Below are 106593 nucleotides of genomic sequence, written 5' to 3'. Positions count from 1 at the left end.
CAAGGCAGGTTCGTCCGTCCCGGCCCCGGTGTTCACCGGGGCATCTTCGACCATTGCAGAGCGCTCCTTGTCTGACACGCTGCCGCCCTTCCCCATGTGGCCGGCTTTCCCGGCCTCGGAGTACTACGGCGGCTCCGCCCCGCCGGTGCCCTTCGACGGGCAACGCGTCCTATCCCGCACGGCCCTCTGGAAGAGACCTGAACGGGACCGGCCCACCGGCGGTTCCCACGTTCACTGCCAACCGATCGAGAGGTGAGGTGCCCGGCTATACCCCTGCGGCATCGCCACGGCTACGCCGTAGTCCTTCACCGTGACCTCCCAGGCCCAGCAGGGGAAACCTGCCCGGGAGTTCACCGATCCTCCGCCGCCGCGGACTCGACGGCCAAGCATCGGCTGCGCGCCGCCAACCAGCCCAGATCCACCGGGTTCGAGCTGGCACACTTTCAAGAGGCGTAACAACACCGGTTCCTCACGTACACCTTCCTCTCTTGCTCACCGAGCCCGACCCATCCGGCAGTCCTGAGCCGACCCGACTTTGTCGCGGCTGCTCCCGCCTTCCCCGGCGTTCCTCCAGGTCAGGCTGCCGCCAGCTTCACCTGCCTGCTACGACAGGCAGGAGGCGGAGTCCTTTCACCTCCGCTCGGTCCAACAGCGCCTCGTGGCGCACCCCCTGAAAGTGTGGAGACGGTCCTATGCCACAGCGGCCCTGAGCAGGGCCGCTGACGCTTGCCTTGTTCTCGATCATCTGACGCTCGACTGTGACAGGCGGCAGCCCGTCGTTGGCGCTGTGCCTCCTGCTGGTGTAGAAGTCGACGATCCAGGTCTCGATCTTCAGCCGTGCGTCGGCCCCGCGTGCGGAAGGGGGTGACCACCTCGGTTCGCCCGTCGTGCAGGTCGATGAACGTGATCGTGGTCCGCATGCCGCCCATCGGACGAACGTGCCGGCCGCGTACCTCAGTGCCGAGGCGCGAGCCGGCTTCGCCACCGAGTCTCGACCGTTTCGACGTCTATCTCGCCGGCCCGCAGGAGTAGGGAGCACGGCATGCCCACAGTCACCTCAGCCGTCGGCGCCACGATCGCGTGCGAACGCAGGGGAATCGGGCCGTTGCTCGTCTCGTCGACGGTGCCGTGTGCTTTCGTGGCGCGGGACCGATGCGGCCGCTCGCCGCGCTGCTGCGAGACGCCTTCACTGTCTGCACGTACGACCGTCGCGGCCGGGGTGAGAGCTCGGACACGATGCCCTACGCGGTCGCCCGCGAGGTCGAGGATCTGCGGGCCCTCATCGCGCAGGCCCGCGGCGAGGCCTACGTCTAGGCCATTTCTCAGGGCTGCTCTCGCCGCGGCCGCGGCCGTCGGCCCTGGGATCACCAAGCTCGCACTTTACGAGCCGCCGTTCCTGGCCGAGGTCGAGGACGGCAGCTGGATGAAGGAGTACACGCAGAGACTGCGAACTGCTCGACGCCGGTCGCAGGGGCGATGCCGTAGCCGTGTTCATGACGAACGTCGGCATACCCGCCCAGGTCGTCAGGGCCACGGCGGATGCGCTCCGTACAGCGGAGCACCGGACGCTCGACCGTCAGACGCACGACGTGGCCCCCGACTCCTGCTCGCCCCCGTCTTGATCGGCTTTTCGGCGCCTGACATCCGCCCGTTCATCCACCGGTCATATCAGGCGGCGCCGCGCCCTTGTGGGAGCGGCCGTGGCTGGGTACGGCCTCATGGTGTGCGGGCGGCTGCCGGGAGCTTGTCATCGGGGGTGAGTCACATGCGAGTGGTGATCGCAGGGGGCCATGGGAGGGTCGCTCTCAGGCTGGAAAGGGTGCTCGCGGACCGCGGAGACGCGCCAGTGGGCCTCATCCGTAACCCGGAGCACGACGTCGACGTCCGGGCGGCCGGGGCAGAGCCGGTGCTCTGTGACCTGGAGGACGCCCGTGTCGAGGAGGTGGAGCGGATCCTCATAGGGGCCGGCGCGGTGGTCTTCGCCGCCGGCGCCGGGCCGGTGGGCGGTCTCGTCCGTATGTACGCGGTCGACCAGTGGGCACTGGCCCTCATGGCGGAGGCGGCCGAGAAGGCCCGTGTGCGGCGATTCATCCACATCTCCTGCATGGGCGCGGGCCGGCGACCGCCTCCGGAAAGCGACGACGCCTGGGCGGCGTACGTCGCGGCGAAGAGCGCCGCCGAGGACAACCTCCGCACCCGCGATCTCGACTGGACGATCCTGCGCCCCGGGCGGCTGACCGATGAGCGGGGATTGGGCCTGGTCACGCTGGCGGACCCGCCGCTGCCGCTCGGCGAGGTCTCGCGCGACGACGTCGCCGATGTGATCGCGGCGTTGCTCGACACTCCCGAGACTCGGCATCGCATCCTCGAACTGATCGGCGGCGGCATCCCGGTGGAGGAGGCGATCCGCCTGGTGCTCATCCGATGAGCCTCGTTCCGCGATCGGGTCGCCAGCCGACGGAGGCCGAGTCTTTATTCCGGCTCGCCGATCAGACTGGAGAAGCTGATCTACGAGCCGGAGCACTCACTGATCGACCAGAGCCTCCACGCCAGGTATGGCCCGGAGCCGGTCAACGGCGACGGGTTCGGCGTGGACTGCTACGGCGACGGCGAGGCGACACCCGCGGTGTTCAAGGACGCCAAGCCCGCCTGGGGGATCACAACCTCCGGCAACTCGCACGCTTCGTCCGGTCGCCGCTGTTCATGGCGCACGTGCGCGCTTCCACGGGAACGGCGATTCAGCAGACGAACTTCCATCCGTTCGCAAGTGCAGGTGGCTGTGGATGCACAACGGTGTGATCTCTCACAGCAGCAGCGCGAGGTGCATCCAGCGACTGCATCCCGAAGTGTTCACCCTCATGGAGCTCTCCGAAGGCGCACAGGTCGTCGTCTCGGAACCGCTGCGAGATCTGCCCGGCATGTGGTTCGAGGTCCCGGAGGCGACGTACACGGTGATCGAGGGCCGCACTTTGAAAATGTACCCTTTCAAGCAGATATCACCGGATTAGCCGCGTAAGTGGGATCTGTGAAACCTCCTGCCGTGGCTGCGTGAGCAGCCGGGACCCATGTACGGCCCGGAGAGCGTCCATCACCGACGCGGAGGGCTGGCGGTTTTGGCGAGTTGAGTGGACCTGTGCGGGTACGGCCCGGCTGACCCGGCGAAACGCAGAACATCAGGAGGGCTCATGACCTCGCGGGACCAGCCCCGGCACGAGACGCCCGAACAACATCTCACCGAGCGCGAGCTGCTCCATGTCGCGGCGTCCATCGCAATCTTGATCTTGTGCGTCGGCGTCGCGATCCTGAGCTTCATGGCAGGCCTGACATGGCTCGGCGTGATAAGCAGTGCGGTCCTGGCCGCCGCCCTTGTCGACCTGACTCTGCTCTCGTTGCGCCATTCCAGACGCAGGCACGGGCGAGTGTCCGCCGGATAGGGAGCAGAGGGTCAGCTGCGCCCGCCGTCCTGACGCCTGCCGGCCCGGTCGACGCACTTGTGCACCCGCACGCTGCGGTCGATCAGCTCGCGCAGTGGGCTCTCGTCGACAAGGACGCCGACCACGAGAGCCACCCCCGTACTCCTGGGAAGCGCATCAGGGCTGCAGAAGTTCGACCATCAGAACCTTTACCCGGTCGTACATCTCGTTCCTTATGTCACGCGCACAGCATCGATGCCCTGCCCGGCCGGGTCGTCGAGTTTCCAGTCCTCGTACCGTTTGCCGGGGAGGATAGGGCATGCATCACCGCAGCCCATGGTGATGACCACGTCGGATGCCTTAACGGCGTCGAAGAGCCTGCGGAACTTCCACCGCGAGCGCAGGGTCGTGGTCGAACCGGAAAGGCTTGACGCGCTCCGTACGTCGCTGCGGCTGGACGACACGGAGTCGGACATGTCCTACCTGTTCGGCAAGCAGTTACAGGAAGCCGACGTGATCGCCCTCAACAAGATCGACCTGCTCGGCACGGCGGAGGCCGCCGCCGTCATCGCGGACCTGCGTGAGCGGTACCCCACCGCCGCCGTTCTCGGCTACTCGGCGAAAACCGGGGACGGCCTGGAAGAACTGGTGCCCCTCTGGCTGGGTTCGGAGCCCGCGAGGCGCGGTCTCGACGTCGATTACGACCGCTACGCCAAGGCCGAGGCCGCGCCGGCGTGGCTGAACCTCGGCCTGGACGTGGCGGCGGCGGAGGGCTTCGACCCGGACGCCTGGGCCCGTGGGCTGCTGGAGCACCTGTCCGCGGCCGCCGCCCGCAACGGCTGGATGACGGCAGGATGAGGTGAAGCGGGGCGGCCTGGGCTCGCCGCCGCACCCGTCCGCGTGTGAAGGAGGCCGCCGTGGCTCACGATGAGATCGTCGACCGCTACTCCAGGTTCGCCAGGACGGCGATGACCGGCCAGTCCGGCCGCGACTCCACGTCCTTCGGCGAGGGCTGCGTCGGCGCCGCCGGATACGACGACACCGCCGCACTGCCCGAGGGCGCCCTGCGCGCCAGCCTGGGCTGCGGCAACCCCGTCGCCGTCGCCGACCTGCGCGAGGGCGAGGTCGTGCTCGACCTCGGCTCCGGCGGCGGAATCGACGTCCTGCTGTCCGCCCGCCGCGTCGGTCCCACCGGCAGGGTCTACGGCCTGGACGCCAGCTCCGACATGCTGAGCCTCGCCCGCGACAACGCCGCAAAGGCCGGCGTGACCAACACCGAGTTCCTGCACGGCACCATCGAGCACATCCCGCTGCCCGGCCGTGCGGTCGACGTGGTCATCTCCAACTGCGTCATCAACCTGTCCGACGACAAGGCGGCCACCCTGGCCGAGGCGTTCCGTGTCCTGCGCCCCGGCGGCCGCTTCGGCGTCAGCGACGTCGTCACCGAGGACGCCGTCCCCGACGAGGACCTGCGCCGCCGCACCGAGACCCGCATCGGATGCACCGCCGGTTCCCTGACCGCCGGCGAGTACCGCACCCTGCTCCTGGACGCCGGCTTCACCGGCATTACCGTCACCCCCACCGCGGACCACGGTGACGGCGTCCACTCGGCCGTCGTCAAGGCCGTCAAGCCGCCCGTCGCTCCCGGCTTCGAAATCCGCCCCATGCGCGCCGAGGACGCCGGCCAGGTTCTGAGCGTCTACCAGCTCGGCCTCGACACCGGCCACGCGAGCTTCGAGACCACTGCTCCGACCTGGGAGGCGTTCAGTTCCGCCCGCCTCGGACATTTGCGGTACGTCGTCGCCGACACCCGTACGGGCCAGGTGGTCGCCTGGGTGGCCGCCTCCCGCGTCTCCGCCCGTCCCGTCTATGCGGGCGTCGTCGAACACAGCATCTACGTCCACCCCGATTACGGTTCCCGGGGCCTGGGTCGTGCCCTTCTGGACGCCTTCGTCGCCGCGAGCGAGGACGCCGGCATCTGGACGATCCAATCCGGCGTGTTCCCCGAGAACACGGCCGGCCTGGCTCTGCACCAGGCGGCCGGCTTCCGTGTCCTCGGCACCCGCGAACGCATCGGACGCCACCACGGCGTCTGGCGCGACGTCCTCATGATCGAACGCCGTAGCCCCGCCATCTGATGCCACCGGTGGTGTCACTGCCTGATGCGGTTGGGGCCGGTGCCCAGGGCGAGGAAGCCCGCGAGGGCGGACATGGTCGCAAGCAGGGTGAACAGGTGCGGATACCCGCCCAGGGGCGGGGCGAGAGCGGCCCCGGCGAAGGGAGCCAGAGCTGCGGCGATGGTGGCGGGGGCGGCCAGCAGGCCGGACAGGCGGCCGTAGTGGGTGGTGCCCCAGCGATCGGGGACGGCGGTGGCCTGGAGCAGGGTGAGGTTGCCGCGCACCATGCCTGCGGCGACGGCGATCGCGGTGAGCAGCGCGACGGGTCCGGGGATGACGGCCAGGGCGGCGGTGGTGGCGCCACCGGCCGCCATCAGCGCGGCGGTGCGGAGCCTTACGTCGGTGCGGCGGGCGAGGGCGGCGTACAGGGTGCGGCCGAGGGTCTGGCCGGCGCCGCCTAGGCCGAGTGCCCAGGCGGCGGCCGTGGTGGAGGCGCCACGCGTGGTGAGAAGGGGAACCAGCGCGATGACGACGGCGTACATCGCGAAGGCGGAGGCGGTCAGCGCGGCAGCCAGCAGGAGGAACGGCCTGCTCCTGGCCACATTCACCGGCGCATCGCCGGTTCCGTGTGCAGGCTGACCGGACGGTGGCGATGGGGCGAGGGGCCAGGGGGCCCGCAGCGCGAGGGCGTGGGCCGGGATGGTGACGACGGCCAGGATCACGGCGAGCACCGCGTAGGTGGTGCGCCAGGACAGGTACTCGGCGAGGGTGGCGGTCAGGGGGGCGAAGACGGTGGAGGCCAGCCCGCCGGCGAGGGTCACGATGGTGAGCGCGCGGACGCGGTCGGGTCCCCACCAGCGGGTCACGGCCGCGAACGCCGGCTGGTAGAAGGTGGCCGCCATGGCGATCCCGGCGAGCAGCCAGGCCGCGGTGAAGGCGGGCAGGGTGGGCGCGTAGGCGGCGGCCAGCACGCTGAGCGTGGCCAGGATCGACCCGATCGTCATCACCGCCCGTGGGCCGCGGGTGTCCAGGATGCGGCCGACGGGGATGCCGGCGAGCGCGGAGACGAGCAGGGCGGCGGAGAAGGCCGCGGTGGTGGCGGCAGCCGACCAGCCGGTGTCCGCGGTGATGGCCGGGTTGAGCACGGGAAAGGCGTAGTAGACCACGCCCCAGCCGGTGATCTGGGTGAGGCACAGGGCGGGCAGGACGGCACGCGGCCGCGACCGGTCCTGTGAGCCGGTCGCGGCCGCGTGAGCGTGAAGATCGGCCACTGCGGTCAGCAGCCGCCGGAGGACGCGGGAGCGCCGATGCCGATCTGCAGGGTGGCCGGGGCGGCGCAGCAGCCACCGGACGCCTCCGCCGTGTCCGCCTGGTCGAACAGGCCGGAGCCGCCGCACACCCCGGTCTCGGGCAGGACGAGCTCGACGCGTTCGGCGGCCTCCCGGTCGCCGGCCAGGGCGGCGGTGATGGAGCGGGTCTGCTCGTAGCCGGTCATGGCCAGGAACGTCGGGGCGCGGCCGTAGGACTTCATGCCGACCAGGTAGATGCCCTGCTCGGGGTGGGACAGCTCGTTCACGCCGTGGGGGTAGACGGTGCCGCAGGAGTGCACGTTGGGGTCGATCAGCGGCGCCAGCGCGAGCGGGGCCTGAAGGCGCTCGTCCAGGCCGAGGCGCACCTCGGACAGGAACGACAGGTCGGGGCGGAATCCGGTCAGCACGATGACCTCGTCGACCGGCTCGGTGACCCGGCCGTCGTCGGAGACGAGGACCAGGCGGTCACCGTCACGCTGCACGGCGGCGGTGCGGAAGCCGGTGACCGCCGTGGCGTGTCCCGCCTCGACGGCGGCCTTGGCGGCGAGCCCGAGGGCGCCGCGTGCGGGGAGCTGGTCGGCCTCGCCGCCGCCGAAGGTATCGGCGCCGATGCCGCGCCGCAGGACCCATACCGCGTGCGTACCCGGCTCCTGCTCGGCCAGGTCGGCGAGGGCCGCCAGTGCGGTGAAGGCCGAGGCGCCGGAGCCGACCACCGCGGTGCGCCGCCCTGCGTACCGGGCGCGTACGGCAGGGTCGCGCAGGTCGGGGACGCGATAGGAGACGCGGTCGGTCGCGCTCTTTTCACCGAGCGCGGGCAGCCCGTCACCACCGAGCGGGTTGGGGGTGGTCCAGGTGCCGGAGGCGTCGATGACCGCACGGGCACTGATTCGCTCTTCGCGGCCGTCGCCGGTGCGTACGTGCACGGTGAAGGGCTGCTCGTCACGGCCGGAGTCGACCACCCGGTCTCGCCCGGCCTTGGCCACGCCGGTGACGGTGCTGTTGTAGCGGACCTTGTGGCCGAGAGTGTCGGCGAGCGGCTGCAGGTACTGCTCGGCCCAGTCTCCGCCGGTCGGGTACGTCGCCGCGTCCGGGCGGACCCAGCCGGTCGGGGCGAGCAGCTTTTCGGCGGCGGGGTCGACGACCTCGCTCCAGGTGGAGAACAGGCGCACGTGTGACCACTCCCGGACGGCGGATCCAGCCGCAGGGCCGGCCTCCAGCACCAGTGGGTCGAGTCCGCGTTCGATCAAGTGGGCGGCGGCGGCAAGGCCGACGGGACCGGCTCCGATCACGACGACAGGCAGTTCGGCGGCGGGCGTGGTCACGGCGTCTCCTCTGATTCGACATTCGTCTATGAGTTGCGCGGCCAGCATGGCATCTGTTTCGATACCCGTCAACATAGACGTTCATCGATACAGGAAAGGGTTTGGTCATGGATCAGATCGAGGTCGCGGTGATAGGCGGCGGTCAGTCCGGGCTGGCCACGGCGAACGCCCTACGGCGGCACGGGTTGAAGCCGGTGATCCTGGAGGCATCGCAGCAGCCTGCCGGGTCATGGCCCCGGTACTACGACAGCCTCACCCTGTTCTCCCCGGCCCGCTACAGCTCCTTGCCGGGGATGCCGTTCAGCGGTGGGGATCCGGATCGTTACCCGCACCGTGACGAGGTGATCGACTATCTCACCGCCTACGCCGCCCGCCTGGACGCCGACATTCGCACTGGTGCCCGCGTCGCGGAGGTCAGCGCGGAGGGCGAGGGGTTCGGCATCACCCTGCAAGACGGCAGCCGCCTCGCCGCACGGGCCGTGGTCGCGGCAAGCGGAACCTTCGGCAACCCCTACCGGCCGGCGCTGCCCGGCCTGGGGAACTTTACCGGGACGGTGCTGCACGCGGCCGACTATCGCGCCCCTGAGCCGTTCGCCGGTCAGCGGGTCGTTGTGGTGGGTGCAGGGAACTCTGCGGTGCAGATCGCCGCCGAACTCGCGACCGTGGCGCGGGTGACGCTGGCCACCCGGGCGCCGGTACGGTTCGCCCGTCAGCACCTGCTCGGCCGGGATCTGCATTTCTGGCTCACCGTCACCGGGCTGGACACCGCGCCGCTGGGCCGTCTGCTGCGCACACCTCCGACTCAGCCGGTCCTCGATGACGGCCGCTACCGCTCCGCCTTGAACGCCAGCGCCCCGGATCGGCGTGCCCTGTTCACCGAGGCTGGCGACAGCAAGGTCACCTGGGCGGACGGCACCACCGAGCAGGTGGATGCGATCGTGCTCGCCACCGGCTACCGCCCCGACCTGCCCTACCTGGCGGGGCTCGGCGCGCTGGACGCGGCCGGGCGTCCGCTGCACCGCGACGGCGCCTCGCTCACCCATCCCCTGCTCGCCTACGTGGGGCTGGAGTGGCAGCGCAGCCTGTCGTCCAACTCGCTGCGTGGGGTGGGCCGGGACGCCGCCCGCGCCGCCCGCCGGCTGGCCGCCCGCCTGCGCCGCTGACCGGCCGTGCGTCACCCACTGCGGCGGATGAGCTGGTGGGCCCTCACGCGTTGGTTCGATGTGTGTCAACATAGATGCATGTCGAATACGCGGACGCTGCCGGTGCTGGAGCCTGATGTCGTGCCGTGCTGCCCGCCGCTGACCGAACGCACCCTCACCGCGGCAGAGGCCGAGCGGACGGCGGCGATGTTCAAGGCGCTCAGCGACCCGGTGCGGCTGCGCCTGTTCTCCGCGGTCGCCTCCGCTCCCGGCGGCGAGGCGTGCGTGTGCGACATCTCCGACGTCGGGGTGTCCCAGCCGACCGTCTCCCACCACCTGAAGAAGCTGAAGGAGGCCGGTCTACTGGCCTCTGAGCGGCGGGGTACCTGGGTGTACTACCGGGTCGAGCCGAGCGTGCTGGCCGGAATGGGCCGGCTGCTGACCGGCCCCGCACGCGTCTGAAAACCACAGTCTGGCCTGTATGCAGCGGGTCCGCTGCGGACTTACCGGAGCAGCCCCCGTGCCGCCGACGGGTGTCTTGTCAGGGGTTGGCGGGGGCGAGTCTGCGGCGCCAGGCGAGGGAGACGTAGACCAGCGCCACCAGCACGGGGACCTCGATCAGCGGTCCGACCACCCCCGACAGGGCCTGGCCGGAGGTGACGCCGAAGGTGGCGATGGCCACCGCGATCGCCAGCTCGAAGTTGTTGCCGGCCGCGGTGAAGGCCAGCGTGGCGGTCCGCTCGTACGGCAGGCCCAGGGCCTTGCCGAGGGCGAAGGTGCCGAACCACATCAGGGCGAAGTAGGCCAGCAGCGGCAGCGCGATGCGGGCGACGTCGGCGGGCTCGGAGGTGATCGTCTTGCCCTGCAGGGCGAACAGGATCACGATCGTGAACAGCAGCCCGTACAGCGCGAACGGGCCGATCTTCGGCAGGAACGCGCTCTCATACCGCTGGCGGCCGAGCCTGCGCTCGCCCAGGCGGCGGGTGAGGAACCCGGCCAGCAGCGGGATGCCGAGGAAGATGACGACGTTGAGGGCGATCTTCCATGCGGAGATGCCAAGGTGCTGCCCCTGGCCCAGACCGAGCCAGCCGGGCAGCAGGTCGAGGTAGAACCAACCGAGCAGGGCGAACGCCAGGACCTGGAACACGCTGTTGAGCGCCACCAGGACGGCGGCGGCCTCACGGTCGCCGCAGGCCAGGTCGTTCCAGATGATGACCATGGCGATGCAGCGGGCCAGACCGACGATGATCAGGCCCGTGCGGTACTCCGGCAGGTCCGGCAGGAAGATCCAGGCCAGGGCGAACATCACGGCCGGGCCGATGACCCAGTTGACGACCAGTGAAGAGATCATCAGGCGGCGGTCGCCGGTGACGGCGTCGAGCTTGTCGTAGCGGACCTTGGCCAGCACCGGATACATCATGATCAGCAGGCCGAGGGCGATCGGCAGGGAGATGCCGCCGATCGCGACCTTCGACAGCACGGCGTTCAGCCCCGGGACGGCGCGGCCCAGACCAAGGCCCAAGGCCATGGCGGCCAGGATCCACACCGCAAGGAAACGGTCCAGCAGCGACAGCTTGCCCACCACGCCCCTGGGCGCGGCGAGCGCGGGCTCGGTGGCCGTCATGGGCAGGACCTCTTCCTGTCGGCGGCGGCGGTGGCACGGGCGGTCTCGGCCAGTTCGGCGAACTGCCCGGCCAAAGCGGCGATGACGTCAGGCTTGAGCCGGTAGTAGGTGAACCGGCCGCACGGCTCGGTGTCCACCACCCCGGCGTCCCGCAGCACCTTCAGGTGGTTGGACAGGTTGGTCTGCCGCGCGCCGGTCTCGGCCACCAAGTGCGTGGTGCACAGCGTTTCCCGGGCGAGCAGGGTCACGATCTGCAGCCGCAGGGGATCGGCCAGCACCCGCAATAGATCAGTGTCGACTGACATCAGCATGTACTGATACTGTCACATCAGCGGGGGCTGATGCGAATCTGACGCCCGGCCGCCAGCTCCTGCACGCCATCCGCGACGCGATCGACACCCACACCGACCTGCTCGCCACCCTGCCCCAGGCCTGGCCCCCACCACCATCAGCAAGAAAGAACGAAGATGCCCACGACCGCTACTGCCGCGTCCGTTCTGTTCGTCTGTGTGCACAACGCCGGCCGCTCCCAGATGGCCGCCGGATTCCTCTCCCACCTGGCCGGCGACCGCATCGAGGTCCGCTCCGCCGGGTCGCTGCCCGCCGAGCAGGTCAACCCTGCCGCCGTGGAGGCGATGAAGGAGGTCGGCATCGACATCTCCGGCCAGACCCCCAAGGTGCTAACCACCGAGGCGGTGCAGGCCTCCGACTACGTCATCACCATGGGCTGCGGGGATGCCTGCCCGATCTTCCCGGGCAAGAAGTACCTCGACTGGGCCCTGGACGACCCCGCAGGCAAGGGCGTCGAGGCCGTCCGGCCGATCCGCGACGAGATCAAAACCCGCATCCAGGCTCTGATCGCCGAGATCGACGCTCGGCAAGAAAGCTGATCCCGCCGCTCTTACCGTCACCGCCGGGAATGTCCCTGCATGGGCGTACTCCCGGTCAGCGGCAGCGCCGCGTCCCGACCCTCCTGTCGGGGGGGCAGCACCTGTGACGAGACGATGCCGCAGCATGGTCACAGGCGTGTGATCAGTGCGGGGATGGCTCGTACCGCCAGCATGATCCTCGCGACGCTGCCGGTCAGCGCCACGAGCAGCAGCAAGGACGGCGGCGGCACAAGCGTGACGACCGTGCCCAGAATGACCGTGTCCAAGACGGCGACGGTTCCCGCGCCGCCCAGGGCGGCCAGCCGTACGGTGTGATAGTGCCGCTGTTCCCGGACGGCCGTTACGAGCATGAGCACGGCCGAGCCGAGCAGGAGTCCGAGGACCAGGCGTGCGGCCGGTGGGATCGCCGCGGCCCAGCCGTCGGCGGTGATAAGAGCGGTGCCCCAGCACAGGCCGACGATCGGCCCGGCCGCAAGCAGTGTGAACGCGGCGTGCCGGGCCGGTGAGGCACGAACGAAGGCGGCGGTGACGGCGTCGGCGTCACCGAAGTCCGCGAGGGCGGCCCGGGCTGCCGCATCCGGGTCCCCGAGCCGCTCCATCTGGTCGTCGTACGAGGCGAGCAGGCCGTCGGCGAGCTCGTCGACCACGGGGCCGGGCAGCCGTTCGGCGAGCGTCCGCAGGTGGCGTTCGATCAGTTCGTGGCCGGCCACGGTCCACCACCCAGCGCCGCGGATATCACGGCGGCGAACTCCTGCCAGTGGTCGCGTGCCCCCGCCAAAGAGCGCCGCCCCTGCTCGGTCAGCTCATAAGTGCGCCGTCTGCGACCGCTCACCACCGACCAGCTCCCCTTGATCAGTCCCGCGCGCTCCAGCCGGTGCAGCGCCGGATAGACGGTGCCGGTGGGCAGATCGAGCTTGCCGCCCGTCGCGTCACGCAAGGCTTCCTTCACCGCGTAGCCGTGCTGCGGCCCGTCCTCCAGTGTGGCGAGCAGGAGGCCGTCCAAGTGTCCCTTGAGTGCTTCCGCCCTCATAGGTAGCAACGCTACAACTGCTCTTCCCGTACGCCAAGACCCGGAGTAGCGTTCCTACATGTAGGGTCACTACGTATTGGAGATGCGATGGACCACATCGACATCCTGGGCACTCCGATCCCCAACGCCGGACCGGTCTTCTTCGCCGCACTCGCCATCCATGTCACTGCCGGGATCACCTGCGTGAGCTGCGGCGCGATCGCCGCGCTGACGCGGAAGGGAAGCCCATGGCACCGGCGGTTCGGCCGCACCTATCTGTGGGCGTGGGCCGTCGCCTACCTCACCCTGACCGTCATGTCGGTGATCCGCTGGCGGGAGAACGTCCACCTGTTCGTCATCGGCACCCTTGGCTTCACCGCCGCGCTGACGGGCTACGCCAACCGGCGGCGCCGGCCCGACCTTCACATCCTCGCAATGGGCACGTCCTACGTGCTGCTGTTGATCGGCTTCTACGTCGACAACGGCCCCCACCTGCCACTGTGGGACAGGCTCCCCACCGTTGCCTACTGGCTGCTCCCGGCCCTGATCGGCTCCCCCTTGATCGCGCACGCAATCGTGCGCAGGCGCCAACGACACGCGCCGGCACGCCGTGATTCCCGGTGACAGCCATACGCCCTGCCGATTCGCCTTTTCCAGCTTGATCGAATTCGTACAGGGCGAGCCGACGACCGCGTGAGCGTTCCGGCGGACCGATCGACGATCAAGGTACGCCACGGCAGGAAGGACAACGTGGCCTGCAGGGCTGTGTGGCACAACGACAATCCGGTCGACGTGCGCAAGCCGTTCGGGTCGGTCAAGGTCTTCAAGCTGTGCCAGGGGCGTGTCGGGTGGGGCTGCCTGCAGAGCGGCGGTGTGGCCGGGTGGCCGCTGATCGGATCTGACTTGGGGTGGCGCGGCTGTCGAGGGTGATCGCTCAGCCGCTCGTGCCGCCCCCAAGGGTGTTCTGAATCTCGCCCTGCTTCTGCTCCACCACTGTCTTGATCAACGTGGCCAAGCCCAGTGCGACGCCGGCGATGATGGCCGTGATGATCACCCACTCGACGGCTGAAGCTCCACGCGTTGGAGCTGCTCTCGCGCGCTGGATCCGAACACCCAGAAACGCCCACAGGTAGATGGCCCAGGGATGGTTCACTCCGCCTCGACATCCTTCTTCGCACCGGGGGTGAGGCGCGCACGGAGCTCACCCTCTGTTGCTGATCGCAACCGCGGATGTGCAGATTGTTGCCGACGTGAGCTTGTCAGGTAGACAAAACCGTTGTGGAATCTGGAACTCCATCCGCAGCTTTCGTGCATACTCGGCGCGGTTCGATCGTCGGGACCATCCGAGCCTTGAGGCCCTTGCCGCGGCTGCCCTTGCCTAAGCGGACGTGCAGCTTGCCGCCCTCGCCCAGGCCCGGCGCCAGTCCCGGATGTCGCCGCATGGTCATGCCGGCCGACGCTCGTGGCAGGACGCCGAATTGCTCTGGGCGCTCTTGTAATGAACGAACTAGTGAGTTAGCTTCAACGTCACAAGCCAGGCTGGAACGGACACCCCGTATCGCGGACAGGGCTTGGCGGCCTGTTATCCCTCCATGGGTAACTTTGCTATGGGTGAGCCCCTGGCCCGACACGGCATCCCCGTTCTCAGCGGTCACCCACCCCCCCTCGCGTGCGACCCAGGTAGTCGCCGCCCGATGTCACAGAGGAGACCCGCCGTGTCGGCTGTTCCCGTGGACCGTCCCCATGCCGCGCAGGGCAAGCCCCGTAAGGCGGCGCTCGCCGCCTGGATCGGCAGCGCCTTGGAGTACTACGACTTTTTCATCTACGGCACCGCCGCAGCGCTGGTCTTCAGCAAGATCTTCTTTCCGGAGTCGGCTCCGGCGACCGGAACCCTTCTGGCGCTGGCGACCTTCGGCGTCGGCTATCTGGCCCGCCCCGTGGGCGCTTTCGTGCTCGGGCACATCGGCGACAAGTTCGGCCGCAAGCGGGTGCTGGTCGCCACGCTGGTCCTGATGGGCTTGTCCACCTTCTTGGTCGGCTGCCTGCCGACGTACGAGGACATCGGTGTGCTCGCCCCGGTGCTGCTGGTTGTGCTGCGGCTCCTGCAGGGCTTCTCGGTGGCGGGGGAGCAGGCCGGAGCCAACTCCATGACTCTGGAGCACGCCCCGCCCGGACGCCGCGCCTACTACACGAGCTTCACGCTCAACGGCACTCAGGCCGGGCAGATCCTGGCGACAGCCGTCTTCCTTCCGATCGCCGCGCTCCCTGAGGACCAGCTCCTCACTTGGGGCTGGCGGGTGCCGTTCTGGCTGAGCATCGTGGTCGCCGCGGTCGGCCTGCTGATCCGCCGGACCCTTGAGGAGACTCCCGCCTTCGAGCGGGAGGTGGCCGAGGGCGCGGTCGCCAAGATGCCGCTGGCCGTGCTGTTCCGTGACCACTGGAAGGACGTGCTGCGGGTGGTGGTGGCCGCGGTCATCGCGTCCGTCAGCACGATCTTCACGGTTCACGCGCTGTCCTACGCGGTGAACACGATGAAGCTCGATCGCACGCCCATGCTCTGGGTCGGAGTCCTGGCCAACGTCGCCGCCCTGATCGCCATCCCGCTGTGGGGAAGGCTCTCCGACCGGGTGGGCCGTAAGCCCGTGTTCGCGGGCGGTTCGCTGGGGTGCGCCGTGCTGATGTTCGGCTACCTGTGGTCGATCTCGGCGGGTGACTACCTGCTGATCTTCGTGATCGGCATCCTCATGTTCGGCGTCGTGCACAGCGCGACCAGCGGGGTGTGGCCGGCTTTCTACGGCGAGATGTTCAGCACCCGCGTGCGGTTGTCCGGTATGGCCGTCGGCACCCAGATCGGCTTCGCGATCGCCGGGTTCGCGCCCACGATCGCCACCGCCGTCGCGGGCACCGGCCCGGACAGCTGGTTCGGGGTCGCGGCCTTCACCGCACTGCTGTGCCTGGTCAACGTCGCGGCGGTGGCGACGGCGCGCGAGACCTATCGGGTGCCCACCGACAAGCTCGGCCTTGTGGGGACGACCCGGGTCAAGGTGCCGGCATGAGCACGTTCCGCGTCTACGCCATCCGCTACGCCGAGCGCGAGGGCCGCCGCGGCCAGCACTTCCACGGGTACGACGACCGCTGGGACGAGCCGCATCCCACGGCCTACTACGTGTGGCTCGCGGTCTCCGATGGCCACACCGTGCTGATCGACAGCGGCATCCGTCCCGAGCGCGCCGCCGGCATCGCGGGGATGACCTATCTGGCCTCGCCCGCACGGACGCTGGCTGAGATGGGCGTCGATCCGACGTCGGTGGATCACGTGATCCTCACGCACTTGCACTACGACCACACCGGGACCGCCCGTGACTTCGACCGTGCTCGATACGTCCTGCAGCGGCCGGAGCTCGACTACTGGACGGGGCCGTGGGCAGAGCGCATCACCCGCGAGCAGTGGCTGTGCGACCGGGACGACGTCGACCATCTGCTGAAGGCGGGCGAGGACGGGAGGCTGCTCCTCGTCGACGGCGACGTGGAGCTTCTTCCGGGGTTGAGCGTCCACCTGGTGGGCGGGCACACCGCCGGCATGCAGGTGGTCCGGATCGCCACCGCGCGCGGCGACGTGGTCGTGGCCTCCGACGCGAGCCACTACTACGAGAACATCCGCGAGGACCGGCCCTTCGCGATCCTGCACAGCATGACCGGCATGTACGCGGCGTTCGACCGCATCAACGAGCTGGCCGGAGGGCCGGAGCTGATCCTTCCCGGTCATGATCCCGAGGTGCTGGCCGTGCACCCGCCTTTCTCGGAGGCGCTGACGGGACGGGTGGCGGTCGTCGCCTGACCCTTCCATCGGCGCCAGCCGGTGCGGCTTCCCACGTCGGCCGAGCTGGTCTATAAAAAGTAACGTACTAGTTCGTACATAATGGAGCGTCATGCCGCCCGACCCCCGCGTACTCGTCCTCAACGGGCCCAACCTCAACCTGCTCGGCCGCCGCGAGCCCGCTGTCTACGGGATCACGACCTTGGCGGACATTGAGGAACTGTCCCTCGCCGCAGCCCGCGAGCACGGCCTGGCCCTCGACTTCCGGCAGAGCAACCATGAGGGCGTGCTCATCGACGCCGTTCAGGAGGCGGGGCGCGAGATGGACGCGATCGTGATCAACGCCGGGGGCTACACGCACACGTCCGTCGCGCTGCGGGACGCGCTGGCCGCCGCCGGACTGCCCGTGGTCGAGGTCCACCTGACCAACATCCACCGGCGGGAGCCGTACCGCCGTCGCTCGTACGTGTCGGAGGTCGCGGACGCGCTGATCTGCGGCGCGGGACCGCACGGCTACCCGCTCGCCCTCGCCCACGCGGCAATGCTCCTGAAGAAGGAAGGACGATGACGTCATATCTGGTGGGGCTCATCGGGGCGGGGATCGGACCGTCGCTCAGTCCACCCCTGCACGAGCGCGAGGCCGACTTTCACGGCCTGCGCTACATCTACCGGCTGATCGACATCGCCGAACTCGGGCTGCCCGCGGAGGCCGCCGGCGATCTGGTGACGACGGCCCGCCGATTCGGCTTCACTGGTCTCAACATCACCCATCCCTGCAAACAGACGGTCATCGAGCATCTGGACGAGCTGTCGCCCGACGCCGAGAAACTGGGCGCGGTGAACACTGTGGTGTTCGACGGCGGCCGCGCCATCGGGCACAACACCGACTGGACCGGGTTCGCCGAGTCGTTCGCCCGCGGCCTGCCCGACGCGGCGACCCGCCGGGTCGTGCAGCTCGGTGCGGGCGGGGCGGGCTCGGCGGTGGCGCACGCGCTGCTGACTTTGGGAGCCGACCGGATGACGCTGGTGGACGTCCAGCAGGACCGGGCCGTCGAACTGGCCGTCAAGCTGGCCCGGCGCTTCGGGACGGGCCGCGCCGTCGCCGCCACGCCCGACCGGCTGCCGGCGCTACTCGCGGGTGCCGACGGGCTGGTCAACGTCACTCCCACCGGGATGGCCGCGCACCCGGGCCTGCCGTTGCCCGCCGAACTGCTCACGCCGGACCTGTGGGTGGCCGATGTGGTGTATCGGCCGCTTGAGACCGCGCTGCTGCGGCAGGCCCGCGAGATCGGCTGCCGCACGCTCCACGGCGGCGGCATGGTCGTCTTCCAGGCCGCCCATGCGTTCCGCCTGTTCACCGGCCGCGAGCCGGACGCGGAACGGATGCTCGCCCACATGACCGACCTCGTCGCCGCCTGAGGAGCCGTCAATGCGCAAGACCATCGCCACGGTGTCGCTGAGCGGCACCCTGGCCGAGAAGCTCGACGCCATCGCGGCGGCCGGCTTCGACGGCGTGGAGATCTTCGACAACGACCTGGTCGCCAGCAACATGTCGCCGGAGGAGGTTCAGGTGCGGGCCGCCGACCTCGGTCTGAGCATCGACCTCTACCAGCCGTTCCGTGACTTCGAGGCCGTTCCCGCCGACCTGCTCGAACGCAACCTGCGCAGGGCGCGGCACACGTTCGCGGTCATGGAACGACTCGGTGTCACCCGGCTGCTGGTCTGCTCCAATGTCAGCGCCGCCGCCGTGGACGACGACGCACTGGCGGCCGGGCAACTCCGGCTGCTCGCCGAGGCGGCGGCCGAACACGGCATCACGATCGCCTACGAGGCCCTGGCCTGGGGGCGGCACGTCAACGAGTACCTGCACGCGTGGCGGATCGTCCGGATGGCCGACCACGACAATCTGGGCACCTGCCTGGACAGCTTCCACATCCTGTCACGCGGCTCCGATCCCGGCGGAATCGAAGCCATCCCCGGCGACAAGATCTTCTTCCTGCAGCTGGCCGACGCGCCTCTGATGGCGATGGACGTCCTCCAGTGGAGCAGGCACCACCGCTGCTTCCCAGGTCAGGGCGGCTTCGACCTGGCCGGGCTGCTGGCACACGTGCTGCGCACCGGCTACAGCGGTCCGCTGTCGCTGGAGGTGTTCAACGACGTGTTCCGGCAGGCGGACACCACCCGCACCGCCGTGGACGCGATGCGCTCGCTGATCGCCCTGGAGGAGGACACCGCCGCGCGACTGCCGGGTGCGGCCGCGCTCGCCGTTCCGCCGCCGCCCGTGCAGCCCACCGGCTTCGCCTTCGCCGAACTGGCCATGCCCGCGTCCGCCGCGCCACTGCCCCCGGGGGCCGCACCGGGACGGAACGCGCTGGAGCCGCTGCTCGTGGCGCTCGGCTTCGCCCACACCGGTACGCACACCGGCAAGCCGGTCCAGTTGTGGGAACAGGGCGAGGCCCGGATCCTGCTCAACACCGGCGAGCCCGCCGATGTGCCGGCGGTGGCGGCGATCGGGTTGGAGTCACCCGATCCGGCCGGATCGGTCAAACGCGCCCAGTCGCTGCTGTCGCCGGTGCTGCCGCGGCGCCGTGCTCCGGGTGAGGCGCCGCTCGACGCGGTCGCGGCGCCCGACGGCACCGCGCTGTTCTTCTGCCGTACGGCACAGCCCGATCACCCGAGCTGGACCGGCGACTTCGCCCCTGTCCGGGCGGGGCGCCCCGGTGACGAGATCACCCACATCGACCATGTGGCGCTGACCCAGCCCTGGCACCACTTCGACGAGGCCGCCCTGTTCTATCGCAGCGTGCTCGGGCTGACCCCGCAGGAGAGCCTCGAACTGCCCGACCCGTACGGACTGCTGCGCAGCCGGGCGATGACCAACGCCGGCGGCACGGTCAGGATCGCGATCAACGTCGGCTACGTGGGCGGCCATCCCTCGGCGCCTGACGCTCCCTGGCAGCACGTCGCGCTGGCGAGCCGGGACATCCTCGCCACGGCCGGGCGCCTGCGAGAGCTCGGCGAACTGGTGCTGCCCGTCCCCGCGAACTACTACGACGACCTGCAGGCCCGGTACGACCTCGCTTCAGAGCGGCTGCATACCTTGCGGGAGCTCAACCTGCTGTACGACCGCGACGCCGCCGGGGAGTTCCTCCACCTGTACACGGTCACCGCCGGCCGGATGTTCTTCGAGGTCGTCCAGCGATTCGGCGCGTACCAGGGGTACGGCGCTCAGAACGCGCCGATCAGGCTTGCCGTCCAGCACGGCCCCGTGCCGCCGGCGAGACGGCAATAGGATGAGGCCGACCCTGACTCATCGGCCACAGTGGAGCGTCATGTCCTCCCAGCCCGCCACCCGTCCCGCCGGGGATCGCCTACGTGACGCCGAGCGGACCAGGGCGGAGATCCTGGAGGTCGCGCAGCGGGAGTTCGCCAGGAACGGGTACGCCGGGGCGCGGGTGGACGAGATCGCCGCGCTCACCCGCACCACGAAGCGGATGATCTACTACTACTTCGGCGGCAAGGAGCAGTTGTACGTCGCAGTGCTGGAGAAGGCGTACGCCGACATCCGGGCGGTCGAGCGGACCGTCGACGTGGAGCACCTGGCACCTGTGGAGGCGGTCCGCACGCTCGCGGAGCTGACCTTCGACCACCATGACGCACACCGGGACTTCATCAAGCTGGTCAGCATCGAGAACATCCATCACGGCAAGCACATCCGCAAATCCGAGGTGCTGGCCAACCTGGGCACCCCGGTGCTGGACCTGATCTCCCGGATCCTGGACGCCGGGCAGGCGCAGGGCGTCTTCGTCACCGACGCCGACGCCATCGACGTGCACATGATGATCAGCTCCTTCTGCTGCTTCCGCATCTCCAACCAGCACACCTTCGGGGCTCTGTTCGGCCGGGACATGACCGCGCCGGAGCACCGCGAGCGGCAACGCGTCATGATCGGGGAGATGGTCGTGGCCTATTTGACCGGGGCGGGCAGGCGCGCCGCGCCGTGACCGCGGCGCGGCGCGCCCCCGGCCTGCAGAAGGGCGCCATGCCGATTACGGACTTGATCCCGCCCAGAAGGTGCTGCACCGGCCGGCAGCCGCTGTAATGCCCCGCTGGCCGAACTCGGACGCCTGCGCCTGGCACGGTGTGTCGTCGACGACGGCTGGCCGCTGTGGCAAGGCAGCCGAACGCTTCCAGGTCGCCGCGTCACCACCGCCCGGCGCTGAACCGGCCGCTACCGGCAACACGGAGCATCCGGCAGGGCGACCGCAGCCGGCGGGCTTCGGAGCGGATGCCGAGCAGGGCTTGAGCGATGGCCAGGGTGAGCAGCTCGGCGTCGGCGAGCTTGGGCGGGCGTCCGGCCCGGTCCGGACGCCCCAGAGTGCGGGTGTCCCCGCCATCGGGCGCTCCCCATCCTTTGCCCCGGCATATTAAACGGACATTAGGGGCGAAATACCGTGTAGTTTCCTGATGGCCGGGGTAACGGGAGACGGATGGAGGGTGGTGGCCACGCCAACCACACCGATCTCCTGGGAGGACGCCGTGACCGTCGACGACATCGTCCGCGAGGCCCTGTCCAGCGTGGACTTTCCCGCGGACAAACAGTCGCTCGTCCAGCAGGCGGCCGACGCCGGCGCTTCCGAACAGGCGCTGCGGCTGCTGCGGGCATTACCGCTCGGCACGTACGCCAACAAGGCGGAGGTGCTGCGATCCATCCCCCGGGATCCCGACGAGGAAGAGGGACTCTCGCCGGCCGAACTCGCGCGCAGGGCCCGAGAACGCACCGGCAAGGGCCGGGGACGGGTGGCCGAGCACCTGCGGCAGCCCAAATCGTGACGACCGAGGGCAGCCGGGGCACGTCAGCGAATGCGTTTCATTCACGCGCGAGCGCCAGGTAGCGGTCGTCGCCGTAGCGGAGCATGTCCAGGGCGCAGCGGCAGCCGTCCGACGTCGGCGATTGCCGGCCGGCCGTACGCGCTCGCCCTCGCGCACGAGCCGACCAGATCAGCGGTGACGTCCTGCTGCGGGATGGGAGTAATGATCTACAAGGTAAAGGCGGATGCCGTGAGGACGCCCGCGCCGGTCTCGCCCAATTCCATAAACTATGAATATAAAAGCGCTATGCTTCTAGCGTGAGTCGTCAAGGCAGCGCTCCTGGCGCGTCCGCCGCCATCGGGGCGGTCCTCTATGGCCTGGCCATCAGGGCCGTGAGACGCCTGCCGCGGGACATGAGCCTGACGTCCGCCGCCACCCTGGCCACCTTGGACCGCACCGGCCCGCGGCGCATCACCGATCTGGCCGCGGTCGAGGGCGTCACCCAGCCCGCGATGACCGCCCTGGTCCGCGTTATGGAGGAGTCCGGTCTGGTCGAGCGGCGGGGCGACGCGTCCGACAAGCGGGTCACGCTGGTGTGCCTGACCGAGGCCGGCGCCTCCTATGTCCGGACGCGGCGCCAGGCGGGCGTCCACGCGTTCGAGCGGTTGATCGGCGAACTAGCCGGCGATGAAGTCGAGGCGCTGGTGGCGGCCCTTCCGGCGCTGCAGCATCTGGCGGAGCTCGAAAGCCAGGACCGCGAACGGCCGAAGCAGTGACCGGGCAGCCGGTCGGCGGGCCCGAGGCGACGGCGTTCCCTGTGGCGCGTTCCGAGGCGCGGCTGCTGGTCCCCGCCCTGGTGTTCATCGCTCTGGTCGTGGCGGCGGTCGCCGGCCTCGGGACGCCGCTCATCACCAGCGTGGCGACCTCGTTCCACGTCTCGCTCGGCAGCGCGCAGTGGACGCTGACCGTCGCGCTGCTCAGCGGCGCCGTCGCCACGCCGGTCCTGGGCCGGCTCGGAGCCGGTCCGCACCGGCGGGCCGCGATCCTCGCCACGCTGGCGGTCGTCGTCGCCGGCAGCGCGCTCACCGTGCTGCCGCTGCCGTTCGCGTGGCTGCTGGCCGGCAGGGCGGCCCAGGGCGTCGGGCTCGGGCTGACGGCGCTGATGATGGGCGTGGCCCGGGACCACCTCCCCGAGGAGCGCAGCACGGCCGTGATCGCCCTGATCTCGGTGGTCTCGATCATCGGGGCCGGCGTCGGCTACCCGCTGGCCGCACTGCTCGCCGAGCTCGGCGGCGTGCGGGCCGCCTACGGCCTCGGCCTGGTCGTCACCGCCGCCGCCCTCCTGACCGCGTGGTGCTCCATGCCCGAGGCCCCCGAAGGCCGCTCCGCGCGCGTGGACGTGGCAGGCGCGGTCGTCCTGGCCGCTGCGCTGGTCCTGGTGCTGCTCCTCGCCGGCGAACGGAATCTGTGGAGCCGGCACCTCGCCGTGGCGTCGGGCCTCGCCGTCGTCGCGGTGGTGCTGCTCTGCGTCTGGGTCGTCGTCGAGCTGCGCAGCACGACACCCCTGGTCGCTGTGCGGGCGGTGCGGCACCCGGCGGTCGCCGGGGCGAACCTCGCCATGTTCGCCGGCGGGATCGGCATGTACCTCCTGCTCACGCTCATCACCCGGTACGCACAGACGCCGCATGGCGCCGGCTACGGCTTCGGGCTGACGACCTTCGCCGCCGGGCTGGTCCTCATCCCGTTCTCGGTGCTGGGGTTCGTCGCGGGCAAACTCACGCCGCGGATCCGGAGCCGGATCGCCGGCCCCCTGCTCCTGGCCGGCAGCGCCGTCGTGGTCGGCGGCGGGTTCGCCCTGTTCGCGGCGGCACGGTCGGACCTGGCCGAACTGTTCGCGGCGATGGGCGTGCTCGGCTTCGGCGTCGGCGGCTTCTCGGCCGCGATGCCCGGCGTCATCCTGGCCGTCACCCCCAAGAGCGAGACGTCGAGCGCCATGAGCTTCAACTACGTCGTCCGCAGCGTCGGGTACTCCCTGGGCAGCGCCATCGGCGGCCTGATCCTCGCCGCGGGCAGCAGCCCCGGCCGTCTCTTCCCCGACGACAGCGCCTACACCACCGCGGCGCTGGCCGGCATCGGCGCCATGGCGATCACGACGCTGACAAGCCTCGCTCTCGCCCGCCGACGCTCCTCCGAGACCAACCCGTAAGTCCGATGCACTCATCCCGACACTGCAGGTTCCATGCCCAAGGGCTACTGGGTCAGCGCCTACCGCACCATTTCAGACCCTGAGAAGCTGGCTGCTTACAACAAGCTGGCCGGTCCGGCCGTCAAGGCCGGGGGTGGCCGGACCCTCGTCCGTGGCGGCCGGGTCGTGGCGCACGACGCCGGACTGGCCGAGCGCACCGTCCTGGTCGAGTTCGACAGCTTCGAGCAGGCCGTCGCGGCGTACGAGAGTGCGGCCTACCAGGAGGCGCTGGCCGCCCTCTCCGACGGCGTCGAGCGCGACTTCCGCATCGTCGAAGGCATCGACTGACCGAGGTCCAGTCCGATCTTCACTGAGGATCGGCCATCTTGGTTCCGCCGGTGCGGCTGCTGGTGCGACGAGGTTCGCGGGGCGGAGCAGGTCCGGCTCGGCACGTCGCGCGGCGACCCGCTCCAGCGGTGATCAGGCTGAGAGAACCGTGGTGGGTATCGGTGGGAAGCGGTCAGGGCCACGCGTGGAGCTCCTCGCCGTGCGGGTCGTCCACCATGCTCCACTCGGCGCCGATGCGCATGGTGGCCCGGCGTGCGGTGGCGTAGCGGTCCCAGCCGGGGTGGCCGGTCGCGGCGAAGGCCACCCAGGCCGCGTGCATCCGGGCGGCCAGGTCCGAGGGCGGCTCGTACGGACCGAGCAGAGCCTGCGGGCCGCGCAGCCGGGGCAGGTCGGCGACGTCGAAGACGAACGGCAGCTCCACGGCGTGCGTGGCACCCAGCTCGCCGTTCAACGCGTTCGAGCGCCATGCGAACGAGTATCGGTAGGTGGCGGCGGCCCTCCCCGCGTGCGCGTCGGCCAGCCGCCGGCTGCCCACACCGAACAGGGCGTCGCCCATGATCGCCGAGCGCAGTTCGCCGGACGACGCCTGCGGCCGCGCCCTGCGGTAGGCCTCGACGAGGCGGGCGGGCCGCGGGTGCGAGCGGGCCGCGGCGGCGTGCACGTCCGCCGCCGTCGAAGTGGACAGGTTCCCGAACGGGGCGAGGTAGAGGTTGCCCTCCTCCGTGTTCGTGCCCACCAGCAGGTCCACGCCGTCGCCGCGGCCCGCGGCGACGACCTCGGCCGGCTGCCGGTCGAGAACGATGCTGAAAGGGCTGAGCCCGATGAGCGGGTCAGTGTCGATGTCGGTCCGCAGGTCGATGCCCGACAGTTCGGCCATGACCTCGACCAGCCGCAGGTCGGGGATGCCGGCGAAGGCCTCGGCATGCGCCTCGACCCCGAGCGCGCGGGCGGCCGCGCGGGTCACCCGGGCGGCCTGCTCGGGCGTGAAGGCCCCCAGGCCGCTGCCGCTCTGCACGATCACGCGCCGGAACAACCCTTCGGCCTCGGGCGCGGCCAGCACGCCGCCCACGATCGTCGCGCCGGCGGACTGGCCGAACAATGTGACGCGGGACGGGTCGCCGCCGAACGCGGCGATGTTCTCCCGCACCCATCGCAGGGCGGCGATCACGTCGAGCAGGCCCCGGTTGGCGGGGGCACCGGGCAGGTCGAGGAAGCCCGCGATGCCCAGCCGGTAGTTGAGCGTCACGAGCACGACCCCGTCCCGGGCGAAGGCGGTGCCGTCATAGAGCTCCGACCTGGTGGATCCCGCCACGAAGCCGCCGCCGTGCACGAACACCATCACGGGCAGCCGCTCTCCGGCGACCCCCGGCGTCCACACGTTGACGGTCAGGAAGTCATCGCCGGGGATCCAGCCCGGCCCGAAGTACGGGGTCATGTCCACGCTGCCGAGCCGGCGTCCGGCCTGCGGCGCGGTGGGCCCGGGCTCCGTCGCGTCCCGTACACCGTCCCAGGGCGCGTGCGGTCGTGGAGCGGCGAACCGGGCGGCGCCGGTCGGCGGTGCGGCGTACGGGATGTTCAGGAACACGGTCGTCCCGTCGTGCCGCAGCCCGCGCACGACGCCCTGCGCGGTGAGGACGGTGTCCGCCGCGTGGTGGCTCATCGGGCCTCCTTTGCGGTCGCGGAGTAGGGGGCGAACGGAGCCCAGCCTTGGATGACGAACCCGTTCCCTTCGCGGACCACCTCGGCGGCTCCCTGCCCGCCCAGGTGCGCGGGGACGACCAGCGCGCCCAGGTCGGCGGCCCAGTGGAGGATCCTGCGGCGGGTGGCGCGGGCCTCGGCCGGGTCCTCGCAGAAGCAACTGCCGGCGTCCGGCTCGACGAACTGCACGGGGTTGTGCACCAGGTCGCCGACGAACACGGCGCGGTCCGTGCCCGATTCGAGGGTGATGATCGAGGACCCTGGCGTGTGCCCCGGCGCGAGGTCCAGGCGCAGGTTGGAGTCGATCGTGTACGAGTCCTCCCACAGGTGTGTCAGCCCCGCCTCGTGGACGGGGGCCACACTGTCCTCGAACACGTTCTGGTTGCCCCGCCCGAGCAGCGGCTTGTGCTCGTTCGCCGGGTTCCAGAAGTCGAAGTCGGCCTTGGAGATGAGGTACGTGGCGTTGGGAAAGGTCGGCACCCAGGTCCGGCCGTCCAGGTAGGTGTTCCAGCCGACGTGGTCCACGTGGAGGTGGGTGTTCACCACGATGTCCACGTCCTCGGGCCGTACGCCGGCCTCGGCCAGGTTGTCGAGGAAATCGGTGTCGAGGCGACTCCAGACCGGCGAGTACGGCCGCTCCTTGTGGTTGCCGACCCCGGTGTCGATGAGGATGTTCCTGCCCTCGCTGCGCAGCAGCCAGGTCTGAACCGCGGAGTTGACGATCCGCGTCTCGGGATCCACGAACTGCGGCTCCAACCAGGAGGAGTGCTCCTCCCAGGTGCGTGGCGAGCTTTCCGGGAAGAACGTCTCGGGCGTCATGCCGACGGGCCCGTAATACTCCCAGACCCGTGTGATCGTGACGTCGCCCAAAGTGATCTGATTGACAGGCATGCGCGTTCCTTGATCGGACGAGCGGTGATAGGTGCGACGAGATCCGCCGCCCGTTCATCGTGGGCCACCGCCGAGGGCCGGCGGTATGCGTAAGGTGACTGCATCCGATGCGGAGGGACGCACTTGCTACCGTGACAGCGAGGGGACGAGGACCCGCCGTGACGCCGCGGTCCTGTCGGTGAGACTTCTGGAGGGCCTGTGGACGGGCGGGCGCCGGGTCGCCGCGCCACAGCGGAACGTGACGCGGTCGTCGGACGGGACGCCGAGGTCGAGCGGCTCTCCGCTCTGGTGACGGACGCGTCCGGCGGCGGCCGGGTCCTGCTCCTGTCCGGAGCCGCGGGGATGGGCAAGAGCACGTTGCTGGAGTACACGGCCCGCCGCGCCGAGGAGGCGGGCCGCCGGGTGCTGTGGGCGAGCGGTCGTGAGTCCGAGAGGGACCTGGCCTTCGCGGGCCTGCACCAGCTTCTCCGGCCGGTGCTGGACGAGGCGGACCACCTGCCGGACCGGCAGCGCCGGGCGCTGCTCGGCGCCTTCGGGTTCGTGCCCGACGCCCCTGATCCGCTGCTGACGGGGGTCGCCGTGCTGACTCTGCTGTCCCAGGTGGCCGAACGGGCGCCGCTCGTGCTCGTGCTCGACGACGCCCAGTGGATCGACTCCGCCTCCGCCGACGCCCTCGCCTTCGCCGCCCACCGACTGGACGACGACCCCGTCACCCTGCTGGCCGCCGTACGCGACGACGACCCGGTCGCGCCGCGGGTCGGCGCACGCGACGACGGGCCGGAGTTCGGCCGGGGACTGCCGGCGCTTGTGCTGCCCCCGCTCGGCCCCACGGCGTCCCGGCGGCTGCTCGACGCCGCCGCCGACGTGGAGGATCCCCCGGACGCCGTGCTGGCGCTGCTGCCCGACGCCGACGACAGAGCCTGGCCCGCCGTCGAAGACTCGGGGCTGATCCACCGCGCAGGCCGGCACGTACGGTTCCGCCACCCACTGGTCCGTTCCGCGGTCTACCACGCCGCCCCGTTCGACGCCCGCATGGAGGCTCACCGCGCGCTGGCCGGCGCCCTGCGGGACGAGCCGGACCGGCGTGCGTGGCATCTCGCCGCCGCCACGCTCCACCCCGATGCGGAGGTGTCCGCCGCCCTGGAGCAGACGGCCGACAGGGCTCGCAGACGAGGCGGCTACGCGGCGGCGGCCAGGGCGCTGGCCCGCGCGGCGGAGCTGCGCCCCGGGCGCGACGACAGCGCCCGGCTGCTGGCGGACGCGGCCGGCCTGGCCGTCTTCACCGGAGACCTGCCCTGGGTGGAGGAACTGGCCGCCCGGGCCCGCGCACGCACCGACGACCCGGCCGTGCTCGCCGCCGCCTCACTGCACGTCGGGCGGCTGTCCGCGCTGACCGGGCGGCACACCGCCGTCTTCGGCCGCCTGACCGCGATCGCCGACGACCTGGGAGCCGAGCGACCGGCCATCGCGCTCGACGCGCTCGCCGCCGCCGCGGTGCTGCGCTTCTATTCGGGTGAGGAGTTCCAGCGGCGGGAGATCGACCGGCTCCTGCCACGCCTGCCCGCCGGGCCGCTGCGGGAGTGGGCGCGGATCGTGTCGGATCCGCTGGGCGGGCGCGAGCTGGCGCCTCGCCTGCCGGAGATGATCGCCGCGGCCGGGGGGCGCTCCGCAGCGGGTGATCGAGAGGGGGGCGGCGACGGCGCCGGCGCGGGTGGCCGTCCCGCGGAGCTGACCGCGCTGGCCGTCGCGGCCTGGGTGCTGGACGAGACCCCGCTGGCGATCCGGACGTTCGACGAGGCCGTCGAGTCGTGGCGCACCGACGGGCCGCTCCCCGACGGGCTCGGCGGCGTCGTCGCGCTGGCCTACTTCGAGTGCGGCCGCTGGGATCGGGCGCGTGCGGTCTGCGCGGGCCTCGGCGCGCTGCCGGCGGCGGCCAGACTCGACCACGCCGTCGCGTGCGCGCACGCCATCGAGGCCATGGTTGTGGCCTGCCAGGGCGATGCGGCGGGTGCCCGCGCTCTCGCCGATGAGGCGCTGCGTCTGGTGGATCCGCTGGAGAGCCGATCGGTCGCGGTGTACGCCCGCCGCGCCCTGGCCGCCGCCGCCATGGCGGAAGGCGACTACGAGGCCGCGTATGAGAACGCGCGAATGGTCTTCGACGCCGACGGCGCCCCCGTCCACTACCACGCCTCCTATCCGGCCCTGCCGGAGCTGGCGGAGTCTGCCGCGCGTGTCGGTCGTCAGGCCGAGGCGATCGAGATCGTCGAGCGTTCGGCCTGTACTCTCGCCCGCGGCGGCTCGTCCCGCCTGCGGAGCCTGGTGCGTCACAGCCGTGCGTTGCTCGCCGAACCCGGGCACGCCGAGCCCGAGTTCCTGGCGGCACTGGCCGATCCCGCGCTGGAGCGCTGGCCGTTCGAGCGTGCGCAGGCGGTGCTGAAGTACGGGGAATGGCTGCGCCGCCGTCGCCGGATCGCCGAGGCGCGGCCGTTCCTCACCGCGGCGTACGACACATTTCGCCGGCTGGGGGCGCGGCCGTGGAGCGAACGCGCGCAGGCGGAACTGCGGGCGGCCGGTATGGACGTCGACGCGACCGACCCCCGAGCCTTCGCCGGCCTTTCCCCGCAACAGCAGCAGATCGTCCGGCTCGCCGCCCGCGGGCTGACCAACCGCGAGATCGGGGAACGGCTCTTCCTGTCGCCGCGCACTGTCGGCTCCCACCTCTATCGCACCTTCCCCAAGCTGGGCGTCACCGCCCGCTCCCAGCTTCGTGACGTGGTGGAGGCGGCGTCGGGGCCGGCCGTCCGGGTCACGACGCGGTGAGCCGGCCCGGTCGTTGACGGGAGCCTCAGAGCCGTTCGAGCGGTCGCCGTGAGAGCGGCGGTGGGAACGCCGCGTCCAGCAGCAGGAGGTCGTCGTCGGTGAGGCGGATGGCCGCGGCCGCCGCGTTGTGCTCCACGTGTGCGGGCACCCCCGACTTCGGTATGGCGATCACGCCGTCGTTCCTGAGCACCCATGCGAGGGCCACCTGCGCCGTGGTCACCTCATGGCGTTGCGCGACGTCGAGAAGCGCCTGGCGGCCGAGCAACCGGCCCTGTTCTATCGGGGAGTACGCCATGATCGGAATGCCTCGCGCGTGGCACCAGGGGATCAGCTCGTACTCGGGACCGCGTCGGGCGAGGTTGTACAGGATCTGGTCGGTCTGCACGGCCGAGCCGCCGGCGATCGCGACGAGATCCTCCATGTCGGAGACGTCGAAGTTGCTGACGCCCCACCACCTGATGCGCCCCGAGGCCACAAGCTGCTCGAAGGCGGCGAGCGTCTCCTCCAGAGGCACCTGTCCCCGCCAGTGAAGCAGGTAGAGGTCCAGCCGGTCGGTGCCCAGACGGCGCAGGCTTCCCTCACAGGCGGCCACGGTGCCCGTGCGGGTCGCGTTCTGCGGCAGGACCTTGCCGACCAGGAACACCTCGTCGCGGTGGCCGGCGATCGCCTCGCCGACCAGGCGTTCCGCCCTGCCGCCGGCGTACATCTCGGCGGTGTCGATCAGGGTCATGCCGAGCTCGAGGCCCAGCCGTAGCGCCTTGATCTCGGTGTCCCATCGCGACGGGTCCTCGGCCATGTGCCAGGTTCCCTGCCCGAGGACCGGGACCTGCTCGCCGGACGGCAACGTGGTCGTACGCATGGCGACCTCCCCAAGCCGGCTACGGACCAGCCTATGCTTCCGCGCAGGTGAGACCGCGCCTGGGTAGGGCGATCTCCATCGGCCTCACGGGTGCCGGGCTCCCCGGCCGTACGCGACGCACGGTGTCGTGGCGGCGATGCCGTGCGGATGTGGGTGGTCATGAGTTATCTGCTCCTCCCGCGACGGGCTCGGCAGACCGCGGTGCGCAGACGTCCCGGGTAATCCCAGGCTACGGAAGTGTCATTTTCCGGAAACGCCGCTTTGAGCTGGATGAGGCTCCCCGTGGCCGGCGGGTAGCTGACCACGAGAAACCCATGCATGCTGTGTCGAGCGAGGAGCGCGGACGTGGACTACGAAGAGTTCCTCGAAATCGTGAGCCGTCAGACCGGCTTGGACGCCGAGGCCGCCGAGCGCGCCATTCAGGCGACGCTTGAGACGCTCGCGCGGCGTCTGTCGAAGGGGGAAAGCCGCGACCTGCTCCGGCAACTGCCCGCCGAGCTGAAGCCGTATGTCTACACGGACAAGGGCTCCGAGGCCTTCGACGTCGACGAGTTCCTCCGGCGCGTGGCCGAGCGGGAGCAGGTGGACGTCGAAGAGGCCGAACGGCGCGCGCGAGCCGTCTTCTGGGCGCTGGGCGGTGCCCTGGACGCCAAGGAGGTGGCCGACCTGGGGGCGGACCTGCCGGAGGATTTCGACCCCCTGGTGGCCGAGGCCCAGCGGAGGCACGTGGAGGTCATGCGGTCCTCGGAGTTCCTCAGCAGGGTCGCCAGGCGGACCGGCCTCGACGCCGAGGGCGCCGAACGCGCCACCGCGGCCGTGCTGGAGACGCTCGCGGAGCGCATCGCCGCGGGCGAGGTCAGGGATCTCATCCGCGAACTGCCGGTCCGGCTGCATCCACCGCTGAGGCGGGGCATCGCCGGTCGCTCCGGCACGGCAACGCGGATGGGGCTGGAAGAGTTTCTGCGCCGGGTGGCCGAGCGAGAGGGCGTGTCCCTTGACCAGGCGCGGGAACATGCCGCCGCGGTGTTCGCCACGTTGCGCGAGGCCATCACGGTCGACGAGTTCTTCGACGTCACCGTCCAGTTGCCGGACGAGTACTGGGCCCTGATTCCCCGTCCGTGAGGGGGCGACGGGCGGGCGACGGGGAGGGCCGATCCCGGGGAGCCGCGACGCCTGACCGAGTACGTACGCCGATGCTTCTCCTCTGGCGCTACCACGGCGGACTTGCCACGGCTCATGAGAGGCAGATGAGGTGCGGGAAGGGTGGTGCGTGGGAACGACAGGCGGGAGGAAACGAAATTCCGTCGCGGTGTTCCACGGGCGACGGGGGGACACGCTGGGGATTGCTCTCGCTGGCAGAGCCCTGACACCACCGGTTCGAAGGTGGTGTGGATCCCGGTTCTCCCGCGGCCCGGCACGCAGTGGGCGTCCTGGACCGCCACGACTTCCCGATCGCCGAATGCGCCGACGAGGCGCGGGCGAGTGCTCACGGACGCTTGTGAGGCCGCTGCGCTCGGGTGAGCGCCAAAAGGAGGGGGATGAGGACATGGCCAAGGCGGTGGGCATCGACCTGGGCACGACCAACTCGGTCATCGCGACTACGGAGGACGCGCATCCGACGGTCGTCCCGAACGCCGAGGGGTCGCGCACGACTCCCTCGGTGGTGGCCTTCACGGACCAGGGTGAGGTGCTGGTGGGCCAGATGGCCAGACGCCAGGCGATCCTCAACCCGAAGGGCACGATCTATTCGGCCAAGCGCTTCATCGGGCGCAAGTTCGACGAGGTGGAGAGCGAGATCAAGGCGGTCTCGTTCGACGTCGTGCCGGGCCCGGAAGGCGCCGTGCGGTTCAAGGTGCGCGACAAGCTGTACGCGCCGGAGGAGATCTCCGCCTTCGTGCTGCGCAAACTGGTCTCGGACGCCGGGAAGTTCCTGGGGGAGAAGGTCAACGAGGCCGTCATCACGGTGCCCGCGTACTTCAACGACGCGCAGCGGCAGGCCACCAAGGACGCCGGCAAGATCGCCGGCCTGGAGGTCCTCCGGATCATCAACGAGCCGACCGCGGCGGCGCTGGCCTACGGCCTGGACAAGAAGGGCAGCGAGACCGTTCTCGTGTTCGACCTGGGCGGGGGCACGTTCGACGTCAGCATCCTCGACATCGGCGAGGGCGTCATCGAGGTCCGCGCCACCTCGGGCGACACTCACCTGGGCGGCGACGACTTCGACCGGCGCATCGTCGACCACCTTGCCGACGAGTTCCAAAAGGAGCAGGGCATCGACCTGCGGCGCGATCCGCAGGCCCTGCAGCGGTTGTTCGAGGCCGCGGAGAAGGCCAAGGTGGAGCTGTCGGCGGTCACCCAGACGCAGGTCAGCCTGCCGTTCATCACGGCCGACGCGACCGGCCCCAAGCACCTGAACACCACGCTCATGCGCTCGACCTTCGAGCAGATCACCCACGATCTGCTCGAACGCTGCCGGGGGCCGGTGGAGCAGGCCATGGCCGACGCGAAGCTGACGACGAACGACCTCGACGAGGTGATCCTCGTCGGCGGTTCCACCCGCATGCCGGCCGTGCAGCAACTCGTGCGGCGGCTGACGGGCAAGGACCCGAACATGACGGTCAACCCGGATGAGGTCGTGGCCGTCGGCGCGGCCGTCCAGGCGGCCATCATCAAGGGTGAGCTGAAGGACGTCGTGCTGCTGGACGTCACGCCGCTGTCGCTCGGCGTCGAGACGCTGGGCGGCGTGATGACGAAGATCATCGAGCGGAACACCACGATCCCGGCCCGCCGCACGGAGATATTCAGCACGGCGGAGGACAACCAGTCGGCCGTGGACATCGTCATCCTGCAGGGCGAGCGCGAGCGCGCCGCGGACAACCGGGTGCTCGGCCGGTTCCGGCTGGAGAACATCCGGCCCGCCCCGCGCGGGGTGCCGCAGATCGAGGTCACCTTCGACATCGACGCCAACGGCATATTGAACGTCTCCGCGAAGGACAAGGACACCGGCGCCGAGCAGCGCATCACGATCAGCGAGACCTCCAACCTGGACAAGAGCGAGATCGAGCGGATGATCGCCGACGCGGAGCGGCACCGCAACGAGGACGCGCAGCTTCGTGCCACGATCGACGCCCGTAACGAGCTGGACTCCGCCGCCTACCAGGTCGAGCGCCGGCTGTCGGAGCTGGGCGACGCGGTCCCGGTGCACGAGAAGGCACGGGCCGAGCAGCTGATCATGGAAGCACGCCAGGCGATCAAGGAGGAGGCGCCCGTCGACCGGCTGCGCACCCTGACGGCGGAGCTGCAGCAGGTTTACCACGGCCTCGGCATGACGGCGTCCGCCGCTTCCGGCCAGACGGAGGGAGAGGCGCAGTCCGCGCAGCCCTCCGCCGGCGGATCGGACGAGGACGTCATCGACGCCGAGTTCACCAGCCCCAACAGCCCGTGATGTGACATGACCGAGCCTAACGAGAAAGCACCTCCGGAGCCTCAGCAAGCCGTCGAGGAACCCGTCGCCGAGCAGCTCGCCGAGCTGGAGGACCGGTGGCTGCGCGCCGTCGCGGAGCTCGACAACCTCCGCAAACGGGTCGCGCGCGACATGGAGCGGCAGCGGATCGACGAGCGCATGCGCGTGGCGGGGGAGTGGCTGCCGGTGGTCGACAACCTCGAGCTCGCGCTCAAACACGCGGATACCGCCGCCGACGCGGTGATCGAGGGAGTGCGGGCCGTCCGCGACCAGGCGGTCGGCGTGCTCACGCGCCTCGGCTTTCCGCGCAGGGACGACGTGGGCACGCGGTTCGACCCCGCCAGGCATGAGGCGGTCGGCACCGTCGCCGTCCCGGACGCCGATCCCGGCACCGTGGTCGAGGTCGTACGGCCCGGCTATGGCGAGGACGGGAAGCAACTGCGCCCGGCCGCCGTCGTCGTCTCCACGAAGGCCGACGAGTGATGGCGGAGCGCGACTTCTACGAGATCCTGGGCGTGCCGAGAACGGCGAGCCAGGACGAGATCCAGCGGGTCTACCGGAAGCTGGCCCGCACCTACCATCCCGACGTCAACAAGTCGCCCGACGCCGAAGATCGCTTCAAGGAGATCTCAGAGGCGTACGAGGTGCTGTCGGACCCCGAAACGCGGCGGCGATACGACGCGTTCGGGCCGGACTTCCGCCGGGTGCCCGAGGGCGTGGACCCGGCGGCGTACGCCCGCGCGGGAGCGGGAGCCGGCGCGCGACCAGGCTGGGCGCGCGGACCAGGAGGGGAGGAGATCCATTTCACCGTCGGCGAGGGCTTCGAGGGCATCGACATCGAAGACCTGCTCGGCAGCGTCTTCGGCGGGCGCAGGCGCGGCGCGACCGGCCGCGGCTGGGGCCGGGTGCCCGGCGCCGACCAGGAGGCGGAGCTGACGCTCACGGTCGAGGAGGCCTACCGCGGTGGCCGGCGGACCATCACCATCCCCGGCCCGGGAGGCGGGCGGACCCTCGAGGTGAACATCCCTCCCGGGGTGACCGACGGCCAGCGGATCCGGATCGAGGGCCAGGGCGGCGCGGGCAGCGACGGCGCCAGGGCGGGCGACCTCTACCTGATCGTGCGGATCGCCGACCATCCGCGCTACCGCGTGGAGGGGCGCGACATCCATGTCCGCCTCCCGCTGACGCCGTCGGAGGCCGCGCTGGGGGCGACCGTCGCAGTGGAGACGCCGGGTGGGGAGGCGAAGGTCAAGGTGCCGCCGGGCACCTCGTCCGGGCGCCGCCTGCGCCTGCGCGGACAGGGCATGCCGAACCCGCGCGGCCGGCCCGGGGACCTGCTGGCCGAGGTCCGGATCATGGTGCCGCCCAAGCTCAGTGACGAGGAGCGCCGCCTGTACGAGCAACTGGCCAGGGTCTCGACGTTCAACCCGAGGAGCCGGTCATGACCTATCCGCTCGCCCGGTTCGCCCGGGTCCACGTCGGGCACCTGGACCTGGAGTCCTTCTCCCGGGCCACGGGACTGCATCCGGAACTGGTGCGTCGCCTGGTGGCGCTCGGGCTGATCGACGCCTGCACCGGCCTGCCGGGCGGCCTGTGCTTCCCGCCCGCCCAGGTCGCCGCAGTGGGGCGCCTTCAGCGCCTGCACGCGGGGCTCGCCGTCAACTACGCGGCCCTCGGCCTCGTGGCGGACCTCCTGGACCGAATCGCGGAGCTGGAATCGGCTCTGCGCACCCGTACGAGATGGACCGGAGACAGATCGTGGACCTGAACCGCCTGACGCAGAAGTCGCAGGAGGCCCTGCACGACGCCCAGACCGCGGCGATCCGTTTCGGACACACCGAGGTCGACGGGGAGCACCTGCTGCTGGCGCTGATCCGGCAGCCCGACGGGCTCGTCCCGCGCCTGCTGTCCGCCGCCGGCGCCGACCCGGACGAACTCCTGCTCGAACTGGAGCACGAGCTGGAGCGGAGGCCCCGCGTCACCGGTCCCGGCGCCGCTCCCGGCCAGGTCTACGTCACCCAGCGGGTGTCGCGGCTGCTCGACTCCGCCGAGCGGGAGGCCGGCCGGCTGAAGGACGAGTACGTGTCGGTCGAGCATCTGCTGCTGGCGCTGCTGGACGAGGGCGCCGACAGCGCGGCCGGCCGCCTGCTCAAGGGACAAGGGCTCACCCGCGAGCGCTTCCTGCAGGTCCTGACACAGGTGCGCGGGAACCAGCGGGTGACCTCCGCCAATCCGGAGGTCGCCTACGAGGCGCTGGAGAAGTACGGGCGCGACCTCGTCGCCGCGGCGCGGGCGGACAAGCTCGACCCGGTCATCGGGCGGGACGCCGAGATCCGGCGGGTCGTCCAGATCCTGTCCCGCAAGAGCAAGAACAACCCGGTCCTGATCGGCGACCCCGGCGTGGGCAAGACGGCGATCGTGGAGGGCCTCGCGCAGCGCATCGCGCGCGGCGACGTGCCGGAGGGCCTGAAGGACAAGACGATCTTCAGTCTGGACATGGGCGCGCTGGTCGCCGGGGCGAAGTACCGCGGCGAGTTCGAAGAGCGCCTGAAGGCCGTGCTCACGGAGGTGAAGGCGTCCGAGGGGCGCATCCTGCTGTTCGTCGACGAGGTGCACACGGTCGTCGGCGCGGGCGCCGCCGAGGGGGCGATGGACGCCGGCAACATGTTGAAACCGATGCTGGCCCGCGGCGAGCTGCACATGATCGGCGCGACGACCGTGGCGGAGTATCGCAAGTACATCGAGAAGGACGCCGCGCTGGAGCGCCGCTTCCAGCCCGTCTTCGTCGACGAGCCGTCGGTCGAGGACTCCATCTCCATCCTGCGCGGGCTGCGCGAGCGGCTCGAGGTCTTCCACGGCGTGAAGATCCAGGACGGCGCGATCGTCGCCGCGGTCGTGCTGAGCCACCGCTACATCTCCGACCGCTTCCTCCCCGACAAGGCGATCGACCTGGTCGACGAGGCGTGCGCCATGCTCCGTACGGAGATCGACTCGATGCCCGCCGAGCTGGACGAGCTGACCCGCCGGGTGACGCGGCTGGAGATCGAGGAGGCGGCGCTCGCCAAGGAGGAGGACCCGGCGAGCCGGGAGCGCCTGGAGACGCTGCGCAAGGAGCTGGCCGACCTGCGGGCGGAGGCCGACGCCATGCGGGCCCAGTGGGAGGCCGAGCGGCACGCCCTGCGCAAGGTGCAGCAGCTGCGCGAGGAGATCGAGAGCGTACGCCGGGAGGCCGAGCAGGCCGAGCGCATGTACGACCTGAACCGTGCGGCGGAGCTGCGGCACGGCCGGCTCCCCGAACTGGAGCGCAGGCTGCGTGCCGCGGAGGAACAGCTGGAGAGCAAGCAGGGCGGGCACCGGCTGCTGCGCGAGGTGGTGACCGAGGAGGAGATCGCCGGCATCGTGTCGCGGTGGACCGGCATCCCGATCAGCCGCCTGCAGGAGGGCGAGCGGGAGAAGCTGCTACGGCTCGACGAGATCCTCCACCAGCGGGTGATCGGCCAGGACGAGGCCGTGCGGGCGGTCGCCGACGCCATCATCAGGGCGCGCTCGGGGATCAAGGACCCCCGCCGCCCGATCGGGTCGTTCATCTTCCTCGGGCCGACCGGAGTCGGCAAGACGGAGCTGGCCAAGGCGCTGGCCGAGGCGTTGTTCGACACCGAGGAGAACATCGTCCGCATCGACATGAGCGAATACCAGGAGCGCCACACCGTCAGCCGCCTCGTCGGCGCCCCGCCCGGGTACGTCGGCTACGAGGAGGGCGGCCAGCTCACCGAGGCCGTGCGGCGCAAGCCCTACTCCGTCGTGCTCTTCGACGAGATCGAGAAGGCGCACACGGACGTGTTCAACACCCTGCTGCAGGTGCTGGACGACGGGCGGCTCACCGACGCTCAGGGGCGCACGGTCGACTTCCGCAACACCGTGATCATCATGACGTCCAACATCGGCTCGCACTACCTCAGTGAGAAGGCGGCGCCGTCGGGCGAGATCGACCCGGAGGTGCGCGAGATGGTCATGGCGGAGCTGCGCGCCCGCTTCCGTCCCGAGTTCCTCAACCGCATCGACGACATCGTGCTGTTCAAGCCGCTCACCGAGGCCGAGATCGAGCAGATCGTCACGCTGATGTTCAACGACATCAGGGCGCGGCTCGCCGAGCGCAGGATGACGCTCGAGATCAGCCCGGAGGCGGTCCGCCACATCGCCGAGCGCGGGTTCGACCCCATCTACGGGGCCCGTCCGCTGCGCCGCTTCATCGCCCGTGAGGTGGAAACCAGGGTCGCGCGGGCGCTGGTCGCCGGCGACGTCAGGGACGGCGCGACCATCCGGGTGGCCATGTCCGGCGGCGAGCTCGTCGTCACCTACGAGAACCCGGAGGGCTGACCGATGCCGCCGAAGGTCGCGGAATCGAGCGTCGTCCGGTGCCCGCACTGCGGCCGCAACAACCGCGTGCCGCGGACGGGTGCCGGAGTCCCGCGCTGCGGCGAGTGCCGCGAATCGCTGCCCTGGGTGGTGGACGCGGGGGACGAGGACTTCGCCGAGGTCGCCGAGGCGGCGCCGATTCCGGTCGTCGTCGACTTCTGGGCGTCCTGGTGCGGACCATGCCGCATGGTGAGCCCGGCGCTCCACCAGGTCGCCACCGAGCTGGCCGGGCGGATCAAGCTGGTGAAGGTGAACATCGACGAGGCACCCGAGACATCGCGGCGCTTCGGCGTGCAGGCCGTTCCGACGCTCGTTGTGATGAAGCAGGGGAAGGTCGTGGCCCGGCGGGCCGGGGCGGCGCCGGCGCCCGTGTTGCGGGAGTGGGTCGGCGATGCGCTGGCCGGATGAGCTGGTCGAGACCCCCGACCTGCAGGGGGCCTACCCTCGGCTGAGCGAGGCGCAGATCCAGGCGCTGTCCGCCTGCGGCGAGCGGCGGTCGGCCCGCCGGGAGGACGTTCTGTTCGCGGAGGGCGACCCGTGCGTCGCCTTCTTCGTCGTCCTGGCAGGCAAGGTCGCGGAGGTCAAGGGATACGGATTCGACGATCAGGTGATCGGCATCCACGGGGCCGGCCGGTTCCTGGGCGATCTCAACGTGCTCACCGGCCAGGCCAGCTTCATCACGGCCGTGGTGGCGGAGGACGGTGAGGCGCTCGCCGTGCCCGCCGAGGAGCTCCGCCGGTTGGTCGCCGAGGACGAGACGCTGGGCGATCTCGTCCTGCGCGCCTACCTGATTCGCCGCTCGATGCTCATCGGGCTCGGGGCCGGCTTCCGCATCATCGGCTCCCGCTACTCGCCGGACTGCCGCCGGCTGCGTGAGTTCGCGGCCCGCAACCGGCTGCCGCACCGGTGGATCGACCTGGAAGAGGACACCGACGTCGAGAGCCTCCTGCAGCGGATGGGTCTCACTCCGCAGGAGACCCCGTTCGTGATCTGGCGCGGTGAGAAGGTGCTGCGCAATCCGACGAACGCGGAGCTGGCCAAGTTGATCGGCCTGCCGGCGCCCGCGCCGCGGGAGAGCGGCTGGGACCTGCTCGTCGTCGGAGCCGGTCCGGCGGGGCTGGCCGCGGCGGTGTACGGCGCCTCGGAGGGCCTCACGACGATCGTCCTCGACAGCGTGGCGACGGGCGGTCAGGCGGGCACCTCGTCGCGGATCGAGAACTACCTCGGCTTCCCCGCCGGACTCTCCGGCGGCGAGTTGGCCGAGCGGGCGGAGATCCAGGCCCGCAAGTTCGGCGCGCAGTTCTCCATTCCGGCCGAGGCGTGCACGCTCCAAGAGCAGGAAGGCCATCACGTGGTCACCGTGAAGGAAGGGGCGGTGATCCAGACGCGGGCGCTGCTCATAGCGACGGGCGTCCGGTACCGGAAACTCGACGTGCCCGACCTGGAGAGGTTCGAGGCGACCAGCGTCTACTACGCGGCCACCGCGTTCGAGGCACAGATGTGCAGCCGGGACCCGGTCGTCGTCGTGGGCGGGGGCAACTCGGCCGGCCAGGCGGCACTGTTCCTCGCCCAGCACGTCGCCTCCGTCCGCCTGCTCGTACGCGACGACGCGCTGACCAGGAACATGTCCCGCTATCTGGCGGTCGAGATCGAACAACACCCCGGCATTCAGGTGATGCTGAACACCCAGGTCCGGCGGCTGGTCGGGGAGCAGACGCTCGAGGCGGTCGTCGCCGAGGACAACGTGACCGGGGAGCGGTTCACCCTCGAGGCCCGCGCGATGTTCGTCTTCATCGGTGCGGAGCCGTACAGCCGGTGGCTGGCCGACGAGGTCGCGCTCGACTCCCGGGGATACATCCTGACCGGGCTGGACGCCGCTCGCTCCGGCAGGAAGGGCGTACCCGACTCCGCCGGCCGGCCGTTCCCGCTGGAGACCAGCAGAGCGGGTGTGTTCGCGGCCGGCGACGTGCGGAACGGGTCGATCAAACGGGTCGCGTCGGCCGTCGGCGAGGGCGCGATGGCCGTGCGCCTCGTGCACGAACACCTTCAGCTGAGGGGCTGAGCCGCCCACGCGGGGAGGAAGGGGACTGGCGATGGCAGAAGTGATGGCGGTGCCGAGGTTCGAGCGGTTCTTCAGGAAGGCGGCGGGCCTCGACGTCGACAAGGAGGATCTCCGGCGCTACAGCGACTTCGTGAACCAGAAGCTGTACGACCTGCTGGTGATCGGCGAGGCCCACGCGAAGGCGAACGTCCGGGACATCATCGAGACCTGGGACCTGCCCATCACCAAGGGCCTCCAGGAGAGCATCCACCGGTTCCGCGACCTCGACGAGGACATCGAGCTGAAACCCATCCTGGAGCAGCTCGCGGCGTTGCCCCCGCTCGACCTGTCGATCGGCGAGGAGGTGACGAAAAGGCTGCCCGAGATCGCCGGCGGGCTGTCGCTGGCACTGGCGCGCACGTTCACCATCCTCGATCCCGGCCTGAAGAACCCCAGGACGGAGGAGTGGGATCGCGTGATCCGCGTTTTCGAGCTGCTTCTCTAGAAGCGAGGACATCATGAAGGCAGTCGTATACGAAGGACCCCGGCAGGTCGGCGTCAAGAACGTGCCGGACGCGCGGATAGAGATGCCCACCGATGTTCTGGTCCGTGTCACCACGAGCAACATCTGCGGGTCGGACCTGCACATGTACGAAGGCCGGACCGACCTGGAGCCGGGCCGTGTCCTCGGCCACGAGAACCTCGGCGAGGTGGTCGAGGTGGGGCCGGGAGTGGTACGCGTCCGCGTCGGCGACATGGTCTGCGTGCCGTTCAACGTCGCGTGCGGCTTCTGCGCCAACTGCGAGAGCGGCCTGACCGCCTTCTGCCTCACCACCAACCCGGAGCCGGGGGTGGACGGGGCCGCTTACGGCTTCGCGGACATGGGCCCGTACAACGGCGGCCAGGCCGAGCTGCTGCGCGTGCCGTTCGGCGACTTCAACTGCCTTGTCCTGCCGGACGACGCGCGGGAGAGGCAGACCGACTACGTCATGCTGGCCGATATCTGGCCCACCGGCTGGCACGCGACCCAGCTCGCCTGTGTGCAGGCCGGCGACTCGGTCGTGATCTACGGGTCGGGGCCGGTCGGCCTGATGGCCGCCTACTCCGCGATGTTCAAGAGCGCGGGCATGGTGATGGTCGTGGACCGCCACCCGGACCGGCTGGCCAAGGCCGAGGAGATCGGGGCGATCCCGATCGACGACTCCAAGGCATCGCCGGTCGACCAGGTCATGGAGCTCACGCACGGCAGGGGCGCCGACCGGGGCTGCGAGTGCGTGGGCTACCAGGCGCACGACCCCCAGGGGCACGAGCATCCCAACATGACGCTGAACAACCTCGTCAAGTCGGTGAGGTTCGCCGGGACGATCGGGGTCGTGGGCGTGTACATCCCCAGGGATCCCGGCAGCCCCGACGACCTCTACAAGCAGGGCGAGATCGCCTTCGACTACGGGATGTTCTGGTTCAAGGGCCAGACCATGGGCAACGGTCAGTGCAACGTCAAGAACTACAACCGGCAGCTCTGCACCCTCATCCACCAGGGGAAGGCCCGGCCGTCGTGGGTCGTCTCACACGAGCTGAATCTGGACGACGCGCCCGGCGGCTACGAGCACTTCGACCGGAGGGATCCCGGCTGGACCAAGGTCGTCCTGCATCCCGCCGGCATCGGCTGACCCTCCCGTCGCGGCCGCGGGCCCCGCGGTCCACCATGGCGGTGAGGGGGGACGCGCCATGCGCATGCCGGACGCCCGCTGGCTCAAGCAAAGGCTGCACGACGCCTTCAACAGGCACGATCTGGACGAGGTGATCCAGTGTCACAGTCGGGACGCGGTCCTGGTGACCCCGGCGGGCGTCGCGGAGGGACACGAGCAGATCGCCTCCTACTACGAAGACCTGTTCAGGGGCTTCCCCGACATGCGCATGACGGTCTGGCACACCGTCCTGTGCGCCGATCCGGCGGTGACCGAATGGCTGCTCACCGGCACCCACACCGGGCCCTTCCTGCTGCCCGGGGGCCAGGTGCTGGAACGAACCGGCCGCCATGTCGCCATCCGGGGCACCAGCACCTGTTCGGTGGGCAACGACAGGATCATCAGTCACCGCATCTACTTCGACCAGCTGGAGCTTTACAGCCAGCTCGGCGGGCGCCTCGTCTTCGACGAGCGGCCGCCGTCGCGTGAGCGGTGGGCGGAGGGGTGAGCGATGCCGGCAGACGACATGGGCGACACGGTGACGGTCGAGCTGTTCTTCCAGTGCAGGCACGACGTCGTCAGCGAGGAGATCCGGGTTCCACGGGCCGACTGGGACAAGATGAGCGCGGGCCAGCGCGACGCGTACCTGGCCGACCGCGTCGACGCGCTCGTGTGCGCGAACTCCAGCGCCGGTTGGAGGGAGATCTAGGAGTGGGGTAGGGCGAGCGTGGGCGGCATGGCGACCAGGACCAGGGACAGGGTCCGTTCCTGGCTCCTGGAGGGGCTTCAGCACGAGGACGTGATGCCCGCAGGGCCCCACGTGGTGGAGGCGCCGCACAGGCGGCATGCCTGGTGGCGGGTCATGTGCCTCACCGGTCTCGACTACTTCTCCACCCTGGGCTACCAGCCGGGGATCGCCGCGCTGGCGGCGGGCCTGCTGTCGCCCGTCGCGACGTTGTTCCTTGTCGCGCTGACGCTGTTCGGCGCGCTGCCGGTCTACCGGCGGGTCGCGATGGAGAGTCCGCACGGCCAGGGCTCGGTCGCGATGCTCGAACGGCTCGCCCCGAGGTGGTGGGGCAAGCTGTTCGTCCTGGTGCTGCTCGGGTTCGCGGCCACCGACTTCGTGATCACGATGACGCTGTCGGCGGCCGACGCGGCAGCGCACATCCTGGAGAACCCCTTCGTGCCGCGTGCCCTCCAGGGGCACCAGGTCGCCGTGACGCTCGGCCTGCTGGCGCTGCTCGGCGCCGTGTTCCTGATGGGATTCAGCGAGGCGATCGGCCTCGCCGTCGTCCTCGTGGGCGTCTACCTGTCGCTCAACGTCGTGGTGGTGGCGGCAGCCGTGCTCCATGTCGCCGACCGGCCCGTCCTGATCGCCGACTGGAAGCAGGCTCTGCTGTCCTCGCACGGCGGGCCGGCGTCGATGGTGCTGCTGTCCCTGCTCGTCATGCCCAAGCTCGCCCTCGGCCTGTCCGGGTTCGAGACCGGGGTGGCCGTCATGCCGCTGATCAAGGGGGACCTGCCGGGGCGGATCAGGGGGGCCAAGAGGCTGCTGACGACGGTGGCCCTGGTCATGAGCGTCTTCCTGATCGCCAGCAGCTTCGTCACGACCGTGCTGATCCCGCTGCGGGAGTTCCGGGAGGGCGGCAGGGCCAACGGCCGGGCATTGGCGTACCTGGCTCACGCCTACCTCGGGAACGGGTTCGGCACGTTCTACGACGTGAGCACGATCGCGATCCTGTGGTTCGCCGGCGCTTCCGCGATGGCGGGCCTGCTCAACCTCGTTCCCCGCTACCTTCCCCGGTATGGCATGGCCCCCGACTGGACGCGGGCGGTCCGGCCGCTTGTCCTGGTCTTCACGGCCGTCGCGTTCGCCATCACCGTGATCTTCCAGGCGAGCGTGACGGCGCAGGGCGGCGCGTACGCCACCGGAGTCCTCGTGCTGATCCTCTCGGCGGCCGTCGCGGTCACGATCTCGGCCCACCGGCGTGGCAGGCGCGCGGCGGCGGCGTACGCGGCCATCGCCCTCGTCTTGACCTACACGCTGGTGGCGAACGTGATCGAGCGGCCGGACGGTGTGAAGATCGCGTCGTTCTTCGTCGCGGCCATCGTGGTCACCTCGCTGATCTCCCGGGCGACCCGGTCCACCGAGCTGCGGGTCACCCGCGTGGTCCTCGACCCCCTGGCGGAGCGGTTCCTCCGCGAGGTGCCCGGCAACGAGGTCCACCTGGTCGCCCACGAGCCGCAGCGGTGCGACCGGGCGGAGTACGAGGAGAAGCTGCGTGAGCAGTGGCGCAACCACCGGCTGGATCCCGACACGCCGGTGCTGTTCGTGGAGGCCGCCGTCCCGGACGCGTCGGAGTTCCTGACAGAGCTGCGCGTCCGGGGCGAGGAGCGGTACGGGCACCGGATCCTCCGTCTGGAGAGCTCCTCGATCCCGAACGCGCTGGCCGCCCTGCTGCTCTACATCCGGAACCGCTTCCTCAAGCTGCCGCACATCTACTTCCACTGGGCCGAGGAGAACCCCGTCGCCGCGATGCTTCGTTACCTGGTGTTCGGAGTGGGCGACGTCCCGGCGATGACCCGCGAGATCCTGCGGGAGGCGGAGCCGGATCCCGAGATCCGTCCCCGGGTGCATGTCGGATAGGCCGGCGGGCTTCCGCGTTTGCGCCACTCGGACGGGGGTATCGGCTCGTCCGCGGGCTCGGTCTCCGGCCCGGCGCCGTCCGGCAGGCCGCCGGGCACGAGTCCCGCGAGCCGGCGAGGCAGGAGCGGGCCCACCGGAGCGGACACGCCCGCCGAGGTGCCGGAGACCTACCCGGTGGCGGTCTGAGACCGGGACAGCAGGGTTGCAGCAGGGTTCCAGCAGGTTCGCCGTTCGGGGAGGGATCGTATGGCGAACGCATGGACGTTCGAGGGTCAGCCGGCCGCCCTGGGCGCCGGCACCGTGACGCTTGTCGAGGGGAGTTCGTTCTGCGTCTCCTCCTGGAACGGCGACATCCGGCCGGGCGGGCCGCAGGGCGTCTACCACGCCGACACCCGGCTGCTGTCCCGGTGGGAGCTGCGGGTGGACGACGCGCCGATCGAGCCGCTCCAGGTGCTGGCGAGCGCGCCGTACCACGCCGCGTTCCTCGGCCGGACGCAGCCGAGGCCGGGGCGCGCGGAGAGCACCCTGATGGTGGTGCGAGACCGGTACGTCGGCGGCGGCCTGCGCGAGGACCTGCTGCTGCGCAACCTCTCCGACGAGCCGGCCGGCTGCGTGGTGGACGTCCACATCGGCTCCGACGTCGCCGACCTGTTCGAGGTGAAGATCAACCGGGTTCGGCACGTCCCTGACGTCGAGCTGGTGCCCGAGGGGGCGAGCCTGCGGGTCTACTCGCCGAGCCGCGCACGCGGCGCCATGATCAGGGCCGCCGATTCGCTGGCCGTTCCCGGGCTGCTCGGCTTCCGCGTGGCGGTGCCGGCCCGGGGGGAGTGGAGGGCGGCCCTCCAGGTGAACCCGATCATCGACGGCGAAGAGTCGCAGGCATGGTTCTCCACGCGCGACCCCGTTGAGCGCGCCAGGCCCGCCGTGCGCCTGGCGGCCTGGCAGCGGCACGGCCCGTGCGTGGTCACGGACCATCCGGTGCTGGCCATGACGCTCCGGCGGTCGAAGGAGGACCTGGGGTCGCTGCGGCTGTACGAGCCCGGGCCCCCCGACGAGCCGCCCACGATCGCCGCCGGCGCGCCGTGGTTCATGACGCTGTTCGGCCGCGACTCGCTGCTGACCTCGTGGATGGCGCTGCCGCTCGACCAGTCGCCGGCGCTCGGCACGCTGCGCCGTCTGGCCAGGCTCCAGGGCACGAAGGTCGACCCGCTGTCGGAGGAGGAGCCCGGGAAGATCCCGCACGAGCTGCGGTTCGGCGCGCGGTCGGGCGTCTCCCCCCACGGGGGCGCCTGCTACTACGGCTCGGTCGACGCCACCCCGCTGTACGTCGTGCTCCTCGGCGAGCTGCGCCGCTGGGGCATCCATTGCGAGGCCGTCGAGGAGCTCGTGCCGCACGCCGACGCGGCGCTGTCGTGGATCGAGGAGTACGGCGAGCGCGCGGGCCCGATCGAGGGGTTGCTCTGGTATCGCCGCAAGACCGACAAGGGCCTGGTCAACCAGGGCTGGAAGGACTCCTTCGACGGGGTGAACTTCGCCGACGGAACCCTGGCCCGCGCGCCCATCGCCCTGGCGGAGGCGCAGGGCTACGCCTACGCCGCCTACATCACGCGCAGCCACCTGGCGCACGAGGCGGGCGACCACGAGACCGAGCGCCGCTACACCGACAAGGCATGCTCCCTCCGCCGCATGTTCAACGAGCTCTTCTGGCTTCCCGAGCGGGGCTGTTACGCGATCGGGCTGGACCGCGAGGGCAGGCCGATCGACAGCGTGGCCTCCAACATGGGCCACTGCCTTTGGACCGGCATCGTGGACGAGGACAAGGCGGAGTACGTCGCCTGGCACCTGCTGTCGGAGGAGATGTTCACCGGGTTCGGCGTCCGCACGCTCGCTTCGTCGATGGGCGCCTACAACCCGATGAGCTACCACAACGGATCGGTGTGGCCGCACGACAACGCCCTGATCGTGTCGGGGCTGATGCGCTACGGGTTCGTCGCCGAGGCGCAGCGGGTGGCCATGGGCCTGCTGGACGCTGCGGAGGCGTTCGGCGGGCGGCTCCCCGAGCTCTTCTGCGGGTTCGGCAGGAAGGAGTTCCCGGTCCCGGTGCCCTATCCCACGTCGTGCTCCCCCCAGGCGTGGGCGGCGGCGAGCCCCGTCCAGATCCTGCGAGCACTGCTGCGCTTCGACCCCTGGATCCCGTACAACCGGCTGTGGGTGGCCCCCGCGCTGCCGGAAAAGTTCGGCGAGCTGAGGATCACCGGGTTGCCGCTCGCCGGTGGACGAGTCAACCTCGTGGTGTGGGGCAGCGGCGAGACCAAGTTGAGCGGACTGCCCCCCGAGATCGAGGTGCACTACGAGCCCCGCCCATCGGCCGGCACGCCCGTCGACCACCACGGCCAGTTCACGGGTGAGCCGTGAACGACGACTCGTCCGCGCGAGACCAGCGGTACGGGGACTATCCGTCGGTCATCAGGTGTGCGCGCACCACGCTGGACGTCCGGCTGCTGAAGGCGCTCGCCGCGGCCGAACGCGTGATTCTCTATGTGGTGTCGGCGGCGTTGCTGGCGATAGCGGCCGGCATAGTGATCATGTTGTTCACCATGGTGGTGAGCGGCAGCGAGGATTGGACGGAGAAGATCGTCGTCGTCATCGAGGATCTCCTCCTCGTCCTCATCGTCCTGGAGATCTTCGCCACCGTTCTGACCCATCTGGAGGGCGGCCGGCTGCGGCTCGAGCCGTTCATCATCGTCGGCATCATCGCCGTCGTACGGCACATCATGTCGGTGGTCGTGCGGCTCACCGTATCGATGACGGCGACGGAGAGCCGTGAGCAGTTCACCGAGATGGCGGTCTACGCGGGGGTGGCCTTCCTGCTCACCTCCGCACTGGCCCTGGCGCGGTGGTCACAGTCGAGAATTCAGCGGCGGCCCTGATGCCGAGCCCGGTCCTGTTCAGGGCGAGGAGGCCGGGGGGAGAGGCTCGTCCCGCCGGCCGCCAGGCTCGGGATGGTAGCCGTAAGCGGCGGCCCGCACCGTCTCCTCGTCTTCCAGACCGGAACCGATCGCGCCGCCGACGGTGGCCAGCGAGCTGATGATCCAGGCCAGGGTCAGATAGTCGGTGAAACCGACCGGCCGCCGCAGGTTCTGTTCCAGCGCGGATGTGTCGATCAGCAGCGCCGCGACGAGTATCGTTCCGGCGAACAGCACCAGATAGGACACCACGGCGGCCAGGACGAGGGTGAGGACCGTGCCCAGGTTGAACAGCCGGGCCAGCTCGGCCGGTGTCTCCGGGCCCGGTTTCTCCCACAGGTCGTGGGCGACGATCAGCCAGGTCACCAGCGCGGTGAGCCCGAGAAGCATGATCACAGTGAGGCGGAGTCCGCCGAGCGCATCGCCCATCTGCCAGATGGTGTCGGTGGTGAGTGCGAACGCGGCCGTGCCGAAGGCGCCGACCAGCAGTTTGGACAGGCCCAGCAGGGCGCGCCCCGGGCGGTTGGCCCGGACCATCCCGGTCAGCAGCCGAATCCGGCCGATCAGCCGCGAGGCCACGTAGCCCAGTTCTCCGGCATCGGCCCCGTCGACCACCCGGTGAATGGCGGCGACCCGGCCGGTCAGCCCGGGTGCCGCCCGGCCGGGCGGCACCCGCTCCTGGAAGGTGTCGGTGAGGAGCTGGCCCACGAGACCCGGAACGGCCGCGCGAAGCGCTCGCAGTTGGCGCAGCCCCAGCGCAGGCAAGGACACCGTCGCGACGCGGCGCCGGGTGGACGTGTGCGCCACCAGCGGCAGCCGCTCGATGTGCAGCGGCAGGTCGGTCAGGCAGATCGCGACGTCCCAGCACGCGTCGGCGCGCCGGCGGGCAAGATCGTCAAGTAACGCCTCGATGCCGCTGTGGCGGCGCGGCGCCATGTCACCCCAGCCTTCCCGGATGGTCCACCGCACGTCCGGGTCCACTGCCTCGGCGAGCCGGTCGGCCAGCTCGGCGGTGAGCCTCGCGACCACCTGCGCCGGATAGTCCGGTGGCGTCGCCACGAGTCCGACGACGATCTCCGGCCCATGCTGATCACTGATGGCCATTGCGCTCTTCCCCGGTAGCCGGGCGTACCCACGGTGGCGCGATACATGTGGTGCGGATCGGAGAGCCTCAACGCGGGATGCGATCGTCCGCGTCGCCTCCAGGCGAGATCCACGGGATCGCAGTGCGGCTCCGGCGAGCCGTTGCCCGCCGGAGCCGTCCTTCGCCTTCGGCGCGGCCTCTCGCCCTCATTCGCAAGGGCTGTCCGACGCTCGCCCAGCGGCGTCCAGTCGGTCCTGTGACTAGCAACCGTCGCAGCAGCAGTCGGCGCACTGACAGCTTCCGGCGCTGTCTGCGGTCATGGCGCCGGCAGGATCGGCATAGGCGGGAGCTCCCAGGCAGAGGGCACTGCCGGCCAGAGCGGTGCCGGCCGCGATACCGGCGATCGTGTTACGGAGTGCAAGCATCTCATTGTCTCCTTGATGGATTATCGGGAATCAGATGCGCATGGAAATGCCACGTCGTAAACGTGAAGTGACCACCCCAGACGACTTAGTGATTACCTCTCCCGAAATCCACAAACGGACATTCTGGCTATTTAGTAATCAATTGAACCGACTATCGCTCCTAGTAGGAGCGCTCTGTCGCATCCTGCCCGGAAACGAAGGGAGAGGAGCCGTCGCCGGAAACCAGTAGCGGAGCTTCTCCGTGCGACGTATCGCGATGAGCCGAGCACGCCGCAGCTCAGTGGTGATAGGCGTGGACAACCGCGTGTCCCTTGCCCCTGCCGATTATCCACTTGTTGATCGGCGTGGTGACCACGAAGGCGACGAGCAGGGAGAGCGCCAGGCTGCCCCAGAACAGCCCGGACGTCAAAGTGGCGGCCATGGCGCCTGGGATGGCGATCATGACGCCGTTGTCCACGATCTCCATGACGATGATGGACACGGTATCCGCTGCCAGCGCCAGCTTGATCGCGCTGCCCCAGCCCACTCCGGCCTTTCGGAGGGGGAGCAGGGTCAGCAGATAGCCGAAGAAGAAGGCGAGCACGACGGCCAAGGCGACGGACGGGCCGGTGGTCCAGCCGAGCGCGGTGGAGATCACCAGGCCCAGCACTTCGCCGATGGCGCACCCGGTCAGGCAGTGCAGCGTCGCGGACGCGGCCGTCCGCCAGGATGCCTTCGTTCCGGCGCCGTGATGCGAATGGGGTGAATTGTCCATGGTCGCCGGGTGCTCCCCATGCTCGTGCTCCATCTGGTTGTGGTGGTGGTGCTCGCTCATGACGACTCCGACACATGTAGGTGGACCTCGCCTAATCGTCCGAAACTAATACCCGCTACGGGTATCCTGCACGTATGGCGTACGCGAGTTCGGCAAGGGCTGGCTGCGCCGTCGCCTGGAGGGCCGCGCCTGCAGTCATGAGGCTGTGGCCTCGCGCGAGGCGTACACGGCTCGTTTGATGCGCGGAGCGCTGGCCATGAGCAACAACCAGGCGCGGCGTTCGGGCACTTCCTCGCCGAGCTGACCCCTGCGGAGGCGGACGCGCTCCGGCAGGCGTTGAAAATCGTCCCCCGAACTGATCCATGCGCCCGTCGTCTCAACCTGTCCCTGAGCACCGCTACGCCCGCACCGGCAGGCTGCGCGAGGCCGGCGCCGCGTTGTCGCAGGAACTCGTGGGTGGGTCGTGCCCTGAGCCGGCCGAGCTCGCCCGGGTGATCCGTGCCTTCGCCGAACTCCCGTCCCCGGCTGCGGAAACGATGCCAAGGTCATCACGACGGGCGGGCCGAAGGCGTCGACATGCGAACGAAGAGAATCATGCGGCAGATGCGGGGCCGGGCCGGGTTCGACCTCCTACCCCAGCGCATCCGCTGCGCTGCAGATCATTCAGTGCCACCACCGATTGCGGGGCATGCCCGCATCGGGGCGCACGTCATCCGGTGAAGGCGACGTCCTCCAGGTTGAGCTCCAGCGTGGGGTTCACGGTGGAGCCGCTCACGTTCTTCTGCATGAGGTAGTTGAGGGTCTCGTAATGCGTGAAGATCAGCGGGCAGTCGTCCTGGACGATCGCGCGGATCTGGGTGTAGAGCTTCTTCCGCTCGGCCGTGTCGGTGGACGACGCGGCCCGGTCGATGAGCTTGTCGACGTCCGGGTTGGAGTACTTCATCGCGTTGATGGAGCCTCCCGTCTTCACGACCAGGGAGTAGAAGTTGTCCGGGTCGATGGTGCGCTCCTGGTAGGCGCTGGTCATCTCGTAGTCGCCCTTGGAATACCTGTCGAACCACACGGACACGTCGACCTGCTCGATCTGCATCGTGATACCGATCTTCTTCAGCGCCTCGGCGACGATCTCGCCGGTCTTCAGCAGCTCCGGATACTGCGGCAGACCGAGGTAGCGGATCGTCAGCCCGTTGGGGTATCCGGCGGCGGCGAGGAGCTGTTTGGCCTTGTCGAGGTTGGGCCCGGCGGCGAACGGGTCGACGCCGTCGTACCACGGAGAGCCGCTGGGCACCTCCTGCACGCCGGCCTCACCCGACCCGAAGTAGGCGATGTCCTTGATCACCTTGCGGTCGATGGCCCAGGCGATGGCCTGGCGCACCTCCTTCTTGTCGAACGGCGCCTTGGCGACGTTCATGGCGAGGAAGTCCGGGATGCCGGCCACGGGGCTGGTCTTGTAGGTGAAGCGCGGGTCCTTGCTCAGGGTGGGCAGCTGCTGCAGCGGAACGGCGTCGGCCCAGTTGATCTCCCCGGCCGACAGGGCGTCGACGCGGCTCTGGTCCACCAGCAGGAACCGGAAGTCGATCTCGTCGAGGTACGGACGACCGGAGCGGAAGTACTTGTCCCACTTCTTCAGCGTGATGTGGTCGCCCTGGACCCACTCGACGAACTGGAACGGTCCGGTGCCGACCGGGTTGCGGGCCGGGTCCTTCGACTCGATCGCCTTCTGGTTGACGATCTCGCCGTTGTTGGCCAGGTTCGTCAGGAACGGCCCGAACGACGACTTCAGATGGAAGACCACCTTCGTGGGGGAGACGACCTCGATCGAGTCGATCGGCGTGTACAGCGGGGCGTACGCGCTCGCGGTCTTCGGATCGAGGATCCGCTCGAAGGTGTACTTCACGTCGGTCGCGCCGAACTTCTCACCGTTGTGGAAGTAGGCGTTGTCGACCAGGTCGAAGGCCCACGTCTTGTCGTCCTGGGCGGTCCACTTGGTGGCCAGCCGCGGGATGACGGACCCGTCGGGCGCGAGGTCGACGAGCTTGCTGAAGATGCCGTCGTAAACCTGGGCGCCGGTGTAGACCGACGACACGGCGGGGTCGAGGCTGTCCGGCTCGCCGGTGAGGGCGGCCTTGAGGACGCCGCCCGCCTTCAGCGCGGCGGCGGCTCCGCCCCCGGCGACCGAGGAGGTGGTGGGACCGCAGGCCGACAGCAGCGAGCCGGCCGCGCCGACGCCGACCACGCTGAACCCGAGGAGGCCGGCGCGCCGCAGGAACGAGCGCCGCGACAGGTCAGGGCCGGAGTTGAACATCATGACAATCCCCTAGTCAGCCGGAGTGGGCGCGGACGAAGTCGATAAGGGTGGTGTTGAACGGCTCGGGGGTCTCCCACAGGCAGGCATGGCCGCCCGGAACCGTGGCCCATCGCGACCCGGGCACGGCTTCGTGCAGACGCCGCGAGAGCCGGACCGGGATGAGGATGTCCTCCTCGCCCGCGAGCACGAGCGTCGGAGCGGTGAGCTGCGCCAGCCGCTCGGTGGTGTCGTGGGTCTGGATGACGTTGAGCTGGGACAGGTACGCCTCGACGGGCATGGCCAACCCCGCCATGGCGGCGTCGAACTCCGCCGCCTCCTCCGGCCGCTCCTCGAAGAACGGCACCGTGAAGGCCCACAGCCCGACGTCCCGCATCACCGTGGGGACTCCCATCTCCCTGGCCATGTCGGCCCACAGTGCGAACATGCGGGAGCAGAACGGCCCAGGCGCGGCATAGGTGCAGGCGAGCGTCAGGGACTTCACATCGCCGGGGTAGGCCAGGGCGTACTCCTGGACGATCATGCCGCCCATGGAGACGCCCACCAGGTGGAAGCCGGTCAGCCCCAGGTGGTCGACGAGCGCCTTGGCGTCATCGGCGAGCAGGCGGGACGTGTACGGCCCTGCCGGCTTGTCCGACGCGCCGATGCCACGGTTGTCGAAGCGCAGGACCCGCAGCCCCGCGTCCAGCAGCGCGGGCACCTGGGCTTCCCAGGTCTCCAGGTCGTCGGCGAGGCCGTTGACGAGGACGACCGTTTCGGGCCCCTCGCCTTCGAGCTGGTAGTTGATCGTGATGCCGTTGACGAAAGCGGTTGACACGGGACCTCCGAAATCGGTTCTTCAGTGGAGTCGGATCGTGCTACGGCCGGGCCGGCAGCACGACGGGGCAGGCGACGCGGTGGGGGGTGTGGCCGGCGCTGTCGAGTGTCCCGACGGGCGTGAGGACGGGATGTTCCCGCGAGCACGAGTCCACCCTTAGCGGGCAGCGGGGATGAAACCGGCACCCCGACGGCGGGTCGATCGGGCTGGGAATGTCGCCGGACAGCGGGACGTGGACGAGCCGCGCGTCCGGCTCGGGAATCGGGACGGCGTCCAGCAGCGCCCGGGTGTACGGGTGCACCGGGTCGGCGAACAGGTCGGCCCGATCCGCGGTCTCCACGATCTTCCCGAGATACATCACGCTGACTTCACTGCTGACGTGCTCGACGACGCTGAGGTCGTGGCTGACGAACAGGAAGGCCACCCCGAGGTCGCGCTGCAGCCGCGCCATCAGATTGAGGATCTGCGCCTGCACGCTGACGTCGAGGGCACTGACCGGTTCGTCGGCCACGATGAGGTCAGGGCCGCTGGCCAGCGCCGCGGCGATCCCCACCCGCTGCCGCTGGCCGCCGGACAGTTGCACGGGATGCCGGTCCGCGTGGTCGGGCGACAACCCCACCAGGTCGAGTAGTTCGCGGACCCGGCGCTCCCGATCCGCCGGCGACCCGACGCCGAAGGCGTCCAGCGACTCGCGCACGCTGCGGCCGACCGTCCACCGGGGGTCCAGGCTGCCGAGCGGATCCTGGAAGACCGGCTGGATGCGCCGGCGGATGTCGCGAAGCGCGCTGCCCCGCAATCCGACGATCTCCGTGCCGTCGAAGACCACGGAGCCGTCGTCCGGCCGCTGCAGCCCGAGAACACAGCGGGCCAGCGTGCTCTTCCCGCTGCCCGACTCGCCGACCAGCCCGTGGGTGTGGCCGCGCTGCAGGGACAGGTCGACGCCGGACAACGCGTGCACGCGTTTGCGCCGCAGCCCCGACCCGGGGGCGGGGAAGGTGACGACGAGTCCGCGTACGTCGAGTAGTGCGGTCATGAGACCTCCTGGGCCACAGGTGGGAGAGCGTCGTGCAGCCAGCAGGCGACTCGGCCCCCGCCCCGCGTCTCCACCACCGGCGGAGCCGTGGTGCAGCGGTCGTGGACCCGGGCGCACCGCGCCGCGAACCGGCAACCGGCGGGCGGATCAGTGAGATCGGGCACCTGGCCGAGGATGACGGGAAGATCTCCGGATCGGTGGTGGGCGGCCGGCTGCGAGTCGAGCAGCGCCCGGGTGTACGGATGCAGCGGGTCGGCGAAGACGTCGCGGACCGTCCCCTGCTCCACGACCTGTCCGGCATACATCACGGCGATGCGGTCGCAGACCTGGGCGACGACGCCGAGGTCGTGCGTGATCATCAGCACCCCGGTGCCCGTGCGGACGGTGAGGTCGCGTAGCAGGTGCAGGATCTGGGCCTGGATGGTCACGTCAAGGGCGGTGGTCGGTTCATCGGCGATGAGCACCGAGGGATCGTTGGCGAGGGCCGCGGCGATCACCACGCGCTGCTTCATGCCGCCGGAGAACCGGTGGGGCGGGTCGGAGTATCTGGCGCCGGGATCCGGGATGCCCACGGCGCGTAGCAACTCGACGGCCCGCTCGCGCGCCTCGCGCCGGCCGATGTCGCGGTGGTTGCGGATGGCCTCGGCGACCTGGGCACCCACCGCGAACGTCGGGTCGAGACTGGCCGAGGGGTCCTGGCTGACCAGGGCGATGTCGTTGCCGCGTACCCGGCGATACTCCTCGGCGGTGAGACCCCCAAGATCCCGGCCGTCCAGCAGCACCTGGCCGGACAGTTGTGCCCCGCCGGGCAGCAGGCCCATGACGGCTCCGCCGAGTGTGGACTTCCCGCAGCCCGACTCTCCGACCAGGCCGACGATCTCACCGGAGCCGACGGCCAGCGTGACCCCGTCCACGGCCTCCACCCAGCGACCTCCCGCCACCGGGATGCGCACCCGCACGTCGTTGATCTGAAGCATGGTGCGGTTCACGAGGCCATCCCCTGCGGGTCGAGGCGGTGACGCAGCCCGTCACCGAGCAGATTGAAGGCGAGGACGATGACGGCGATGGCCAGTCCGGGGAAGATCTCGACCCAGGGCGCCTGCGTGAGCACGTCGCGGCCTTCGGAGAGCATGAGCCCGAGCGACGGGGTCGGCGGCTGTGTGCCAAGGCCGAGGAAGCTCAGCGAAGCCTCGATCTGGACCGCGAACCCCGCCAGGATCGCCGCCTGCACGAGCAGTGGGCCCAGCGCGTTCGGCACGACGTGGCGCCGCAGCACGGCGAGCGACGACCAGCCGCGGGCCCGGCCGCCTTCGACGAAACCCGCATGCGCGACCACGAGAGACGCCGCACGCTGCACCCGTGCCAGAATCGGCAGGTAGATCAGCGCGATGGCCAGCGCCGCCACGATGCTCCCGGGCCCCACGATGGCGATGAGGGTGATCGCGAGGAGGAGCGCGGGAAGGACGAGAAGCATGTCCAGCGGGCGCGAGATGACCTGGTCGACCCATCCGCCGAAGTAGCCGGCGGCCGTCCCCAGGGGGAGGGCCGCGAGGGAGGCGACGGCCACGGACGCGAAGACGATCGCCAGGCTGGTCCGCAAGGCGTACACCGTGCGGCTGAACACGTCCCGGCCGAGTGCGTCGGCTCCGAAGGGATGCCCCAGGTCAGGCGCGGCGAGCACGTGTGTGGGGTCGATGGCGTTGGGATCGTGCGGGGCGATCAAGGGCGCGAGGAGGGTGACGATCACCAGCACCACGAGGATGAGCGCGCCGGCCCGCGCGGAGCGCGGCAGCCAGAAGAACGCCCTGACCACGGCGGTCCCCCCTGCCGGGGTGCTCTTGGCCGTCATGACTCTCCCCTGTCGGACACCTGCGGGTCGATGAAGCCCACCACCAGGTCGGTGATGAGGCTGACCAGGATGAACAGCGTCGCCACCACGAGCAGCCCGGCCTGGACCACCGGGTAGTTGCGCTGGTTGATGGCCGTGACGATCAGCCGGCCGACTCCCGGGAGCGCGAAGAGCGTCTCCACGACGATCGCGCCGCCCAGCAGGACGCCGAACTGGATGCCGATGACCGTGGCGATGGGGGTCGCCGCGTTACGCAGGGCGTGACGGTAAACGATCGAGCGTTCTCTGGTGCCCTTGGCCCTCAGGTAGACGATGAAGGGCCGTCCTATGACCCCCAGCATCGCCCCGCGGGTCGTCCGGATGATGTACGCCGCCTCGGCGACGGCCAGCGTGAGCACCGGAAGGATCATGTACGTGAGGTTGCCGCCGGGATCTTCGGTGAAGGGCACGTATCCCGACGGCGGCAGCCACATCATCGTGCCGGCGCACACCAGCACGAGCATGATGCCGAGCCAGAAGTCGGGGACGCTGATCCCGAAGACCACGAAGCCCTCGGTCAGGCGGCGCGCCCACCGGCCGCCGACGGCCGCGCGGACGCCGAGCGGCACGCCGACGGCGACGGCGAGAAGCATCGACAGCAGCGTGATTTCCAGCGTGACGGGGACGCGCTGCGCGAGCAGTTCGCTGAGCGGCGCCTTGCTCACGAAGTCCTGGCCGAAATCGCCGTGGAGGAGACCGGCGAGCCAGTCGCGATACTGCACCCACAACGGGTCGTCGAGGTGAAGCTGGGCCCGCACCTGCGCTATCGACTCGGGGGTCGCGCGGAAACCCAGCATGGTCCGGACCGGGTCGCCGGGAACCAGCCGGATGATCAGGAAGATGACGACGCTCATCACGAACAGCACCGGGATGGTGAGCCCGAGCCGCCGGAGCACGAAAAGCAGGCGCGGGTTCATTCGTCGGTCTCCAGGGTCGCCAGCTCCTGGACTCGCGCCACCAGATCGCGAACCAGTTTCTCGGTCAGGCCGAAGTGCTCGAGGGCGATCGTCGAGGCGCGTTCGGGGTCCTGGGCGATGACGGCGTCGGCCAGCAGCCCGTGCTGCTCCGCGGCGACCCGGCGGATCTCCGGCGTGTACGGCTCGGCGCCCAGGTCAAGACTGATCCTCGTACGGATCTGAGCGCTCAGGCCGACCAGGACCGAATTGTGCGTCGACTCCGCGATCGCCCGGTGCACGCGCTCGTCGGCGACGCGGGACTCCTCGCGGTCGGTGGCCGCGTGGTAGTCCTCGAGGGCCTGCGAAAGGGCCGCCACGTCGTCTTCGTTGCGGCGGAGGGCCGCCGTCGCGGCGATCACCGGCTCCAAGAGCTGGCGGGCATCGAACAACGCCTCGAAGCGGTCCCAGTTGGGCAGCAGGTGCCGTCGGATGAGATCGGCCGACGACGGCCGCCAGTTCTCCAGCACGAACGAGCCGCCGTTGCGGCCACGGCGTTGCTCGATGAAGCCGCTCTCGGTCATGCGGCGCAGGGCCTCCCGCACGGTTGCCCGGGAGACGCCGAGCAACGACGCGAGCTCGCGCTCGGGCGGAAGCGCCTGGCCGGGCACGTACACCCCGAGGGCGACGGCGGTGACGAGACGCTCCACGATCTGTTCCGGCGCGTTGCGCACCACGATGGGCCTGGCCAGCGGGTCGGTGTTGTCACGCTGCAGCTCGTTCAGCAGCGGAGCGTCGAAGATCTCACTCATCCGCGGTGCTGCCCTCGAACCAGTGGTGGAGGAAGCGCGCGAGCACCTTCGCTCCGTCGGCGATGCTGCTCAGCTCGACGCTCTCGTCGATCCCGTGCATGTCGTAGACCTGCGGGCCGTAGCAGAGGGCGGGGACGCCGAAGTCGTTGACATAGAACCGGGCGTCCGTGGTGGTGCCCATGACGTACCTGAGCGGGTCGGCGCCGTGCACTTCGCGATGGGCACTGGCCATCGCGGTGGTCAGCGGATGCCCGTCCGCGAGGGCATACCCGGCCGCCCGGAACCCCGAGGCCGTGACGACAGGCTTGGACGGGAACCGGCCGTCACGGGCCGCGATGTCTTCGACGGCGGCTCTGATCCGTTGCTCGGCCTCACCCGGGGACCACGACCGTGGGAAACCGACACGAAGCCTCAGCACGGCGTCGGTCGGGACACTGGAGTGCCAGTCACCGGCGGAGATGCCCCCGACATTGAGGTTGTACGGGCTGGCCAGCTCGGTGAAGGCCTCGTCGGGCGCCTCCTGCGGGAGGCGTTCGCACCATTTCCGCAAACCCTCGGTGAGGACGCCGCACAGATCCACCGGGTTGACGGCCATGTGGGCGGACTCGGCGTGCGCGGACCGGCCGACGACGCGCACGTCGAGCCAGATCACGCCGACCCCTCCGGTGAGGATGCCGAGGTCGGTGGGTTCGAGTACGACGGCGGCGTCGGCGAGCACCCCCGCCCGCGACGCCGACAGCGTGCCGTTGCCTGTGCACTCCTCTTCGATGGCGCCCAGGAACATCAGCCGACCGGTGTCGAACCCGGGCGCCACCTTGTCGAGGGCCCGTACGGCGAGCACACCCATCGCGAAACCGCACTTCATATCGCCCGCGCCGCGGCCGTACAGCCGGCCGTCCCGCCGCGCCGGCCGGAACGGGGGGCTGCTCCACAACTCGGGTGTGCCGGCCGGCACCACGTCCAGATGGCCGTTCAGAAGAAGGGACGGGCCGTCTCCATGGCCCCGCCTTCCCAGGACGTTGGCCCGCCCGGCATACGACGTCTGGCCGACGCCGGCGAGCGGGTCGGAGACGATCTCCTCCGGGATCGGCAGGAACTCGACGTCGAAACCGGTCGCGGCGAGCTCCGCCCCGAATACGTCACAGACCTCGGCCTCGTGGCCGACCGTGCTGGGCGCCGCGACGAGGCGCTCGAGGAAAGCGAAGGCGTCCTCCGCCAAGGCATCGACAGCGCTGTCGAGAGCTTCCCCGCTGACCATGTCACCTCCAAAGGTATATGGTTCGGTCCATAGACCATAAAGAGGCGATGTAACCCCCGTCAAGCCTGTCCGTAATTCAGGAATGTTACGTTTTCCGAGGTAGTGGGCCTGACCGAAAAGTGAGGCACCGGCCGGAAGGCCTTGGGTCGGGGTGGCGAGAGCGGTCACACTGCGGACGGGGGACGGGGCTGGTCCGCGGTCAGGCATGGGTACGGGCCGCCCGGTCGTGGTCGATCGCCGCCGACGAGAGGCGCAAGGCCGTGGTCGCCCGCTAGGCCCAGCGGCGTGCGGAGCTGAAGGAGGTCGCACGCACCGGGTTCCGGCAGATGGCCCATCGGGGCGAACTGCCGGGCGTCACGAAAGCGAGCTGGAAAGCGAGCCGGTGATCGTGGCCGTTCTCAAGCGCGGAACCTCGCGCGGCAACACCCGCCACCGCCGCAGCCAGTGAAGGCGACTCGCTATGTGCGCAGGGGGAAGGGCGGCGTGGGTCGTCGGCGGGGCGGGGCCGGAGCAGGGGGCCTCGAACAGGGCCGGCTGCGCGGCCCCGCCGGGTTTCTTTCCTCCGCGGCGCCGACGTCGCTGCGTCCGGCGTGGTTCGCCAGGATGCCGATGCGACAATGACGAGGCGGTGACCTCGGTCACCGCCTCGTCATGGCTCTGGTCTGGGGGAGGGCGTCGCTTCCGCGCGGATCACGCCTGCTCCATGCCGGTCTGCTTGAGCACCCGCTGCGGACCTGTCGCAGTGATCAGTGCCCTCGTTCCCGGCCGAGGAAGCACGACAGGAGCTGCCTGAACTCGTGCGGGTGCTCGAGCGCGGGCACGTGCCCGCATCGGCCGAACACGTGCAGACGGACGTCGGCCAGGTGTTCGAGCAGGGGCAGGGCCGCCGTTCCGAGCGGGGTGACCCGGTCGTCGGCGCCGTGGACGAGCAGCACGGGCGCGCGGATCCCTGCCAGCGTTCGCGCCGAGAGAGTGAGGTCGTCGGCCCAGCGTGCCCTGGGCGGAGGGAACAGCGACGCATACGCGGCCGCTCCCGCGTGCATCGCTTCCGCACGGGCGGCGACGGCCGACTCGGTCACGAGCGCCTGGTCGAAGAAGAGACGGCGCAACATGTCTCGTGCCCCGGCCGGGCCGGCGGGGGCGGCCCAGAGCGCGTCGAGGTCGGCGGACAGCGGCGCCCCGGGAGCGCCCATCGTCGAGACCGCCACGACATGGGTGACCTGCCGGGGACGCGCGGCCGCCAACGCCAGCGCCACGGCACCGCCCATGGAGTGGCCCACCACGGCGTAGTGCTCGGCACCGAGAGCGTCCATCAGGCCCGCGGCCTGCTCCGTCCACAGCCGGAGCCCACCCCGGGAGCCCGCCGGGATCGGTGTACGGCCGAACCCCGCCTGGTCAGGCGCCACGAGGCGCAAGGACGTGCCCAGCGCCTGCGCCGTCGCCGCCCAGGCCCCGGATCCGGTCGTACCGGGTCCGGAGCCGTGCAGCATCAGCACTGCGGGCCCGGTGCCGCTGTCCATGACATGGACGGGGGAGCCGCCGACCGTGACGGTCCGAAGTTCCGTCACAGTCGGCACCTCACGTGTGCTCATGCCGATGCGGAGTCGATGGACTTCGAGAAGACCTCCATCATCACCTTGCCGAACTGCGGCATGTCGGGCCAGCCGCGGCAGGAGACAAGGTTGCCGTCGACGACGTCGGGAGCGTCGATGACCGTCGCGCCCGCGTTCTCCATGTCACCCGTGATGGGGGGGAAGCACGCCGTCTTCCGGCCCTTCAGCAGCCCGTACACGGCCGGCACCTGCGCGCCGTGGCACACCAGGGCGATGGGGAGGTTGCGCGCGAAGAAGTGCTCGGTGATGCGCCTGACGTCGGGGTCGACCCGGATCCACTCGGGGGCGCGTCCCCCGGGGATGATGAGGGCGTCGTAGCGCTCGACGTCGACCTCGGCCCAGGTCACGTCGACCGGCAGCTTCCGGCCGTTCTTCTCCACGTAGGCGTCGGAGTTCGGGTCGAACTCGTGGATGACCAGCTGAACGTCACGCATCGTCCGTGACGAGACGTCGACGTCCCAGCCGCCCTCCTGCACGCGATAGTAGGGATACATGGTGTCGAGCTCCTCGGCGGCGTCGCCGGTAAGGAGCAGCGCTCTGGGCACCTGCTTCTCCTCGAAACTGGGGCGGGGGGAGACGGATCCAATCGGATCCGATCCGATTTTGTCAGCATTCCTCGGCTTGGTCCGCCCGTCAAGCCTTTACCGCGATTCGTCCGCGTCCTTGACCTCATCGAACAATCGCCGGAATCGCTCGCCTGATCGCAGGATGTGCCGGCGCATGGCGTAGGCGGCGGCGTCGGGGTCGCGCGCGGCGATCGCGGCCACGACCTCCTCGTGCTCGGCCATGGCCAGGTGGGTGACCTGGGTGTCGTGGAGAAGCCGGAACAGGTGCACGTGCGTGTGCAGGCGAGCGAGCGCTTCGCGGATGGCCTGGTTCTCCCCGCTCAAGGCGACGAGATCGTGAAAGGCGGCGTCGCGCAGCCCGAAGGCGCCGTAGGCCATGCGCCCGCTGCCCCCCTCCAGCTCCGCCATCTCCTCCAGCATTCGCCGCAGGCCGGCCACCTGCTCCAACGACGCGCGCTCGGCGGATCTGCGCGCCGCCGCCGGCTCGAGGAGCAGGCGGAGCTCGAGCATCTCCTCGAATCGGTGACGGGTGATCTGGGGGGGAATGCGATAGCCGGCATGGGGCACGCGCACGACCAGGCCCTCGGACTCCATGCGGTTGAGAGCGTCTCGGATCGGCGTCTGCGAGACGCCCAGCTCTCGCGCCAGGGCGTCGATCGTGACGCGGGAGCCAGGCTCGATCCGTAGCGACATCAGCTGTCCGAGCAGCGTGTCGTACACCTCGTCGGCAAGCCGGCCGCGAGATCTTCTCGGCGGCGTTCCGCCCGTCAGGGTCCCACCGCGCCGCGCGATCATCACTTCGTCGTCCATCGTGACACGAGGTCCTTTCTCATCTCTTCGGGAACCTGTTGACATCGGTCGCAACGCTGCGGGATGTTGACGCCCCCAATCGGATCGTATAGGAAAGGGGGCGGATGCTGGCCATCCCCCACAAATCGCGGAATCGCCCGCCATCGCTCCGCTTCGACCAGTTGGAGCTCCTATGAGCATGTTCGACGTCCTATTCGATTCGCCGCCGGGCCCCACACGGCCCGAAGGACTTCGCGACTGCCTGGAGCTCCACGACGTCGTGGCGTACTCGTGACGCCCTGTCTGCGGGTCAGCCCCTGCGACAGCCGGTAACACGCCTCAACACCCCCCAACTGCTCGGCGAAGCACGCAGTAAGGCTCCAGAAGCCCCCCACCCAGAAAGCAGGCAAGAGGATGCGGTATCCACATCGAATAGGACGACTGTCGGTTCCCGGTCGAAGGGCGCGGCTGGCAGCGGCGGCCATGTTGATGGTCACGACCGCGGTGGCCTGCGGCGGCGGCGGCACGGAGAGCAGCGCCCCCAAGGCGCCGGCGACCGTCCCCGAGCTCACCAAGGACCCGCTGACCCTCAGCTTCATCTGGTTCGACTGGCCCCCCGCTCACGCCCTGGAGGACTTCGCGAACGCGGAGTACACCAAGGAGCGGCCGAACGTGACCATCAAGGTCAACACCGTGCCCAACGCGAACTGGCACGACGCGATGTTCACCCAGTTCGCCGCGCACAAGACCGACTTCGACATCCCGATCCTGGACTCGCAGCACATCGGCGAGGCCGTGACGAACGGCAACATCCTCGACATCACCGACTTCGTCAAGAAGAACATCGACGTCAACGCCTACAACCCGTACCTCCTGGCGGCCTACGGCCAGTTCCCCCAGGCGGAGACCGGCAAGCGCGACGAGAACGCCAGCCTGTACGGACTGCCGCTGCTCGGTGACACCTGGACGATGATCTATCGCAAGGACCTGATCGGCGACAAGCCGCCGCAGACCTGGGACGAGATGATCTCGGTCGCCGAGAAGTGCCAGGCGGACAACCCCGGCGTCAGTGGCCTGGCCTTCCACCAGGCCAACGGCTCCGACGCCGCGGCCGTCACCTACAACACGGTCAACGGCGTCTACGGCGGCAACCTCTGGGACGCCAAGTCGCGCAAGATCAACGGCGTCCTCAACGACGCCGCGGGCCAGGAGGCGATGGACGTCCTGGTCAACAAGATGAAGCCGCTCACCGCCAAGGGCTCCGGCAACTGGTTCATCGACGAGGTGAACGCGGCGGTCGCCCAGGGCAAGGCGTGCATCGCGTTCAACTGGATCGCCGCGAGCGGCGCCCTGCTCGACCCGAAGCAGTCGACGCTCGGCACCACGCGGGAGCAGATCCTCGAGAAGCTGGGCTTCGCCACCCTGCCGACCCAGAAGACGAACCTGGTGCCTCTCGGCGGCATGGGGATGCACGTGTCGGCCTACTCCTCCGAGGAGAAGCAGGCGGAGGCGCTGAACTTCATGAAGTGGTTCGAGCAGGCCGACATCCAGAAGAAGTGGGCCGCCGCCGGTGGCGTGCCCTCGCGTACGGACGCCCTCGAGTCGCCCGAGTTCCTCAACGCCGGGCCGTTCAACAAGGTGTACGCCGACTCGGTTCCGCGGATGCGGGACATGTGGAACGTGCCTGAGTACGCGCGTCTCGTCGACATCGAGAACACCAACGTGAACGCCGCTCTCAACGGCGCGAAGAGCCCGAAGGACGCGCTCGACGACATCGCGAAGGAGCAGCAGAGCGTGCTCGACTCCAGCAACCGCAAGGGCGGCGGCGGGCTGTGAGTGACTCCGCCTCCCTGACTACCGACCACCCCGGGCAGGCGGCGTCCACGACGCCGCCTGCGCGGGGGCGGTCCCGCCGCTTGAGCGACCGATGGCTCGCCGTGGTCTTCATCTCCCCGGCGCTGCTGCTGTTGCTCGCGATGTCGGTGTTTCCGTTGCTGTGGGCGTTGTACCTGTCTTTCACCGACTACTCGGCCACCCGCGGGGGGCCGGCCAATTTCGTCTGGTTCGAGAACTACACCGCCATCCTGGCTTCGGCGCAGGTCCACCTGAGGGCCCTGACGACGTTGATCTACGTGATCGGCGCCGTCGCCCTGCAGACCGTGCTCGGCTTCACCATCGCCTACCTGATCTCACGGCGTACGCACGGGCGAGGACTGCTGACCACCCTGTTCCTGGTTCCGATGATGCTGTCGCCGGTCGTGGTCGGGTTGTTCTGGCGGTTCATGCTCGACGCGCAGTTCGGCGTGATCAACAGCATGCTCGGCTCGCTCGGCCTGGGGCAGGTGGAGTGGCTCACCCGGCAGCAGACGGCGTTGTTCTCCCTGATCGTGGTCGACACCTGGCAGTGGACGCCGTTCATCATGCTCATCGCGCTCGCGGGCCTCACCGCGGTCCCCAAGTACCTGTACGAGGCCGCCTCGATCGACCGGGCGTCCGAGTGGTTCCGGTTCCGCACCATCACGCTTCCGCTGGTGTGGCCGCTCCTCCTTATCGCCGTGTTGTTCCGGGCCATCGAGGCGTTCCGGCTGTTCGACCTCGTCTACATCCTCACCAGCGGAGGGCCGGGGGTCTCCACCGAGACGTTGTCGTTCCACGTCTACAAGGTCGCGTTCCTGGGCTTCAACACCGGAACCGCCTCGGCGTACGGGATCCTCATGGTCCTCGTCGTCATCGTCCTTACGCAGCTCTACCTGCGTTACTTGAACAAGCTCAAGGAGGACTGATGGCCGTGTCCGTCGACGAGGCCGTGTCCACGAGTCCTGTACAGGATCACACGCCCCCCGCGCGCCGCTTCGGCCTCCGCGGCCGCTCCGTGCTGGAGGTCGCGCTGCTGGCCGTGCTGGCCGTCGTGATGCTCTTCCCGGTGCTGTGGATGATCGAGACGTCCATCAAGGAGAACCGGGACGTCTACGCCATCCCGGCGAAGTTCTTCGGCTTCACGGTCACCCTGGACCATTTCAAGGACGTGTTCGTCGCCTCCGGCGGCGGCCGTTCGACCTTGTCCGTCGCGTTCCTCAACTCCGTCGTGGTCGCCGGGGTCTCCACGGCGCTGGCCACCGTGCTGGGGGTCCCGGCGGCCTGGGCCTACTCACGCTTCGCCGTGAAGGCCAAGAAGGACCAGCTGTTCTTCATCCTGTCCACCCGCTTCATGCCGCCCGTGGTGGTGGTGATCCCGATCTTCCTCATGTACCGCCAGGTCGGGCTCATCGACTCCAAGCTGGGCCTGATCCTCATCTACGCCGCGTTCAACGTCCCGTTCACGATCTGGATGATGAAGGGGTTCGTCGACGAGGTGCCCGCGGAGTATGAGGACGCCGCCATGCTCGACGGCTACACCCGCCTGCAGGCGTTCCGGCGGTTCACCCTTCCCCTGCTCCTGCCCGGCATCGCCGCGACGGCGGTGTTCGCACTCATCTTCTCGTGGAACGAATTCGTGTTCGCCATCTTCCTCACCTCCAGCGACAGCGTGCGGACGGCTCCGCCCGCCATCGCCGGCCTCATCGGCGGAACCACCGTGGACTGGGGTCTCGTGGCCGCCTCCTCCGTGGTGTTCGCCCTGCCGGTGCTCGTCTTCGCCTACCTGGTGCGCAAGCACCTCGTCGCCGGTGTGACGCTCGGGGCGGTGCGACGCTGATGGCGGGCATCGAGGTGACCGCCCTGCACAAGCGGTATCCGGACGGGACCGTCGCGGTCGAGCACGTGGACCTGTCCATCGGCGACGGCGAGCTGTTCGTGATGCTCGGCCCTTCGGGGTGCGGCAAGACGACCACGCTGCGGGCCATCGCCGGCCTGGAGAGGCAGACGACGGGTGACATCCGCATCGGCGACACGCTGGTCAACGACCTGCCGCCCGCCGAGCGCGACATCGCCATGGTGTTCCAGTTCTACGCTCTCTATCCGCACCTGAGAACCCGCGACAACCTGGCGTTCCCGCTTCGGGCCGAGGGACTGCCCAAGGCGGAGGTGCGCGAGCGGGTCGACGAGGCCGCCCGGCTGATGCGGCTCGGCCCGCTCCTGGACCGGCGACCGCACCGGCTGTCCGGCGGGGAGCAGCAGCGCGTCGCGCTCGCTCGCGCCCTGGTGCGGCGACCGCGCGCGTTCCTCATGGACGAACCCCTCACCAATCTGGACGCGGAGCTGAGGGCGGACATGCGCACGGAGATCAAGCACCTGCAGGGAGAGCTGGGGACGACGATGGTCTACGTCACCCACGACCAGGTCGAGGCGATGTCGCTCGGCCACAGAATCGCCATCCTCAACAAGGGCCGCGTCGAGCAGATCGGCACGCCGCTGGAGGTCTACGACCGCCCGGCGAGTCTGTTCTGCGCCGCGTTCATCGGCTCCCCGCCGATGAACCTCATCGAGGTGGAGGTGGCCGACGGGAAGCTGCGCAGCAAGGGCGGTCTGGTCCTCACGCCACCGCCGGGCCTGCCGCGCGACCGTCACCTTGTCGCAGGCGTCCGGCCGGAGGCGCTGGAGGTCACAGAACCGGGGGCGGAAGGTTCGGCCCCGGCCCGCGTGGTCTCGGCGGAGTGGCTGGGCGACGAGATCATCTACGTGGTCGACCACGGCGGCGAGCACGAGGTGCGGGTCCGGATGCCGCCGACCGTCCGTTTCGCCGCAGACGCACCGGTCGGTCTGCGGCACACCGGCGGGCCCCCGCCGGTCTACGACGTGAGCACGGAAGAGCTGGTGGCCTGATGGGAACCGTGGCAGCGCACGGGCTGCGCAAGTCCTTCGGCAAGGTCCAGGCACTGGACGGGGTGACGCTGGACGTGCCGGACGGCTCGTTCTTCGTCGTGCTCGGGCCCTCCGGGGCGGGCAAGACGACGACCCTGCGGGCGATCGCCGGCCTTGAGAAGCTCGACGCCGGGTCGGTGCATCTGGACGGGAGGGACGCGACCGGCGACGCCCCTGCCGATCGCGACCTGGCCATGGTGTTCCAGAGCTACGCCCTCTATCCGAAACTCACGGCGTACGAGAACATCGCTTCGCCGCTGCGGGCACGCCGCTGTTCCTCGAGCGAGATCGCCGCCGCCGTCGAGCGGATGTCGAGCCTGCTGCACATCGAACGTCTGCTGCAGCGTCGTCCCGCGCAGATGTCGGGCGGTGAGATGCAGCGTGTCGCCCTGGCCCGGGCGCTGGTCCGCAGCCCGCGCGCGTTCCTCATGGACGAGCCGCTGACGAACCTCGACCTCAAGCTCCGCGTCGAGATGCGCACCGAGCTCACCCGCATCCACCGGAGCCTCGGAGCGACCTTCATCTACGTGACCAACGACCAGGTCGAGGCCCTGTCGATGGCCGACTACGTCGCGGTCCTCAAGGAGGGGAAGGTGCAGCAGGTCGGGACGCCGGCCGAGGTGTACGAGCGTCCGGCCAACCAGTGGGTCGCGGGATTCGTCGGGAGCCCGCAGATCAGCCTGCTCGCCTGCCGCGCCGAGGGAGATCAGCTGGTCGGTGAGGGCTGGACGCTGCCGCGGCCCCGCTGGGCCGAAGCCGAGGACGGCCGTCCGCTGCTGCTGGGCCTGCGCGCGGAGAACCTGTCCATCGAGCAGCGCGGGGACGCGTCGCTGCCGGGGGAGCTCTACGGGCTCGAGCCGCTCGGTGACCGGACGGTGGTCGACGTCCGCGTGGGGACGGAGATCCTCAAGGTCAAGGCCCGGCCCACCGTCACCGGTGTGCCGGGCGAGCGGCTGCAGGTCACGGTCGACCTGGACCGTGCGCACGTGTTCGACGCGGGCACCGGGCTGTCGTTGTCCGATGCCGGGAGGTAACCGCGCAGGGCGGCGAGGTCACGCCGGACATCACCAAGAACATCACAGGAGGCGACGCAGTGAGTGACCCGATGAACGTCCTGGCCCCCGAGCACCGGCGGCTCCGGATCGGCGACGCATGGCGCGACGCCGCCGGCGGAGCGACCTTCGCCGTCGAGGACCCGGCCACCGGAAAGACCATCGCCGAGGTGGCGGACGCCGACGTCGACGACGGGCTCGCGGCGCTGGACGCGGCGAGCGCGGCGATGGCGGAGTGGGCGGCGACCCCGCCGCGGAAGCGGTCGGAGTTGCTGACCGCGACATACCGGGCGCTGACCGAGCGATCCGAGGAGGTCGCCCGGCTGATAACGCTCGAGATGGGCAAGCCGCTCGCCGAGGCCCGGGCGGAGGTGGCCTACGGCGCCGAGTTCTTCCGCTGGTTCGCCGAGGAGGCGGTGCGCGTCGAGGGACGCTACAACACCGCCCCCGGTGGTGGATATCGCATCCTCACCGTGCCGAAGCCGGTCGGACCGTGCGTCTTCGTGACGCCCTGGAACTTTCCGCTGGCCATGGGCGCCCGCAAGATCGCTCCCGCGCTTGCGGCGGGCTGCACGACGATCACCAAGCCGGCCGCCCAGACGCCGCTCACGATGCTGCTGCTGGCCCGCATCATGGAGGAGGTCGGCGTTCCCCCGGGCGTCGTCAACATCGTGACGACGAAGCGTTCCGGCAAGGTGGTCTCCGCGCTGCTGGCCGACCGCCGGACCCGCAAGCTTTCGTTCACCGGATCGACCGAGGTCGGGCGCGTGCTGCTCCGGCAGGCGGCGGACAACGTGCTGCGCACCTCCATGGAGCTGGGCGGCAACGCGGCCTTGATCGTGTGCGCCGACGCCGACCTGGACGTCGCGGTCGACGGCGCCATGGTGGCCAAGATGCGCAACATCGGGGAGTCCTGCATCGCGGCCAACCGGATCTACGTCGAGGAGCCGGTGCGCGAGGAGTTCACGGCGCGCTTCGCCAAGCGGATGGGCGCGCTGTCGGTGGGCCATGGTCTCGACGACGGCGTGGACGTCGGGCCGTTGATCGACGACGTCTCGGTCGCCAAGATCCACGAGCTTGTCGCCGACGCGGTCGAGCGCGGCGCCCGTGTCCTGGTGGGCGGCGAGCGTCCGGACGGGCCGGGCCACTTCTACCCGCCCACGGTCCTCGCCGACGTGCCCGGAGACGCGCGGATGCTGGGGGAGGAGATCTTCGGCCCGGTGGCGCCGATCATCTCGTTCACGTCCGACGACGAGGTGATGGCGAAGGCCAACGACACCGAGCACGGCCTGGTCGGATACGTCTTCACCCGCGACCTCCAGCGGGCGCTCCGGTTCGCGGAGGGGCTGGAGACGGGGATGATCGGCATCAACCGCGGCCTGATCTCGGACCCGTCGGCTCCGTTCGGCGGGGTGAAGCAGTCCGGGATCGGCAAGGAGGGGTCGCACGAGGGCATCCTCGAGTACCTCGATGTCACCTACGCGGCGATCGACCTGCCGAACGCCACGTCCTCGGGCTCATGATCGAGGTGCTGGCCGCGACCTTGACTCCTCCCGCGACTCCTCCCGCCCTCGGCGACGCCGTCCCGGTCTCGCAGGTGACCCGGACGTCCGCCCAGCACATCACCGCCGACGTTCCAGAGAGGCCCTTACATGCTTGAGACCGTCCGCGGACCACGCCAGCTGATCGTGGGCGAAGGGGTCGCGCAGAACATCCCACGAGTGGTGGCCGAGTGCGGCTCGCGCGTCCTCATCGTGACCGACCGGGTTCTTCTGGAGCAGCCGGGCGTGGCCGGGATCGTGGCCGCCGTGCGGGAGAAGGTCGCGGCCGCCGGGGTGTTCGCCGACGCGACTCCGGACGTGCCGCTCGCCGACGTCGCCCTGGCCGTCTCGGCCGCCGCGGAGGTGGACGCCGACGTGATCCTCGCCATCGGGGGTGGCACGGTGATCGACCTTGCCAAGATCGTCGGTGTCATCCGGCGCCACGGCGGGACGCCGCGCGACTACTACGGCGAGTCGAAGGTGCCGGGTCCGACGATCCCTCTCGTCGCGGTGCCGACGACGTCGGGCACCGGCTCCGAGCTCACGCCCGTCTCGGTGCTGACCGACCCGGACCGCGAGCTGAAGGTGGGGGTCTCCAGCGTCCACATCGTGCCCGACTTCGCCATCGTCGATCCCGAGCTCACCTACAGCTGCCCGGCGACCGTCAGCGCCCACTCCGGCATCGACGCGTTCTGTCACGCGGTGGAGAGCTACACCGCGCGACCCCGGCCCCACGGACCGCGCGACCCGGTGGAGCAGGTCTTCCTCGGCCGCAACGCGGTCACCGATCACTACGCGCTCCTGGCCGCGAAGCGGATCGCCCGCAGCCTGCCCCGTGTGGTCAAGGACGGAGGCGACAAGGACGCGCGCGCGGACATGTCCTACGGGTCGATGCTGGCCGGGCTCGCCTTCGCCCACGCGGGCACCGCGGCTCCGCACGCACTCCAGTACCCCATCGGCGCGGCCACCCACACGCCGCACGGCCTGGGCGTCGGGCTGCTGCTGCCGTACGCGCTGGACGCGGCCAAGGACGCCATCGCCGACCGGCTGGCCACCCTCGCCGGGGTGTGCGGGCTCGACGTGACCGGCGCCTCGGACGCCGAGGCCGCGGACATGTTCCTCACCTGGCTCGACGGGCTCCTCGCCGACATCGGCATCCCTGCCACCCTGGCGGACATCGGCGTGGCACGCGCCGACCTCCCGCGCTTCGCGGAGATGGCCGGCGGCGTCACCCGGTTGATCCAGAACCATCCGGGCCCGGCCGACACCGCCAGCCTGACCGCGATCCTCGAAGCGGCCTGGACCGGGGACCGGACCCGGCACGTGCTGACTCCGGAGCGGAGCCAGTGACGGGCCTTTCATCCGACGACGAGCTCCCTGCACCACCACGGGTATCGGAGTCGCCAGCCACGCCTTGACGGGAGCCGCCCGTTCCGGCGCAGCAGGCGGCAGCCCCATCCGCCACCGGCGTAGCCGGTTGCCGGATGGGGCTGCCTGAGTATGCGACGGAGAACGCGTCACTGTGCTACTTGGCGGCCACCAAGTGGTCGAGGTTGAACCACCCGGCGTCAGCGGAACCGTAGGCGACGCTGATCGTGTTGACGCCCGCCGCCAGCTGCACCGGAATGGTCGCGTCGGCCCAGGTGTTCCAGCTCCCGGTGAGCGGAAGCAGGATTTGCCGGGGAGCTCCGCCGTTGACCGACACCGATGCGCTCCGGGTGCCGGCCGGGCCGTCGGGGCCGGCCGAGTAGCGGAGGTCCAGCGAGTATGTGCCCGCATCCTGGGCGACGATCCGCTGAGTCACGCTGGGCCCCCGTGAGGTGAAGCATGCGACGAAGCCCGATCCCGTATACCCGGGATGGTCCGTGGCCAGGCATGCTCCGCCGGCCAGAGCTCCGTCCTCGGCCTCGCAGACGTCCCCGACCTCACATTGCAACAACGCGTCGGCAGAGTTCTTCACGGAGATGTCCTGGCCTTCGGACTTCGCCGTGGCGGCCGCCGTGAACCGGTAGTTGTCTTTGGGGAGATCGGCAGAGGTCGTCATCGTGTACCGCACGACGGTGCTCTGACCGGAGTCCAGCTTGGGCACGCCCGGGCACGCCGGCGCGTGACCGTCGGCGCAGGTGATGGTGATCCCCGGGGCCGGCTTGCCGTCCGGGGTGTAGGCGGCGAGACTCGTCCGGACGTCGCGATCCGTCTGCCCGCCGCCGTTGGTGAACGTCACCGGGACGGTGTAGGTGCTCCCGGGCCGCACGGCGGCCGGGGCGTCGAGAGAGATCGCCTGTGGTTCGGTCCAGGACAGATAGACGGCGTAGGCGTCGTGCCGCGACGCGAAGTCGAACGGCACCGTGATGGCGCCGTTGTCGACCTTGACGTCCTGGCTGAAGACGGCCTGGCGCGTGTACAGGGGGGCCTGGTCAGGGATCCTGTAGACAGTGGCGTGCACGAGACCGCCGCGGACCAGCCACGGCGTCGAGGACAGCCCCGTGAACGTCACGGCCGTCGGCCCGGCGTATGCGCCCTGAATGTCACCGAGCAGCGCCACCGCGCGCTTCTTCGCGGGGTCCGCGGACGCGGAGATCGCGGTCGATCCGACTTGTTCGGAGGTGGAGACCAGTGTCCCCGTCATGTCGGCGTACGTGCGCATCACCCACCAGTTCCCGTTGGGCGCCCATCCGCTCGGGATCTTGGTGAGCAGCCCGGTCAGGTTCGGAATGACGCAGCAGCTCCAGTTTCCGCGCATGGCGTTGGCGTAGTTCGACTGCGCCAGCCGGGCGTTGTACCAGGCGGTGTCTCCGGCGGTCTGCCGATCCGCGGGCTGGTACTCGTTGGCCGAGAGGGGCCGCTGGGCGATCCCGTTGGCGTCGAGCGCGTCCGACAGGGACGTGCCGACGGTGACCGGGTCGTCGACGGTCCCCTCGTCGTGGTTGGTGATCTCGTCCGGGACGGTGTTCGCGGCCTTGACGTGGGCCAGGAAGGCCTGCCATTCGTCGGGACGTCGCTCAGGGGTGTAGGCGAACGACGGGCCGGCGATCGTCGCGGCCGGGGCGATGCGCCGGATCTCGCGATAGGCGCTGTCCCACATCTGGAAGTACTGTTCCGTGTTGACGCCCGGTCTCCAGAAGATGCCGAGATCGGGCTCGTTCCAGATCTCGTAGGTGAACTTCTGGCCGGAAGCCTGGAGCTTGGTCACGGTCGCGTCGATGAACTCGATCCAGTTGCTGCAGTCGCCGCCGGTGCACGGCCACAGCGTGTTCGCCGGAGCCCCGCCGGTCGAGCCGAACACGTCACTGAGCAGGACCTGGTATTCGAACTTGTGACGGGGCGGGCGCTGTAAACGCTTCGCCTCGGCGATGACCGCGTCGATGTTGGCCTGGGTGCCCGGTCCGAAGGTGTACTTGTCCTTGATCCAGCCGCCCGCATACCAGCCGCCGCTGCGGTAGGCATTGAGCGTCAGCGGTTCGAGGTATTCGTCGGCCGGTTGTAACCCGTCCTGCGTGATGCCATAGAGAATGCCGAGGCCCACCCCTTTGGACGGCTTCGTCTTTGCGGACAGGTCGACGCTCAGCTGTTTCACGCCGGCGGAGCCGGCGTCCGGGTCCGCCGCGGCGGGCTGCTGGACGCTGACCAGGAAGGCGGCGGCGGCGACCAGTGTCCCGAGGACGGCGAGTCCCTTTCTGCCGTTCAGGCCCCGGCCCTGACCGGGTGCCGCAGCCGTTCCGCCGGGATGTCTGAGTGCGACCATGCGTTTCGGATGAGCTGACATTCATTCCTTCTTTCGCGGACGGGCCGGCCCGCATCGCGGCCACGGGATCGTGGTCAGCGCGAGTGTGGAGGCGAGAACGGCGTGCGGCACGATCCTGCGTGCTCGCAGAGGGTGTGACCATGCGCCTTTCCCGTCGGGCTGCGGCCGGGTCGAATCGGTTCGCCGAATCGATTCGACAAGACCATAAGCGCGTGCGGACGGAAGGGTCAAGAGCTGGAAATGTCCGTGATATGCCTTCGCCACGCAGCCGTCATGTGACGCCGTGGGCCTTGTGGTCGCGCAGGTCCTGGGGATTCGGTCGCAGGACGGCCCTTCCCGTTGACTCGTGCGACCCGATGGTCGGCCCGACCTCGTCGAATCGTTTCGAGTTCGATTGAAAGCTACGGCGGTGCCCGCGCACCGAGCCGCCGGCCCTGCAAGAGGACCGGCCCGGCTCAGGCGGCGAACAGGAGAAGCAGCCCCACGACGGTGTAGACGACCATCAGCACGAGCAGGGGAATCTGCCCGAGCACGGCGGTGCGGCGGGGGAACAGGGCCAGTGCGCGGTCATGGGCCAGGACGGTGCCCAGCACGTGACCGATGACGATGACCGTGACCTGGAGGGTGGCGACTCCGGCCGGGGTGGTGCCGAGCGCCTGGATGGTCCACCCCGCGGTGCCGAGCCAGTCTGCGCCGGTGTCCAGAGGGTCGGACAGCAGGGCGATGGTCCGCTGCCCTTCCAGGAGGAACAGGGTGTAGTAGTGGGCCACCACGTATCCGACGGCGATCGGCACGATCGAGTGGGCCGTCTCTCCCGCCGTGGTGCCGGGCCGGGCCGCGCCCCATCGGCCGGCGAGCGCCGTCGCGGCCCGGTACGCCGCGAGCACCACAGCGATGACGGCGACCAGGCCCGCGGTGCCCGTGACCGGGGCCGGCACCGAGCTTTCCTGCATGAAGCGCACCCATACCGGGGCGTTGGACAGGCTGTCGTACATGGTGGAGCCCAGGAGCACGACCACCAGTGTCGTCAGTCCCGGTGCCGGTCGCAGCCCGGCCATGCCGTCGAGGGAGTTGCGCCAGACCACGACGCCGTCGCCGCGTCGGGCCGCCGGGGCGAGCCTGCCCACGAGGTCGCTGTAGACCTCGAACGGATCGGCGTGGCCGAACCACCGGGAGCCGAAGACCACCGCTCCGGCGAGCATGAGCACGGCGTAGGCCGCGAGCCAGGCGCCGATGACCGGCAGGGTGGCCCGCTCGGGGGCGACCAGTTCCAGCCAGACGAAGGCGAACAGCCCGGCGCAGGCGGGCCAGTATCCGACGCCGGCGGGCAGTGGCCGCAGGCCGAGCTCAGGGTCGCGTCCGAGCCCCTTGCAGGCCAGCAGGTGCAGCGTCCGCAGCGGGTTCAGACCGCGCCACACCGGGCCGAACAGCAGCGACAGCGGCACCAGGCCGACCCAGAACAGGACGTAGAACGCCCCGGCCGTGGGATTGTCGGCCCGATCGGGCCCGAAGATCAGCCCGATGCAGAAGTACGCCGCGGCGACGAGCCCGGCGATCCGCCAGCCCCACCGCCAGGCCGGCGAGGTCACCGCCGTCTGCAGGGCGGCGGGCACCGAGCGGGCAGCGGTGAGGGCGGCATCAAGGCGCGGTTGTTTCCACAGCGCGCCGAGTGCCACGAACGACACGAGCAACGCGAGGGCCGCACCGGTCAGCGCGGCCGAGAACGGGATCGGCAGGTCCTGCCGGCCGCCGACGCCGTGAGCCAGCAGCATCCCGGCGGCCTAACGCACGACGAGCTGGAACAGCTGCAGTCCCGACTCGTGGGTTTCCATCTCGAACAGGCCGGTCTGATCGGCGACGAACTCGATGCTCGCCGGGGTGCCGGGCTGAAGCTCGGCCTCCTTGTCGTACCCGTGCAGATGCGCCTCGTCGGCGGCGTCCCCGGTGACCGTGATCCGCACCGTCTGGCCCTTGGCCACCTCGATCCGGCCCGGCGGCGGTGTGACCTTCCGACCGGCGACGGTGACGGTGATCTCCTTCACGGCCGGGTCGGCGGGGGCGGCTGCGGCCGGGTCGCCGGGGGCGGCGGGAGCCGACTCGGCAGGTGCCGGGGCAGCGGACTCGACGGATACCGGAGCGGCCGACTGGGCGGGGGCGGCATCCGACCCGGCGCAGGCCGAGGTGGCCATCAGCAGGGCCACGCCGAGCGTGAGCGCGGCGAGCAACGGGCGCAGGCGCGCAGGGGCGATCGTCATGGGGGGTTCTCCTGAGGGGGGTGGGACGAGTCAGCGTCGCTTGGCGGACGTGGAGCGCGGTGGAGTACGTGACGCCGGGGCGCGTGCGGGTTTCCTGGCCTGCGGGCGGCCGGAAGGCCGCCGGGCCGCCGTGGTGGTGGGCACAGGCCTCCGCGCGGCCCGCACCACCAGGGCGCCCGCTCCGGCGACGAGGACCGCGGGCACCAGCCATACCGACAACACGGAGTCGGCCGGTTGCGCCGCCCGCGCGGCAGCGCTGCCCGTCGCGGCCACCGTGGCCGGGCTACCGCCGGTTCCGGAAACGGCGGCCGGGCTGCCGCCGGCCTGGGGCGCCGCCGGGCCCATCGCCGCCGGGCTGCCGTTCGTCGACGGCGCGGGGGCCTGGGTGCCGCTCCCGTGCTCGTCGGAGTCGAGCAGGCCGGGGTCGGGCTCGTTGTCCGGGGCCTGCCAGCCCCTGGGCGGCTCCGAGGTCCTGCCCTTGTAGGTGAACCGCAGCTCTCCCCGCACCGGCTCTCCGTCGGAGGCGATCGACAGATACCGGACGACGTACTCGCCCCGTTCCGGCCAGTAGGCGACGGGGACCTCCGCCGGGAATCCGGTGTTGTACACGGTCGGTTCCCAGAAACCGTCGACGAGGTTGTACTCCTGGACCGGCTTGTCGAGGCGCTTCGGCCGGCCGTGCGTCCAGGGCCGGTCGACCCGTGCCCCGCTGGGGGCGGTGACCGCGAAATACGCGTTCGGGGCGGGCGCCTCGGTGAAGTAGAGGGAGAGGGACTCCAGCGGCTCGCGCACCGTGCCGTCCTTGGCCGGTGTCGACATCGCGAGCTGGCCATGGGCCGAAGCAGGCGTCGCCAGGGCGGTCATCGCCAGCACGCCGGAGATGATCAGCAGAAGCAACCGGCCCAACCAGCGCGCCATCGTCACTTCTGCTCTCCACGAGGTACGGCCCCTGGGCGGGGAAGATGCGGCTCGGACCCGTAGGACCGATGGCCATGAGGTTAACGACTTTCCCCAGGAATGAACAGAACTTGATGCGGCCGCAGCAGAAGTGGAGAGTGCGCCCCCGCGTGCCGAGGCGGCAGTGCTCGGCCGGCTACGGCCGGGAGGCCGGCTATGAGAACGCCGGCGCGGGGTCGTCCGTGGTGAGCATGATCTTGATCGCCTCCCGGGAGGCCATCGCTGCGTACCCCTGCGCCACGTTCTCCAGCGGGAGGACGGTGTCGAACACCGGGCCGGGATCCAGGGTCCCGGCCGTGATGCGCGCGACCAGGTCGGGGAGATACCGGCGTACGGGCGCGATCCCGAGGTTCAGGCTCAGATTGTGGACGAGCGGCTGGAACAGCGGCAGCGTCGGCGCCGTGTGCGGCACGCCCACCGCGCCGATGGCACCGCCGTCCCTGGCCATGCCGACCGCCATGGCCCAGGACTCCGGCGTGCCGACCGCCTCGACCACATGCCGCACCCCGAGGCCGCCGGTCCGCTCGCGTACGGCGGCGATGCCTTCCTCGCCCCGCTCGGCGATGACGTCGGTCGCCCCGAAGAACTTGCCGACGGCGGCGCGGTCCGGGTGGCGGCTCATCAGGAAGATCCGCTCGGCCCCGAGGACGGCCTTCGCCCCCAGCACCGCGCACAGCCCGACGGCTCCGTCGCCGATGACGGCCACCGTGGACCCCTCGGAGACACCCGCCATGACGGCTCCGTGCAGACCGGTGCCCATCACGTCGGAGGCCGCCAGCAGCGCGGGATACAGGGACTCGTCGGCACCGGCCAGGCCGCCGGGCACCTTCACCAGCGTTCCGTCGGCCCACGGCACCCGCACCGCCTGGCCCTGGCCGCCGTCGGCGCCCGCCGAGGCGAAGGTGCCGCCCCTCTCGCACGAGGACTGGATTCCGTCCAGGCAGGCGGGGCAAGTGTTGTCGGACCACGTGAAGGGCGCGACGACCAGGTCGCCGGGGCGGACGGTGCGGACCTCGCCGCCCACCTCCTCCACGACGCCGATGAACTCGTGACCCAGCCGGGACCGCTCGGCACGGGTGATGACGCCCCGATAGGACCACAGGTCCGAGCCGCAGACGGCGGCGCGCAGGACACGTACGACGGCGTCGGCCGGCTCGGACAACACGGGGTCGGGCACGTCCTCGACGACGACGTGGCCGGCGGACATGTAGAGGGCGGCGCGCAAGGGGATTTCCTTCGTGGGGTCGGTCGGATCAGTTGAAGGCGGGCCTGCGGACGTCCACGGCGAGTGTCGACTCCACGTGGGCGGCCACGGCCAGCAGTTCCATGTCGGTGCCCGGCGGCGACGACAGCTGGAGTCCGATCGGGAGGCCGTCGGCGCTCCAGCCGCAGGGCAGCACCAGCGCCGGGGCTCCGGTGAGGTTGTGGATGCCGGTGAACAGGCCCTCCGCGGCCCCCTCCGGCGTGTCCACGGGAGGCGTGGTGACGGGCGCGACGAAGGGCGCGGCGGGGGTCAGCAGGACGTCGACGCCCGCGTAGACCTCGGTCGCGGCGGGCAGCAGCCGCTCCCGTACGGCGAGGGCCTTCCGATAGTCGGCCTCGCTCACCTCGGAGCCGGCACGCAGCAGCCGCAGGGTCTCCGGCCCGTAGTGGCCGGGATCCGCGCTCGCCCGCGCCCCGTGCACCTGCCACGCCTCGTACAGCAGGATGTGCGGGAACGTCGCGTCGAGCTCCTCGAAGACCGAGCCGTCCACCTCGGCGACGGAGTAGCCGGCGTCGCGGAGGGTGTCGAGCGCCGCCCTGACCGCGGCGGCCACGTCCGGCTGGACCTCGGCGCGCTCCAGCAGGCCGGGGAGCACGCCCACCCGGATATCGGCACCGGATCGGGTCAGGGGACGGTCGCCGGTGAGAGCCGAGAAGACCGTGGTCGTGGTCGCGACGTCGTCGGCGAGCAGCCCCACGTGGTCGAGTGTGGGGGCGAGCGCCTCGGCGCCGTCGAGTGGCAGCGCGCCGTAGCTGGGCTTGAATCCGACCGTGGCGCAGTAGTGGGCCGGGATCCGGATGGAGCCGCCCGTGTCGGTGCCCAGCGCCACCGGGCATACGCCGGCGCCGACCAGGGCGGCCGATCCTCCGCTGGACCCGCCGGCCGTCCGCCCGGGGTTGTAGGGGTTCATCGCCTCCCGCACCTCCGGGTGGACCGCGCCGGCCGCGTACTCCAGCAGCGAGGTCGCCGCGAAGACGTCCGCGCCGGCCGCGCGCAGCGCCTGGACGACCGGGGCGTCGTCGGCGGCCGGCTCGGCGCGCATCGACCCGGGATTGCCGTTGCCGCGTGGGTGCCCGGCGATGTCGATCATGTCCTTGACGGCGACCGGCACGCCGTGCAGGGGCCCCTCGGGCGCGCGCGGCGGCGCGGGGAACAGCGTGACCACGGCGTCGAGCGGCCGGCCGAGCCGTTCGGCCCGTTCGTACGCCGCGAGCAGGCGGAGGTTCGCGACCTCGCAGGTGCGCTCGCCCCGCTCGATCGCCTTGATCAGCTGACCGGTGAAGGTCGTCAGCGGCCCTGACAGGTCGTGCAGCAGGTCGTCGACCTCGGTCTTGCGCTTGCGGACCATCAGGTCGCGGTAGATGCCGCTGTGGGATTTCGCGCTGTTGCGGTTGAACGTGACGAGCCGGTCGAGCGAGCCTTCGAGGTCGTCGGGGTCGAAGCCGTCGAATCCCTCGGGCTTCACCGGCGCCTGCGCGAGCACCTCCCTGGCGATGCCGAGCATGAGGGGCCGCCACTCGGGCGCCTCGAGGGAGTCGGCGATGGACAGGTCGGAGACGGCGCCCGCGTAGAGCATCGCGCCGTAGGCCTCCTTGCCCCAGAGGAAGCCCATGATGTTGCCGGTGGCTTCGGCGTACGGCAGGGCCTCGACGAGCTCGCGGACCCGCGGGGTGATCTCGCCGCCGGCCGGCTCGCCGACCCGGAAGGTGCCGATGTTGCCCTGCATGATCCGGCCCGGGCCGAGGACGTCCGCGCCGAAGTTCACGAAGCTCACGATGAGCCGGTGGGCGCCGACGACGGCGGAGAGCCGGTCGGCGGTCAGGCCGTTCTGGAAGCTGACCAGGTAGCCGTCGGGATCGAGCCGATCGCGCACGAGCTGCGCGGCCTGGTCGGTGTGATGGCTTTTGACCGCGATCGCGACGTGGTGCAGGCGTTCCGGCAGGCCATCGGGGGTGACCGCCCGCGCCTTCACCGTGAAGTTCTCGACGGGCCCCTCGATGGTCAGGCCGTCGCGATTGATCGCCTCGACGTGCGCGGGGTCGGCGTCGCACAGGAGCACGTCGTGGCCGGCTCGGATCATGTGCGCACCGATCGTGCCGCCGATCGCGCCCGCGCCGATGATCGTCAGTTGCATGAGAAGCCGCCTGGTTTGGGAGTGATTGGGGGGCTTTGCCGTTGGACACTACCTGAACCGATTTGAATGCTCTAGTCTTCATCTGCTGGTGAAGTCGGGACGGCGACCTTACGTATGACAGTTGATCGACGCCGTAACCTTTACGAAACGTCGTCATGCTCCAATACTTCGTCGCAGACCGATCTGATCCTCCATCGGATCCTCCAAGGCCGTTGCTGAGGCCTCTTCTCGGTCGACAGCGACCCCCGCGCAGCGCCGCGACATCTCGTGAAGGATAGGCATGTCTGACCACAGCACTGACGCATCGATCCCATCGGCCTCGCAGATATTCGCCGGCCTCAGGGGACCTGATATCAGCCGGCGCCGGATGCTCTACCTCGGCGCGCTCGGCCTCGGGGCGTTCGCGTCCGCGCCGTTGCTGGCAGCCTGCGGATCGTCGTCGGACACCTCCACCGGCGCCTCGTCCGGCGCCGCGTCCGGCGCGGCCAAGAAGGGCGGCGACCTGGTCATCGTCCGCGACCACGACGCGGTCAACATGGACAAGACGATGGTGTTCAGCAACGCCTCGATCTGGACCTACGCGCAGATCTACGAGCCGCTGGTGGCCATGACGGACGACGGCCAGGGGGTGAGGCCCTGGCTCGCGGAGAGCTACGAGATGTCGCCCGACAACAAGTCGTGCACCCTGAAGCTCAGGAAGGACGTCAAGTTCCACAACGGCCAGCCGATGACCTCGGCGGACGTGAAGTTCTCCATCGACGAGTCGAGCAAGACCAAGGGCGGCTGGGAGTTCATCAACTCCGCGATCAAGGAGGTGACCACGCCGGACGACTACACCGTCGTGGTGACCACCAAGTATCCGTGGGCGCCGCTGCTCGCCGACCTGAGCTGCCCGAACAACGGGATCATCCCCAAGGACTACGCGGGCAAGAGCAAGGACGAGTTCTACGCCAGCCCGATCGGGACCGGCCCGTTCGTGTGGGGCACCTGGCAGAAGGGCAGTGCCCTCACGCTGAAGAAGAACCCCTCCTACTGGCAGGCGGGCAAGCCGTACCTCGACTCGGTCACCTGGAAGGTGGTCGCGGACAGCAACGCCCGCGCGATCCAGCTGCAGGGCGGGCAGGCGCACATCAACGAGAGCCCGCCGTTCTCCAGCCTCGACCAGCTCAAGAACACGCCCAACGTGAAGGTCGACCTGTTCCCGTCCACCCGGACGGACTACATCATGATGAACCAGCACAAGAAGCCGTACGACGACGTTCATGTGCGCCGCGCCATCTCGTATGCCATCGACCGGGAGGCGCTGATCAAGACCATCCTGTTCGGCAACGGCACCCCGGCGAACTCGTTCCTGATGCCGTCCACGCCGTTCTACGACAAGAACTGCCCCGGCATCCAGTACGACATGAACAAGGCCAAGGAGGAGATGGCCCAGTCGAGCGTGCCGAACGGCTTCACCACGACGTGGCTCGCCATGTCGGGCGACGCGGTGGACGCGGCGATCGCGCAGGTCCTGCAGGAGTCGCTGAAGGAGCTGGGCATCACGATGAACATCCAGAACGTGGACCCGAGCGCGCAGCACGACATGACCGGCAAGCTGGACTACGAGATCGCGCACTCCTACTGGACGATGGACCTGGCCGACCCCGACGAGCTGGCGCAGTTCGCACTCGATCCCACGTCCGGCGGGCACTCCTTCGACACCGGCTTCGACGACCCGGAGCTCATCGATCTGGTCCACAAGGCGCAGAAGGAGTTCGACAAGACCAAGCGCCAGGCCCTGTACAGCGAGCTCCAGCAGAAGGCCGCCGAATCCGCGTTCCTCGCGTTCCTGTTCTACACGCCCTTCCCGTACGCGACGGCGAGCAGCGTGCAGGGCTTCAAGGTGCTGCCGACCGGGTCGTACCACATGGAAGACGTCTCGCTCTGAGCCGGGCCGATGCGGACTGAGAACCTGGAGCGAGAGCAACGATGAGATATGTCGTCTACATCCTGAAACGGGTGGTGTCGCTGATCCCGGTGCTGCTCGGGATCTCGTTCATCGTCTTCTTCCTGATCCGGCTGATCCCGGGAGACCCGGCGGCGACCCTGCTCGGGGTGCACGCCACGCCGCAGGCGGTCAAGGAACTGCGCGACCAGATGGGGCTCGAGAAGCCACTGCTGAGCCAGTATCTGACGTTCCTGGGCCACCTGCTGCAGGGCAACCTCGGATTCTCCTACGTGTACAACAGCTCGGTCCTCGGGCTGATCGCGACCAGCCTGCCGGTGACGATCTGGCTGCTGGTCTCGGGCACCTTCTTCACGCTGCTGATCGCCGTGCCGCTGGCCGTCCTGGCCGCGGCGCGGCGCAACGGGATCGCCGACAACATCATCCGGGCGGTGCCGGTCGTGGGCCTGGGGCTGCCGGCGTTCCTGCTGGGCATCGCGCTCATCGTGGTCTTCGGGCTGAAGCTGGGCTGGTTCCCGGTCGGGGGATACGGCCAGAGCCTGGCCGAACACGTGCGCGGCATCGTGCTGCCCGGCATCACGGTCGCCCTGACGCTCGCGCCGATCGTGATCCGCAGCCTGCGCGCCAGCATGATCGAGGTGCTGAGCAGCGACTACATCGTGACGGCGCACAGCAAGGGGATCAGCACCGCGAGGGTGGTGCTCGGACACGCCCTGCGCAACGCCGCCGTCTCGTCCGTCACCGTCCTGGGCGTCAACATCGCCTATCTCACGGGATCGACGCTGGTGGTCGAACGGGTCTTCTCGCTCCCCGGCATCGGGCAGCAGATGATCAATTCCATCTTCGGAAGGGACTTCCCCACCGTGCAGGGAATCACTCTGGTCTTCGCGATCATGGTCGTGGTCGTGAACCTGTTGACCGACGTGGCCCACTCCGCCCTCGATCCCCGGGTTCAGCTCGCATGAGCGCGATCACTTCCGCGGCCCCCGCCGCGCCGGCGGGTTCCGGCCGCCGCCGGCGGCGTGGGCGGTGGAACGCGCCGCTCGTCGCCGGGCTGATCCTGTTCGGCCTGATCGTCGCCCTCGCGCTCTGCGCGCCCCTGCTGACGAGCCAGGACCCGATCAAGCAGAACCTCCAGGCCGCATTCCTCGACCCCGGCGCGCCGGGCCACCTGCTCGGCACCGACGCGCTCGGGCGCGACGTGCTGGCCCGGCTGCTCTACGGAGCCCGGGTCGACCTGCGGGTCGGCGTGGTGGCGGTCATCTCGCCGCTGATCATCGGCAGCCTGATCGGGCTGATCGCGGGATGGTTCGGCGGATGGGTGGACGCCGTCATCGGCCGGATCGTGGACATGGTGATCGCGTTCCCGTTCCTGGTCCTGGTCATCGCGCTGGTGTTCGCGATGGGGCCGGGGACGACCAGCATCTACGTCGCGGTGACCCTGGTCGGATGGGTGGCGTACTGCCGCATCGTCCGCGGTCAGGTCCTCGTCGCCAAGGAGCAGGAGTACGCCATGGCGGCGCGGGCCAGCGGCCTGCCGACATGGCGGATCCTGCTCCGGCACCTGCTGCCGAACGTCGTCCTGCAGGCGATCATCTTCTCGATGAGCGACATCGTGCTCACCCTGCTGGCGATCGTGACCCTCGGCTTCCTCGGCCTCGGCGTGCCGCCGCCGACCCCCGACTGGGGAACCATGATCCAGGAAGGTCAGCAGTTCCTCTTGACCAAGTGGTACATGTCCACGATCCCGGGCCTGGCCGTCGTCGTCACGGGACTCGCACTTGCGCTGATCGCGGACGGCATCGTGGAGAAGGCGAACCAATGACCCCTCCGCTGCTCGAAGTGCACGACCTGCACGTCGACATCCCCATGCCGCACGCGCGGCTGCACGCGGTCCGCGGCGTGTCCCTCACGGTGGGCGCGGCCGAGTCGGTGGGGCTGGTCGGCGAGTCGGGCTCGGGCAAGAGCCTCACCCTGCGCGCGCTGCTCGGGCTGCTGCCCCGCCCGGCGCGGATCGTCTCGGGAACCATCCTCATCGACGGCGAGGACGTCACCGGGCTGCCTGCCAAGCAACTGCGGAGCCGGCTGTCCGACACGATGAGCATGATCTTCCAGGACTCGCTGACGGCGCTGAACCCGGTCATGCGCGTGGGCGACCAGATCGCCGAGGCGCCCCTGCGCAGGCTCGGCAAGTCGCGCGGCGAGGCCAGGGCGATCGCCGTCGACCTCATGAGAGAGGTCGGGATAGCCGATCCCGAGCGTCGCTACGAGCTGTATCCGCACCAGCTGTCCGGCGGGATGCGCCAGCGTGTCTGCATCGCGATCGCGCTGTCGACCAAGCCCCGGCTCATCCTCGCCGACGAGCCGACCACGGCCCTGGACGTGACGATCCAGGCCCAGGTGCTCGGCGTCCTGCGGCAGCTCAAGCAGGAGGAGAACGTCAGCCTGCTGCTGGTCAGCCACGACCTGGCCGTGGTCAGCCAGACCTGCTCGCGGCTGTACGTCATGTACGCGGGCAAGGTGGTCGAGTCGGGCGACCTGGTCGATCTGGTGACCGAGCCCCGGCATCCGTACACCTTCTCCCTGCTGCGGTCGGTGCCCGACCCGGACCGGCGGGTGGCCCGGCTGCTGACCATCCACGGCCGGCCGCCGGACCTTACTCAGCCTCTGACCGGCTGCTCCTTCGCCCCCCGATGCCCGTTCGCCGAGGATGCCTGCCGGGAGGGCGAGCCGGAGCCGGTGCCCGCCGGACCGGGGAGACGGAGCGCCTGCCGGCGCGTGGACACGGCGGAGCGGTGGAATGCGATGGCCGAGCAGGAAGCGGGGAGCACGCGGTGACGGAGGCTGACGAGATTCTCTCGATCGAGGGCCTGGCCCGGCACTTCACTCCTCCCGTGTCGGTGACCGACCGGCTCTTCCGGAAGAAGCCGGTGGTGAACCGCGCCGTCGACGGCGTGGACCTGGTGCTGCGCAAGGGGGAGACGCTGGGCCTCGTCGGCGAGTCGGGCTGCGGCAAGTCGACCCTCGCGCGCACCATCGTCGGCCTCTACCGCCCCACGGCGGGCACGATCAGCTACCAGGGCGAGGTCCTTCCGGAGAGACGCACCCGGGCGCAGCAGCGCGCGATCCAGATGGTCTTCCAGGACCCCTACAGCTCGCTGAACCCGCGGATGACGGTCGGGCAGATGCTCTCGGAGCTGCTCAGGTATCACAAGCTGGTCCCGCGCAACAAGGTGGACGAGCGCAACCGCGAGCTGATGCACCTGGTCGGCCTGCCGGAAAGCGCTCTGGGCCAGCGCCCGCGTCAGTTCTCGGGCGGGCAGCGGCAGCGCGTCGGCATCGCGCGGGCGCTGGCGCTGGAGCCGTCCGTGCTGGTGGCGGACGAACCGGTCTCCGCCCTCGACGTGTCGGTCCAGGCCACCATCATCAATTTGCTGGCCGACCTCAAGGAGACGCTCCACCTGTCGGTCATCTTCGTCTCGCACAACATGGCTGTCGTACGGCAGATCTGCGAACGCACCGCCGTGATGTACCGGGGCCGCATCGTCGAAACCGGGGTCACCGACACCCTGTTCGACGACCCGGCGCATCCGTACACCCGGCTGCTCATCGGCTCGGTGCCCCGCCTGGTCGGCGCGCACGGCCCGGTGGAGGCGGAGGAGGACAAGACCGGCGACCTCGGTCCCATGCGGGAGGAGGTCGCGCGGTCGGCCGAGCGCGACGGCACCCGCCCCTGCCGCTTCGCGGACCGGTGCCCGTCCGTCGTCGCCGCGTGCGCCGACGAGCCGCCGCTGCTCGCCGATCCCCGTGACCCGGCCAGGCACGCCGCCTGCGTGCACCTGTCCCACCACCCCGAAGGAGTGATCGCGTGAGCGGTCCGATCGTCATCGGCAGCGAGCGGAGCGAGGCAGGTCTGCCCGCCGCCATGGAGATACTCGCCCGCGGCGGCTCGGCGCTGGACGCGGTCGAGGCCGGTCTGCGCAGGTGCGAGGACAACCTGGACGACCACTACGTCGGGACCGGCGGGCTGCCGAACGCCCGGGGCGTGGTGGAGCTCGACGCGTCGGTGATGGTCGGCTCGACCAGGGCCTTCGGCGCCGTCGGCGCGGTGAAGGGGTTTCCCAACCCCGTCTCCATCGCCCGGGCCGTCCTGGAGCGGCTGCCGCAGCACAGCCTCCTCGTCGGCGAGGGCGCCGAGCTGTTCGCCGAGGAGAACGGATTCGCCCGCGCGGAGCTGCTGACCGAGGAGTCCAAGAAGCTGTTCGTGTCGGCGCTCCAGCCCTCGGACGAGTCCGTCGAAGGCGAGCGGACCGCGGCGCAGGCCGGTGACGAGCTGTACCGCCGGACCGCGCTCGAACTCGTCAACCGCTTCGCCCCGCACGACGGGCCCTGGGGGACCATCAACATCATCGCCCTCGACGCCTCGGGCGAGCTCGTCGTGGGCGTGTCCACCAGCGGCTACCCCTGGAAATACCCGGGGCGTATCGGGGACTCCGCCGTTCCCGGCGCGGGAAACTACGCCGACGCGCGGTACGGAGGGGCCGCCTGCACCGGCCGGGGAGAGCTGAGCATGCGGGTCCTCGGCGCCCGGGGCATCGTCGCGGACCTCGCGCGCGGGCTCGACCCCTCGGAGGCGTGCCTGGCGATGCTCGCCGACGCGGCCACCCTGCCCGACGAGTTCCGTGCCGAGCTGCGCTGTCTCGCCCTCACGCCGGACGGCCGGCACGGTGCGGCGGCGGGACAGGCCGGCTCGTACTACGTGGTGATGACCGAGAGCTCGACCGGTCCGGAGTCCCGCCCGAGGAGCGTGCTGTCGTGAAAATCTTCATCTCCTCCGACATGGAGGGGACCGCCGGCGTGGTGGACTGGGACCAGTGCGTCATCGGCGGTTCGCAGTATCCGTACTACACCGAGCTGCTGACGGGGGAGATCAACGCCGCCATCGAGGGCGCGATGCGGGCGGGCGCCACGGAGTTCCTGGTGAACGACGCGCACTCGAAGATGGCGAACCTGAAACCGGACGCGCTCGCCGGACGCGCCGGCTATCTGTCCGGCCGCTACAAGCCGATGTACATGATGCAGGGGCTCGACTCCACCTTCGACGCGATCTTCCTGGTCTCCTATCACGGATCGATGGGCAGCAGGGGCTCGGTCCTGTCGCACACCTACTTCCCGTCGGCGTTCGCCGAGGTGAAGATCAACGGCGTCGTCGCCGGTGAGGCGGGCATCAACGCGCTCGTGGCGGCCGCGCACCAGGTGCCGATCGTGCTGGTCACCGGTGACGCGACGACCGCCGAGGAGACCGAGCGGTTCTGCCCGGGGATCAAGGCCGCGGTCGTCAAGCGGTCGGTGTCCCGCTTCTCCGCCGAGGCGTTGCACCCGGAGGCCGCGCGGGACCTGATCCGCGAGCGGGCGCACGAGGCCGTCGAGCACCTGGCGGGCGCGGCGCCGCCGTCCTTCGAGCTGCCGGTCACGCTCGGCATCTCCTTCCGCAGCAGCGACTACTGCGAGCTGGCCGCCAGGATCGCCGGAGTCGAGCGGACCGGGGACCTGTCGGCGGTCATCGTCGGAGACGACCCGCTGTGGATCTACCAGACGTTCATCACCGTCGTGCTGCTGTGCCGGGGGCTGGTCGAATGAAGATCGTCAAGGTGCTCGCGCAGCCGGTGCGGGCCGGCTTCTTCGCCGACGACCAGGCGGCGATCAGGGCAGGTGCGGAGCACGACGGCTTCACCTACGCGGGCGACCCGGTCACGCCCGGGTTCTCCGCCGTACGGCAGGCGGGCGAGGCGCTGTCGGTGATGCTGTTCCTCGAAGACGGCTCGGTCGCCTACGGCGACTGCGCGGCGGTGCAGTACAGCGGCGCCGGTGGCCGCGACCCGCTGTTCAGCGCCGAGGCGGCCCGCCGGGACGTCGAGGAGCACCTCGTCCCGATGCTGACCGGCGCGGAGCTCGGCTCGTTCCGCGAGCTGGCCGGGCGGGTGGACGCGTGCCGTACGGCCTCAGGCCCGCTGCACACGGCCATCCGCTACGGCGTGACGCAGGCGGTGCTCGACGCCGTCGCGCAGAGCCGGCGGCTCACCATGGCCGAGGTCGTCCGGGACGAGTACGCCACCGGCGTCGATCTGCGACCGGTGCCGATGTTCGCGCAGACCGGCGACGACCGGTACGCCAACGCGGAGAAGATGATCCTCAAACGGGTGGACGTCCTTCCGCACGGCCTGATCAACAACGTCGACACCAAGCTGGGCCGGGGCGGCGAGATCCTCGAGGACTACCTGCGGTGGCTGGTGAAGAGGATCGGGGAGCTGCGCCCGGACAGCGCGTACACGCCCAGGCTGCACATCGACACCTACGGCACCGTGGGCCTCGCCTTCGACGGCGACGTCGACGCGGTCGCCGCCTATCTCGCCCGTCTCGGGGAGATCGCGGTCCCGTACGAGCTGGTGGTCGAGCACCCCATCGACGCCGGGAACCGGGAGGCGCAGATCGAGACGTACGTCCGGCTGCGGTCCGCCCTGCGGCGGATGGACGCACGGGTGAAGATCTCCGTGGACGAGTGGTGCAACACCCTGGAGGACATCGAGATGTTCGTCGGCCGGGGCGCGGCCGACGTGATCCACGTCAAGACACCGGACCTCGGCGGCATCGGCAACACGATCGAGGCGCTGCTGCTGGTGCGCGACCGCGGGCTCGTCGCGTACTGCGGCGGCACGTGCAACGAGACGGACCGCTCGGCGCAGGTCAGCGCCAACGTCGCCATGGCCTGCGGCGCGGGACAGGTGCTGGCCAAGCCCGGCATGGGAGTGGACGAGGGACTGATGATCGTGGGAAACGAGATGGCACGGGTGGCGGCGATCGCCGCGGCACGCGGAAAGCCGGTCCTGCCGTGATGCCGCTGGAGGACGTCAGGATCATCGCCATCGAGCAGTACGGCGCGGGACCGTTCGGCAGCGTGCACCTGGCGGACCTGGGAGCCGAGGTCATCAAGATCGAGGACCCGTCGACCGGCGGTGACATCGGGAGATACGTCGTTCCCGAGCAGCACGGCGAGGACAGCCTGTTCTTCGAGACGTTCAACCGCAACAAGCGCAGCCTCAGCCTCGACATCTCCACGCCGGAGGGCCGCGCCGTGTTCGAGGACCTGGTCAGGGTCAGCGACGTGGTGCACTCGAACCTGCGGGGGGACGTCCCGGCCAAGCTGCGGATCCGCTACGACGACCTCAAGCATCTCAACCCGGCGATCGTGTGCAGCTCGCTCAGCGGGTTCGGCATGACCGGGCCGCGCAGCACCGAGCCCGGGTACGACTACGTGCTGCAGGGCATGGCCGGCTGGATGGACCTCACCGGCGAGCCCGACGGACCGCCCACCAAGTCGGGGCTGTCGCTCGTGGACTACTCGGGCGGGCTGGTCGCGGCGGCGTCCATCCTGGCCGCGCTGCACGCCGCGCGGCGCGACGGCGTCGGCGCCGACTGCGACGTCAGCCTGTTCGACACGGCGATCTCGATGCTGACCTATCCGGCCGCCTGGCGGCTCAACGGCGACTTCGAGCCCCGGCGCACCCACCACTCCGCCCACCCGTCGCTCGTGCCCTTCCAGGCCTTCCCGACGGGAGACGGCTGGCTGGTGGTCGCCTGCCCGAAGGAGAAGTTCTTCCGCCGGCTCGCCGAGGTCCTCGGGCACCCGGAGTGGCCGGACGACCCCCGATATCGGGACTTCGCCGCCCGGCGGGAGAACGCCGAGGCGCTGGTCGCCGAGCTGGAGGCGGTGTTCGCCACCGGCACGAGCGAGCACTGGCTGGGCCTGCTGCGGGCGGCCGGGGTGCCGTGCGGGCCGGTGAACACCGTGGCGCAGGCCCTGAAGGATCCGCACACCGTCGCCAGGGGCATGGTCGTCGAGACCGAGCACCCCTATTTCGGCACCGTGCGGCAGGTCGCGAGCCCGCTGCGGGTGGGTGCGGGGAAACGCACCCACATGCGCGCTCCCCGGCGCGACGAGGACGCCGCGTACGTCCTGGGCGAGGTGCTCGGATACGACGCGGAACGCATCGAGCGGCTGCGCGCCGCCGCCGGCAGCAGGGGCTAGGACCGCCCAGGATGGCCACGCCGCCGCGAGGTCCGTGACCCGCCCCCGGAACGCCTTCGGGCACACGGACCTCCACACGATCCCGGTGAGCCGGCCGGGCCGCTCAGGCCGGCTCGCCGGGCGGGGCCGACAGCAGGTCGGCCACCAGGTTCTTCGGCTCTATCTCCACCAGGCTCAGCGCGGTCTCGGTGCGCTGCACGCCCTCGATCTGCCAGATGCAGTCCATGAGCAGCTGCCGCAGATGCAGGTGGTCACGCACGCGGAGCCGGGCGAGCATGTCCATGGCGCCGGTGACGATGTCGAGCGCTTCCAGCTCGGGGATCACGGAGAGCTGCTGGACGAGGTCCTGCTGCTGGTAGCCCTGGACCGCCGTGATGATCAGGTACACGGTCATCGGATAGCCCGCGGCGCTCCAGTCCACGCGCACGCCGTACCCCTGGATCACCCCGAGACGCTCCAGCCGTGCGATGCGCTCTCCGACCGCGGGGGCGGACATGCCGAGCTCACGGGCGAGCGCCCGCTGCGAGCGCCTGGAGTCCTGGCTGAGCAGCACGAGTATCTGCCGGTCTACATCGTCGAGCGGGACCGGAGGCGCCGGGACGGACACGTCGGCGACGGCACGCAGGGGAGCGGCCGAGGAATGCGAAGCAGGGGAACGACGGCGAGGGGGCATGGCGGGAAGGCTACCCGGCCGGGGACACGGATGGAGCACGGAAAGCGCACCGCCGCCGAAGTCACCGTATGACGGTTGCCACATCGCGCTGCGGGACGGACGCCGCGGACAGGCGAACCGAATGCGTTTGCAGTGAAAGCCTGGCATTCGTCGGGCAAATGGTTAGTATGAGACGAAACTTCCCTTACAGTTGACCACCGTCAAGGTCGACATAGGTTTCACTTCGCATCATCGAACGGAGTGTGAGGACCGGTGCGGGTCTTCGACAGCAACTGGATGCAGATAGCCGACTACCTCCAACGCGACGATCGCATCGTGCTCCCGGTCGGATCGACCGAGCAGCACGGGTATCTCTCGCTCGGGACGGACGCCTTGCTTGCCGAGCGTGTGTCGGTGGAGGCGGCCGAGCCGCTCGGCGTTCCGGTCCTGCCGGTCCTGCCGTTCGGCATGGCGCCGTACTTCGTGGAGTATCCGGGCAGCATGAGCCTGCGGATGAGCACGTACATCGAGGTGATCCGCGACCTGCTGGACTGCCTGGCATCCCAGGGGTTCCGGCGGATCGCGGTGATCAACGGCCATGGCGGCAACGCCCCCGTCGCCGGCCTCATCCGCGAATGGGTGTGCGCGCCGCGCGACGAACGCGTGGAGGTGCTGTTCCACAGCTGGTACAACGCCCCGAAGACGGCGGAGGCGGCGTCCCGGTTCGACGACGACCAGTTTCACGGCTCCTGGCTGGAGAACTTCGCCTGGACCAGGGTCGCCGGCGCCGAGATCCCCGGCGGCAGCGCGCCTGTCCTCCCCAGGTCGCTGGCCGACAACGTGACCGCGCGCGAGATGAGGGAGCTTTCCCCGGACGGAAGCCTGGGCGGGGCCTACCAGCGCAGCGACGAGGACATGCAGGTCGTGTGGGACGCCGGCGTGGCCGAGGTCCGCGAGCTGCTCGAGAAGGGATGGCTCGACCAGTGACGGAAGCCAGGGACAGGGTCGCCGTCGTCACCGGCACGGCCCACGGGATCGGGGCGGCCATCGCCGCCGCGCTCGAGGCGGACGGGGTCCGGGTGCACGGCGTCGACAAGGACACGGTGGACGTCACCGACTCGTCCGCGGTCAACGCCTTCTTCACCGAGATCGGCGACGTCGACATCCTGGTCAACAACGCCGGCGGCGTGGTCGGCCAGGTCCACCACCCGCTGGAGGAGATCGGCGACGAGGACTGGTCCGCCGTGGTCGCGGCCAACCTCACCAGCACGTTCCTGTGCACCAGGGCGGCGGTGCCGGGCATGAAGCGGCGCGGCTCCGGCCGCATCGTGAACATCTCGTCGGGCGCGGGCCGCAGCGTCAGCCTGACCGGCATCCAGGCCTACGCCAGCGCGAAGGCCGGGCAGATCGGCTTCACCCGGCAGATGGCGCACGAGCTAGGACGGTTCGGCATCACGGTCAACTGCATCGCGCCGGGGTTCGTCCTGTCCAACCCCACGACGATCCAGCAGTGGGAGAGCTACGGCGAGCAGGGGCAGGCCGCGCTCGTCGACGGCATCGCCGTACGCCGGCTCGGCCGGCCGGAGGACATCGCGCACGGCGTCCGGTTCTTCGTCTCCGAATCCTCATCCTGGATCACCGGTCAGACCCTCTCGATTGATGGTGGACATGCTCTCTTTTGATTCGACCGACTTCGATTCGACCGCCGCCTACCTCGACGAGCTCGCCGCGTACGTCGCGGTGCCCAGCGTGAGCCGGGACGCCTCCGCGGAGACCATGCGGACCGCGGCCGAATGGCTCGCGGCCCAGTTGTCCTTCGCCGGCGGACGGGTCGTCGCCACGGAAGGTCACCCCATCGTCCGGGGCGAGTGGCTCGGGGCGCCCGGCGCCCCCACCATCCTGGTCTACGGCCACTACGACGTGCAGCCGACCGGCGATCCCGCCGAGTGGCGCACCCCGCCGTTCGAGCTGCGCGTCGACGGCGACGTGATCCGCGGGCGCGGGGTCACCGACGACAAGGGCCCGGTCTTCATCGTGCTCAAGGTCGCACAGGCGTTCATCGAGCAGGAGGGCGCGCTGCCGCTGAACGTCAAGTTCCTCTTCGAAGGAGAGGAGGAGATCGGCAGCCCCCACCTGCCCGCCTACCTGCGCGAGCACGCGGACGAGCTCGCGGCCGACCTGGTCATCTCGGCCGACGGGGCGATGTGGCGGCCGAGCGAGCCCTCGCTGTCGATCGCGTCCAAGGGCCTGGTGACGCTCACCGTCGAGGTCGGCGGCGCCGCCACCGACCTGCACTCCGGGCGTTACGGCGGCACCGTCGCCAACCCGGTGCACGCCCTGAGCGAGATCCTGGCCGGCCTGCACACGGCCGACGGCCGGGTCGCGGTCGACGGCTTCTACGACGGCATCCCCGAGCTGAGCGACGAGCGCCGCGCCGCCATCGCGGCGGTGCCGTTCGACGACGACCGCTACCGGGACGACCTGGGTCTCGACGCCCTCTTCGGCGAGGCCGGCTACAGCACGCTGGAGCGGCTGTGGGAGCGGCCCACCCTGGAGATCAACGGTGTCCTGACCGGTGGCAAATACACGGTGATCCCGCACGTCGCGACCGCCCACATCTCCTGCCGGCTCGTGCCGGGCCAGCGCCCGGAGCGGGTGCTCCAGGCGATCACCGACCATGTGCTCGCCCAGAAGATCCCCGGCGTACGCGTCGCCGTCCGCCCCGACGAGGGCGGGGTGCCCGCGTACACGATCCCCGCCGATCACCCGGCGATCCGCGCCGCCACCGAGGCGCTCGCGCACGTCTACCCGGGCCAGGACGTCCTGCTGGCCGTCATCGCGGGGACCCTGCCCGCGACGGCCCTGTTCGAGGAGGTCCTCGGCGCGAAGACGCTGTTCTTCTCCTTCTCCACCGCCGACGAGAACCTGCACGCGCCGAACGAGTTCATGCGGATCTCCCGGCTGCGCGAGGGGATGCGCGCCTGGGAGCGGCTGTGGCGGCTGCTCGCCGACGGGCCGCACCGGCTGGCGCCGGTGCACAGGGACGGCACGCGGTGACGGCGGGCGTCTACGAGTCGTACGGCTATCTCACGCCCGGCGTCGACTTCCCGGCCATCGAGCTGGCCCCCGAGTTCGGCCGCGTGCCGCCGTACGCCGGCGGCCTGAGCGAGCTGGAGCGGGAACGGGCCGAGCGGCTGCTGCGGGACAACATCGTGATCAGCCTGCACGACCATCCCGTGCGGTTCCCCGCCGACATGCGGCAGACGCCGGAATACAACAGGACCGGACGCCAGCACACCGCGTTCGCCGGGCTCCTCGCGTCGGGCATGACCGTCGTGTTCGACAACATGATGGACGGCACCGCCTGCGTCACCGGCAACGCCCCGTGGCGCTGGCTCGACATCATCACCGACCTCGGCATGCGCCAGGCCGACATCGCCCACCAGTCCGGCGTGATCGTGATCCGGACGATGGACGACATCGAGCACGCCCACAGGTCGGGCAAGGTGGGGCTGCTGTTCGGCCTGGAGGCGGCGACGCCGATCGAGAACGAGCTCGACCGGCTCGACGTCCTGTACGGCCTCGGCCTCCGGCAGATCGGCATCGCCTACTCCGACGCCAACGCCCTCGGCAGCGGGCTGAACGAGACCACCGACGGCGGGCTGACCGACTTCGGCAGGCGCGCGGTCGCCAGGATGAACAGGCTCGGCCTGGCCATCGACATCTCGCACTCCTCCGACCGGACCGGCCTGGACGTCTGCGCCGTGAGCGAGCGCCCGGTGTTCATGACCCATGCGGGAGCGCGCGCGGTCTGGGACACGCCGCGGATGAAGCCGGACGACGTCCTGCGCGCGGTCGCCGAGACCGGCGGCGTCATCGGCATGTCGGCGGCGCCCCACACGACGCTGTCCGAGGCCCATCCCCGGCACACGATCCTGTCGGTGATGGACCACTTCCGGTATTGCCTGGACCTGGTCGGCATCGAGCACGTCGCGTTCGGGCCGGACACCCTCTATGGCGACCACGTCGGCCTGCACACCGTCTTCGGGCACCTGCTCAAGGTGGGCGCCGCCGCGCCCGGCGGCCCCTCCTTCGAGAAGGTGGAGTACGTCGACGGGCTGGAGAACCCGACCGAGAACTTCCACAACATCTGCGGCCTGCTCGTCCAGGAAGGGTTCTCCGACAGCGAGATCACGGCCGTGCTCGGCGGCAACATCCTCCGGGCGCTCGAGCGGATCTGGGCCTAACCCTCCCGAATGGAAAGAGGATCAGTGACTCCTGAAGTCCAGCCCCCGGCGAACGACCGGCTCGCCCGGCTCAGCGACGAGTTCTTCCAGGTGAAGCACACGGCCGACCCCTTCAGCGCCACGCTGCTCGGCGTCTCGGGCTTCGACGGGCTGGTGCCCGACCCCAGCCGCTCCGGCGCCGCCGCCGACGCCGCGAAGATCGCGGACATCGAACGGCGGCTCGCGGAGATCGACCCGGACGGCCTGAACCCGGCCGACCGGATCAACCACGCCGTGCTCGGCCGCCTCGCCTGGGGCGTACGGTCCGACCTGGAGCACGGCCTGTGGGAGACGGGGGCGTCCGCGGACGGCTACTCCTCACCGCAGGCGATGATGTTCATGTCGGTCCCGGCCGCGTCCCTCACCGACGCCGCGGCCGTCGACCAGTACCTGCGGCGGCTGAGCGCCCTGCCCGCGTTCATCGACGCGATCCTCGACCGTTATCGGGCGGCCAAGGAGGACGGGCGCGTTCCGACCCGCGTCGGCGTCGGCCAGGCCATCGACCAGCTCACCAGGCACCTCTCGCTGAGCCTGGCCGACGACACCCTGCTCGGCCTTCGGCTGCCGGCCGGCGTCGACGAGGGGAGCGTCAGGGCGCGCGCGGCCCGCATCGTCGAGGAGTCGGTCCGTCCCGCGCTCCGGCGCCTGCTCGCCGGCCTCCGGGACGAGCTGCTGCCCGTGGCCCGGCCCGACGAGCGGGTCGGCGTCCGCTTCGTCCCCGGTGGCGAGGAGGGCTACCGGGCCGCGGTGCGGCGCCACACCACCACGGACCTGTCTCCCGAGGAGATCCATCAGATCGGCCTCGACTGTCTCGCGGAGCTGCGACAGGAATGGGCCGAGCTGGGCGGCCGGGTGCTCGGCACGAGCGACGTGGGCGAGATCCTGGCCCGGCTGCGGGACGATCCCTCGTTGCGGTTCGGCTCGGCCGCCGAGATCGTCGACGTGGTGACCGACGCGCTGCGCCGGGCCGAGGAGGCGCGCGACGACTGGTTCCCGGCGTACGACATCGCCGATTGCGTCATCGAGGAGATCAACCCGATCGAGGCGGGCAACGCCGCGCTCGCCCACTACCGGCCGCCGGCGGGCGACGGGTCCCGGCCCGGCGCCCACTGCGTCCTCACGGCCGATCCGAAGGAACGGTTCGTGTACGAGTACGAGGCACTGGCCTTCCACGAGAGCACGCCCGGCCACCACCTGCAGATCGCCTCCGCGCAGACCCTGACGGACCTTCCGGCGTACCGGCGCTTCCTGGACGCCGAGGTGTGCGGGTACGTCGAGGGCTGGGGCCTGTACAGCGAACGGCTGGCCGACGAGATGGGCCTCTACACCTCCGACATCGCCCGGTTGGGGATGCTCTCGTTCGACGCGCTGCGCGCCTGCCGGCTGGTGGTGGACACGGGCATGCACCACCTCGGCTGGTCGCGGCGGCAGGCCATGGAATTCATGTGGGACAACACCGCGACGACGCGGGCCAACGTCCGCAACGAGATCGACCGCTACATCGCCTGGCCCGGGCAGGCGCTGGCGTACATGATCGGCCGTCGCGAGATCCGCCGCCTCCGGGCCGTGGCCGAGGCCCGGCTCGGATCCCGGTTCGACATCCGCGCCTTCCACGGGACGGTGCTCGGCAACGGCGCCGTCCCCCTCGGCGTGCTCGACCAGATCGTGACCGCCTGGATCGACTCCGCGGCGGCCTGAGCCGGGGCGCCCGCGTTTCCTCAGCAAGGAGTGCACATGTTCGTGACCATCAACGGTGCCCGGCTCAACGTCGAGGTCCTCGGCGAGGAGGGCGCCCCCGTGCTGATCGCCCACCACGGCGGCGGGGGCATCGGCTCGCTGGCCGAGCCGAAGGCGACCTTCGGCCCGCTGTCCGACCTGTTCCGCGTCGTGGTGTTCGACGCCCGCGGCTGCGGCCTGAGCGAGGGCGTCCCGCCCTACTCGCACGCCCAGTGGGCCGCCGACGTCGACGCGCTTCGCGAGTGGGCCGGCGCCGAGACGATCGTGATCGCGGGCGGCTCCTACGGCGGATTCATCGCCATGGAGTACGCGATCGCCTACCCGGACCGGGTGCGGGCGATGATCCTGCGCGACACCTCGCCGGACCGGACCAACCTGGAGCTCGCCCACGAGAACGCGCGCAAGCAAACTCGGGTGGAGCTCGACTGGGAGAACTACGAGCGCTACTGGAGCGGCAATATCCGCGACGACGCCGACCTGAAGGCCCGCTGGGCCGAACTGATCCCGCTGTACGACCACGAGTACGACCCGGCGAAGGCGGCCGCGCGGGTCGAGGCCGGCATCTACCGCCACGAGGCGCACAACTGGTGCTTCCAGCAGAACGCGCCGATCTACGACGTCAAGCCGCAGCTTCCGTCCGTGACCTGCCCCACCCTCGTCACCGTGGGCCGCCACGACTGGGTGACCCCCGTGTCGTCGTCGGAGACGATCGCCTCCCTCATCCCGGACTCCACGCTGGTCGTCTTCGAGAAGTCCGGGCACTCCCCGCAGATCGAGGAGGCGGAGCTCTTCCAGCGGACGATGCGCGACTTCCTCGCCGAGGCGCTGCCGGACCTCGGAACGGCCGCGCGATGATCGAGCGGCGGACTCTCAGCATCCCCGGCCTCGGCCCCGACGGGCTCGACATCCCGTACTTCGACATCCGGGGCCGCCGGGGCGGGCCGCGGCTCACCGTGCTGTCCGGCGTGCACGGCGCCGAGTACGCCTCGATCGCGGCCGTCCGCGAGTTCGTGCGGAACCTCGACGACACCGCCGTCTCCGGGCGGATCGTCGTCGTCCCCGTGGTGAACGTGCCGGGATTCTGGGCCAGGGCGCCGTTCGTCGTCCCGGTGGACGGCGAGAACCTGAACCGGAGCTTCCCCGGCGACCCGGGCGGCTCGTTCACGCGGGTGCTCGCGCACCACGTCTTCACCGAGCTCGTCCTCGGCTCCGACTATCTCGTCGACATGCACGCGGGCGACCTGCCCGAGTCGCTGGAGCCGTTCACGATCTTCGAGGAGTCGCCGGTCGAGGCGGCCTCGCTGGAGCTCGCCCTGGCGTACGGCGCCGGGCACGTCGTCAGGCAGGCCGCGCGGGCGCGGACCGTGGCGGGCAGCACGTGCGCGGCCGCGGCGGACGCCGGCATCCCGGCGATCGTCGCGGAGTCGGGCCAGAACGGCCTGCTCGACCGGGCGGCGATCGACCGCCACCTGGCCGGGCTGACCAACATCGCCAGAACCGTCGGCGTGCTCGACGGTGAGCCGTGGCCGGTGCGCGAGGCCCGCCTGCACGAGGGATGGCACTGGCTGCGCACCGACCGGGAGGGCTGGTGGGAGCCCGCCGCGGCGGTGGGGGAGCAGGTGCCGGCCGGCGGGCTGCTGGGAACGATGAGCGACGTCTGGGGCGAGGTCTTCGCCGAGGTGCGGGCGCCCGAGGCGGGCACACCGTTGTTCCTGACGAGCAGCCCGGCGGTCTCGGCCGGCGGCCTGCTCATGGGCCTGGCCCGCGACTGAAGACCGGCTCGGCCGCTCCGGGTATGGCGAGGGCGGCACCGGCGTACCGACACCATCGACAAGGAGACCCCGACGTGGACGAGAACGGAACCGCCTCAACCGCCTCCCCGGAGCCCCGGACGCCGTCAGTGAGCTGGGAGGGCCGCTACCTGGAGGACTTCGTCGTCGGCGACGTCTACCGGCACCCGCTCGGCCGTACGGTGACCGAAGTGGACAACGCGTGGCTCACCCTGCTGACCCAGAACACCGCGGCCATCCACTTCGACCGGCACTACGCGGAGCGGACGCAGTGGGGCAGGCCGCTGGTCGACTCGACCTTCACCCTGGCCCTGGTCACCGGGCAGAGCGTGCACGACGTGTCCATGAACGTCATGGCGAACCTGGGCTGGGACCGGGTGCGCCTGCCCAATCCCGTCTTCGAGGGCGACACGATCTACTCCCAGTCGGAAGTGCTCTCGGTGCGCGAGTCGAAGTCCCGTCCCGACGTGGGCGTGGTGGAGGTGCGCACCATCGGGTTCAACCAGGACGGCGTGATCGTGATCAGCTTCGAGCGCACCCTCCTGGTCTACCGGCGGGGTCATGGTCCCGGCCGCGTCGCCGTCGAACCCCGGTGGGACGAGAGGTCTCTGAAGGCCGCCGGGCTCGACCCGCGTCCCGGCACACCATGACCGGGGCGTACGGGACGACGGCGCGGACCCTGCTCTTCGTGCCCGGCACCCGGCCCGACCGCTTCGCGAAGGCCGCCGCCAGCGGCGCGGACGCGGTCGTCATCGACCTCGAGGACGCCGTCGCCCCGCTGGACAAGGCACGGGCGCGGGCGGCCGCCGCCGGCCACGTCTCCGTCCACCCGGCTCTGGTGAGGATCAACGGGATCGGCACGCCGTGGCACGCCGACGACCTGGCCGCGCTCGCCGGGGCCGAAGGGCTCGCCGGAGTCGTCCTCCCCAAGACCGAGGCGGCCGAGCACGTCGCGTCGGTGGCCGCCGCGCTCGGCCCCCGGGTGCCGGTCTTCGCGCTGCTCGAATCCGCCCGGGGCGTACGGGACGCGGATCTCATCGCACAGGCGCCGGGCGTGGCGCGGCTCCTGTTCGGCAACCTCGACTTCTGTCTCGACATGGGCATCCCCTCACGGGGCGGCGACGAGCAGGCGTTGCTGTTCGCGCGCAGCAAGGTCGTGCTCGCGGCCAGGGCCGCCGGGCTGCCCGGGCCCGTCGACGGGGTCGAGCCCGAGATCGACGACGATGCGGCGGCCCTGGAGGCCGCCCGCCGGGCGGCGGCCATGGGATTCACCGGCAAGCTGTGTCTGCACCCGCGCCAGGTCGCCGTCGTCCGCGGCGCGTTCTCGCCCTCGGACGCGGAGCTGAACTGGGCCCGGCGTGTGCTCGACGCGGCGGCCGGGTCCGCGGGCGCCGCCGTACGGGTCGACGGAGAGATGATCGACAGACCTCGTCTGGAGTTCGCCCGGCGCATCGTCGACTCCGCGGGTGAGAAGCCGGCGTGAAGCGCCCGGCCCGTCCTGCATCACGCGCGCAGCCCCGTCGCCGTCATGCGTCCTGCCACCATGGAACTGCAGAGACGCCTGCGAGGTCCCGGATGTGGCAGAACCGCCGGAAACACCGCGCGAATCACGGTTAGGGTGGTCCGCGCGGCTCATCTACATGTCTTCGGCTGCGTCCGCGGCTCACTCAGGGGCGGCGGCAGGAGGCGTCGGCCATGGTTCGAGGAGCGGCGTGTGAGCGGGTGGACGGAGCCGGACCACAGGTCGCCCGTGCGGCTGATCGCGCTGACCTTCGCCCTGTCCGTGCCCTTCTGGCTGGCCGGTGCCGTGGCCGGCCGCCTGTCGGAGACCCTGCCCGTGAGCGCGCTGATGGCGTGCTGCCCCTTGCTGGCGGCGATGCTGCTGGTCCGCCGTCATGAGCCACGCGGCGCCGTGAAGCGGCTGCTGCAGCGCGTCGTGGACTGGCGTGCCGCTCCCCGTCCCGGCCGCTGGCACGCACTCGCGATCGCGCTGCCGCTGGGCGTCATGGCCGGCTCGTACGCCGTGATGGTCCTGCTGGGCCGGTCACTGCCCGGGCTGCGGGTTTCGCTGGTCGAGGTCCCGCTGCTGTTCGCCGTGTTCCTCGTCGCCGCCGCCTGCGAGGAGGCGGGATGGACGGCGTATGCCACCGATCCGCTGTCCGCCCGCTGGGGCCCGCCGGTCACCGGCGTCATCCTGGGGGTGACATGGGCGGTCTGGCACATCGTCCCCTACGCGCAGGCCGGCCACGGCCCGCTGTGGATAGCGGGCCAGTGCCTGTACACGGTGGCGTTGCGGGTCGTCATCGTCTGGCTGTATCTGCACAGCACGAGCGTGCTCACCGCGGTCGTCTGCCATGCCGCCTCCAACGTCGGCTGGTCCCTCTTCCCCGGATCGCACTACGACCCGGTCGTCACCGGGGGCATCGCCATTGTGGTGGCCCTGCTGGTGGTGACCGCGTGGCCCAGGCCGTTCTCCCGGTGACATCGCTCTCGCCGGTGACATCGCTCTTGCGGGTGACATCGCGGGAGCGGGCTCTCACGACCGGGCCGTGCCGCGGTGTGGGCTCTCGCGATCCGGACGAGACCTGGGAGCTCAACGTCCATGGGCGGAGCAGGACGCGGCCACATGAGCGACCACCGGCTCGCAGTGAACGGCCCGGTACGCCTCACGAGCGGTCGCACGGATGTGTTCCGGGCAGGCGGAGGCGATGGGGCGGATGAACACGTAGACGTGCACCATGCCGTCGATCTCTACCAGGCGCACGTCGTCCACCACGTCGGTGAACACCTCGCGCAGGGTTTCCCGTACGGCACGCCGTGCGAGCGGACCCGTGGCCTCGTCACGGTCCCTTCCACCGTCCTGTCGCCGGGGGATCGGACGGAGTTCTGTTCTCGCGATCGTCATGACTCAACCGTCCCGCCTACCCGCTCTGCGCGGGGAGGGGCGAAGGTCCCCGGTCCCCACGGCGGTCGTCGCTTCTGAGGGCAGGGCGTGCTCAGAAGCAGGCGACGGCACCGGAAGGGATCAGCGGAGGCGGCGCCGGAAGGGTGAAGGGAGCGGCGGGGCGGGGGCGAGCCGCACCCGGCAGTCCACCGCCACGGCCCCATCCGGTGTCACGATCACCGGGTTGAGATCGAGCTCCGCGACGTCGGGCAGATCGTCCATGAACCGGCCCACGCGGACGATCTGCTCCTCCAGGGCCGCCACGTCGGCCGCCGGCCGTCCGCGGTAGCCGTACAGGAGCGGCGCGCACCGCAGCTCCGCGATCATGCGGGCGGCCTCGGCCCTGTCGATCGGCGGCACGCGGAAGGCGCGATCGGCCAGCAGCTCGGTCGCGACACCGCCGAGCCCAACCATGATCAGCGGCCCGAAGGTCTCGTGCGCGACGCCGCCTATGATCATTTCGGTCCCTTCGCCTGCCATGGCCTGGACGATCGCGCCTGTCATCGCGGGGCCGAGGCGGTCGGCCATCTCCCGGTACGCCTGCCGGACCTCGTCGGGCGCCCGCAGGCCGATCCGCACACCACCCACGTCGGACTTGTGGACCAACCCGGGGCCGACGGCCTTGAGCACGGCGGGCAGACCGACGACCGACGCGGCCTCCGCCGCCCTCTCCGGCCCGTCGACCGGGACGGACTCGGCCGTGTGGATCGCGTACGCCGACAGGAGCCGGGCCGCCGTGCCCTCGTCCAGCCATCGTCCATGGGGATGAGCGGCGAGGTCCGCGGTGATGATCCGCCGCGCGGCCGCCGAGTCGATCCCGGGGAGGTCCTCGCGGGATGCCGGCGGCCGGGCGCGCCAGGCGGCGTGCGCGGCCGCCCGGGCGAGGGCGTGCACGGCCTGTTCGGGGAAGGCGTACGCGGGCACCCGGCCGTCGACGAGTTCGTCGTGCCCGGCGAGGCAGGCGAGCACGGGCTTCGCCGCGTTCCTCGTGACGGCCGCGATCGCTTCGCGCGTCGCGTCGAGGCCCGAGCCGAACGGCGGGGTGTAGACGGTCAGCACGGCGTCGACGCCCGGGTCGGCCAGGACCGTCGCGATCGCGAAGGCGATGTCCCCGGCGTCGGCTTCGGCCGTGAGGTCGACGGGGTTGCCGACGGCCGCCGCCGGCCGGAGCCGGGGGCGAAGCGCCTCCGCGGTGGCGGGGGACAACTCCGGCACGACCAGGCCGAGCCGTTCACAGGCGTCCGCCGTCATCGCCTGCGGGCCTCCGGAGTTGCCCACGATCGCCACCCGAGGGCCGTCCGGCAGCGGCTGGAAGGCCAGCAGCCGGGCGGTGTCGAGCAGATCCTGGACGCTGTCCTCCCTGATGACGCCGCAGGCGCGCAACAGCGCGTCCACGGCCACATCGGGCGTCGCCGCGGCGGCCGTGTGCGAGCGGACCGCCCGGCTGCCCGCGGCGCTGCGCCCGCTCTTCACCGCGATGATCGGTTTGCGGGCGCTGATCCTGCGGGCGATCCGGGCGAACCTTCGCGGATTGCCGAACGACTCCAGATAAAGGCCGATGACGCGGGTGGCCGGGTCGTCCTCCCAGTATTCGAGCAGGTCGTTGCCGCTGACGTCCGCCTTGTTCCCCACGGAGGCGAAGGAGGAGATGCCGAGGCCGAGCTGTCCGGCGCGTTCGATCATGGCCGCGGCCACCGCGCCCGACTGCGACATCAGTCCCAGCGGACCCGGGGAAGGAGGTGTGGGCAGGAATCCGGCGTTCAGGCGCGCCGCCGTGTTCACCACACCGAGGCAGTTGGGCCCGATCAGCCGCATGCCCGCCTGCCGGCAGATCTCCAGCAGCTCCCGTTCGGCCTCGCGGTTTCCCACTTCGGCGAATCCGGACGTCAGCACGACCAGGGCACGTACCTCATGGCGGGCACACTCGCGGGCGATGCCGAGCACGGTGGGGGCCGGGGTGGCGATCACCGCGAGCTCCGCCGGCCCGGGCAGCGAGGCCACGTCCGGGTAGGCCGGCAGACCGCACACTTCGGTGGCCCGCGGATTGACGGCATAGATCGGGCCGGGGAAGCCTTCGTCGATCAGGTTGCGCAGCACGCGGTGCCCGACGCGGGCCTCGTGACGGCCGGCGCCGATCACGGCCACCGACTCCGGGGTGAACACGCGCGCGATGGAGTTGCGCTCCGCCTCGTGCGCCCGCGCCTCGATCTCGGCCACGAGCCGCTCGGTGGGGCGGGTGGCGATGCGGATCTCGACCTGCCCGTCCTCGTATCGCGTCTCCACCGGCAGGCCGAGATCGTTCAGCACCCGCAGCATCGCCCGGTTCTGCGGCAGGACGGTGGCGACGAGTTCCTCGATTCCCTCGTCCGCCGCGTCCAGCGCGAGGTGTTCGAGCAGCAGCGTGCCGAGCCCGCAGCCGTGCACCGCGTCGTCCAGCAGGATCCCCACCTCGGCCTCCGACCCGTCCGGATCGGCGATGTATTCCGCCACCCCGACCACGCGGCCGCCGACCAGAGCGACCAGGGCGTGCCCGTGGTAGCCGGGCCCGGTGATCCGGTCCATGTACGCATGGGCCGAGGCGGCGCCGCCGGTGAAGAACCTCAGATACGCCGAACGCGGGGAAGACCTGGCGATCAGTTCGTGCAGGGCCTCCCGGTCGGCCGGCCGCAACGGGCGGATGCGCGCCACCCCGCCGTCACGCAGGAGGACGTCGCACGCTTCGCCGGCGGTTCGAACCATGTCTCAAAGGTCCACGACCGGGCGAGCACCCCCAAAGGGACTTCCTTCCCGTCTTGCCGGGACCCCGGTCCCGAACCCCGTCCAGCCGGCCCGTCCTTCGCGCGCCGAGGAGCCGCACGCTCGGCCTGCTGCGCCCGGGAAGCCGAGTGTGATCAGCCCGTACGCGGCCCGCGGCCTACGCGAAGGGCGGCCCAGCCGGATGGCTGGGCCGCCCTTGCGTTTCCGGGGATCGACCGGGTCAGCGGGAGACCGCCTGGAACCGATGACACCGTCCCGGAGATCGGCGTTCGTCGTCACCCATCCGGCGGGATCAGGCGCACGGGCTCTCGTTCATCGTGATGCTCAAGGCCGGTAGCGAAGGGCGGGAACGATGTCGTCGAAGGCCGTCGCGTCGCCCGCGCGCCAGGCCTTGGCCCCGCGCGCCAACCGTGCCTTGTCGGCGGTCCGGATGCCCCGCAGGAGACGGCGGTATCTTGCCTGGGCACGGCACATGCCGCAGCAACAGCAGCGGATCCCGGTCCAGCGGAACTCCCAGGTGCAGCGCGTACAGGAGGCGTCGAGATCCTCCTTGAGGCTGGCGGGCAGGTCGCAGGTGGACTCGGCGCGGTGGTCGTGGCAGGCCTCGCGGGTCAGATCGCCATGCCAGAGCCGGACGATGAGCGGGTCGGTCTTGTCGGTGCGGGACATGTGGTGCAACGCCTCCGGATGCCGGTCGGCGCGCCGTACTCGAAAACGGAGTACGGCTGACGCCGTTGGCCGGTGGCATCACGCGGTCTCCGCACGCACACCCCCCTCACAAATCGAGGCTCACAAATCGAGGCTCACAAATCCAGGCTCGCAGTGTTCAGCATGCATCAGCCCACCGACATTCCGTCGGGATCCAGGGGACGGCCCCCTGCGACATGGTGTGGCCAGACCAGGCCGGATCTTGGGCCGACAGGCGGGTCGCCCTGCGCCGGCGGCTATCGACCTTCTCCCGCGTCGCGGGTGCGCCGGCAGGGAAACCAGGCCGACGAAGCCCGCCCACTACCAGCCCCATATTGGCCAGCGGTGGCCTCATCCGAGTCGATGCCACTCAAAGGTCTCCGGAGAGGGCGGCACGGAGGGTGGCGGCCCGTGTGAGTACAGGGTCGGCATCGTCGTCGAGGTCTCGAAGCAGTTCACCGAGGTCGGTCAGGGAGACGACGAGGGAGGGCCGGTACCGGCTGGGGTCGGAGGTGGCCAGCTTCTCGTAGGTTTCCACGACTTGGCGCTGGTGATGGAGGGACTCGACGTTCCGGCCGGCGGCGCGTAGGTAATCGGCCAACCTGGCTCGGACGGTCGCCAGCACGGCCAGATAGCTGACGGGATCCTCCTTCGCGAGCGGCTCGAACAGCTCCACTACGCCGAGTTCTGCGGCGGCGGCCTCCTCGTGAAGCCCGAGCCTGAACATGATGGTGGCTCTTGAGTCGAGCAGGTGGATGTAGGGGAACGGTTCGGCGTCGGGCTGTTGGAGGAGGTGGATTTCCCACAACCCGGAGGCGCGAGCCAGGAGCTGCTGCGCGGGGTCGAGGAGTTCGACGCCGATCAGCTCCTGGGCCACGTCGTTGAGCGTGCGGACCGTGACCGCGAGGTCCTGCTGGATGTTGGTGACGCGCTCGACCGTCTCCTCGATGTCGTGCCCGAGGCAGGACTGGACAAAGAGCCGCCGTTGCAAAGTCCCGGCAAGCTGGCCGGTCTCGTCCATCTGCCCCCAAATGTCTGCGGCGCGTTCAAGCAGGGGCAGCGCCCGCCCTGGGTCGCCCTGGCTCGAATAGCGAGTGGCAAGGTTGTCCAGCGACATTGCCATCCTGGCAAGGTACGGGTCGGGCTGGACGAGGGACAGCTCTTCGTAGATCTCGAGGGCCGCGCTGAGGGCGGCGACGCACTCTTCGGTACGGCCAAGGTCGGCTTCCCGGTTGCTGAGATGGAAGAGCGCATCGGCAAGGTCTTCCTGGGCTCCGGTCTCCCGGCAGAGATCGACGGCCAGGGCGGCCGCGGATCTGGCTTCTTCGGCTTCGCCGAGCCGGGACAGGTAGATGGCGAGTGAGAGCCAGGCGCTCGCCAGTCGGGGGCGGAACCGGTCACGATCCTGCTGGGTCAGTTCGCCGTACAGAGAGATGGATCGCCGCATGTGCTCCAGCGCTCGCTCCAGGCGTCCCTCCTCCTCGTGGTAGCGGCTCAGGTTGTGCAGCGCCCGCGCGAGATCCGCACCGAGCTGATCGTCGCCGGGCTCGTAGAGCCGTTCCAGGAGGCTGACCGCGCGCTCGACGGCGGTGATCGCATGGTCGAACTGGCCGGCTCGCTCGAGGACGGAGCCGAGGAAGCTCAGCGCGTTAGCGAGGGCCACGGCCCAGCCTGTGTCGTCGTCGTACAGGCGCTGATACGACTCGACGGACTCCCTGCCGGATCGCACGGCCTCGTTGATTTCGTCGAGACGTTGTGCGTGATCGCGAGGTTGAACAGCGCGTGTGCGAGCTGGGGCAGGTCTCCAGCGGTACGGAAGATTTCGACTGCCTCGGCTGTGGCTGCCACCGATTCTTCTGTACGCCCAAGGTTATGCAGTCGGGTTCCCAAGATCTTGAGGGATTCGCCGAGGTGAGGGTCCGCGCATTCGCGGTAGAGCTTGATGGCTGCACGCGTCTCATTCAGCGCCGGTTCGTGCTGGCCGAGTGCTGTCAGTTGGTCGCCAAGGAAGCGGTGGGCGCTAGCGAGGTCGGATGTCCACTCTCGGTCCTCCTTGCGTAGCTTACGGTAGTGCTTGATCGACTCCTGGAGCGCATACACCGCCTTCGCGTGCTGACCGATGGCCGCGTGGCGGTGACTCAGATTGACGAGGGAGAGCGCGAGTTCGCTCAGGTAGGCGGCCGGGTCCTGCCGGGCAAGGTCACGGTAGAGCTGCGTGGCCCTTTCCATGGTCTCTACCGCGG

Annotated in this window: 99 protein-coding genes and 3 pseudogenes; 64 read left to right on the top strand and 38 right to left on the bottom strand. The window is 70.2% G+C overall.

What is annotated here, in order from left to right; genetic code table 11:
* The first annotated feature begins 1152 nt into the window (after window positions 1-1152).
* From FLX08_RS40790 to FLX08_RS24090, 4 genes are all read left to right on the top strand, one after another.
* Complete coding sequence (locus FLX08_RS40790) at window positions 1153-1314, top strand: alpha/beta fold hydrolase (RefSeq protein WP_167530552.1); 162 nt, start codon at window positions 1153-1155, stop codon at window positions 1312-1314.
* 451 nt (window positions 1315-1765) lie between these two features.
* Window positions 1766-2428 (top strand): NAD(P)H-binding protein, encoded by a 663-nt coding sequence (locus FLX08_RS24100; protein ID WP_142621582.1) that lies wholly within the window; start codon window positions 1766-1768, stop codon window positions 2426-2428.
* A 355-nt stretch (window positions 2429-2783) separates the two neighbouring features.
* A complete protein-coding gene (locus FLX08_RS41475; RefSeq protein ID WP_208761623.1) occupies window positions 2784-3008 on the top strand; it encodes a hypothetical protein in 225 nt (74 codons plus the stop codon).
* 177 nt (window positions 3009-3185) lie between these two features.
* A complete protein-coding gene (locus tag FLX08_RS24090) occupies window positions 3186-3434 on the top strand; it encodes a hypothetical protein (RefSeq protein ID WP_142621580.1) in 249 nt (82 codons plus the stop codon).
* A gap of 11 nt (window positions 3435-3445) precedes the next feature.
* On the opposite strand, the gene FLX08_RS42985 is transcribed toward FLX08_RS24090, so the two are convergent.
* Complete coding sequence (locus tag FLX08_RS42985; protein WP_280117127.1) at window positions 3446-3568, bottom strand: hypothetical protein; 123 nt, start codon at window positions 3566-3568, stop codon at window positions 3446-3448.
* Window positions 3569-3590: 22 nt separating this feature from the next.
* A pseudogene (locus FLX08_RS43450) lies at window positions 3591-3784 on the bottom strand (low molecular weight phosphatase family protein); the annotation flags it as partial.
* Here FLX08_RS43450 and FLX08_RS24085 point away from each other — a divergent pair.
* Entirely contained in the window at window positions 3750-4271 is a 522-nt protein-coding gene (locus FLX08_RS24085) for a P-loop NTPase family protein (RefSeq protein ID WP_425280638.1), read from the top strand. The pseudogene FLX08_RS43450 and the gene FLX08_RS24085 sit on opposite strands and share 35 nt — an antisense overlap.
* Window positions 4272-4330: 59 nt before the next feature.
* Window positions 4331-5551: a GNAT family N-acetyltransferase gene (locus FLX08_RS24080; RefSeq protein ID WP_208761622.1), complete on the top strand. Its 1221-nt coding sequence runs from the start codon at window positions 4331-4333 to the stop codon at window positions 5549-5551.
* A 14-nt stretch (window positions 5552-5565) separates the two neighbouring features.
* Here the strand turns inward: FLX08_RS24080 and FLX08_RS24075 are convergent, their stop codons facing one another.
* Both FLX08_RS24075 and FLX08_RS24070 read right to left on the bottom strand, forming a co-directional pair.
* Window positions 5566-6801 carry an MFS transporter gene (locus FLX08_RS24075; RefSeq protein WP_142621577.1) on the bottom strand — a complete coding sequence of 412 codons (1236 nt, stop codon included), beginning with the start codon at window positions 6799-6801 and terminating at the stop codon, window positions 5566-5568.
* Window positions 6802-6806: 5 nt separating this feature from the next.
* The gene (locus tag FLX08_RS24070) at window positions 6807-8162 is read right to left on the bottom strand and encodes an FAD-dependent oxidoreductase (RefSeq protein ID WP_244312853.1); all 1356 of its coding nucleotides are present in this window, start codon (window positions 8160-8162) and stop codon (window positions 6807-6809) included.
* Window positions 8163-8269: 107 nt separating this feature from the next.
* On the opposite strand from FLX08_RS24070, the gene FLX08_RS24065 reads away from it, so the two are divergent.
* Entirely contained in the window at window positions 8270-9325 is a 1056-nt protein-coding gene (locus tag FLX08_RS24065) for a flavin-containing monooxygenase (protein ID WP_142621575.1), read from the top strand.
* Between the two features lie 78 nt (window positions 9326-9403).
* Window positions 9404-9766: an ArsR/SmtB family transcription factor gene (locus tag FLX08_RS24060; protein ID WP_142621573.1), complete on the top strand. Its 363-nt coding sequence runs from the start codon at window positions 9404-9406 to the stop codon at window positions 9764-9766.
* Window positions 9767-9845: 79 nt separating this feature from the next.
* Here FLX08_RS24060 and arsB read toward each other — a convergent pair whose 3' ends face one another.
* A complete protein-coding gene (arsB, locus tag FLX08_RS24055; protein ID WP_142621571.1) occupies window positions 9846-10928 on the bottom strand; it encodes an ACR3 family arsenite efflux transporter in 1083 nt (360 codons plus the stop codon).
* Window positions 10925-11239 carry an ArsR/SmtB family transcription factor gene (locus FLX08_RS24050; protein ID WP_142621569.1) on the bottom strand — a complete coding sequence of 105 codons (315 nt, stop codon included), beginning with the start codon at window positions 11237-11239 and terminating at the stop codon, window positions 10925-10927. Before FLX08_RS24050 ends, arsB begins: the two co-directional genes overlap by 4 nt.
* 156 nt (window positions 11240-11395) lie before the next feature.
* On the opposite strand from FLX08_RS24050, the gene FLX08_RS24045 reads away from it, so the two are divergent.
* On the top strand, window positions 11396-11818 hold the full coding sequence (locus FLX08_RS24045) for an arsenate reductase ArsC (protein ID WP_142621567.1): 423 nt from the start codon (window positions 11396-11398) through the stop codon (window positions 11816-11818).
* A 128-nt stretch (window positions 11819-11946) separates the two neighbouring features.
* Here the strand turns inward: FLX08_RS24045 and FLX08_RS24040 are convergent, their stop codons facing one another.
* Together FLX08_RS24040 and FLX08_RS24035 are read right to left on the bottom strand one after the other, a co-directional pair.
* Window positions 11947-12528, bottom strand: coding sequence for a hypothetical protein (locus FLX08_RS24040; RefSeq protein WP_142621565.1), 582 nt, complete (start codon window positions 12526-12528; stop codon window positions 11947-11949).
* A complete protein-coding gene (locus FLX08_RS24035; RefSeq protein ID WP_142621563.1) occupies window positions 12510-12848 on the bottom strand; it encodes a PadR family transcriptional regulator in 339 nt (112 codons plus the stop codon). The genes FLX08_RS24040 and FLX08_RS24035 overlap by 19 nt, the downstream gene beginning before the upstream one ends.
* An 87-nt stretch (window positions 12849-12935) precedes the next feature.
* Between FLX08_RS24035 and FLX08_RS24030 the strand changes: the two genes are divergently transcribed.
* Window positions 12936-13451 carry a DUF2306 domain-containing protein gene (locus FLX08_RS24030; RefSeq protein ID WP_142621561.1) on the top strand — a complete coding sequence of 172 codons (516 nt, stop codon included), beginning with the start codon at window positions 12936-12938 and terminating at the stop codon, window positions 13449-13451.
* 310 nt (window positions 13452-13761) lie between these two features.
* Here the strand turns inward: FLX08_RS24030 and FLX08_RS24025 are convergent, their stop codons facing one another.
* Window positions 13762-13980 (bottom strand): Flp family type IVb pilin, encoded by a 219-nt coding sequence (locus FLX08_RS24025; RefSeq protein ID WP_142621559.1) that lies wholly within the window; start codon window positions 13978-13980, stop codon window positions 13762-13764.
* 562 nt (window positions 13981-14542) lie between these two features.
* On the opposite strand from FLX08_RS24025, the gene FLX08_RS24015 reads away from it, so the two are divergent.
* From FLX08_RS24015 to FLX08_RS43445, 7 genes and pseudogenes are all read left to right on the top strand, one after another.
* A complete protein-coding gene (locus FLX08_RS24015; RefSeq protein ID WP_244312852.1) occupies window positions 14543-15883 on the top strand; it encodes an MFS transporter in 1341 nt (446 codons plus the stop codon).
* Complete coding sequence (locus tag FLX08_RS24010; RefSeq protein ID WP_142621556.1) at window positions 15880-16665, top strand: N-acyl homoserine lactonase family protein; 786 nt, start codon at window positions 15880-15882, stop codon at window positions 16663-16665. The genes FLX08_RS24015 and FLX08_RS24010 overlap by 4 nt, the downstream gene beginning before the upstream one ends.
* A 91-nt stretch (window positions 16666-16756) precedes the next feature.
* Entirely contained in the window at window positions 16757-17212 is a 456-nt protein-coding gene (gene aroQ / locus FLX08_RS24005) for a type II 3-dehydroquinate dehydratase (RefSeq protein WP_142621554.1), read from the top strand.
* Window positions 17209-18063, top strand: coding sequence for a shikimate dehydrogenase (locus FLX08_RS24000; protein ID WP_142621552.1), 855 nt, complete (start codon window positions 17209-17211; stop codon window positions 18061-18063). Before aroQ ends, FLX08_RS24000 begins: the two co-directional genes overlap by 4 nt.
* 10 nt (window positions 18064-18073) lie before the next feature.
* Entirely contained in the window at window positions 18074-19936 is a 1863-nt protein-coding gene (locus FLX08_RS23995; protein WP_142621550.1) for a bifunctional sugar phosphate isomerase/epimerase/4-hydroxyphenylpyruvate dioxygenase family protein, read from the top strand.
* Between the two features lie 40 nt (window positions 19937-19976).
* Entirely contained in the window at window positions 19977-20648 is a 672-nt protein-coding gene (locus FLX08_RS23990; protein ID WP_142621548.1) for a TetR/AcrR family transcriptional regulator, read from the top strand.
* Window positions 20649-20753: 105 nt separating this feature from the next.
* Window positions 20754-20864: pseudogene (locus tag FLX08_RS43445) on the top strand (IS481 family transposase); the annotation flags it as partial.
* Between the two features lie 43 nt (window positions 20865-20907).
* Here the strand turns inward: FLX08_RS43445 and FLX08_RS43440 are convergent.
* Window positions 20908-21021, bottom strand: a pseudogene (locus FLX08_RS43440) (IS982 family transposase); the annotation flags it as partial.
* A 123-nt stretch (window positions 21022-21144) separates the two neighbouring features.
* On the opposite strand from FLX08_RS43440, the gene FLX08_RS23980 reads away from it, so the two are divergent.
* The 4 genes from FLX08_RS23980 to FLX08_RS23965 all read left to right on the top strand — a co-directional run bounded on the left by FLX08_RS23980 (window position 21145) and on the right by FLX08_RS23965 (window position 23989).
* Window positions 21145-21477, top strand: a complete 333-nt coding sequence (locus FLX08_RS23980; protein WP_244312851.1) for a DUF2795 domain-containing protein — start codon at window positions 21145-21147, stop codon at window positions 21475-21477.
* Between the two features lie 296 nt (window positions 21478-21773).
* Entirely contained in the window at window positions 21774-22232 is a 459-nt protein-coding gene (locus FLX08_RS23975) for a MarR family winged helix-turn-helix transcriptional regulator (RefSeq protein WP_244312850.1), read from the top strand.
* Window positions 22229-23662 carry an MFS transporter gene (locus FLX08_RS23970; protein WP_142621544.1) on the top strand — a complete coding sequence of 478 codons (1434 nt, stop codon included), beginning with the start codon at window positions 22229-22231 and terminating at the stop codon, window positions 23660-23662. Before FLX08_RS23975 ends, FLX08_RS23970 begins: the two co-directional genes overlap by 4 nt.
* A 33-nt stretch (window positions 23663-23695) precedes the next feature.
* The gene (locus FLX08_RS23965) at window positions 23696-23989 is read left to right on the top strand and encodes a DUF1330 domain-containing protein (RefSeq protein WP_139572630.1); all 294 of its coding nucleotides are present in this window, start codon (window positions 23696-23698) and stop codon (window positions 23987-23989) included.
* A gap of 172 nt (window positions 23990-24161) precedes the next feature.
* Here the strand turns inward: FLX08_RS23965 and FLX08_RS23960 are convergent, their stop codons facing one another.
* The gene (locus FLX08_RS23960) at window positions 24162-25649 is read right to left on the bottom strand and encodes a carboxylesterase/lipase family protein (protein ID WP_142621542.1); all 1488 of its coding nucleotides are present in this window, start codon (window positions 25647-25649) and stop codon (window positions 24162-24164) included.
* A complete protein-coding gene (locus FLX08_RS23955; protein WP_142621540.1) occupies window positions 25646-26578 on the bottom strand; it encodes an MBL fold metallo-hydrolase in 933 nt (310 codons plus the stop codon). The genes FLX08_RS23960 and FLX08_RS23955 overlap by 4 nt, the downstream gene beginning before the upstream one ends.
* Window positions 26579-26776: 198 nt before the next feature.
* Here FLX08_RS23955 and FLX08_RS23950 point away from each other — a divergent pair, with 198 nt between their 5' ends.
* Window positions 26777-29398: a LuxR family transcriptional regulator gene (locus FLX08_RS23950; RefSeq protein WP_142621538.1), complete on the top strand. Its 2622-nt coding sequence runs from the start codon at window positions 26777-26779 to the stop codon at window positions 29396-29398.
* Between the two features lie 25 nt (window positions 29399-29423).
* On the opposite strand, the gene FLX08_RS23945 is transcribed toward FLX08_RS23950, so the two are convergent.
* Entirely contained in the window at window positions 29424-30257 is an 834-nt protein-coding gene (locus tag FLX08_RS23945; protein ID WP_142621536.1) for an aldo/keto reductase, read from the bottom strand.
* A gap of 345 nt (window positions 30258-30602) precedes the next feature.
* Between FLX08_RS23945 and FLX08_RS23940 the strand changes: the two genes are divergently transcribed.
* The 15 genes from FLX08_RS23940 to FLX08_RS23870 all read left to right on the top strand — a co-directional run bounded on the left by FLX08_RS23940 (window position 30603) and on the right by FLX08_RS23870 (window position 47442).
* Complete coding sequence (locus FLX08_RS23940) at window positions 30603-31379, top strand: DUF2267 domain-containing protein (RefSeq protein WP_167530550.1); 777 nt, start codon at window positions 30603-30605, stop codon at window positions 31377-31379.
* 424 nt (window positions 31380-31803) lie between these two features.
* Window positions 31804-33702: a molecular chaperone DnaK gene (dnaK, locus tag FLX08_RS23935; protein WP_142621532.1), complete on the top strand. Its 1899-nt coding sequence runs from the start codon at window positions 31804-31806 to the stop codon at window positions 33700-33702.
* A gap of 6 nt (window positions 33703-33708) precedes the next feature.
* Window positions 33709-34203: a nucleotide exchange factor GrpE gene (locus FLX08_RS23930; protein ID WP_142621530.1), complete on the top strand. Its 495-nt coding sequence runs from the start codon at window positions 33709-33711 to the stop codon at window positions 34201-34203.
* Entirely contained in the window at window positions 34203-35165 is a 963-nt protein-coding gene (locus FLX08_RS23925; RefSeq protein WP_142621528.1) for a DnaJ C-terminal domain-containing protein, read from the top strand. The genes FLX08_RS23930 and FLX08_RS23925 overlap by 1 nt, the downstream gene beginning before the upstream one ends.
* The gene (locus tag FLX08_RS23920) at window positions 35162-35488 is read left to right on the top strand and encodes a chaperone modulator CbpM (RefSeq protein WP_142621526.1); all 327 of its coding nucleotides are present in this window, start codon (window positions 35162-35164) and stop codon (window positions 35486-35488) included. Before FLX08_RS23925 ends, FLX08_RS23920 begins: the two co-directional genes overlap by 4 nt.
* Window positions 35479-38097: an ATP-dependent chaperone ClpB gene (gene clpB / locus FLX08_RS23915; protein ID WP_142621524.1), complete on the top strand. Its 2619-nt coding sequence runs from the start codon at window positions 35479-35481 to the stop codon at window positions 38095-38097. Before FLX08_RS23920 ends, clpB begins: the two co-directional genes overlap by 10 nt.
* Before the next feature lie 3 nt (window positions 38098-38100).
* Window positions 38101-38544 (top strand): thioredoxin, encoded by a 444-nt coding sequence (trxA, locus tag FLX08_RS23910; protein ID WP_142621523.1) that lies wholly within the window; start codon window positions 38101-38103, stop codon window positions 38542-38544.
* Window positions 38528-40198, top strand: a complete 1671-nt coding sequence (locus tag FLX08_RS23905; RefSeq protein ID WP_142621521.1) for an FAD-dependent oxidoreductase — start codon at window positions 38528-38530, stop codon at window positions 40196-40198. Before trxA ends, FLX08_RS23905 begins: the two co-directional genes overlap by 17 nt.
* Before the next feature lie 31 nt (window positions 40199-40229).
* Entirely contained in the window at window positions 40230-40682 is a 453-nt protein-coding gene (locus tag FLX08_RS23900) for a DUF1931 family protein (protein ID WP_142621519.1), read from the top strand.
* 13 nt (window positions 40683-40695) lie between these two features.
* Entirely contained in the window at window positions 40696-41847 is a 1152-nt protein-coding gene (locus FLX08_RS23895) for a glutathione-independent formaldehyde dehydrogenase (protein ID WP_142621517.1), read from the top strand.
* 58 nt (window positions 41848-41905) lie between these two features.
* On the top strand, window positions 41906-42373 hold the full coding sequence (locus tag FLX08_RS23890) for an ester cyclase (RefSeq protein WP_244312849.1): 468 nt from the start codon (window positions 41906-41908) through the stop codon (window positions 42371-42373).
* A 3-nt stretch (window positions 42374-42376) separates the two neighbouring features.
* Entirely contained in the window at window positions 42377-42574 is a 198-nt protein-coding gene (locus tag FLX08_RS23885) for a DUF7167 family protein (protein ID WP_142621515.1), read from the top strand.
* A gap of 27 nt (window positions 42575-42601) precedes the next feature.
* On the top strand, window positions 42602-44512 hold the full coding sequence (locus FLX08_RS23880; protein WP_142621513.1) for an APC family permease: 1911 nt from the start codon (window positions 42602-42604) through the stop codon (window positions 44510-44512).
* Window positions 44513-44758: 246 nt separating this feature from the next.
* A complete protein-coding gene (locus FLX08_RS23875) occupies window positions 44759-46927 on the top strand; it encodes an amylo-alpha-1,6-glucosidase (protein ID WP_142621511.1) in 2169 nt (722 codons plus the stop codon).
* Window positions 46924-47442 (top strand): phosphate-starvation-inducible PsiE family protein, encoded by a 519-nt coding sequence (locus tag FLX08_RS23870; RefSeq protein ID WP_142621509.1) that lies wholly within the window; start codon window positions 46924-46926, stop codon window positions 47440-47442. Before FLX08_RS23875 ends, FLX08_RS23870 begins: the two co-directional genes overlap by 4 nt.
* A gap of 18 nt (window positions 47443-47460) precedes the next feature.
* Here FLX08_RS23870 and FLX08_RS23865 read toward each other — a convergent pair whose 3' ends face one another.
* The 10 genes from FLX08_RS23865 to FLX08_RS23815 all read right to left on the bottom strand — a co-directional run bounded on the left by FLX08_RS23865 (window position 47461) and on the right by FLX08_RS23815 (window position 58747).
* Window positions 47461-48582, bottom strand: a complete 1122-nt coding sequence (locus FLX08_RS23865; RefSeq protein WP_142621508.1) for a hypothetical protein — start codon at window positions 48580-48582, stop codon at window positions 47461-47463.
* 682 nt (window positions 48583-49264) lie between these two features.
* On the bottom strand, window positions 49265-49801 hold the full coding sequence (locus tag FLX08_RS23860; protein WP_142621506.1) for a DUF4396 domain-containing protein: 537 nt from the start codon (window positions 49799-49801) through the stop codon (window positions 49265-49267).
* Window positions 49802-50450: 649 nt separating this feature from the next.
* Complete coding sequence (locus tag FLX08_RS23850) at window positions 50451-52049, bottom strand: ABC transporter substrate-binding protein (RefSeq protein WP_142621502.1); 1599 nt, start codon at window positions 52047-52049, stop codon at window positions 50451-50453.
* 13 nt (window positions 52050-52062) lie between these two features.
* Entirely contained in the window at window positions 52063-52863 is an 801-nt protein-coding gene (locus tag FLX08_RS23845; protein WP_142621500.1) for an alpha/beta fold hydrolase, read from the bottom strand.
* 40 nt (window positions 52864-52903) lie between these two features.
* Window positions 52904-53896, bottom strand: coding sequence for an ABC transporter ATP-binding protein (locus tag FLX08_RS23840; protein WP_142621498.1), 993 nt, complete (start codon window positions 53894-53896; stop codon window positions 52904-52906).
* Window positions 53893-54885, bottom strand: coding sequence for an ABC transporter ATP-binding protein (locus FLX08_RS23835; RefSeq protein ID WP_208761621.1), 993 nt, complete (start codon window positions 54883-54885; stop codon window positions 53893-53895). The genes FLX08_RS23840 and FLX08_RS23835 overlap by 4 nt, the downstream gene beginning before the upstream one ends.
* Window positions 54882-55745, bottom strand: coding sequence for an ABC transporter permease (locus FLX08_RS23830; RefSeq protein WP_142621496.1), 864 nt, complete (start codon window positions 55743-55745; stop codon window positions 54882-54884). Before FLX08_RS23830 ends, FLX08_RS23835 begins: the two co-directional genes overlap by 4 nt.
* Complete coding sequence (locus FLX08_RS23825; RefSeq protein WP_142621494.1) at window positions 55742-56701, bottom strand: ABC transporter permease; 960 nt, start codon at window positions 56699-56701, stop codon at window positions 55742-55744. Before FLX08_RS23825 ends, FLX08_RS23830 begins: the two co-directional genes overlap by 4 nt.
* The gene (locus FLX08_RS23820) at window positions 56698-57489 is read right to left on the bottom strand and encodes a FadR/GntR family transcriptional regulator (protein WP_142621492.1); all 792 of its coding nucleotides are present in this window, start codon (window positions 57487-57489) and stop codon (window positions 56698-56700) included. Before FLX08_RS23820 ends, FLX08_RS23825 begins: the two co-directional genes overlap by 4 nt.
* A complete protein-coding gene (locus FLX08_RS23815) occupies window positions 57482-58747 on the bottom strand; it encodes an ArgE/DapE family deacylase (protein WP_167530549.1) in 1266 nt (421 codons plus the stop codon). The genes FLX08_RS23820 and FLX08_RS23815 overlap by 8 nt, the downstream gene beginning before the upstream one ends.
* A 293-nt stretch (window positions 58748-59040) precedes the next feature.
* Between FLX08_RS23815 and FLX08_RS43435 the strand changes: the two genes are divergently transcribed.
* Window positions 59041-59133, top strand: a complete 93-nt coding sequence (locus FLX08_RS43435; protein WP_425280639.1) for a hypothetical protein — start codon at window positions 59041-59043, stop codon at window positions 59131-59133.
* A gap of 360 nt (window positions 59134-59493) precedes the next feature.
* On the opposite strand, the gene FLX08_RS23805 is transcribed toward FLX08_RS43435, so the two are convergent.
* The 3 genes from FLX08_RS23805 to FLX08_RS23795 all read right to left on the bottom strand — a co-directional run bounded on the left by FLX08_RS23805 (window position 59494) and on the right by FLX08_RS23795 (window position 61736).
* Entirely contained in the window at window positions 59494-60315 is an 822-nt protein-coding gene (locus FLX08_RS23805; RefSeq protein WP_142621488.1) for an alpha/beta fold hydrolase, read from the bottom strand.
* A 20-nt stretch (window positions 60316-60335) separates the two neighbouring features.
* Window positions 60336-60905: a DJ-1/PfpI family protein gene (locus tag FLX08_RS23800; RefSeq protein ID WP_142621486.1), complete on the bottom strand. Its 570-nt coding sequence runs from the start codon at window positions 60903-60905 to the stop codon at window positions 60336-60338.
* A gap of 96 nt (window positions 60906-61001) precedes the next feature.
* Window positions 61002-61736, bottom strand: coding sequence for a GntR family transcriptional regulator (locus FLX08_RS23795; protein WP_142621484.1), 735 nt, complete (start codon window positions 61734-61736; stop codon window positions 61002-61004).
* Between the two features lie 462 nt (window positions 61737-62198).
* Between FLX08_RS23795 and FLX08_RS23790 the strand changes: the two genes are divergently transcribed.
* From FLX08_RS23790 to FLX08_RS23760, 7 genes are all read left to right on the top strand, one after another.
* The gene (locus FLX08_RS23790; RefSeq protein WP_208761620.1) at window positions 62199-63551 is read left to right on the top strand and encodes an extracellular solute-binding protein; all 1353 of its coding nucleotides are present in this window, start codon (window positions 62199-62201) and stop codon (window positions 63549-63551) included.
* 80 nt (window positions 63552-63631) lie between these two features.
* Window positions 63632-64498: a carbohydrate ABC transporter permease gene (locus FLX08_RS23785; protein WP_208761619.1), complete on the top strand. Its 867-nt coding sequence runs from the start codon at window positions 63632-63634 to the stop codon at window positions 64496-64498.
* Entirely contained in the window at window positions 64498-65409 is a 912-nt protein-coding gene (locus FLX08_RS23780) for a carbohydrate ABC transporter permease (protein WP_142621478.1), read from the top strand. The genes FLX08_RS23785 and FLX08_RS23780 overlap by 1 nt, the downstream gene beginning before the upstream one ends.
* Window positions 65409-66476, top strand: a complete 1068-nt coding sequence (locus FLX08_RS23775; RefSeq protein WP_142621476.1) for an ABC transporter ATP-binding protein — start codon at window positions 65409-65411, stop codon at window positions 66474-66476. Before FLX08_RS23780 ends, FLX08_RS23775 begins: the two co-directional genes overlap by 1 nt.
* Window positions 66476-67549, top strand: a complete 1074-nt coding sequence (locus tag FLX08_RS23770) for an ABC transporter ATP-binding protein (protein ID WP_142621474.1) — start codon at window positions 66476-66478, stop codon at window positions 67547-67549. Before FLX08_RS23775 ends, FLX08_RS23770 begins: the two co-directional genes overlap by 1 nt.
* A gap of 59 nt (window positions 67550-67608) precedes the next feature.
* The gene (locus tag FLX08_RS23765) at window positions 67609-69090 is read left to right on the top strand and encodes an NAD-dependent succinate-semialdehyde dehydrogenase (protein ID WP_142621472.1); all 1482 of its coding nucleotides are present in this window, start codon (window positions 67609-67611) and stop codon (window positions 69088-69090) included.
* A 129-nt stretch (window positions 69091-69219) separates the two neighbouring features.
* Complete coding sequence (locus tag FLX08_RS23760) at window positions 69220-70458, top strand: iron-containing alcohol dehydrogenase (protein WP_142621470.1); 1239 nt, start codon at window positions 69220-69222, stop codon at window positions 70456-70458.
* 175 nt (window positions 70459-70633) lie between these two features.
* On the opposite strand, the gene FLX08_RS23755 is transcribed toward FLX08_RS23760, so the two are convergent.
* The 6 genes from FLX08_RS23755 to FLX08_RS23730 all read right to left on the bottom strand — a co-directional run bounded on the left by FLX08_RS23755 (window position 70634) and on the right by FLX08_RS23730 (window position 79463).
* Window positions 70634-72853, bottom strand: coding sequence for a CBM35 domain-containing protein (locus FLX08_RS23755; RefSeq protein ID WP_142621469.1), 2220 nt, complete (start codon window positions 72851-72853; stop codon window positions 70634-70636).
* Between the two features lie 455 nt (window positions 72854-73308).
* On the bottom strand, window positions 73309-74625 hold the full coding sequence (locus tag FLX08_RS23750) for a hypothetical protein (protein ID WP_142621468.1): 1317 nt from the start codon (window positions 74623-74625) through the stop codon (window positions 73309-73311).
* Window positions 74626-74634: 9 nt separating this feature from the next.
* Window positions 74635-75108 carry a cupredoxin domain-containing protein gene (locus FLX08_RS23745; RefSeq protein WP_142621466.1) on the bottom strand — a complete coding sequence of 158 codons (474 nt, stop codon included), beginning with the start codon at window positions 75106-75108 and terminating at the stop codon, window positions 74635-74637.
* 30 nt (window positions 75109-75138) lie between these two features.
* Window positions 75139-76026 (bottom strand): copper resistance protein CopC, encoded by an 888-nt coding sequence (locus FLX08_RS23740; protein ID WP_142621464.1) that lies wholly within the window; start codon window positions 76024-76026, stop codon window positions 75139-75141.
* A 193-nt stretch (window positions 76027-76219) separates the two neighbouring features.
* Entirely contained in the window at window positions 76220-77290 is a 1071-nt protein-coding gene (locus tag FLX08_RS23735) for a zinc-binding dehydrogenase (protein ID WP_244312848.1), read from the bottom strand.
* A gap of 28 nt (window positions 77291-77318) precedes the next feature.
* A complete protein-coding gene (locus FLX08_RS23730) occupies window positions 77319-79463 on the bottom strand; it encodes an amidase family protein (RefSeq protein WP_142621462.1) in 2145 nt (714 codons plus the stop codon).
* A 367-nt stretch (window positions 79464-79830) separates the two neighbouring features.
* On the opposite strand from FLX08_RS23730, the gene FLX08_RS23725 reads away from it, so the two are divergent.
* Genes FLX08_RS23725 through FLX08_RS23685 form a run of 9 tightly spaced genes read left to right on the top strand, consistent with a single transcriptional unit; the run spans window position 79831 to window position 89497 of the window.
* Window positions 79831-81393, top strand: a complete 1563-nt coding sequence (locus FLX08_RS23725) for an ABC transporter substrate-binding protein (protein ID WP_167530548.1) — start codon at window positions 79831-79833, stop codon at window positions 81391-81393.
* A gap of 41 nt (window positions 81394-81434) precedes the next feature.
* Window positions 81435-82376: an ABC transporter permease gene (locus FLX08_RS23720; protein WP_142621458.1), complete on the top strand. Its 942-nt coding sequence runs from the start codon at window positions 81435-81437 to the stop codon at window positions 82374-82376.
* A complete protein-coding gene (locus FLX08_RS23715) occupies window positions 82373-83236 on the top strand; it encodes an ABC transporter permease (RefSeq protein ID WP_142621456.1) in 864 nt (287 codons plus the stop codon). The genes FLX08_RS23720 and FLX08_RS23715 overlap by 4 nt, the downstream gene beginning before the upstream one ends.
* A complete protein-coding gene (locus FLX08_RS23710; protein ID WP_167530547.1) occupies window positions 83233-84249 on the top strand; it encodes an ABC transporter ATP-binding protein in 1017 nt (338 codons plus the stop codon). The genes FLX08_RS23715 and FLX08_RS23710 overlap by 4 nt, the downstream gene beginning before the upstream one ends.
* Window positions 84246-85283, top strand: coding sequence for an oligopeptide/dipeptide ABC transporter ATP-binding protein (locus FLX08_RS23705; RefSeq protein WP_167530543.1), 1038 nt, complete (start codon window positions 84246-84248; stop codon window positions 85281-85283). The genes FLX08_RS23710 and FLX08_RS23705 overlap by 4 nt, the downstream gene beginning before the upstream one ends.
* Window positions 85280-86230: a glycosylasparaginase gene (locus tag FLX08_RS23700; protein ID WP_142621453.1), complete on the top strand. Its 951-nt coding sequence runs from the start codon at window positions 85280-85282 to the stop codon at window positions 86228-86230. Before FLX08_RS23705 ends, FLX08_RS23700 begins: the two co-directional genes overlap by 4 nt.
* Window positions 86227-87051 carry a M55 family metallopeptidase gene (locus tag FLX08_RS23695; protein WP_142621451.1) on the top strand — a complete coding sequence of 275 codons (825 nt, stop codon included), beginning with the start codon at window positions 86227-86229 and terminating at the stop codon, window positions 87049-87051. Before FLX08_RS23700 ends, FLX08_RS23695 begins: the two co-directional genes overlap by 4 nt.
* Window positions 87048-88304 (top strand): methylaspartate ammonia-lyase, encoded by a 1257-nt coding sequence (locus FLX08_RS23690; RefSeq protein ID WP_142621449.1) that lies wholly within the window; start codon window positions 87048-87050, stop codon window positions 88302-88304. Before FLX08_RS23695 ends, FLX08_RS23690 begins: the two co-directional genes overlap by 4 nt.
* Window positions 88304-89497, top strand: a complete 1194-nt coding sequence (locus FLX08_RS23685; protein WP_244312847.1) for a CaiB/BaiF CoA transferase family protein — start codon at window positions 88304-88306, stop codon at window positions 89495-89497. The genes FLX08_RS23690 and FLX08_RS23685 overlap by 1 nt, the downstream gene beginning before the upstream one ends.
* Window positions 89498-89600: 103 nt before the next feature.
* Here FLX08_RS23685 and FLX08_RS23680 read toward each other — a convergent pair whose 3' ends face one another.
* Window positions 89601-90170: an Lrp/AsnC family transcriptional regulator gene (locus FLX08_RS23680; RefSeq protein WP_167530546.1), complete on the bottom strand. Its 570-nt coding sequence runs from the start codon at window positions 90168-90170 to the stop codon at window positions 89601-89603.
* Window positions 90171-90422: 252 nt separating this feature from the next.
* On the opposite strand from FLX08_RS23680, the gene FLX08_RS23675 reads away from it, so the two are divergent.
* From FLX08_RS23675 to FLX08_RS23630, 10 genes are all read left to right on the top strand, one after another.
* Complete coding sequence (locus tag FLX08_RS23675) at window positions 90423-91136, top strand: creatininase family protein (RefSeq protein WP_142621443.1); 714 nt, start codon at window positions 90423-90425, stop codon at window positions 91134-91136.
* Window positions 91133-91831, top strand: a complete 699-nt coding sequence (locus tag FLX08_RS23670; protein ID WP_142621441.1) for an SDR family NAD(P)-dependent oxidoreductase — start codon at window positions 91133-91135, stop codon at window positions 91829-91831. Before FLX08_RS23675 ends, FLX08_RS23670 begins: the two co-directional genes overlap by 4 nt.
* Window positions 91818-93206, top strand: coding sequence for a dipeptidase (locus FLX08_RS23665; protein WP_142621439.1), 1389 nt, complete (start codon window positions 91818-91820; stop codon window positions 93204-93206). The genes FLX08_RS23670 and FLX08_RS23665 overlap by 14 nt, the downstream gene beginning before the upstream one ends.
* Window positions 93203-94396 (top strand): dipeptidase, encoded by a 1194-nt coding sequence (locus tag FLX08_RS23660; protein WP_142621437.1) that lies wholly within the window; start codon window positions 93203-93205, stop codon window positions 94394-94396. Before FLX08_RS23665 ends, FLX08_RS23660 begins: the two co-directional genes overlap by 4 nt.
* 24 nt (window positions 94397-94420) lie before the next feature.
* Window positions 94421-96133 (top strand): DUF885 domain-containing protein, encoded by a 1713-nt coding sequence (locus FLX08_RS23655; protein ID WP_167530545.1) that lies wholly within the window; start codon window positions 94421-94423, stop codon window positions 96131-96133.
* A 36-nt stretch (window positions 96134-96169) separates the two neighbouring features.
* Window positions 96170-97027 carry an alpha/beta fold hydrolase gene (locus FLX08_RS23650; RefSeq protein ID WP_142621433.1) on the top strand — a complete coding sequence of 286 codons (858 nt, stop codon included), beginning with the start codon at window positions 96170-96172 and terminating at the stop codon, window positions 97025-97027.
* A complete protein-coding gene (locus FLX08_RS23645) occupies window positions 97024-97944 on the top strand; it encodes a succinylglutamate desuccinylase/aspartoacylase family protein (RefSeq protein ID WP_142621431.1) in 921 nt (306 codons plus the stop codon). Before FLX08_RS23650 ends, FLX08_RS23645 begins: the two co-directional genes overlap by 4 nt.
* A 74-nt stretch (window positions 97945-98018) precedes the next feature.
* Window positions 98019-98612 (top strand): MaoC family dehydratase, encoded by a 594-nt coding sequence (locus FLX08_RS23640; protein WP_244312846.1) that lies wholly within the window; start codon window positions 98019-98021, stop codon window positions 98610-98612.
* Window positions 98609-99445, top strand: a complete 837-nt coding sequence (locus FLX08_RS23635; protein ID WP_142621428.1) for an HpcH/HpaI aldolase/citrate lyase family protein — start codon at window positions 98609-98611, stop codon at window positions 99443-99445. The genes FLX08_RS23640 and FLX08_RS23635 overlap by 4 nt, the downstream gene beginning before the upstream one ends.
* Window positions 99446-99676: 231 nt before the next feature.
* Window positions 99677-100444, top strand: coding sequence for a CPBP family intramembrane glutamic endopeptidase (locus tag FLX08_RS23630; protein ID WP_167530544.1), 768 nt, complete (start codon window positions 99677-99679; stop codon window positions 100442-100444).
* 111 nt (window positions 100445-100555) lie between these two features.
* Here the strand turns inward: FLX08_RS23630 and FLX08_RS23625 are convergent, their stop codons facing one another.
* The 5 genes from FLX08_RS23625 to FLX08_RS23605 all read right to left on the bottom strand — a co-directional run.
* Window positions 100556-100867 carry a hypothetical protein gene (locus FLX08_RS23625; RefSeq protein WP_142621424.1) on the bottom strand — a complete coding sequence of 104 codons (312 nt, stop codon included), beginning with the start codon at window positions 100865-100867 and terminating at the stop codon, window positions 100556-100558.
* Window positions 100868-100987: 120 nt separating this feature from the next.
* On the bottom strand, window positions 100988-103645 hold the full coding sequence (locus FLX08_RS23620) for a bifunctional acetate--CoA ligase family protein/GNAT family N-acetyltransferase (protein WP_142621422.1): 2658 nt from the start codon (window positions 103643-103645) through the stop codon (window positions 100988-100990).
* 342 nt (window positions 103646-103987) lie between these two features.
* Window positions 103988-104332, bottom strand: coding sequence for a hypothetical protein (locus FLX08_RS23615; RefSeq protein WP_142621420.1), 345 nt, complete (start codon window positions 104330-104332; stop codon window positions 103988-103990).
* A gap of 388 nt (window positions 104333-104720) precedes the next feature.
* Window positions 104721-106013, bottom strand: a complete 1293-nt coding sequence (locus FLX08_RS23610; protein WP_142621418.1) for a tetratricopeptide repeat protein — start codon at window positions 106011-106013, stop codon at window positions 104721-104723.
* The coding region (locus FLX08_RS23605) for a tetratricopeptide repeat protein (protein ID WP_208761618.1) at window positions 105992-106593 on the bottom strand (602 nt) is incomplete at its 5' end. The genes FLX08_RS23605 and FLX08_RS23610, both read right to left, overlap by 22 nt.

This window comes from Microbispora hainanensis, assembly GCF_006874475.1.
Classification (GTDB): domain Bacteria; phylum Actinomycetota; class Actinomycetes; order Streptosporangiales; family Streptosporangiaceae; genus Microbispora; species Microbispora hainanensis.
This window is presented reverse-complemented; position numbering and strand designations above follow the sequence as displayed.

Coding starts and splice junctions, on each gene's coding strand:
- FLX08_RS40790 (WP_167530552.1), top strand. CDS start 1,153: ATGCGGCCGCTCGCCGCGCTGCTGCGAGACGCCTTCACTGTCTGCACG.
- FLX08_RS24100 (WP_142621582.1), top strand. CDS start 1,766: ATGCGAGTGGTGATCGCAGGGGGCCATGGGAGGGTCGCTCTCAGGCTG.
- FLX08_RS41475 (WP_208761623.1), top strand. CDS start 2,784: ATGCACAACGGTGTGATCTCTCACAGCAGCAGCGCGAGGTGCATCCAG.
- FLX08_RS24090 (WP_142621580.1), top strand. CDS start 3,186: ATGACCTCGCGGGACCAGCCCCGGCACGAGACGCCCGAACAACATCTC.
- FLX08_RS24085 (WP_425280638.1), top strand. CDS start 3,750: ATGGTGATGACCACGTCGGATGCCTTAACGGCGTCGAAGAGCCTGCGG.
- FLX08_RS24065 (WP_142621575.1), top strand. CDS start 8,270: ATGGATCAGATCGAGGTCGCGGTGATAGGCGGCGGTCAGTCCGGGCTG.
- FLX08_RS24060 (WP_142621573.1), top strand. CDS start 9,404: ATGTCGAATACGCGGACGCTGCCGGTGCTGGAGCCTGATGTCGTGCCG.
- arsB (WP_142621571.1), bottom strand. CDS start 10,928: ATGACGGCCACCGAGCCCGCGCTCGCCGCGCCCAGGGGCGTGGTGGGC.
- FLX08_RS24050 (WP_142621569.1), bottom strand. CDS start 11,239: ATGCTGATGTCAGTCGACACTGATCTATTGCGGGTGCTGGCCGATCCC.
- FLX08_RS24045 (WP_142621567.1), top strand. CDS start 11,396: ATGCCCACGACCGCTACTGCCGCGTCCGTTCTGTTCGTCTGTGTGCAC.
- FLX08_RS24035 (WP_142621563.1), bottom strand. CDS start 12,848: ATGAGGGCGGAAGCACTCAAGGGACACTTGGACGGCCTCCTGCTCGCC.
- FLX08_RS24030 (WP_142621561.1), top strand. CDS start 12,936: ATGGACCACATCGACATCCTGGGCACTCCGATCCCCAACGCCGGACCG.
- FLX08_RS24010 (WP_142621556.1), top strand. CDS start 15,880: ATGAGCACGTTCCGCGTCTACGCCATCCGCTACGCCGAGCGCGAGGGC.
- aroQ (WP_142621554.1), top strand. CDS start 16,757: ATGCCGCCCGACCCCCGCGTACTCGTCCTCAACGGGCCCAACCTCAAC.
- FLX08_RS24000 (WP_142621552.1), top strand. CDS start 17,209: ATGACGTCATATCTGGTGGGGCTCATCGGGGCGGGGATCGGACCGTCG.
- FLX08_RS23995 (WP_142621550.1), top strand. CDS start 18,074: ATGCGCAAGACCATCGCCACGGTGTCGCTGAGCGGCACCCTGGCCGAG.
- FLX08_RS23990 (WP_142621548.1), top strand. CDS start 19,977: ATGTCCTCCCAGCCCGCCACCCGTCCCGCCGGGGATCGCCTACGTGAC.
- FLX08_RS23965 (WP_139572630.1), top strand. CDS start 23,696: ATGCCCAAGGGCTACTGGGTCAGCGCCTACCGCACCATTTCAGACCCT.
- FLX08_RS23960 (WP_142621542.1), bottom strand. CDS start 25,649: ATGAGCCACCACGCGGCGGACACCGTCCTCACCGCGCAGGGCGTCGTG.
- FLX08_RS23955 (WP_142621540.1), bottom strand. CDS start 26,578: ATGCCTGTCAATCAGATCACTTTGGGCGACGTCACGATCACACGGGTC.
- FLX08_RS23945 (WP_142621536.1), bottom strand. CDS start 30,257: ATGCGTACGACCACGTTGCCGTCCGGCGAGCAGGTCCCGGTCCTCGGG.
- dnaK (WP_142621532.1), top strand. CDS start 31,804: ATGGCCAAGGCGGTGGGCATCGACCTGGGCACGACCAACTCGGTCATC.
- FLX08_RS23930 (WP_142621530.1), top strand. CDS start 33,709: ATGACCGAGCCTAACGAGAAAGCACCTCCGGAGCCTCAGCAAGCCGTC.
- FLX08_RS23925 (WP_142621528.1), top strand. CDS start 34,203: ATGGCGGAGCGCGACTTCTACGAGATCCTGGGCGTGCCGAGAACGGCG.
- FLX08_RS23920 (WP_142621526.1), top strand. CDS start 35,162: ATGACCTATCCGCTCGCCCGGTTCGCCCGGGTCCACGTCGGGCACCTG.
- trxA (WP_142621523.1), top strand. CDS start 38,101: ATGCCGCCGAAGGTCGCGGAATCGAGCGTCGTCCGGTGCCCGCACTGC.
- FLX08_RS23905 (WP_142621521.1), top strand. CDS start 38,528: ATGCGCTGGCCGGATGAGCTGGTCGAGACCCCCGACCTGCAGGGGGCC.
- FLX08_RS23900 (WP_142621519.1), top strand. CDS start 40,230: ATGGCAGAAGTGATGGCGGTGCCGAGGTTCGAGCGGTTCTTCAGGAAG.
- FLX08_RS23895 (WP_142621517.1), top strand. CDS start 40,696: ATGAAGGCAGTCGTATACGAAGGACCCCGGCAGGTCGGCGTCAAGAAC.
- FLX08_RS23890 (WP_244312849.1), top strand. CDS start 41,906: ATGCGCATGCCGGACGCCCGCTGGCTCAAGCAAAGGCTGCACGACGCC.
- FLX08_RS23885 (WP_142621515.1), top strand. CDS start 42,377: ATGCCGGCAGACGACATGGGCGACACGGTGACGGTCGAGCTGTTCTTC.
- FLX08_RS23880 (WP_142621513.1), top strand. CDS start 42,602: ATGGCGACCAGGACCAGGGACAGGGTCCGTTCCTGGCTCCTGGAGGGG.
- FLX08_RS23875 (WP_142621511.1), top strand. CDS start 44,759: ATGGCGAACGCATGGACGTTCGAGGGTCAGCCGGCCGCCCTGGGCGCC.
- FLX08_RS23865 (WP_142621508.1), bottom strand. CDS start 48,582: ATGGCCATCAGTGATCAGCATGGGCCGGAGATCGTCGTCGGACTCGTG.
- FLX08_RS23860 (WP_142621506.1), bottom strand. CDS start 49,801: ATGAGCGAGCACCACCACCACAACCAGATGGAGCACGAGCATGGGGAG.
- FLX08_RS23850 (WP_142621502.1), bottom strand. CDS start 52,049: ATGATGTTCAACTCCGGCCCTGACCTGTCGCGGCGCTCGTTCCTGCGG.
- FLX08_RS23840 (WP_142621498.1), bottom strand. CDS start 53,896: ATGACCGCACTACTCGACGTACGCGGACTCGTCGTCACCTTCCCCGCC.
- FLX08_RS23830 (WP_142621496.1), bottom strand. CDS start 55,745: ATGACGGCCAAGAGCACCCCGGCAGGGGGGACCGCCGTGGTCAGGGCG.
- FLX08_RS23825 (WP_142621494.1), bottom strand. CDS start 56,701: ATGAACCCGCGCCTGCTTTTCGTGCTCCGGCGGCTCGGGCTCACCATC.
- FLX08_RS23820 (WP_142621492.1), bottom strand. CDS start 57,489: ATGAGTGAGATCTTCGACGCTCCGCTGCTGAACGAGCTGCAGCGTGAC.
- FLX08_RS23815 (WP_167530549.1), bottom strand. CDS start 58,747: ATGGTCAGCGGGGAAGCTCTCGACAGCGCTGTCGATGCCTTGGCGGAG.
- FLX08_RS23795 (WP_142621484.1), bottom strand. CDS start 61,736: ATGGACGACGAAGTGATGATCGCGCGGCGCGGTGGGACCCTGACGGGC.
- FLX08_RS23790 (WP_208761620.1), top strand. CDS start 62,199: ATGTTGATGGTCACGACCGCGGTGGCCTGCGGCGGCGGCGGCACGGAG.
- FLX08_RS23780 (WP_142621478.1), top strand. CDS start 64,498: ATGGCCGTGTCCGTCGACGAGGCCGTGTCCACGAGTCCTGTACAGGAT.
- FLX08_RS23775 (WP_142621476.1), top strand. CDS start 65,409: ATGGCGGGCATCGAGGTGACCGCCCTGCACAAGCGGTATCCGGACGGG.
- FLX08_RS23770 (WP_142621474.1), top strand. CDS start 66,476: ATGGGAACCGTGGCAGCGCACGGGCTGCGCAAGTCCTTCGGCAAGGTC.
- FLX08_RS23760 (WP_142621470.1), top strand. CDS start 69,220: ATGCTTGAGACCGTCCGCGGACCACGCCAGCTGATCGTGGGCGAAGGG.
- FLX08_RS23755 (WP_142621469.1), bottom strand. CDS start 72,853: ATGGTCGCACTCAGACATCCCGGCGGAACGGCTGCGGCACCCGGTCAG.
- FLX08_RS23750 (WP_142621468.1), bottom strand. CDS start 74,625: ATGCTGCTGGCTCACGGCGTCGGCGGCCGGCAGGACCTGCCGATCCCG.
- FLX08_RS23745 (WP_142621466.1), bottom strand. CDS start 75,108: ATGACGATCGCCCCTGCGCGCCTGCGCCCGTTGCTCGCCGCGCTCACG.
- FLX08_RS23740 (WP_142621464.1), bottom strand. CDS start 76,026: ATGGCGCGCTGGTTGGGCCGGTTGCTTCTGCTGATCATCTCCGGCGTG.
- FLX08_RS23730 (WP_142621462.1), bottom strand. CDS start 79,463: ATGCAACTGACGATCATCGGCGCGGGCGCGATCGGCGGCACGATCGGT.
- FLX08_RS23725 (WP_167530548.1), top strand. CDS start 79,831: ATGCTCTACCTCGGCGCGCTCGGCCTCGGGGCGTTCGCGTCCGCGCCG.
- FLX08_RS23720 (WP_142621458.1), top strand. CDS start 81,435: ATGAGATATGTCGTCTACATCCTGAAACGGGTGGTGTCGCTGATCCCG.
- FLX08_RS23715 (WP_142621456.1), top strand. CDS start 82,373: ATGAGCGCGATCACTTCCGCGGCCCCCGCCGCGCCGGCGGGTTCCGGC.
- FLX08_RS23710 (WP_167530547.1), top strand. CDS start 83,233: ATGACCCCTCCGCTGCTCGAAGTGCACGACCTGCACGTCGACATCCCC.
- FLX08_RS23690 (WP_142621449.1), top strand. CDS start 87,048: ATGAAGATCGTCAAGGTGCTCGCGCAGCCGGTGCGGGCCGGCTTCTTC.
- FLX08_RS23685 (WP_244312847.1), top strand. CDS start 88,304: ATGCCGCTGGAGGACGTCAGGATCATCGCCATCGAGCAGTACGGCGCG.
- FLX08_RS23680 (WP_167530546.1), bottom strand. CDS start 90,170: ATGCCCCCTCGCCGTCGTTCCCCTGCTTCGCATTCCTCGGCCGCTCCC.
- FLX08_RS23665 (WP_142621439.1), top strand. CDS start 91,818: ATGCTCTCTTTTGATTCGACCGACTTCGATTCGACCGCCGCCTACCTC.
- FLX08_RS23650 (WP_142621433.1), top strand. CDS start 96,170: ATGTTCGTGACCATCAACGGTGCCCGGCTCAACGTCGAGGTCCTCGGC.
- FLX08_RS23645 (WP_142621431.1), top strand. CDS start 97,024: ATGATCGAGCGGCGGACTCTCAGCATCCCCGGCCTCGGCCCCGACGGG.
- FLX08_RS23635 (WP_142621428.1), top strand. CDS start 98,609: ATGACCGGGGCGTACGGGACGACGGCGCGGACCCTGCTCTTCGTGCCC.
- FLX08_RS23625 (WP_142621424.1), bottom strand. CDS start 100,867: ATGACGATCGCGAGAACAGAACTCCGTCCGATCCCCCGGCGACAGGAC.
- FLX08_RS23620 (WP_142621422.1), bottom strand. CDS start 103,645: ATGGTTCGAACCGCCGGCGAAGCGTGCGACGTCCTCCTGCGTGACGGC.
- FLX08_RS23615 (WP_142621420.1), bottom strand. CDS start 104,332: ATGTCCCGCACCGACAAGACCGACCCGCTCATCGTCCGGCTCTGGCAT.